At 71.0% G+C, this 86578-nt stretch carries 78 protein-coding genes (1 of these 78 only partly in view); 35 read left to right on the top strand and 43 right to left on the bottom strand.

Features of this window, described 5'->3' with window-relative positions; translation table 11 throughout:
• Window positions 1-328, top strand: the final stretch of a protein-coding gene (locus HS104_41600; GenBank protein ID MBE7486454.1) for a hypothetical protein. Its footprint begins 1373 nt before the window's first position; the window shows 328 of its 1701 coding nt (coding positions 1374-1701); its start codon lies off the left edge, out of view; the stop codon is at window positions 326-328.
• An 88-nt stretch (window positions 329-416) separates the two neighbouring features.
• Window positions 417-1181, top strand: a complete 765-nt coding sequence (locus tag HS104_41605; GenBank protein MBE7486455.1) for a methyltransferase domain-containing protein — start codon at window positions 417-419, stop codon at window positions 1179-1181.
• A 39-nt stretch (window positions 1182-1220) separates the two neighbouring features.
• On the opposite strand, the gene HS104_41610 is transcribed toward HS104_41605, so the two are convergent.
• The 3 genes from HS104_41610 to HS104_41620 are packed head-to-tail and all read right to left on the bottom strand — an operon-like array spanning window position 1221 to window position 4314.
• Window positions 1221-1937, bottom strand: a complete 717-nt coding sequence (locus HS104_41610) for an ABC transporter ATP-binding protein (protein MBE7486456.1) — start codon at window positions 1935-1937, stop codon at window positions 1221-1223.
• Window positions 1934-3145: an ABC transporter permease gene (locus HS104_41615; GenBank protein ID MBE7486457.1), complete on the bottom strand. Its 1212-nt coding sequence runs from the start codon at window positions 3143-3145 to the stop codon at window positions 1934-1936. The genes HS104_41610 and HS104_41615 overlap by 4 nt, the downstream gene beginning before the upstream one ends.
• Window positions 3142-4314 carry an efflux RND transporter periplasmic adaptor subunit gene (locus tag HS104_41620; protein MBE7486458.1) on the bottom strand — a complete coding sequence of 391 codons (1173 nt, stop codon included), beginning with the start codon at window positions 4312-4314 and terminating at the stop codon, window positions 3142-3144. Before HS104_41620 ends, HS104_41615 begins: the two co-directional genes overlap by 4 nt.
• Window positions 4315-4342: 28 nt before the next feature.
• Here HS104_41620 and HS104_41625 point away from each other — a divergent pair, with 28 nt between their 5' ends.
• Window positions 4343-4987, top strand: coding sequence for a TetR/AcrR family transcriptional regulator (locus HS104_41625; protein MBE7486459.1), 645 nt, complete (start codon window positions 4343-4345; stop codon window positions 4985-4987).
• 29 nt (window positions 4988-5016) lie between these two features.
• On the opposite strand, the gene HS104_41630 is transcribed toward HS104_41625, so the two are convergent.
• The 9 genes from HS104_41630 to HS104_41670 form a co-directional block, all read right to left on the bottom strand.
• Window positions 5017-6234, bottom strand: a complete 1218-nt coding sequence (locus HS104_41630) for an MFS transporter (protein MBE7486460.1) — start codon at window positions 6232-6234, stop codon at window positions 5017-5019.
• A gap of 37 nt (window positions 6235-6271) precedes the next feature.
• Window positions 6272-7813, bottom strand: coding sequence for an aldehyde dehydrogenase family protein (locus HS104_41635; GenBank protein ID MBE7486461.1), 1542 nt, complete (start codon window positions 7811-7813; stop codon window positions 6272-6274).
• Between the two features lie 150 nt (window positions 7814-7963).
• Window positions 7964-8851 (bottom strand): hypothetical protein, encoded by an 888-nt coding sequence (locus HS104_41640; GenBank protein ID MBE7486462.1) that lies wholly within the window; start codon window positions 8849-8851, stop codon window positions 7964-7966.
• Complete coding sequence (locus HS104_41645; protein ID MBE7486463.1) at window positions 8824-9627, bottom strand: DUF455 family protein; 804 nt, start codon at window positions 9625-9627, stop codon at window positions 8824-8826. Before HS104_41645 ends, HS104_41640 begins: the two co-directional genes overlap by 28 nt.
• Window positions 9624-11066 carry an aminotransferase class V-fold PLP-dependent enzyme gene (locus tag HS104_41650; protein ID MBE7486464.1) on the bottom strand — a complete coding sequence of 481 codons (1443 nt, stop codon included), beginning with the start codon at window positions 11064-11066 and terminating at the stop codon, window positions 9624-9626. Before HS104_41650 ends, HS104_41645 begins: the two co-directional genes overlap by 4 nt.
• A gap of 12 nt (window positions 11067-11078) precedes the next feature.
• Complete coding sequence (locus tag HS104_41655) at window positions 11079-11438, bottom strand: hypothetical protein (GenBank protein MBE7486465.1); 360 nt, start codon at window positions 11436-11438, stop codon at window positions 11079-11081.
• Between the two features lie 28 nt (window positions 11439-11466).
• The gene (locus tag HS104_41660; GenBank protein MBE7486466.1) at window positions 11467-13116 is read right to left on the bottom strand and encodes a serine/threonine protein phosphatase; all 1650 of its coding nucleotides are present in this window, start codon (window positions 13114-13116) and stop codon (window positions 11467-11469) included.
• A 201-nt stretch (window positions 13117-13317) separates the two neighbouring features.
• Entirely contained in the window at window positions 13318-14127 is an 810-nt protein-coding gene (locus HS104_41665; protein MBE7486467.1) for a hypothetical protein, read from the bottom strand.
• Window positions 14128-14222: 95 nt separating this feature from the next.
• A complete protein-coding gene (locus HS104_41670; protein ID MBE7486468.1) occupies window positions 14223-15659 on the bottom strand; it encodes an acyl-CoA/acyl-ACP dehydrogenase in 1437 nt (478 codons plus the stop codon).
• Window positions 15660-15758: 99 nt separating this feature from the next.
• Here HS104_41670 and HS104_41675 point away from each other — a divergent pair, with 99 nt between their 5' ends.
• From HS104_41675 to HS104_41685, 3 genes are all read left to right on the top strand, one after another.
• Window positions 15759-16481 (top strand): acetoacetate decarboxylase family protein, encoded by a 723-nt coding sequence (locus tag HS104_41675; GenBank protein ID MBE7486469.1) that lies wholly within the window; start codon window positions 15759-15761, stop codon window positions 16479-16481.
• Window positions 16482-16508: 27 nt separating this feature from the next.
• On the top strand, window positions 16509-16925 hold the full coding sequence (locus HS104_41680) for a hypothetical protein (GenBank protein ID MBE7486470.1): 417 nt from the start codon (window positions 16509-16511) through the stop codon (window positions 16923-16925).
• Between the two features lie 81 nt (window positions 16926-17006).
• Window positions 17007-17618: a rhodanese-like domain-containing protein gene (locus tag HS104_41685; GenBank protein ID MBE7486471.1), complete on the top strand. Its 612-nt coding sequence runs from the start codon at window positions 17007-17009 to the stop codon at window positions 17616-17618.
• Between the two features lie 3 nt (window positions 17619-17621).
• Here HS104_41685 and HS104_41690 read toward each other — a convergent pair whose 3' ends face one another.
• From HS104_41690 to HS104_41710, 5 genes are all read right to left on the bottom strand, one after another.
• Window positions 17622-18404 carry a hypothetical protein gene (locus HS104_41690; GenBank protein ID MBE7486472.1) on the bottom strand — a complete coding sequence of 261 codons (783 nt, stop codon included), beginning with the start codon at window positions 18402-18404 and terminating at the stop codon, window positions 17622-17624.
• A complete protein-coding gene (locus HS104_41695; protein ID MBE7486473.1) occupies window positions 18395-19762 on the bottom strand; it encodes a hypothetical protein in 1368 nt (455 codons plus the stop codon). Before HS104_41695 ends, HS104_41690 begins: the two co-directional genes overlap by 10 nt.
• Window positions 19763-19804: 42 nt before the next feature.
• Window positions 19805-20287: a hypothetical protein gene (locus HS104_41700; GenBank protein MBE7486474.1), complete on the bottom strand. Its 483-nt coding sequence runs from the start codon at window positions 20285-20287 to the stop codon at window positions 19805-19807.
• Entirely contained in the window at window positions 20284-20463 is a 180-nt protein-coding gene (locus HS104_41705; protein MBE7486475.1) for a hypothetical protein, read from the bottom strand. The genes HS104_41700 and HS104_41705 overlap by 4 nt, the downstream gene beginning before the upstream one ends.
• 78 nt (window positions 20464-20541) lie before the next feature.
• Complete coding sequence (locus HS104_41710) at window positions 20542-21276, bottom strand: hypothetical protein (protein ID MBE7486476.1); 735 nt, start codon at window positions 21274-21276, stop codon at window positions 20542-20544.
• Between the two features lie 301 nt (window positions 21277-21577).
• Between HS104_41710 and HS104_41715 the strand changes: the two genes are divergently transcribed.
• From HS104_41715 to HS104_41725, 3 genes are read left to right on the top strand one after another with little or no spacing between them, the layout of a single operon-like run.
• The gene (locus HS104_41715; protein MBE7486477.1) at window positions 21578-22315 is read left to right on the top strand and encodes a glycine cleavage system protein H; all 738 of its coding nucleotides are present in this window, start codon (window positions 21578-21580) and stop codon (window positions 22313-22315) included.
• A 17-nt stretch (window positions 22316-22332) separates the two neighbouring features.
• Complete coding sequence (locus HS104_41720; protein ID MBE7486478.1) at window positions 22333-24300, top strand: cytochrome c3 family protein; 1968 nt, start codon at window positions 22333-22335, stop codon at window positions 24298-24300.
• The gene (locus tag HS104_41725; protein ID MBE7486479.1) at window positions 24257-26200 is read left to right on the top strand and encodes a hypothetical protein; all 1944 of its coding nucleotides are present in this window, start codon (window positions 24257-24259) and stop codon (window positions 26198-26200) included. Before HS104_41720 ends, HS104_41725 begins: the two co-directional genes overlap by 44 nt.
• A gap of 1 nt (window position 26201) precedes the next feature.
• Here the strand turns inward: HS104_41725 and HS104_41730 are convergent, their stop codons facing one another.
• The 3 genes from HS104_41730 to HS104_41740 are packed head-to-tail and all read right to left on the bottom strand — an operon-like array spanning window position 26202 to window position 29750.
• Window positions 26202-26759, bottom strand: coding sequence for a peptidase M54 (locus HS104_41730; protein MBE7486480.1), 558 nt, complete (start codon window positions 26757-26759; stop codon window positions 26202-26204).
• A 14-nt stretch (window positions 26760-26773) separates the two neighbouring features.
• A complete protein-coding gene (locus tag HS104_41735) occupies window positions 26774-28123 on the bottom strand; it encodes a sigma-54-dependent Fis family transcriptional regulator (protein MBE7486481.1) in 1350 nt (449 codons plus the stop codon).
• Window positions 28113-29750, bottom strand: a complete 1638-nt coding sequence (locus HS104_41740; protein MBE7486482.1) for a HAMP domain-containing protein — start codon at window positions 29748-29750, stop codon at window positions 28113-28115. The genes HS104_41735 and HS104_41740 overlap by 11 nt, the downstream gene beginning before the upstream one ends.
• A 185-nt stretch (window positions 29751-29935) precedes the next feature.
• Between HS104_41740 and HS104_41745 the strand changes: the two genes are divergently transcribed.
• Complete coding sequence (locus HS104_41745; GenBank protein ID MBE7486483.1) at window positions 29936-30607, top strand: redoxin family protein; 672 nt, start codon at window positions 29936-29938, stop codon at window positions 30605-30607.
• A gap of 9 nt (window positions 30608-30616) precedes the next feature.
• Here HS104_41745 and HS104_41750 read toward each other — a convergent pair whose 3' ends face one another.
• Window positions 30617-31045, bottom strand: coding sequence for a hypothetical protein (locus tag HS104_41750; protein ID MBE7486484.1), 429 nt, complete (start codon window positions 31043-31045; stop codon window positions 30617-30619).
• A gap of 199 nt (window positions 31046-31244) precedes the next feature.
• Between HS104_41750 and HS104_41755 the strand changes: the two genes are divergently transcribed.
• Window positions 31245-31814: a hypothetical protein gene (locus tag HS104_41755; GenBank protein ID MBE7486485.1), complete on the top strand. Its 570-nt coding sequence runs from the start codon at window positions 31245-31247 to the stop codon at window positions 31812-31814.
• A 12-nt stretch (window positions 31815-31826) separates the two neighbouring features.
• On the opposite strand, the gene HS104_41760 is transcribed toward HS104_41755, so the two are convergent.
• On the bottom strand, window positions 31827-32501 hold the full coding sequence (locus HS104_41760; protein MBE7486486.1) for a hypothetical protein: 675 nt from the start codon (window positions 32499-32501) through the stop codon (window positions 31827-31829).
• A 102-nt stretch (window positions 32502-32603) separates the two neighbouring features.
• On the opposite strand from HS104_41760, the gene HS104_41765 reads away from it, so the two are divergent.
• From HS104_41765 to HS104_41780, 4 genes are read left to right on the top strand one after another with little or no spacing between them, the layout of a single operon-like run.
• Window positions 32604-33278 (top strand): hypothetical protein, encoded by a 675-nt coding sequence (locus HS104_41765; protein ID MBE7486487.1) that lies wholly within the window; start codon window positions 32604-32606, stop codon window positions 33276-33278.
• A complete protein-coding gene (locus tag HS104_41770; protein MBE7486488.1) occupies window positions 33278-33574 on the top strand; it encodes a GIY-YIG nuclease family protein in 297 nt (98 codons plus the stop codon). The genes HS104_41765 and HS104_41770 overlap by 1 nt, the downstream gene beginning before the upstream one ends.
• A 57-nt stretch (window positions 33575-33631) precedes the next feature.
• A complete protein-coding gene (locus HS104_41775) occupies window positions 33632-33982 on the top strand; it encodes a hypothetical protein (protein MBE7486489.1) in 351 nt (116 codons plus the stop codon).
• Window positions 33983-34018: 36 nt separating this feature from the next.
• Window positions 34019-34255: a hypothetical protein gene (locus tag HS104_41780; GenBank protein MBE7486490.1), complete on the top strand. Its 237-nt coding sequence runs from the start codon at window positions 34019-34021 to the stop codon at window positions 34253-34255.
• Window positions 34256-34280: 25 nt separating this feature from the next.
• On the opposite strand, the gene HS104_41785 is transcribed toward HS104_41780, so the two are convergent.
• Genes HS104_41785 through HS104_41795 form a run of 3 tightly spaced genes read right to left on the bottom strand, consistent with a single transcriptional unit; the run spans window position 34281 to window position 36992 of the window.
• Window positions 34281-34490 (bottom strand): hypothetical protein, encoded by a 210-nt coding sequence (locus tag HS104_41785; GenBank protein ID MBE7486491.1) that lies wholly within the window; start codon window positions 34488-34490, stop codon window positions 34281-34283.
• Between the two features lie 43 nt (window positions 34491-34533).
• Window positions 34534-36024, bottom strand: coding sequence for a hypothetical protein (locus HS104_41790; GenBank protein MBE7486492.1), 1491 nt, complete (start codon window positions 36022-36024; stop codon window positions 34534-34536).
• A gap of 14 nt (window positions 36025-36038) precedes the next feature.
• Window positions 36039-36992 carry a serine/threonine protein kinase gene (locus HS104_41795; GenBank protein ID MBE7486493.1) on the bottom strand — a complete coding sequence of 318 codons (954 nt, stop codon included), beginning with the start codon at window positions 36990-36992 and terminating at the stop codon, window positions 36039-36041.
• A gap of 60 nt (window positions 36993-37052) precedes the next feature.
• Between HS104_41795 and HS104_41800 the strand changes: the two genes are divergently transcribed.
• Window positions 37053-38027, top strand: a complete 975-nt coding sequence (locus HS104_41800; protein ID MBE7486494.1) for a hypothetical protein — start codon at window positions 37053-37055, stop codon at window positions 38025-38027.
• Between the two features lie 3 nt (window positions 38028-38030).
• Here the strand turns inward: HS104_41800 and HS104_41805 are convergent, their stop codons facing one another.
• Window positions 38031-38906: a hypothetical protein gene (locus HS104_41805; GenBank protein MBE7486495.1), complete on the bottom strand. Its 876-nt coding sequence runs from the start codon at window positions 38904-38906 to the stop codon at window positions 38031-38033.
• 77 nt (window positions 38907-38983) lie between these two features.
• On the opposite strand from HS104_41805, the gene HS104_41810 reads away from it, so the two are divergent.
• The 6 genes from HS104_41810 to HS104_41835 all read left to right on the top strand — a co-directional run bounded on the left by HS104_41810 (window position 38984) and on the right by HS104_41835 (window position 43515).
• Window positions 38984-39871 (top strand): ABC transporter permease subunit, encoded by an 888-nt coding sequence (locus tag HS104_41810; protein ID MBE7486496.1) that lies wholly within the window; start codon window positions 38984-38986, stop codon window positions 39869-39871.
• The gene (locus HS104_41815; protein ID MBE7486497.1) at window positions 39868-40800 is read left to right on the top strand and encodes an ABC transporter ATP-binding protein; all 933 of its coding nucleotides are present in this window, start codon (window positions 39868-39870) and stop codon (window positions 40798-40800) included. The genes HS104_41810 and HS104_41815 overlap by 4 nt, the downstream gene beginning before the upstream one ends.
• A gap of 172 nt (window positions 40801-40972) precedes the next feature.
• Entirely contained in the window at window positions 40973-41461 is a 489-nt protein-coding gene (locus tag HS104_41820) for a sigma-70 family RNA polymerase sigma factor (protein ID MBE7486498.1), read from the top strand.
• Window positions 41454-42095, top strand: a complete 642-nt coding sequence (locus HS104_41825; GenBank protein ID MBE7486499.1) for a hypothetical protein — start codon at window positions 41454-41456, stop codon at window positions 42093-42095. Before HS104_41820 ends, HS104_41825 begins: the two co-directional genes overlap by 8 nt.
• A gap of 34 nt (window positions 42096-42129) precedes the next feature.
• Window positions 42130-42429, top strand: a complete 300-nt coding sequence (locus HS104_41830; protein MBE7486500.1) for a hypothetical protein — start codon at window positions 42130-42132, stop codon at window positions 42427-42429.
• Between the two features lie 36 nt (window positions 42430-42465).
• Window positions 42466-43515, top strand: a complete 1050-nt coding sequence (locus HS104_41835) for a hypothetical protein (GenBank protein MBE7486501.1) — start codon at window positions 42466-42468, stop codon at window positions 43513-43515.
• Window positions 43516-43518: 3 nt separating this feature from the next.
• Here HS104_41835 and HS104_41840 read toward each other — a convergent pair whose 3' ends face one another.
• Window positions 43519-44577 carry a hypothetical protein gene (locus tag HS104_41840; GenBank protein ID MBE7486502.1) on the bottom strand — a complete coding sequence of 353 codons (1059 nt, stop codon included), beginning with the start codon at window positions 44575-44577 and terminating at the stop codon, window positions 43519-43521.
• Between the two features lie 147 nt (window positions 44578-44724).
• On the opposite strand from HS104_41840, the gene HS104_41845 reads away from it, so the two are divergent.
• Entirely contained in the window at window positions 44725-50064 is a 5340-nt protein-coding gene (locus HS104_41845) for a tetratricopeptide repeat protein (protein ID MBE7486503.1), read from the top strand.
• 74 nt (window positions 50065-50138) lie between these two features.
• Window positions 50139-51452 (top strand): hypothetical protein, encoded by a 1314-nt coding sequence (locus HS104_41850; protein MBE7486504.1) that lies wholly within the window; start codon window positions 50139-50141, stop codon window positions 51450-51452.
• Between the two features lie 9 nt (window positions 51453-51461).
• Here HS104_41850 and HS104_41855 read toward each other — a convergent pair whose 3' ends face one another.
• On the bottom strand, window positions 51462-51896 hold the full coding sequence (locus HS104_41855) for a MarR family transcriptional regulator (protein ID MBE7486505.1): 435 nt from the start codon (window positions 51894-51896) through the stop codon (window positions 51462-51464).
• Here HS104_41855 and HS104_41860 point away from each other — a divergent pair.
• Together HS104_41860 and HS104_41865 are read left to right on the top strand one after the other, a co-directional pair.
• Window positions 51870-53231: an acyl-CoA dehydrogenase family protein gene (locus HS104_41860; protein MBE7486506.1), complete on the top strand. Its 1362-nt coding sequence runs from the start codon at window positions 51870-51872 to the stop codon at window positions 53229-53231. The genes HS104_41855 and HS104_41860 overlap by 27 nt on opposite strands.
• 15 nt (window positions 53232-53246) lie before the next feature.
• Window positions 53247-54152 (top strand): hypothetical protein, encoded by a 906-nt coding sequence (locus HS104_41865; protein ID MBE7486507.1) that lies wholly within the window; start codon window positions 53247-53249, stop codon window positions 54150-54152.
• Window positions 54153-54223: 71 nt separating this feature from the next.
• Here HS104_41865 and HS104_41870 read toward each other — a convergent pair whose 3' ends face one another.
• Together HS104_41870 and HS104_41875 are read right to left on the bottom strand one after the other, a co-directional pair.
• Window positions 54224-55417 carry a hypothetical protein gene (locus tag HS104_41870; GenBank protein ID MBE7486508.1) on the bottom strand — a complete coding sequence of 398 codons (1194 nt, stop codon included), beginning with the start codon at window positions 55415-55417 and terminating at the stop codon, window positions 54224-54226.
• Between the two features lie 17 nt (window positions 55418-55434).
• Complete coding sequence (locus tag HS104_41875) at window positions 55435-55668, bottom strand: hypothetical protein (protein MBE7486509.1); 234 nt, start codon at window positions 55666-55668, stop codon at window positions 55435-55437.
• Between the two features lie 29 nt (window positions 55669-55697).
• Between HS104_41875 and HS104_41880 the strand changes: the two genes are divergently transcribed.
• Entirely contained in the window at window positions 55698-57077 is a 1380-nt protein-coding gene (locus HS104_41880; protein ID MBE7486510.1) for a hypothetical protein, read from the top strand.
• Here the strand turns inward: HS104_41880 and HS104_41885 are convergent, their stop codons facing one another.
• On the bottom strand, window positions 57078-57665 hold the full coding sequence (locus HS104_41885; protein ID MBE7486511.1) for a class I SAM-dependent methyltransferase: 588 nt from the start codon (window positions 57663-57665) through the stop codon (window positions 57078-57080).
• A gap of 47 nt (window positions 57666-57712) precedes the next feature.
• On the opposite strand from HS104_41885, the gene HS104_41890 reads away from it, so the two are divergent.
• Entirely contained in the window at window positions 57713-58441 is a 729-nt protein-coding gene (locus tag HS104_41890; protein MBE7486512.1) for a glutathione S-transferase family protein, read from the top strand.
• A 10-nt stretch (window positions 58442-58451) separates the two neighbouring features.
• On the opposite strand, the gene HS104_41895 is transcribed toward HS104_41890, so the two are convergent.
• From HS104_41895 to HS104_41915, 5 genes are all read right to left on the bottom strand, one after another.
• Window positions 58452-59660: a divalent metal cation transporter gene (locus HS104_41895; protein ID MBE7486513.1), complete on the bottom strand. Its 1209-nt coding sequence runs from the start codon at window positions 59658-59660 to the stop codon at window positions 58452-58454.
• Between the two features lie 124 nt (window positions 59661-59784).
• Window positions 59785-61548, bottom strand: a complete 1764-nt coding sequence (locus tag HS104_41900) for a hypothetical protein (GenBank protein MBE7486514.1) — start codon at window positions 61546-61548, stop codon at window positions 59785-59787.
• A complete protein-coding gene (gene ggt / locus HS104_41905) occupies window positions 61545-63347 on the bottom strand; it encodes a gamma-glutamyltransferase (protein MBE7486515.1) in 1803 nt (600 codons plus the stop codon). The genes HS104_41900 and ggt overlap by 4 nt, the downstream gene beginning before the upstream one ends.
• Window positions 63344-64186 carry a DUF4013 domain-containing protein gene (locus tag HS104_41910; protein MBE7486516.1) on the bottom strand — a complete coding sequence of 281 codons (843 nt, stop codon included), beginning with the start codon at window positions 64184-64186 and terminating at the stop codon, window positions 63344-63346. The genes ggt and HS104_41910 overlap by 4 nt, the downstream gene beginning before the upstream one ends.
• Window positions 64187-64209: 23 nt before the next feature.
• Window positions 64210-65076: a DUF4013 domain-containing protein gene (locus HS104_41915; protein ID MBE7486517.1), complete on the bottom strand. Its 867-nt coding sequence runs from the start codon at window positions 65074-65076 to the stop codon at window positions 64210-64212.
• On the opposite strand from HS104_41915, the gene moaB reads away from it, so the two are divergent.
• Window positions 65075-65602, top strand: coding sequence for a molybdenum cofactor biosynthesis protein B (moaB, locus tag HS104_41920; protein ID MBE7486518.1), 528 nt, complete (start codon window positions 65075-65077; stop codon window positions 65600-65602). The two genes, HS104_41915 and moaB, sit on opposite strands and share 2 nt — an antisense overlap.
• An 11-nt stretch (window positions 65603-65613) precedes the next feature.
• Here the strand turns inward: moaB and HS104_41925 are convergent, their stop codons facing one another.
• From HS104_41925 to HS104_41940, 4 genes are read right to left on the bottom strand one after another with little or no spacing between them, the layout of a single operon-like run.
• Complete coding sequence (locus HS104_41925) at window positions 65614-65799, bottom strand: hypothetical protein (protein MBE7486519.1); 186 nt, start codon at window positions 65797-65799, stop codon at window positions 65614-65616.
• Window positions 65796-66557, bottom strand: coding sequence for a hypothetical protein (locus tag HS104_41930; GenBank protein MBE7486520.1), 762 nt, complete (start codon window positions 66555-66557; stop codon window positions 65796-65798). The genes HS104_41925 and HS104_41930 overlap by 4 nt, the downstream gene beginning before the upstream one ends.
• Window positions 66554-67519 (bottom strand): glycosyltransferase family 4 protein, encoded by a 966-nt coding sequence (locus HS104_41935; GenBank protein MBE7486521.1) that lies wholly within the window; start codon window positions 67517-67519, stop codon window positions 66554-66556. The genes HS104_41930 and HS104_41935 overlap by 4 nt, the downstream gene beginning before the upstream one ends.
• Complete coding sequence (locus HS104_41940) at window positions 67516-67869, bottom strand: DUF971 domain-containing protein (protein ID MBE7486522.1); 354 nt, start codon at window positions 67867-67869, stop codon at window positions 67516-67518. The genes HS104_41935 and HS104_41940 overlap by 4 nt, the downstream gene beginning before the upstream one ends.
• Window positions 67870-67913: 44 nt before the next feature.
• Here HS104_41940 and rpsU point away from each other — a divergent pair, with 44 nt between their 5' ends.
• From rpsU to HS104_41955, 3 genes are read left to right on the top strand one after another with little or no spacing between them, the layout of a single operon-like run.
• A complete protein-coding gene (gene rpsU, locus HS104_41945; protein MBE7486523.1) occupies window positions 67914-68144 on the top strand; it encodes a 30S ribosomal protein S21 in 231 nt (76 codons plus the stop codon).
• A gap of 24 nt (window positions 68145-68168) precedes the next feature.
• The gene (locus HS104_41950; protein MBE7486524.1) at window positions 68169-69341 is read left to right on the top strand and encodes an aminotransferase class I/II-fold pyridoxal phosphate-dependent enzyme; all 1173 of its coding nucleotides are present in this window, start codon (window positions 68169-68171) and stop codon (window positions 69339-69341) included.
• 52 nt (window positions 69342-69393) lie between these two features.
• Window positions 69394-70851 carry a hypothetical protein gene (locus HS104_41955; GenBank protein MBE7486525.1) on the top strand — a complete coding sequence of 486 codons (1458 nt, stop codon included), beginning with the start codon at window positions 69394-69396 and terminating at the stop codon, window positions 70849-70851.
• A gap of 9 nt (window positions 70852-70860) precedes the next feature.
• On the opposite strand, the gene HS104_41960 is transcribed toward HS104_41955, so the two are convergent.
• Window positions 70861-72165 carry a VWA domain-containing protein gene (locus HS104_41960; protein MBE7486526.1) on the bottom strand — a complete coding sequence of 435 codons (1305 nt, stop codon included), beginning with the start codon at window positions 72163-72165 and terminating at the stop codon, window positions 70861-70863.
• Between the two features lie 94 nt (window positions 72166-72259).
• Here HS104_41960 and HS104_41965 point away from each other — a divergent pair, with 94 nt between their 5' ends.
• Window positions 72260-72670 (top strand): acyl-CoA thioesterase, encoded by a 411-nt coding sequence (locus HS104_41965; protein MBE7486527.1) that lies wholly within the window; start codon window positions 72260-72262, stop codon window positions 72668-72670.
• A 2-nt stretch (window positions 72671-72672) separates the two neighbouring features.
• Here HS104_41965 and HS104_41970 read toward each other — a convergent pair whose 3' ends face one another.
• Entirely contained in the window at window positions 72673-73380 is a 708-nt protein-coding gene (locus tag HS104_41970) for a hypothetical protein (GenBank protein ID MBE7486528.1), read from the bottom strand.
• Between the two features lie 155 nt (window positions 73381-73535).
• Between HS104_41970 and HS104_41975 the strand changes: the two genes are divergently transcribed.
• The gene (locus tag HS104_41975; protein MBE7486529.1) at window positions 73536-79259 is read left to right on the top strand and encodes an Ig-like domain-containing protein; all 5724 of its coding nucleotides are present in this window, start codon (window positions 73536-73538) and stop codon (window positions 79257-79259) included.
• Entirely contained in the window at window positions 79256-81655 is a 2400-nt protein-coding gene (pbpC, locus tag HS104_41980; GenBank protein ID MBE7486530.1) for a penicillin-binding protein 1C, read from the top strand. The genes HS104_41975 and pbpC overlap by 4 nt, the downstream gene beginning before the upstream one ends.
• A 21-nt stretch (window positions 81656-81676) precedes the next feature.
• Here pbpC and HS104_41985 read toward each other — a convergent pair.
• Window positions 81677-86578 (bottom strand): hypothetical protein (locus tag HS104_41985; protein ID MBE7486531.1); only part of this gene is annotated, 4902 nt, incomplete at its 5' end.

The following is an 86578-nucleotide window of genomic DNA, read 5'->3' on the forward strand; positions in this document are numbered from 1 at the left end:
CGTGGTCGCCGGGGCCGCGGGCGATCGCAGCGAGCACGACATCTCCGAGGTCACCCGTGAGATTCTGGCCGCCAAGCCCGATCGGGTGCTGCTCCGCGAGCTCGGCGGCTACACGAGAGGGCGTGAGCCGGGCGAGGTGCCCCGGATGTTCGCGCGGGAGCTCGCCACGCAGGGGTTCCCGCTCGAGGCGGTGGCGACGGTGGACTCGGAGGTGGAGGCCTTGCGCTCGGTCTTCGATGCCGCGCTCCCCGGCGACTTCGTCGTCGTGCTCGTGCACCTGGAACAGGCCGCGGTGCACGCCTTCCTCGACGCCGCGGGCGCGCATTGAGGCGTGCGCTCCGCGCCGAGCGCGAGCGGCTGGCCCGAGCACCGCGCTCGTGCGAAGCTGGGCGAGCTGGAGGGGTGAGGTCGGATTCATGTTCTCTCAGGCCGACGCCTACGAACGCTTCATGGGCCGATGGAGTCGCCTGCTCGCGCCCGCGCTGGTCGCGTTCGCCGAGGTGCGTGACGGTGACGCGGTGCTCGATGCCGGCTGCGGGACGGGCTCGCTCTCGTTCGCCGTGCGCGACGGAACCGGAGCAGCGCGTGTCAGCGCCGTCGACAGCTCGGCGGAGTACGTGGGTCACGCGAAGACGGCGAACCACGACCCGCGTGTGGAGTTTCGGGTCGAGGACGCCCAAGAGCTTCCATTTCCGGACGGGACGTTCGAAAAGACACTCTCGCTGCTGGTCTTGAACTTCATCCCAGACCCGGCGCGCGCCGTGAAGGAGTGGCTGCGGGTCACCAAAACCGGCGGCGTCGTGAGCGCCGCGGTCTGGGACTACGGCGAGGGCATGCAGATGCTCCGGGCGTTCTGGGACGAGGCCATCGCCTTCGACCCCGCGGCCAGGCCGCGCGACGAGGCGCACATGCCCTTGTGCCGGGGCGGCGAGCTGTCGGCGCTGTGGCGGCAGGTGGGACTTCAGCACGTCGAGGAGGTGGCACTCGGCGTGGCGCAGCGCTTCGAGTCCTTCGACGAGTACTGGGCTCCGTTCCTGCTCGGGCAGGGCCCGGCCGGGGCCTGGGTCGCCACGCTGGACGCGGCTCGGCGTATGGAGCTGGGCGAACGGCTCCGCCGACGCCTGCGTCCGCCGATCGAGCTCGAGGCTCGCGCCTGGGCCGTGAGAGGTAGGGTGCCCTAGAGGCGCGCGGGAAGATCGGGATTCTCGGAAGCGGGGCAATCAGCGGTGAGCGGGCACGGCGCCGTCGGCGGAGTAGCCCCGGCGAAGTCTGCCGTCTTCCATCTGATACAGCACGTCGAAGACGTCGAGCGCGCGGTGGTCGTGCGTGACTACCAGCACGGCAGCGCCGCGCTCGTGCGCCACCTTCTGGAACAGCTCCATGACCGCGCGGCTGCGCTTGCTGTCGAGCGCGGCCGTCGGCTCGTCGGCCAGGATCAGCGATGGCTCGTTGGCCAGGGCGCGGGCGATGGCCACCCGTTGCTGCTCGCCTCCGCTCAGAGTGTCCGGGTAGGCCGAGGCGCGGTTGCCGACCTCGAGGTAGTCGAGGAGCTCGAGGGCGCGCCGCCTTCCGTCCGCCTTGCCGCCGAACTCACACGCGACCTCGACGTTCTCTCGGGCGGTCAAGAAGGAGATGAGGTTCGCCTTCTGAAACACGAATCCCAGGTGCAAGCGGCGCAAGCGGGCGACGTCGGTGAGCGCCACGCCGTCCTTCACGACGCGCCGACCTTCGAAGATCACCTCCCCGGCCTCCGCGAGCGAGACCAATCCGAGTGCCTTGACCAACGTCGACTTGCCTGCGCCGCTCGGCCCGAGAAGCGCCGACACGGTCCCCGTGGCGAGCGCCAGATCCACGTCGTCGAGAGCGACGACCTCCGAAGAGCCCGCGCCGAAGGTCTTCCTGAGCCCGATGGCCTGCACTGCGTCCGCCAAGATCATCCCTCCAGTACACGCCCGGGATCGACGCGCATCACGTGAGCCAGACCGAGGATGCTGGCGAGAGTGACGACCACGAAGGTGACCGCCGGGGCAGCGTAGGCGAGGGTCTCCGTGATCAAGACGCGCCGCGGGAACATCGGAAATGCGAGCTCACCGAGGAAGAAGGCGAAGCCATAACCCAGCGCGCCGAGCAGCCAGGCTTGCTGCACCACCAGCCCCAGCAGCCGCGATCGGGGCGCCCCCATCAGCTTCAAGATCGCCAGGTCGTGGGTCTTCTCGAGGGTGATGTTGTACATGACCATCATGACGATCACGGTCGCGGTGAGCGTCAGAATCACGGTGAAGAGCCCGATCTGCATACGAGCGCGCTGGATGACTCCGCCAAGGAGCAGGTCCTCCTCCTCGGCCTGCGAGAACACCGTCACGTCACCCCAGCGGATCAGCGTGCTTCGAACCTCGCTCAGCCGATGCGGCGCGACGTCGACCAGGACTGCTGCGAGCGGCGGTGACGAGAGCGCCGGCGCGCGCCATGCTGGATCGAGGGCCAGATCCTCGAGCGCGGGCTGGCCGCGCCCGATGTCGGTACGGCGAATCCGCTCGGCGACTCGCTGGCGTTCGAGCTGAAGTGCCTCCGCCGGCTGCTCGAGTGCGATGAGCTGCGTGTCTGCGACGGTGAGGAACGCCACCGAGTCTCCGGCTGAAGTCAGCGCGTTCTTGGTCAGGCCGACGACCCGGTAGGTCTCGCGCGCCAGCACCAGAGTCTCGCCAATGTCGAACCCGAGGGACGCATCGACGATGACCTCGCCGTGCGGCTGCGCCAGCGGGCGACCCCGCACCAGCGTCAGTTGGGCACCGGAGTCATCGGGCCAGCCGAGCCCCACGAGCGCGATGCGCAGGACCTTGCCTCGATGCTCGCGCTGGATGAGCTGGTAGGTGTACGCGCGCGCGCTCAGTACGCCCGGAACGGCCGCGACGCGGGCTTCGACGCTCGGGTCGAGCCGCGACGCTTCTGCGAAGGGGCCGCGCGTGTCCCGCTGGACGACCCAGAGGTCGGCTCGCATGCTCCGGGTGAGCAGGATCGCTTCTTCGACCATGCCCGCGTAGATGCCCTGCATCGCGATGACGACGGTGAGCAGGAGCCCCACGCCGGCGGCCGTCCCGACGAACCGGCCGAGGTGTCTCCGCACGTCGCGCAGCGCGAGGTTCAACCGGCCCTCCAGCGGCGGCCCGGCTCGAGCGAAGCGCCCGGGGTCTTCGCGACGAGGACCACGTCGCCTTCGGACAGTCCCTCGAGCACCTCGACCTGGTCCCGACCGGTCAGCCCCAGCCGCGGCCGCGCCACCGCGATGCGCCCGCGACGGTCGACCAGCACGTAGGCGCCCTGCTCGTCGTGCTGGATCATCGCCATCGGCACCCGGAGAGCGCCATCCTTCTTCGCGAGCTCGACGCGCACGTCCGCGCGCTGACCGATGGCCACTCGGCGCTCCAGCTTGTCGGGGGTCAGCTCGGCGAAGATCTCGTGGGTCTGGCGGTCCGCCTCCCACGAGATGCGGGTGACCCTACCGCTGACGGGATCGGCGGCGCCCGGGAAGAAGAGTGCGCCCCGTTGGTCCTCCGACAGCGCGTGCAGGACGGTCTCGTCCATGGCAGCGCGCACGTACACCTGGGTCGGATCCACGATGCGGAGCACGGTCGAACCGATCGTCACCGTGTCACCGGGCTCGCGAAGTCTCCGGGTGATCAGCCCGTCGAAGGGAGCGAGCAGGGTCGCGCGGACGACCGCCACCTGCTTCTGCTTGGCGCCGCTGGCCGCGACGTCGATTCCGCGAGTCGCTTCGGCGCGCTGGGCCAGCACGCGATCTAGCTCCGCCCGCGCGACTCGCAGCTTGTCGGCCGTATCGTCCCGCTGCTGTGCGGCGATTACGCCGCTCGCGAACAGGGAGTCGTTGCGGCGGGCGTCCCGTTCTGCCGCCGAGACCAGCGCGCGCGCGCGCTTTTCGTCCGCCGCGAGCCGCTCGAGCGACGAGCGCGCGGCCGAGATTCCGGTCTTGGCCAGGCGCAGATCGGCTTCGGCTTGATTCGTCTCGAGGCGAGCGAGCTCTTGACCGAGCGTGACGCGCGCGCCCTCGTCGACGAGCACCTCACTCAACCTTCCGACCAGGTCGAAGCCCACCGCCGCCTCGCGCTGACTCTCGATGGTGCCTCGGCCGAACGCTTCCTGAACCACCGGGCCGCGGTCCACCCGAGCCACACGGACCGCGGCGGGGTTCCAGAAGCGGAGCCATGCGACGAGGGCGATGCCCCCGACGAGTAACGCTGGCCAGAGCAGCCCGCGCGCGACCCGGACGATGGTCTGGGACCGGGAGAGGCTTGACATGAAGTAAGTAAGCAGTTACTTGCTTGATATGTCAAGGGCTGCGCCTGCGAAAAGACAGCGCGAGAAGCGGCGTTCGACACAGGTCCGACAGGTCGAGCTAGCCGACGCCGCGCTCCAAATCATCGCCACCCGTGGCATCGCGGCGCTGACGACCCGCACGCTGGCAGCGCAGGTTGGGCTGACGGGGGGCGCCATCTTCCGGCACTTCCCTTCGCTGTCCGCGCTGCTCGACGCGGTCGTCGAGCGGGTCGAGGCGGTCCTCGACACGACCTACCCGCCCGCTGGCCTGCCCGCGCGAGAGCGGCTGGAGCGCTTCATCGAGGCCAGAAGCAGCGCGGTGGGGAACCAGCTGGGGATCCTGCGACTGGTATCCTCCGAGCAGTTTCAGCTCGCGCTGCCCAACGACGGCGCGGCACGACTTGGACGCTGTGCCGAACGGACGCGCGCCTTCTTGGTCGGTGCCATCCGCGAGGCGCAGGAGGAGGGCACGATTCGCGATGACGTGGAGCCCGCGGCGCTCTCGGTCGTCGTCATGGGCACCATGCGGATGCTGGCGTTGTCCACGGCCAAAGCGGGCCCGCACGGGCGCCCCGCCGAGACGAAGCTCGTGCGGCGAGCGCTCGCCACGTTGCTGGAGCCGCCCAAGCCGTCGAGGCGAAAGACTCCCCGCTGATCCGCACGAGAGTCCGGGCAAGCCCCAGCTCAGCTCAGTCCCTTCGGCAGCGCCGCGAGCTCCAGGTTCGCCCGCCGGAAGTGACGCACCGCGAGCACGAGGCCCAGGGCCTGGAGCAGCGCGCAGAAGTAGAACGGCGCGCCCATGCGCCAGTCTCCTCGCGGGTAGTGGGACACCAGGGCCATCATCGGTCCAGCCAGCGTCGGCGCGAGCACCGCCATCAAGCTGTTCAGGGAGCTCACCGCGCCCAGCGTCTGACCCTGATTCTGGGCGCTCGCCGCGCCCGAGATGATGCTCTGGATGTTGGCGGCAACGGTGGTCCCGAGCAGGTTGAGCGCGATCACCACGAACATCATCCAGCCCTGGGTGACCGCGCCGAACGCCGCGTACGCGACGGACGACGACGCCAGTCCGGCCACCGCGAGCTGGCGCGGGCTCCAGCGCCGGAGCAGGCGCCCGAGAAACAGGCCTTGCGCGACGCCGGAGGAGACGCCGAAGGCCGCCAGCGCCCAGCCGTTCTCCCGCGGACCCCAGCCGAACTTGAAGCTCGAGTAGAGCACCCAGGTCGTGTAGGTCGTGAACTGCGCGAGCCCGGTGCAGGCGATGACCGCGACCAGACCGCCCACGCCCCTGAGGCGTGCCAGCGAGCGCAGCGAGGCGAGCGGCGTGGCACGGCTCCACGAGAACGCGCGCCGCTCGCTCGGCGGCAGCGACTCCGGCACCACGAAGTAGCCGTAGACCAGGTTGGCGAGCGCGAGTGAGCCGGCCACGAAAAAGGGCAGGTCGAGGCGGAGCGCGCCCAGCAGCCCGCCGAGCACCGGCCCGAGGACGAAGCCGATGCCGAACATCGCCCCCAGCATGCCGAAGCGGCGCGCGCGCTCCTCCGCCGGGGTGATGTCGGCGACGTAGGCGTTCGCGACGGACACGTTGGCCTGCATCGCGCCGCCGACCAGCCGCGCCAAGATCAGCATCCAGAGCTCGGTCGCCAGGGCCGTGCCGAAGAACGTGAGCCCGAGCGCGAAGAAGCCCAGCAGCATGACCGGGCGGCGGCCGTAGCTGTCGGACAGCGCGCCGAGGACGGGCGACGCGAAGAAGTTCGCGATGCCGAACGCGAACGCGACGGCGCCGTACCAGAAGGACTGATCCGCCTTCGACTGCGTGAACTCGCCGACCAGGAGCGGGAGCACGGGCACGATCAGGCCGATCGACAGCATGTCGATCAGCACCGCGATCATGATGAACGGCATCGCGGCGGAGCGACGAGCGACGGGCAAGCGCGGCGTCTCAGGCGCTGAAGTCCACGCCCTGCGCCAGGTGGACCTCACCACCCCAATTGATGGTGTTGGTCTGGCGCCGCATGTACTGCTTCCAGGAATCCGAGCCCGACTCGCGGCCGCCGCCCGTCTCCTTCTCGCCGCCGAACGCGCCGCCGATCTCGGCGCCGGAGGTGCCCACGTTGACGTTGGCGATGCCGCAGTCGGAGCCCTTGAAGCTCAAGAAGCGCTCGGCCTCGGCCATGCTGTCGGTGAAGATGCCCGAGGACAGGCCCTGCGGTACGGCGTTCTGGAGCGTGATGGCCTGCTCGATGGTCTCGTACTTCATCACGTACAAGATGGGCGCGAAGGTCTCGGTCTGGACGATGGACGCGCCGTTGTCGATCTCCACGATGGTGGGCTTCACGAACGTGCGCCGGCCGAACGGCGGCTCGAGCACCTGGCCGCCGTAGACGACCTTGCCGCCCTGACTCTTCGCGGCCTCGAGCGCCTTCTCGTAGTCGCGCACGGCGGACTCGTCGATCAGCGGCCCCATCAGCGTCTTCGGATCGAGGGGGTCGCCGATGGCCACCTTCTGGTAGTTGGTCACGAGCTTGTCCAGGAAGGCCGCGTAGATGCTCTGGTGGATGATCAGCCGGCGCGTGGAGGTGCAGCGCTGGCCCGCCGTGCCCACGGCGCCGAAGAACGCGGACGCCAGCGCTCCGCGCAGGTCGGCCTTGTCGGAGATGATCAGCGCGTTGTTGCCGCCGAGCTCCAGGATGGTGCGGCCGAGCCGCTTGCCCACGACCTCGCCGATGTGGCGGCCGAGCTTGGTCGAGCCCGTCGCGCTGATCAGAGCGAGGCGCGGGTCCTCGACGATGCGCTCGCCGACGCCGGAGCCCCGCCCGATGATCACCGTCGAGACGGCGGCGGGCACTCCCGCGGCGCGGAGCACGTCCCGGGCGATGTTCTGGCAGGCGACGGCGCACAGCGGCGTCTTGCTCGAAGGCTTCCAGATGACCGGATCGCCGCACACGAACGCCAGCGCGCTGTTCCAAGCCCAGACGGCGACGGGGAAGTTGAATGCGGTGATGACGCCGATGGGACCGAGCGGGTGCCACTGCTCCATCATGCGGTGCATGGGGCGCTCGCTCTGGAGCGTGGGGCCCGAGAGCGTCCGCGACAGCCCGACGGCGTAGTCGCAGATGTCGATCATCTCCTGGACCTCACCCAGGCCCTCGGTGAGGATCTTGCCCATCTCGAGCGAGACCAACCGGCCCAGCATCTCCTTCTTCTCCCTGAGCGCGGCGCCGAGCAGCCGCACCACCTCGCCGCGCTTGGGGGTGGGCACGGCGCGCCATGTCTCGAAGGCTTTGGCGGCAGCCGACGCGACCTTCTCGTAGTCGCTCTCGCTCGCCTGCTCGATCTTCGCGAGCAGCTCCCCGGTGGTCGGGCTCTTCACCTCGATGAAGTCGCCGCTCGACGCGAACCACTCGTCGCCCGCGCTCGCGCCCTTCAGGCTCGCGCTCAAGCCGAGCGCCTCGAAGATCCCGTCCTTGTTCTGAGTTGCCATGCGATCCGTCCTCTCGGAGCCGCCCATCCAAGCGTCGGACCGGCCGGCGAGCAAGCTCGGCGCGTGAGTGGGCCGGATTCTGCTGGGATGGCGAGTCTGCTCGAGGGCGAGTTGTCGGGCAGGTGACAGCGCCCAAGTGCGGCTCGGTGCTCACGCGCCGCCGAAGCCGCACGCAAAGCCCATCGAGTAGCGCGCGTTGATCTCGCTCCGTGGGTTGAAGCCGAGCTCGCCCGTCCCCGAGCGATAGCTGTAGGCGTCGACGCCGAAGGGACCGAAGTAACCTTCGGCGTGCAGCGCGGCGGCGACGCGCTCGGCCTCGGCCTGAAGCTGGGCGGCGAACGGCAACGCGCGGAGCTCGGCGCCGGAGAGGCGCGCGGTCGAGAGCCAGGCGCCGTGCGCATCACAGCGTTGCACGACGATGGCGCCGAAGCGCGCGGCGCCGCTCGGGGCGATCTTGCCGTGTTGGGCGTACTCCGTGACGACGTCGGCGTGGGGCTCGATCACGACTCCGGCGCTCTTCAGGCTGGCCTGGACGAAGCGCCAGTCATGCGGCGAGAGCTCTGGGCTCGGATCGATCACCCGCTGACCCCGGCCGGCCATGCCGAAGGCGCGCTTCACGCGCCAGGCGCGGAAGCCCCTCGGAGGCCGACGGGTGAGGAGCGCGCGCGCCGCGGCCTCGTCACTGACGAAGGCGGCGCCGGGCAGCGTCTCGCCCAGGGATGCGCAGAACTCGCGTCCGTTCACCCGGGTCAGCACGGCGACGCCGGGGTGCGGCTCGACGACCGCGCCGGCGCGCTCGAGCATCGCCCGCGCGCGGGGCGTCATGCAGAACGCCCGGCCGGCGCGTCCGGCTGCGGACCCGGGTGGCGACGTCTCGTCCACCAAGACGTCTCCCGCGGCCAGGAGCCCCCTCGCGAGCTGGCCCCGCCACGCGAGCATCGCGGCGAGGACGCGCCGAGACGGCGCGTAGGGCGAGCCCCGCGCGCCGAGCTCCAGATCGGCGTCCAGGTTCAGGACCCAGGCGTGTCCGGCATCCATCTTTCGAGCTCGTCGAGGAAGTCTTCGGGCTGTCCCGCGCGCGCGCGGGCGTCGCGGCGCAAGGGGAGGCCGCGCATCAAGAGCGGGGAGAGCGGAGCCGGCAGGGCCCGGCGCCACGAGGCGAAGTCGAGCCCGCCCGTCAGGGTAGTGAACCAACGCACGCCGAAGCGCACGTGGGCGATCTCCTCGAGCCCCACGAGCTCCTGCACGCGCGCCGACTCCTCGTCGCCGGCCTCGCGGAACGCCGCGGCGAAGTGCGCGGAGTGGTCGAGGTTCGCGCTCTCCAGGCCCAGGCCCATGACCGCGACGAACGACGCGGCGTCGGGGCAGGAGGGCACGCGCTCCCAGAACCAGTCGCGCACCGCGAACTCGCCGATGCGATGCCCGAGCCGCTCGATGGCCCCGACGTACAGGCGCATGTGTCGCACCTCGTCGAGCGCGATGCGCAGGAGGCCTTCGCGGAACTCGCGCGGCGCGTCCGGAAACGCGAGCACTGCCCAGGCCATGAGCTCGGCCGCCTGCAGCTCGTGGTGGAAGAACGCGTGCAGCACCTGGGCGCGGCCCCGCGGCGTGCCGAGGCCGCGCTTCTTCTCGGCGCGCGCCACGACTCGGAGCTCGGCGGGGCGCCCGGGCGCGTCGATGCGGCGCGCGGGCGGCGCGGGCTCCCAAGTCTCCGGCGGCGTCGCGGGCGCGAGCTTCTCGTCCAGGGACGTCGAGAGCACGTAGTCCCAAGCCCAGCGCTCGACGCTGCCGGCGCGGGGGGGCTCGGCGCTCACGCTGCACCCGAGCGCGCGTCTGCGCGTGCAGCTTCCAGAGCGTCCACCAACCGATCGATGTCCAGCGCCTCGGTGCGGTGGTTGTTCACGCAGGCGCGGAGGGCGCGGGCGCCGTTCGCGAAGCGCGGTACCGAGAGCCAGCCCCCGGCGCTGGCGATCGTCGCGCGCGCGACAGCGTCCAGGAAGCGCCCGTCCGCGCGCTCTGCTCCGTCAGAGGCGTCCACGAAGCACACGATCGGCAGCGGGGTGTCGTTGACGAGTTGCCAGCCGCGTTCGCGGAGCCGCGCGCGGAGCCGCTCGGCGAGCGCGACCTGGCGGCGGAGCGACTCGGCGTAGCCGTCCCAGCCGATCGCGAGCAGCGGCAGGAGCACTCGGAGCCCGAGGAAGCGGCGCGACCACTGCATCGAGCGCGCGTAGGGGTCGCTGGCTCCGTCCCGCGGCATGTAGCCGGTTCGATCCGCGAACACGCGCTCGAGGACGCCGTCTCGCCGCGTGAGGAACGCGCCGGTGCCGATCGGCGCCGACAGGACCTTGTGCGCGTCGAAGGTGATCGAGTCGGCGCGTGCGATGCCTTCGAGTGCCCCGCGGAGCTCGGGGACCAGCGCCGCCAGTCCCCCCCAGGCCGCGTCCACGTGCAGCCAACAGCCCTCGCGCCCGGCGATCGCGGCGATCTCGCCGATCGGATCGATGGCGCCGGAGCCGGTCGTGCCCGCGGTCGCCACCACCAGGAACGGCAAGGCGCCGCGCGCGCGATCCTGGGCGATGGCCTCGCGCAGCGCGTCCGGTTTCATGCGCTGGCGTGCATCGGCGGGGATGGTCCTGACGGCCCGAGCGCCGAGCCCTGCCAGGCGCGCGGCCCGGGTGACGGTCGCGTGACCCTCGGCGGACACGTACAGACAGGGCTCGCCGGCGAGCGAGCGCGCGCCGCGCTCGCCGAAGTCCGGGAACGCTGCGTCCAGCGCGCAGGCGACGGCGGTCATGTTGGCCTCGCCCCCGCCGGAGGTGAATGCGCCTCGGGTCGAGCCCGCAGTCCAGCCGAAGCGCGCGCCGAAGGCTGCGATCAAGCAGTCCTCGACCGCGACGGGCCAGGGCGCGTGACCTCGCGTCGCGAGCTGAGGGTTGAACCCGGACACCAGCGCGTCCGCGACCACGGCGAGCGCGGCTGGCGCGGGGTTGAACAGCCCGAAGTAGCGCGGATGGTCCGGATGGACGATCCCGAGCTCCAGGGCCCCGGCGACCTCGGCGACCACGGCGTCCGGCTCGCGTGGCGTCCCGTCGAGGAGGCGCTCCAATGACATCGCCGCCGAGATCGGCACGATCGCAGCCCCGGCGTCCTCGCTCAGCCGAGTCTGGTGCGCCTCGAGCAGCTCGGCGACCTGGCGCCAGAGCGCCGCCCGCGTCTCGGGGTCGAGGTCCAGGAGCGAGCCCTGTCGAGGCATGCGGGCCCGAGCTTAGCGCGTGCTGCCCTCGGCGCGCTGCCTGGCCGCGCGCTCGGCGCGCCTGTTGGCCGCCCAGCGCTCCGGACCCTGGACGATGCACTCCAGGTAGCCCGCGGCGTCGAACGCCCGGGGCGAGTAGCGGCTGGCACTCTGATTGTTGTAGTTGAAGCAGACCCGGTGGTGAGCTTCCAGGCGCTCCTCGCAGACGTCCTCGGAGCCGAGCCGCTCCACGCAGCCGGGCAAGGCCCCGCGCCGCGCGTCGCGATCCTCCGAGCGCACGCGCCACCAGAGCAGCGTCATCACGGCCGCGAGCCCGAGCGCCGAGACGGTCAGCGCGCGTACCAGGAATCGAGGCTCGCTGAGCAGGCGCACTGAGCGGAGCCTAGCAGAGCCGCGTCCGTCAATCCGCCCGGTGCGCGATCTCGGGGGGCGCTTCGAAGAAGCGGTTCTTGCTCGGATCGTTGTAGCGCTCGTAGTCGATCTCGAGCGGGGTGATCTTGCTCTCGCCGTTCCTGAAGCGGATCAGCAGCGCCTTCGGGGTCACGCTGCGGTAGGTGCTGTCCTCCGGCAGGTCGTCGTTGGTGGCGCCGCCGGCGGAGAAGACGGTCATCAGGAGTTGGCTCTCGTCGTCGTAGACGCGCCGGAAACCCTCGTCGACCTTCTCGTGCCCGCGGACCAGCGTGTGAGCGCCGATGCGCTGCAGGAACGCCTGGCACTGGAGCCGTCCGAAGGGGAAGCGTGCCGACTGCTCCTGGAGCGAGGCGGGGATCACGTCGGCGCTCGAGGGGTCGCTCCACATCATCTGGAAGCGAATGTCCCAGTCGTTGAGGCTGGATAGATCCTTGTACTTCTGCTTCAGCGTGAGGTCCCGCGGCAGACCGCCGTGCACGAAGACGAAGCGCTCGAAGAGCAGCAGCGTCGGCATCGCGTCGAAGAGCTTCATGTAGTGGGCGAACACCTCCTGGGAAAGGTGGGGGCGGAGCGTATTCATCGCCTCGGAGGGCCGCACCGCGCCGTACACCTTGCCCTCGTGCTCCACGTAGTACTCGTGGTTGCCGCGCAGCACGTAGACGTGCTCCGGCGCGGTCACGAACATCTGCATCACCGAGCGCAGCACGCCCTGGTAGCTGAACATGCCCCGGTCGATGTAGTCCCCGAGCAGCACCAGCTTGGGGTTCGGGTGGTGCGCGGGATCCGCGCGATATTTGGCCACCTTGCCGAAGAAATCGCTCTGCATCAGCACGGCCTTCAGGCAGCTGTAGCAGCCGTGGAGATCTCCGATGACGATCAGCTCGTAGTCCTCGCCGGGCTTGGTGGGGCACACGTAGACGTGGCCGTCGAGGAAGGGGTCCTGCCCGGAAAGCTCGCTGAGCTTCTGCTTGCCGGCCAAGGAGCCCTTCGCGGCGGCGCGTTGCCGGTCCAGCGCGGCCATGAAGCTGTCCATGAGCTGCTCGTCGGCGCGCACCTGCTGCAAGAGCCGCTCCGGGTGCGCGACGTAGTTGTGCTCGAATTGGTCGAAGAACGGGTGGTTCTCCGTCAAGGGAGGCAGCGCCAGAACGTCGTGGATCGAGACCGGCGGCCTGTCGGCCCCGTCTTCGAGCAGCTCGACGCCCAGGTCCTCCTCGAGCAGAGCCAACAGCTCGCCGCGGAACTTCGCCTCGGCCGGGTGGACCTGGCCGTCGGCGTTGATCAAGAGGTCCACCACATCCATCAGCTGTTCTTGGCCACCTTTGTCGAAGCTCTTGAAGATCTCGAAGCAGCGCAGCTTGAGCTGGGCGTGGACGAATGCGTCCTGCTTCTCGCCAGCGGACACGGCTTCGTGGAAGAGCTCCTTCACCTGTCGGTCGATGCCCTCGAACACCTCGGTGAAGTGGCTGGTGAACTTGCGGGTGAGCTCTTCCCGTAGCTGCACGTCCTCGGCGGGTACCGCGCCCGCGACCCGATGCGCGACGAGCTTGCCGATGTAGCCCCGGACGAACGACTTCTCGGCGTCGTCGAAGTCGCCGTCGATGTAGCCGAAAGTCGTCAGGTAGAAGATGACCGCGCGCATCTGCTTGTCTGCGGTCGGCCCGTCCGCGCTGAAGGTGAGGAGTGTGTCCACGCCTCGACGCTAGCCTGCTGACCCCGAGATTGCGACGGGGAGCCCGGGGCCGCTCGGCTCAGCGCATTTCTGCTCTGCTCGGGAACCGGAAGCGGTGCGTGACGGGGACGGAGCCCAGGAGGTCCATCGGCCCCGTCTTGTAGCCGAAGGCTACTTGCCGCGCGCCGCCATGTGACAGGCGGAGCAGGTCTCCAGCAGCTCCGCGTAGAGCTTGGCGCGATCGCCGGCGCTCTTCTTCGCGGCTGCCGTCGGGACGAGCGCGCCGAAGCGCACCGCCGCGCTGCGGGCGTGCACGCCGCCTTTCGCCAGCACTTCCTTGGGAAATTCTTCTCCCACCAAGGCATCGGCGCCGGCCTTCCAGGCCGCGTCGGAGGGGACGTACAGCCCCTCCCACAAGCGCTCGGAGGCCCAGGCGTGTCGCTTCATGCGATCCTCGAGCGTCTTGCCGGCGACCGGTGGCGCCTCGACCTGAAGCTTCGGCCCACCCGCTGCCTTGTGGCAGCTGCCGCACGCGACGCCGATGTCTGCGATGGCGGCGGTGGCGCTCGGCAGATCCGGGCTCTGGCCGAAGCGCTTCGCGGCCTTGCCCAGCGCGTCGAGGGATGGCTTCCAGCTGCCTTGCACGGTGCCGAGCCCCTTCATGCTCTCGAGCGCCGCTGCCGGCTTGACCGTCGCGGCGAGCGCGCCGTCGATGACGGCCTTGCGGATCACGGCTGTCTCCTTGAAGTGCGCGCGCATCAGGCGCTCCCGGGGCGAGCCGGAGGTGTCCTCCTCCGGAGGCGGTGTCTCGGGCGTCGCCGCGGTGCTGCCGGCGTCTTCGACGGGCGCTGGCTCCGCGGTCGCGGTCGGCGCTGCCGGCGGTGGAGCGGCTGTCGCGGTGGGAGCGGTCGTCGCCGGCGGTGGGGGGCTGCCGCAGCTGACGAGACAGAACGCGGTGAGGGCAACGGCGCGGTGAAGCATGGTGCAGAGCGCATACCACGCGGCAGAGGAGCCCGACAAACGCCCGCGACCGCAATGCCTGCGCGCAGGACGGCGGCCATCCCCGCGGAGCCACGTCACGCAGATGCAGGGGTTGCGCGAGGCGTGGGGAGTCGGGTCCGCGCCACGATCTCCGCCAGGGTCAGCCGGTTGATCTGGTTCGTGCCCTCGTAGATCTGCGTGAGCTTCGCGTCGCGAAGCGCCTTGTCCACCAGGCGGCGTTCGGGCGCCTCGAGGGGGACCAGATCGCAGGCGCGGTCGCACACCCACACCGCCGCGTCGGAGCAGGCGACCTTCGCGCTCGACGCCCGCGCGAGCTGCGCGGCGAGCTTCCCCGAGCGGCCGAGCTTCGCCAGGAAGCGAGCGAAGCCGGCCTCGGTCAGGCGCTTCAAGCGACGCTCCGGCAGGGCGGCGTGGAGCCCCCTCGCGGCCGAACCGATGCCGGTCTCGAGCCAGCCTTGGGGCGCGATCTGCGCGTCGAACCCGAGCGCCGCATCCAGGTAGGTGAGGCGGCTCGAGTGAACGCGCGTGGTCATCTCGGCCACGACGTCCTTCACCCAACCTTGTCGCAGGGACGCAGGATGCGCGTCCGGCAACCTCGCGAGCGCGGCGAGTGTGGCCTCCAACGCTCCGCGCGCGATGCCCGTGGCGATGGCGCCGACGGGTGCGCGTGACGCCGCCAGGATCAGCTCGGTGAGCTCGAAGCCCGAGCCCTCTGGTCCGATGCGATCGAGCTCGGGCACGAACGCGCCGTCGAATTCGGTCTCGGTGGCCGGCGAGGCGCGCTGCCCCAGCTTGAGCTCGTCCCGTACGGCGCGAAACCCTGGGCGCTGCGTGTCCACCAGGAACGCCGTCCAGGACTCGCGGGGGCGCGCGCGGTCGAGCGCCGCGTGGACCACGATCCAGCGCGCGATCGACCCGTTGGACGTGAAGCTCTTGCGCCCGTGGAGCAGGTAGCCGCCGGTCACGCGCTCCGCCCAGGTCGGCGCCACGACGCGGCCGAGGCCCTCCGGGTGCTCGACGTCCGAGCCGCTCGAAGGCTCGGTGATGGCCCAGGCGAACAGGGTGGGGCGCTCCCGGGCTTCGAGCCGCTCCCGAGCTGCGGGGCGCACGACGCGCACCCAGAGCCCGACGTCCAGGCTGAAGAGCAGCGCGGACAGCCCCAGCGAGCTCACGCCGATCAAGAGCGCGAGCCCGCCGCAGGCCCGCGCCAGCTCCTCGGAGGCCGCGGCGACCTCCGCGGAGCGCGCGGCATCGCCGCCGAGCGCGCGGGGAGCCATGCAGGTCAGAAACCCTTCGCGCGCCGCAGCTCGCAGCACCTCCCAGTCGGCGCTCCCGATGGGGTGGGGCCGACCCGCTTGCTCGTCGATGGCGAGCGCCCGCGGCTCGAGCACGCGCGCGGCGAAATCCCGGGCACGCGCGCGCATGCGGGTGACGTGCGGCGGCTCGAGCCAGGGGCCGGCGTCGCGGATAAGGTCGGGCGCGCGGCGGTCTGGCCTGAAGGGGCGGTCCACTCGGCCGATGCTGCTATCCCTCGCGCCGGGCTGCAAATGACCGCGCACAGTTTGGCATCGATCATTGCCCCCCACGTCTCGGCCTCCCATGCTCCGGCCATGGCCACCCAGCTTCCCATCGTCTACCGCCGCGCGCGGGCCTGGGTCCTCGCCGTGTCTGCGCCGAGCCGCGAGCTTCGCGGGCTCTTGCCCGACCGCCGGCTCCGGCCCGTCGAGGTCCGGCCGGGGCGCGGCGTCTTGGCCGCAGCGCTCTTCGACTACCAGGACACGAGCATCGGCCCGTATCGAGAGGCCGCGCTCTCGGTCCCCTGTCGCTGGGAGCGCTCGACCCGTGTCCCGCTCTTGCCGCTCTTGGCGGAGCGGTACCTCGACGACGTCGGGCACTGGGTGGCGCTCTTGCCCGTCACGACGCAGGTGGCGGACGAGGCGGGTCGGACCATCTGGGGCTACCCGAAGTTCGTGGGCGAGATCGACATCGAGGAGCGCGGCGACCGCGTGCGCTGCAACGTCTCCGACGCCGGCGAGCGGGTCTTCGGCTTCGAGGTCGAGCGTCCCGGACCATCGCGTCCGATGCGCTTCCCGCTTCGCACCTACTCGCTGCTCGACGACGAGATCCACTTCACCGAGATCGACGTGGACGCCCTGGGCTCGCGACGCATGATCGGCGCGCGGGGTTCCCTCTCGCTGTCGACGCACCGACGCCTGGCCGGACTGCCGCCCGCCGAGCGGTTCGGGCGGCGACCGCTCGAGGCCCGCTGGTTCGACGAATATCGCTTGGAGCTCGACCGAGCGAGCACGCGCTACCGCCTGAAGCGCCATTGAAGAGGTCCGGCTGCTAAGCTCCGGCCCATGTTCGCGCGCGCTCTGTTCGGGTGTCTCTGCCTCGTCGTCCTGGTCGATTGCGAGCGCCCGGTGTACGTGAAGTACGTCCCGCTGGAGCGAAAGACCGAGCTCGACGACAAGACGCTCTTCGCCGCGACCGAGGGCGCGCTGCTCGATCGGGGCTACCTGTTCCAGCGCCGAGACGAGGCCGCCCACCAGCTCTTGACCAAGCCGCGCATCTTGACGGGGGGCGAGGGCGATCCCGAGTTCAAGTACGTGTGGCTCGCCGACACCGCCGGCGGAACGCTCAGGCTCAGGGTGATGTGTCAGGAGAACCGTCCCGAGGCCGAACCGGTGAGCTGCGGCGAGCAGACGCCGGAGAAGATCATGAAGGAGCAGCACGCCATCGCCGAGCAGGCGTTGAAGGAAGCACGCGGCGAGTGACCCGATCGGGGACGGTGCGCGCAAGTCGTGCGCGGTACCGGTCGCTCCCCGGGTGCTAGCCTCGGAGCGGGAGAGCCTCGCATGCTCCGCGCGTCGATCTGGGTGGTGCTGGCAGCGCTGGCGTCGTCCGCGCCGGGCTGCGGCGAGGACGAAGAGTCGGGGGGCGGTCGGTCGGACGCGGGCAGCGACGTGAGCGCGAGCGATGCTCCGGAAGACTCGCCGCTCGACACCGGCTCCGACGCGCCGCCCAGCGACGCCGGGGCCGACGGGTTCGACTCCGCCGACGCGGCGAGCGATGAGGCGGAAGCCTTCGACTCCGCGGAAGCGGCGACCGACGCTGGCAGCGACGCCGCGGAAGCGGAGGCCGGGAGCGGCCTCGGCGCCATGTCCGTCGCTGAGCTCGCGGCCGCCCTGCCGAGCAAGACCTTCATCATGCTCAACGTCCACGTGCCCTACGCCGGCGAGATCCCCGGCACCGACGCGAACCTCGACTACAAGGACGTTCCGAGCATCGAGGCGTACATCGGCACGAACAAGGGCGTGGACGTGGTGCTCTACTGCTACTCGAACTCGATGGCGCTCTCCGCCGCCAACGCGCTCCTGGCCGACGGCTACACGAAGGTGCGCTACGTGGACGGCGGGCTCGCCGCTTGGAAGAACGCCGGTCACCCGGTCGAGTTTCACGACAAGTGAGGCTCAGCTCCCCGGCATCGCGAAGCGCAGGAGCGGTGGTCCCGTCCTGAAGCCGGGTCCGCCACCGATGCTCTGCACCAGCGACGCGGCCACGATGAAGTCGCCGGAGAGATCGAGGACCAGCACCTTGGCGCAGGGGTCCGCGCGGCTCGCGCACTCGAGCGCGATCCAGCCCGGAACGCCCTCGAACCGGAGCTCGGGGGAGGCGGCTCTGACGACGCTGCCCTCGCGCAGCAGAGCCGAGTAGCCCCGCCCGGCGCGCTCGCTCACCCAGAGCTCGGTCGTGGGCTTGGCCTCCTCGTCGGGCGTCGGGGGCCCCGGCACCGCGTAGAGCATTTCGAAGCTGACGTTACCCGCGCGGACCGTCGCCTGGGGGTAGCCCGCGTAGGCGACCGTCATCAGCGCGCCGGCGCCCACGACGAACGCGCTCTGGCCGTCGAGGTGGACATTGGGATGGGCGTCGAAGGGTCGGCCGGGATTGACCTGCTTCCAGATCTCTCGGTTCGCCTTGAGCGCGCTGAACAACCCGTGGATGCGCTTCGGCGCCGGACCCGTAGGGAGCTCCGCCGCGGGCGCCACGGGCCTCCCGCTCAGGGTCACACCTTCCCGGGTCACCTCGATCGCCGGCTCGAGGTGCTCCTTGCAGGGGTACTTGCCGGTTTCGCTCAGCTCTTGCAGGCGCAGCAGGTCGTCGTGGTCGAGCTCGCCGTGACACTTCGGCTGGCCGCGGCAGCCCGCGGCGAGCGTGAGCGCGAGGGAGAGCCCCGCGACTCTACTCAAGCGCATCGGCCTCCCGGACGGGGCGCGGGACGCCGACGGGCTACCGCAGCGAAGACCAGCGCGAGCAGGGCGGCGAACGAGCCGCCGCGAGCCCCTACCGCGTGGCAGCCGCAGCCAGCGTCGTCGTCGTTCTGGCTCGTGCCGCTGCCGCCGGATGCGCCGCCGCTTCCGGCGCCGCCGCTCGACGCGCCGCCGGCGCCGCTGCCGCCGCTACCCGACGCTCCGGCGCTCGCGCAGAGAGAGCCGGGAGGCCAGACCAGCGGGCTCTTCGCGTAGGCAGCCAGGCGCGCCCGCATGTCGGCGGCGGTGCCACCGGCGGTGGAGGACGCAGGCGGCACCGTCGCGAGCTTCGCGCTCTCGTAGGCGCGGTATCCGTCGGGATCGCCGCTGCCGCGCAGGTCGAAGAGGACCGCGCCCAGCCCGGCCTTCGCGAAGCGCTCGAGCTCGCTCGGCTGAGTGTCGAAGAAGTGGAAGTCGGTCGTGCCGATCTGCGCCTGCCAGAGCACGATGGGCACGTTTGCCTCGGCGCTGACCGCGCTGAACCAGGCCACGTTGGTGTCGAGCAGCGTCGGGTCCCAGGGCTCCCACCACTTGGCCTCGTCAGCCTCCAGGTGCGGCTGTTCGGTGAAGATGACGTCCCACTCGCCCAGCGAGGAGTAGAAGCCCGTGACGACCTCCGGCTTCTGACCCACCCGGAAGTTCGAAGCGTGCCAGCCCAGACGCACCGCCGGCGCGTGCTGGTCGCGGAGGGCGAGCAGCGCGCGGCCGAAGCCGGACGCATCATCGGGAAACCCCGCGACGTCGGCGTGCCCGGAGCTCGCCACGGCGACCGGGATGCTCGTAGCGTCCGCGTTGCCCTCGACGCCCATCGCCCACATCATGAATCCCCACGAGTCCGGCTCGACGTGCAGAATGGTCGGCACGCCGGTCTTCGCGGCCGTCTGAAGCAGGAAGACGAAGCTGTCGAAGTAGCTCTTCATCAGCGCGGGATCGGCCAGCGCTGCTTTGACCACGTCCGCTTCGCTCCCGGACAGCTTCTGCTGGCCGAGCTGGAGCAGCTGGTAGAACGTGTAGACGGGCATCGCCCCGAGGCTCGTGGCGATCTTGGCCTTGTCGAGCAGCCAAGCCTCCACGTCCGGCTTGGGATCGCTCGTCGGCACGGCGTAGAGGTAGAGGAACTTCCAGTCGACGCCGTGCTGCTGCTCGGCGACGGCTGGCCAGTCGCCCGCGGCCGAGAAGCTCGACACTCCGACCCCGAGCGTCGGACCGAGGTCGGCGCACACGTCGTGCTTGGGCAGCGCGAGGCCGGTGCTCGTGGCGAGCAGGCTTGCCGAGAAGAGCAACGCTGCCGGGGCCCGGAGCATGCCCGAGCTTACCAGGCAGTAGGAGCCGCGGCGAGGGCGGGATCAGTCGCGCGCTTGGAGGTCGCGGATCTCCTCGAGCTCGGCGATGGCCTCGAGATCTTTGGCGCGACCGGCGGCGCGCTTCACCTCGATGAGCTTCGGAAGCCCGAGCACCAAGCACTCGACCCCGAAGAGCGCGAGGCGCTTCGTGTGGCTCTCCAGCGCCTGGTAAGTCCCGCCACCGGCTATCTCACCGAGGACGTCCAGGTCTCCGACGCTGGTGGTCAGCGTGAAGTTGAGGCCGTGTTTCACCGTCTCCTCGTCGAAACGGAACGGGAGGCCCGGCGGGGCTCCCCGCAGGTAGGGTGAGAAGGGTCCGAGCGCGTGCACCAGCCGGGCGATGTTCGTTTGCGAACGTTCGTACACGACGTCGAGATCTTGGGTCAATCGCGCGGAGCCGTGGGCCGTCGCGGCGGCGCCGCCCACCACGATGAACTGCACACCCTCGTTCGCGAGGGCGCGCAGAGCCGCCTCGAAGTCAATCACTTGCCATCCGCAGCGCGTCCGGCTCTGCGCAGTTCTCGCGCGAACTTCTGGAGCTCCATCAGCTGCCGGAAGCGTTCCTCCACGCTCAAGCGCAAGTTGCGCTGGAGGAGCGTGCGATCGATCCCCTTGCGGTACTCCCGCACCACCGCTTCCATGCTGTCCATCGGCGCGCTCAAGGCAGCGGGATGATAGCAGCGAGCTCGCGAGTGAGCCACGCGGGTCGTACGCGACCGAGCGCCGAGCCCGCGAAGCGCTCAAGACCCGCAGTCGCCCAAGCGCACCGTGCCCGTCCCGGCGTCCGCGTCGGCGGACAGCGCGAGCTTGCCCCGGGTCGTGGCGACCGTGCCCCCGAGCTCCAGCTTGTCGGGCCGTGCGCCGGTGGCGCGCGCCACGGCTTCTTGCCAGCTCTGCTCCGGGGGCGGCTGGATGCGCAGACAGCGGGCGGGACGCTCGTCCTTCGGGATCGCGTACTCGAAGAGCAGCCGCTCCGCCCCGTGCTCCGCCCTGAGCGCGGAGGGCTCCACGTCCGTGAGCTTGTAGCCGCGGCGCTCGAAGTAGCCGCGCGCAGCGGCGTAGCCGAGCTCGACCAGCTGCGGCCCGGTGCAGCGCACGTCCTTGCCGGAGCTCTTGTAGCCTTGCCCCTTCGGGCAGTTGGGGTCGCCCTTGGCCACCAGCTCGGCGAGCTCCGCCTCGCTGAGCGGGCGCCGCGCCGGGTCGGACGCCTTGCGCTCCAGCCGCTCGAGGTGTGCGCGGAGATCGTTCTCGCCCTTCTGGAGCTGGGCGACCTCGTCGTCGCGGCCGGCCTCCTGGCACGCGCGCCGCGCCGTCTCCACCGCGGTGAGGTTCCTCTGCACGCTCTCCTTGCTCTTCGGATCGACCTCGCGCGAAGCCTCCGAAGCGACGCCGACCAAGCGCATGCACTCCTTGCTCTTGGGTCCCACGCACGAAATGACCCCCAGAAGCGCTGCGAGCGAGACTCCGCGCACCATTTGCCGAGAGTCTAGCCGACGTCGCGTCCCGTCCGTCGAGCGCGCGGCGCCCGGCCGTTGAAAGACTCAACGCCGAACCCCTGCTGCGGCACCAGCAAGGGGTTTTCAGCAGCGATTTGCCGTTGAGCTTCTCAACGCCCGGGTGTGGAGATCCTCCGATCCGGGTCCGGTGGCGCGTGGGCGCGGGGCGGGATCCAGGGCGATTCGCGGGGATCCGCGGCGGCCAGTGGCTGGCACGTGGGGTGCAATGCGTCATCGGCAAACCCCTCGAAACGCACGGCCCCAAAGAAGGAGCGCCGTCATGGCCCACCGAGAAGAAAACCTGAACTTCAAAGACTACGTCATCATCGTCGCGCTGACGCTGGGCGCGCTCGGCCTGATCCCGCTCTTCGCGGTGTTCGGCTTCGCGCTGCAGTTCGCCTTCGTCCTGGTGATGCCCGCGCTCCTGATCGGGAGCGTCGTATACGCGCTGAGCACGACCGCGGAGGTCATCGTCTCACAGGTGCAGGGCGTGAACGTCCCGATGGACGTGCGCCTCCACCGTGGTCACGGCTGGGCGCGACGCGCGCCGGGCTGCGTGGTCGCTGGAGTGGACGACTTCGCCCAGCGGCTGATCGGACCGGTGGACTCGATCGAGACCGCGGCCATCGGCATGTCGGTGAAGGCCGGCGATGTGATGGCGGTGCTCCGCCACGGTGAGCGCGAGATCGCCATCCGCGCACCGATCAGCGGCAAGGTGACCGGCGTGAACCCGCTGCTCCGCGGCAATCCCTCGCTCGTCAACTCGTTCCCGTACGGCCGGGGCTGGCTGGTCGAGATCACCCCGGAGCCCTCCAGCCTGAAGCACGGCATGAAGGAGCTGTTCGCTCGCGGCCGGGCGACCCGCTGGATGCGCCGCGAGATCGACCGCCTGTTCGCCCTCACCGCTCCCGACCCCGAGATGCCCACTCTGGCCGACGGTGGTGAGCTCTCCGTCGACGCCTGCGCCCACCTCGACGATGCCGCCTGGAAGCGCGTCGTCAGCGAAATCTTCCCTTGAACCCAGGAAGGTGTGCCGTGAACGCCCCCCGCACTTTCGGTCTGTTGCTCCTGGTCGGAACCTGGACTGGCGCCGCGCTGGCGGCGCCTCCGCCTTCCATCCCGAACCAGGACTGTCTCGAGTGTCACCGCCAGCCCGGCACGGAGAAGGGGCCAAAGGGCAAGGACGGGCAGCCCATCGACATGAAGCGCTATGCGCTGTCGGCCCACGCCGACGTCGCCTGCGTGAAGTGCCACGCCGACGCCAAGGCCGACAGCCACGGCGCCGGGCTCGCGCCCGTCGCTTGCGGCAGCTGTCACGCCGAGGAGGCGAAGCGGTACCAGAAGGGGGCGCACGCCGAGAGCAAGAAGCCCGTCGCCTGCGCCGACTGCCACGGCACGCACGACACCCGCTCCGTCAAGGACCCCGAGAGCCAGGTCTCGCGCGCCAACCTGCCCGCCACCTGCGGCAACTGCCACGACGGCAAGGCGAAGGCCAAGGGCCAGCCGGCGTTCTCGCGCAAGGACTACGAGAGCAGCGTCCACTTCCGCGGCATGACCGACGACGGGCTGACCGTGTCGGCCACCTGCAACGATTGCCACGGCGGTCACGACATGGCCGCCGTGGCCAGCAAGAGCTCGCCCATCTTCCGCGACAACGTGCCCAAGACTTGCGGGCAGTGTCACGACGGCATGTTCGAGCAGTACATGGAGGGCGCGCACGGCGTGGCCCTCGCGAAGGGCAACAGCGACACGCCGGTCTGCACCGACTGCCACGGCGAGCACGGCATCCGCGATACTTCCGACCCGAAGTCCAGCGTGTTCGCCGCCGCCATCAGCAAGTCGACCTGCCCGCAGTGTCACAGCGCGGAGCACGTCAACCGACGCTACGGCTTGGCGACGACCCAGGTCGAAGGCTACCGCCAGTCGTTCCACGGGCTGGCCGACCAGTTCGGCGACACCACCGTCGCCAACTGCGCCAGCTGCCACGGCGGGCACCTGATCCTGAACTCTTCGAATCCGAAGTCGTCCGTCAACAAGGCCAACCTGGCGGCGACCTGCGGCACGTGCCACCCCGGCGCCAGCGACAACTTCGCGGCCGGCAGCGTCCACAACCCGGAGCAGGCCAGCGGCGGCGCCGTGATCGCGTTGGTGAAGAAGATCTACATCGCGCTGATCACCCTGACCATCGGCGGCATGCTGGCCTACAACGGGCTCGACTACCTCGCCACGCTGCGCGAGCGGCTGCGCCAGCTGAAGAAGACCCGCCGCGTGTCCCGCTTCACGCTGGGCGAGCGCGTGCAGCACCTGTGCCTGGTGGTGACCTTCTTCGTGCTGGTGATCAGCGGTTTCTCGCTGCGCTACCCGGACGCCTTCTGGGTCAAAGCGCTGTCGGACACCGGCCTGAGCTTCGCGGCGCGCGGTTACGCGCACCGAGTGGCCGCCGCCATCTTCGTGGTCGCGTCGCTCTACCACCTCTACTACCTGTTCGCGACGGCGCGCGGCCGGAGCCAGGGCAAGGCCATGCTGCCGAACCGGCAAGACCTCCGGGACCTCTGGCACCAGCTCCGCTACTACGTCGGCCTCGAGGCGAAGCCTGGTCACTTCGGCCGCTACTCCTACGTGGAGAAGGTCGAGTACCTGGCGCTGATCTGGGGCTCCATCGTGATGGTCGTCACGGGCTTCATCATGTGGTTCGAGGTCGGCGCGATGCGCTTCATCCCCATGTGGGGCTGGGACCTGGCCGCCCTGATCCACCTGTACGAGGCCTGGCTCGCCACGCTCTCGATCCTGGTGTGGCACCTCTACCACGTGGCCTTCAAGCCCTCTGGTCACGGTGTGAGCCTGGCCATGTACACGGGCGAGCTCAGCGAAGCGGAGATGAAGCACGAGCACCCGCAGGAGCTCGAGACCCTCGGTCAGACCGAGATCCTCCCGCCCGAACCCGACAAGGAGCCGTCCCATGACACGCCGACGCTGTCACGGCCGCTGCCAGCCCACCGCTAGCGCTCTCGTCGTCGCGCTCGGGCTCGCGTTCGCGCTCGGCTGCGCGGCGGAGACCCGGGCCCCGGCCCCCGCGAGCGAGCAGCGCTCGCTCTTGGTGGAGGTCAACTGGGAGCCGAACGTGGAGCTCGAGCCGCTGCGCGACTCCGTGCATGCGAAGCTCGACTGCCCCGACTGCCACGCCCGCATCGAAGAGCGGCGCCTGGACGCGAAGAAGCCGCTGGCCGAGAACCTGTGCCAAGGCTGCCACCAGAAGGCGGATGCTGCGTTCGCGCTCTCCGTGCACGGCGCGGCGGGCAGCGAGAAGGGCGCACGCTGCCAGGACTGTCACGGCGCTCACGACGTGCGGGCGGTCAAGGACCGGCAGAGCAGCGTGAACAAGAAGAACGTGGCCAAGACCTGCGCCAAGTGCCACGACAATCCGCTGTTTTCCGCCGAGCTCGACCCCGAGAACAAGCAGGTGGTGGGTCAGTACGCGGAGAGCATCCACGGCAAGAAGCTCCTGGACAAAGGCATGCTCAAGTCGCCGTCCTGCACGGACTGCCACGGCGGCGGTCACGACGTGCAGGAGGTCAAAGACGCCAAGAGCGCCGCGCAGAAGTCGGCGGTGATGGCGATGTGCGACAGCTGCCACAGCGGCATCACCAAGACGTTCAGCGCGAGCGCACACGGCAAGGCCCTGGCCAAGGGCGACGAGAACGCTCCGACCTGCGCCAGCTGTCACAGCGCCCACGCCGTCAGCGAGAAGGCGCTCGCGTTCCGCCTGGGCAGCGACCGCCAGTGTGGCAGCTGCCACGAAGAGCGCTTCGGCGCGCATCTCGAGACCTACCACGGTCGCGCCCACGCGCTGGGCGGCGCCAAGGTGGCGACCTGTTTCGACTGCCACGGCAGCCACGACGTCCTGCCGAGCAAGGACCCGGCGTCGCTGGTCTCCGCGGAGCGCAAGCTCGACACCTGCCGGTCCTGCCACGCGGACGCCCCCGCCAACCTCGCCGGCTACCTGCCGCACGGCGATCCGCAAGACCGAGCCGGCTTCCCGCTGCTCTACTGGGCCAACCAGTCGATGACCTGGCTGATCCGGGCCGCACTGGCCCTGCTCGTGCTGCACAGCTTGGGCTGGATGCTGCGCAACCTGCTCGACTTCGCGCGGGACCCCGACGAGTACCGCGAGGCGCGCTGGCGCCGGATGCGTGAAGCGCGACGCGACTACGCTCCGGCCTTCCGCGGCGTCGATCGCCTCTGCTACGCGCTCCTGCTCGTCTCCTTCGTGCTCTTGGTCGTGACGGGCTTGCCGCTCGGCTTCAACCAGACCGCCTGGGCGAAGGAGCTGTTCGGGCTCCTGGGCGGGGCCGACTCCGCGCGCAGCCTTCATCGCCTGGGTGCGGTCTCGACCGTGGCGTACGCCGCTCTCCACCTCGGCAGCCTGATCGCGCCGCTGTGGCAGCGTCGCGGCCAGTATCGCGACGAGGCGGGCCGCTTCCGGCTCGGCCGCTTCTTCGCGCTCGTGTTCGGCCCGGAGTCGCCGCTGCCCAACCCGCGCGATCTCAGGAGCTTCTGGGCGCACGCGAAGTGGCTCTTCGGGCGCGGGCCGGAGCCGAAGTTCGAGCGCTACCGCTACTGGGAGAAGCTCGACTACCTGGCGCTCTTCCTGGGCATCTCGGTCATCGCAGCCTCGGGGTTCGTGATGTGGGCCCCCGAGCTCGCGCTCTTGGTCCTGCCGGGCTCCTGGGTGAACCTGGCGCAGATCATCCACAACGAGCAGGCGCTCTTGGTGCTGGTGACGATCCTGAGCGCCCACGTCTGCCACCTGGTCCCGCGCGTCTTCGCGCCGCAGAGTCCGTCCGGGTCCCGAGCCCGTCGAGCCGTGTCACTGGCCCGTTCGGCCCTCGCCTCGGGGCGCTGAGCTAGGCGCGCCGCGCGGCCGGGGCGTGGGTTGCTCTTAGCGCGAGCAAGCAGCGATCGCAGAGCTCGTCCGACTTGAGATCGACGTCGTCCGCGGTCGAGGAGGCGTGCATCACGCAGCGAGGGTCCAGGCAGTGGAGGAGCCCCTGGCAGTGTCCGAGCTCGTGCACGGCTTCCTTCAGCAGACGCGCCCGGAGCACCTCCGGGCGAACCGACAGCCCATTCGGGCCCTCCGCCAAGCGGAAGGTGGACACGAGCGCGGCGCGCCCCCCCAGCTGGGCCTCACCGATCACGAAGGTGAAGATGGGGACGAACAAGTCCTGGCCGGTGACCCCCAACACCAGCCCCGAGTCCGAGAGCGCAGCAAGGGCGGAGAGTAGGCGTCGGGTGTCGTACTGGCTCCGCGCCTCGCTGTAGCTCTGGCCCATGTCCAGCTCGGTCTCGGCGGTTCGGCAGCTCGCGCGGAACACCCGTTCGAGACGCGGTCCCAGCCACGGCAAGAGCAACCCGGCCTCGGGCAAGCCCATCGGGACGAGCAGCAGGTCCGTCGGCGAAGGCATGAGCGCTCTCGAGATCAGTCGCGCAGCCGGTACTTCTTGATCTTGTTGTAGAGCGTGACTCGGTCGACCTCCAGCGCCCGCGCTGCCCGGGAGATGTTCCAGTCGTGACGGGCGAGCACCCGGGCGATGTGGAGCTTCTCCGCGTCCGCCAGCGTGGTGGGCTCGTCCGCCGCCGGGGCCGGGGCCGGGTCGCGGATGAGCACCAGGTCGCCGGCCTCCACTCGCGGTGGCTCCGCGACGACGGCCGCCCGCTCGATGGCGTTCTTGAGCTCGCGCACGTTCCCAGGCCAGGTGTGCCGCTCCAGGACGCTCTTGGCCTCCGGCGTGAAGTCTTGGAGGTCCTTGTCCAGCCGGGTGGCGAAATGCCGGAGGAAATGCCCGGCCAGGAGCGGGATGTCTCCGCTGCGCTCGCGCAGCGGGGGCAGGTCGATGCGGAACACGTTGACGCGGAAATAGAGGTCTTCGCGCATCTCCTTCTTGGCCAAGAGGGCCTCCAGGTCCTGGTTCGTCGCGCACACCACCCGGAAGTCCACTCGCACCGGGTGGGTGCCGCCGATGCGGGTGAACTCCTTCGTCTCGAGCACGCGGAGCAGCTCGACCTGCGTCTTCAGGCTGATGCTGCCGATCTCGTCCAGGAACAGCGTTCCGCCATCGGCTTGCTCCAGCTTGCCCCGCCGCCGGTGCTGCGCGCCCGTGAACGCGCCGCGCTCGTGGCCGAACAGCTCGGTCTCGAGCAGGCTCTCCGGAAGCGCGCCGCAGTTGACGGGGACCAAGGGAAAATACCGGCGTGCGCTCTTGGTGTGGATGGCGCGCGCGACCAGCTCCTTGCCCGTCCCGCTCTCGCCGCGGATCAGCACCGTCATGTCGGTGGCGGCCAGCGAGTCGATGGTGTCCAAGACGCGCTTCATCTCCGGGCTCTGACTGACGATCTCCTCGGCCTCCGAGAGGGACGCGATCTTGGAGCGCAGGCGCGAGTTCTCCTCGGTCAGGCGCCGGTGCTGCAGCGCCTTGGCGACCACGCGGCTCAAGTCGTCCGGATCGACGGGCTTGGTCAGGTAGTCGAAGGCCCCGCTCTTGACGGCCTCGATGGCCGTCTCGATGGTGCCGTGGGCCGTGATGAAGATCACGACGGCGTCCGGGGCGACCTCCCGCAGGCGGCGCTGGAGCTCGAGCCCGTCCATCCCGGGCATCTTGATGTCCAGGAGCACCACGTCCCAGGGTTCCTTCTGGAACTCCGAGAGCGCGGCGGTCGCGCTCTCCGCCTGCCCCACGCGAAAGCCGTCCTTCCGGAACCAGTGATAGAGCGAGTCCCGAACCGAGAACTCGTCGTCCACGACCAAGATCCCAAAGCGTTCATTTTCCACTGCTCACCACCTTGGTGTTCGACGGAGTCGGTGTGCTCGCGCTCGGCGGCGGCTTCGGGTGCCGCGGGAGCGTGATGCGGAAGGTCGTTCCGGCGCCGGGCTTGCTCGATACGTCGATGTCGGCCTCGTGGCGACGGATGATGCCGTATACCACGGCCAAGCCGAGGCCGACGCCCTTGTCACCCTTGGTGGAGACGAAGGGCTCGAAGATCTCCGGCAGCACCTCGGGCGGGATGCCGACGCCCGTGTCGGTGATGCTGATGGTCAGGTCGTCGGCGCTCGCCTCGGCTTCGACGCGCAGCTGCCCGCCGCTGGGCATGGCTTCGGCTGCGTTGACCAGGAGCGCGACCAAAGCCTGCTGGATCTCGTTGGCGTCGCAGGTCAAGCGGTCGTCTCCAGCCACGTGTTCCACGCTGTGCTCGATGCCGTTGCTCTTCAAGAGGTGCTGCACGGTCATGAGGCTGCGGTCGATGATCGGGTTCAGGTTGTGCTCGGCGAAGACGTTCTTCGACTGCCGGGCGAACGTCAGCAGGTTCTTCACGATGTCGCCGCAGCGTGCCGACTCCGAGCGGACGACCTCGACGTAACGCAGGATCTCTTCCTTGTCCTTCTCCGGCAGGTCGGCCTTGGGGAGCTCGCGCTGGATCAGCTTGGCGTAGACCAGAATGCCCCCCAGGGGATTGTTGAGCTCGTGGGCCACGGTCGCCGCCAGCTTACCCAGCGAGGCCATCTTCTCCATGTGGACGATGTGGCGCTGCGCGGCGCCGAGCTCCCGAGTCTTCCGGGCGATGGCGGCTGCCAGCTCCTCCTCCCACTGCTCGCTCCGCGCTCGGGCCGCGGCCAGCTCCGCGCTCATCTGGTTGAAGGACTCGGCCAGCACCTGAAGCTCTCGCCCCCGATCGACCTCGACTCGCACCCCGAGATCACCCGCGGCGACCTTGCGTGTGCCGTCGACCAGGCGCCGAACCGGCCGCTGCACGAAGCGCCAAATCGAGAGGTAGGTCGCGAGCCCACCCACCAGGGCCATCAGCCCGGCCGCGTAGAACGTGCCGCGCCTGGCGCTCTTCGTGCCCTGTTCGATCACCGCCATCGACATCTGGAAGTCCATGACGCCCAGGTACTCCCGCTGCTCCGGCGGAGCGTGGCAGTCCGCGCCGGCGCACTGACTCGAGTTCTTGATCATCCGAGCCTGGCCCATCACCAGCGCCCCGCTCGGGTCGCGCAACGTGCGCGTCTTGCTCTGCTCCTTCGCTCTGCCGAACGGGGTGTCGTGGCACAACACGCAGAGCTCGGCGCTCTGCTTGGTCTTGGTCTTCAGGTCGTGGGTGTCCGTCGAGAACTTGACCTCGCCGTACTTGTCGTAGATGCGAATGCTTCGAATGCCAGGCGCCGTCGAGACATCGCGTAGCGCGGCATGCACGGCCTCCTTCTTCTTCAGCAGCATGCCTTGCCGGAGCACGCGCTCGATGACCGCCGTGGTCTGGCCGGCGTGCTGCTCGAAGGAGCTCTCCCAGGCGTCTTCGGCGCGCCGCGAGCTCAAGAACGAGAACGCCAGAAACACCACCACCACGGAGCCGAAGATCCCGAAGAAGAGGTTCACGCCAATGGAGGTCCGCGAGCGCTTCATGCTGGCGTCCGGCAACGAAGCAGCGTGCCACAGTCGCGGGCCCGGGGTACGCGGAGCACGAGGAATGTCGCGAAAAGTTTGCTGAACCCGTCAGGACGGTCGGGTGCGGGAGTGTCTGCCGGCCCGCCGTGGGATCTCGCCTGGCCTCCTTGCGCTCGGTCATGCCCGTCGCTACGTGGCTTCCGATGACGCCTCGTCGAATCGCCATCTTGCTTGGTGCGGTCGCGCTCGCGGCCTGCAACTCGCCGAAGGCGAGCCCGCCCGCGTCCGAGCTCGGGCCGGCGGCGCCACCCGGGCGCGCAGCGGAGCGCGCGGCGCTCGGAGCGCCGGCTCCGGACTTCGAGCTCCGAGATCTCGACGGCAAGCCGGTGAAGCTGTCGGCTTTCGCTGGGAAGATTGTGGTGCTCGAGTGGTTCAACCCCGGATGCCCGTACGTGCAGAGGGCCCACGCCAAGGGCTCGCTCCAGGGCACTGGGAGCCGCTGGGACGCCGATCCCGACGTGGTCTGGTTGGCGATCAACTCCGGCGCGCCCGGCAAGCAAGGTCACGGGGTCGAGACGAACCGCGAAGCCGCCGAGCGCTTCGGCATCAAGCACCCCGTGCTCCTCGACGAGAGCGGCGTCGTCGGCCGCAAGTACGGCGCGACGAACACGCCGCACATGTTCGTGATCGATGCCAAGGGAGTGCTCGTCTACGCCGGAGCCATCGACAACTCTCCGGACGGGGAGGGCGAGTCGCCCAGCGACGGCAAGCTCGTGCGCTACGTCGAGCAGGCGCTAGACGCCGTCAAGGCGGGCCGCGCGGTGCCCGTGGCCAAGACCGAGGCCTACGGCTGCTCCGTCAAGTACGGTTCTTGACCGAAGCTGTCACGGCTGCTGGCGCTGGACGCGCAGTCGGACTTCCTGTCGCCAGCCGGCCGGATCGTAGTCGAGCTCGTAGCCCTGCCAGGACCGCTTCGGGTCGTCCGAGGTGAGCTCGACGGTCTCGTCTTTCCCGTCGGCCCTGAGCCGCAGCGTGGCGCGCATCATCCCCGAGCCGTCCAGCGTGCGCTTCTCGACCAGATCGACCACGTCGATGCGCAGTCCTCGAAACTGCCCGCTGCCCCGGTCGGCGGGCAGCACCAGGCTCGCGCCCGCGGGCTCTGCGGGCTCTGCGGGCGCGACGTCTGGCGGGCGCGCGTTGGGCGCCGCGGCTGCCGGTGCGGGCGGGGAAGCGGGTGGGCTCTGCGGGGCCTTGCCACAGGCGAGGAGGCAGGCGGTCAGCATCAGCCAGCGCACCGCTGCACCATCGCTCACGGCGTCGACCGGGGCAAGGGTCAGCCCCGCTCCGCCTGCCCCCGTAGAGGCTCGATGGCGCTTGCTCCCGTGCGGGTCACCACTTCCCTGCCGGTGGTGGCGACGCAGCTCGACTCGGGGAGAACCGATCGAGACCGGGGCAAGTGTCTCGCGCGTGGAAATCGCCCGCCGGTACGGCTAAGCTCGAAGCGAGCGGGGCATGGACGACGACGAAAAAGCCGAGCTCGCGCGACGAGGCATGCGGGCAGCGGAGCTGGTCGAGCCGGGCAAGATCGCGGAGAAGGTCCGGGGCTCCGTGAGAGAGGCCGCCGGGAACGCGGCGCTCGAGGGCCTCGCCGCGCTCGGACGGCTCGGCGGGAACGAACGCTCGCCGGCCCGCGCCCGGGCCGTGGCCGCTGTGGACTTCGAGCGCGCCTTCGCGGCCTTCGACGCCGACGACGCGGCGGCCTTCGAGGCGCGGGTTCGCAAGGCGGCGGCGCGCAGCGCAGCAGCGGACGAGCAGGCCCGCCAGATGGAGCTCGCCGAGCTCCGGCGCTCATTTCCAGAAGCGTCTCGGGAGCTGGCGCTCCTGGTGTTCAACTGCGTCGATCTGCTGGAGGATCTCTCGGAGGACGCCGAAGGGCGGCCGCCGCCTGCGGCAGAGCTGGAGCGCAAAGAGAGGCTGCTCCAGCGCATCGCGGAGCTGCTGGCGCCGCGAGCCGGCGAGGCGCTGGTCTCTTTCGTCGATCACGTCGTCGAGATCAGCCGGCGGCAACGCAGCGGCGGGTGACGCCCGGCGCGCTCACACGCGCGTGCGCCACGCGGCGAGCTTTTCCCGGGTGTTCGTCAGGCGGGCCTCGGCGCTGGCGAGCGCGTGCTCGGCGCGGTCGCGCTCGGCCCGAGCTTGCTCGAGCGCGATGTCCATTTGCGCCATCTCGAGCGCCGTGCGCGCGCCGCTCTTGCGCGCGTCGGCCTCCGCTCTGGCGACGCGCGCGCGGGCGGCTTCGCACTCGGCGCGCAGCGTGGAGGCGTCGGCCTCGTCGGCCTCCGCGCGCTTGGAGTACAGGCCGAGGGCGAGCGTGGCGTCGAACGACGACAGCGTCGAGACCTCCTCTCGGAGCTCCGCCACCTCGGCGAGCAGGCGCCGCCGTTCGGCCTCCTTCTCCGCGGCGAGCCGGTCGGCTTGCGCGCGCGCCGCCTCCGCGTCCACGGCAGCTCGTGCCACGGCGATGTCCTGGTGCGCGCGCGAGGAGTGGGTTGCCAGATCCAGCTCGGCAGCGTGCTGGGCGCGGAGCGTCTCGAGCTGCTTCTGGTGGTGGGTCTCGGTCTCCGCGATCGCCGACCGCGCGGCGGCGATCTCCGCCGCGATGTGATCCCAGGCCTCGCGATGCTGGCCGTCGGGATCCGTCGCCGCGCGCCAGTCGTCGAAGATCCGTTCCAGGGCTGCCAGGGGGTCGAAAGGATCGCGGTCGCTCACGGCTTTCGGGCGACTCTATACGCTCTCGCCCCCGCCGTCCGCTGGCGCGAGCGCAACCGAGGCTCGGCAATCTGCCCGGTGCGGGCTAGGCTAGCCCGCGAAGTGGCCTCGCGTTGCGCACGGCACGAGCTCGCCGCCGGGCCCGACGGCCTCTGCGCGTTGTGCCGCCGCGAGGCGGCGGCGCGAGCGCCGGGCGAACGGCGGCCCGCGGTCGCGTGGATCCCCTTGGTGGCGTTCACCCTGGTGGCTGGCGTCGGCTTCGCCGTCTGGCGAAGCGCCGAGCCGCAGGTGGCGGTGGCGCCCTCTGCGCCGGAGCCGTCGCTCGGGCGGGCGGAGGTCGAGCCCGCGCCGGTGGCGGAGCGGTCGCTGCCGCAGGTGGAGGAGCCGATCCGACCGGAGCCCGCCCGGCCAGCTGCGACTGCCGTGCCCGAGGAGGAGGTTCGCGCTCCGAGCCCCGCGAGCGCGAAGCCGCGCGCTCCGAACGCGGAGGAGCTTCAGGCCGCCCTCGGCGAAGTGCGCATCACCATCTACACCACCACCTGGTGTCCCCACTGCACCCGTGCCCGCGCCTGGCTCCGCGCCAACAACCTTCGCCACACCGAGTACGACGTGGAGGCGAGCGAGTCGGCACGCCGCGAGCGCGATCGCATCAGCCCGCGGCGCGGCGTGCCCACTGCCGACATCGACGGCGAAGTGCTCACCGGCTTCGGCGAACGGAGCTGGTCGGCCGCCATCGCCCGGGCGACCCAGCGCCGGCTGGAGCAGCGCCAGCGCTGATGGCGAGCAGCACTGACACCTGGTTCGTGTACCTGGCGCGCTGCGCCGACGGCAGCCTGTACACGGGTATCGCCAAGAACGTCGCCGAGCGCATCCGGGCCCACGACGCCGGCAAAGGCGCGCGCTACACCCGCGGGCGCGGCCCCCTCTCCGTGTGCGCGACGCGCCGCTGCCTGTCGAAGGGGGTGGCCCTCCGGCTCGAGCTCCAGGTGAAGCGGCTGAGCCGAAAGGAGAAGGAGGCGATCGCCGATCCGGTGCAGTTTCGTGCCTTCGCGCGGCGCTGCCTCCGAAGCTGAGTGGGTGTCACCTGCAAGGTCTGCGCGGGACCGTGTCGATCCAGAGGAGGAACCCCCATGGAGCGTCGCGTCAGTCCCCGCAGCAAGACCAGCACGCAGATGGCCGTCGGTCGGGGCAAGACCCGATTCCTGGCCCGCTGCGTCGAGCTCTCTCAGACCGGCATGCTGGCCATCGTGCCCAAGGCCGTCCGCGAGAGCAGCTTCGAATACCTGCCTGCTCGACTGATGCTGGAGACCGGCGTCGCGCACCTCTTGCTGCGCCGCGTCCGCTGCCAGAACGAGCTGGTGGCCTATCTCATCGTGGACCTCGACGATGCGTCCCAGGGACTGCTCACCGACTTCTTGTTCGACCAGCTCCACTCGGCGCTGCCGAAGCCCCCGAGGGGGCGTCCCCAGCGCGCGGCGTGACACGCGGGGGCTCCGGCGGCGATACTCGAGCTCAGCGTGGCTCGTCGCATCGCATTCGACCCCATGCTCGGATATCCAGCCGGTCCGCGCATCCGCTACGAGTGTGTTGCCTGCGGCTCGGCGGTCTGGTCGATGCCCCATCACGACGAGCCTTGGCGCTGCGCGTGCGGGAACCTGACGGTGGACGGTGACGCGGGCCGGGTGTCCGTGAAGGACCACGGCTTGCTCGAGATCGTCGAGGTCGACGAGCGACCCGCGCCTGGCGGCCCTTGAGCCGCCGGGTAGCGCGAAGCGCGAGTCAGCCGTTGGTGACCTCCAGGATCACCCGGTAGCGACCGCTGAGCCACCACGGCGCTGGTGCTCCTGGGTGAGCCCGGCGCCAGGCGCCCTCCTCCCCGCCGCCGTGCTCGAAGCCCAGCGTGGGGTAGGGCGCGAGCACGAGATAGCTCACGTGATCGCCCTCGACGTGGACCACGTCCAGCATGGACAGGAGCAGGACGAAGAGCACGACGTTCGGGAGAACGCCTGCGCCTCCGACGGCCTTCCGGGCCTCAGAGCGTGGTCGGCAGCTGCCAGCGCACGACCTCGGGCGTCGTGGGCCAGCCCACCGTCAGGTGGTAGAGGTAGCCGTCCGGCGCGATGGTGATGCGGCCGAGGGCAGGCGCGGTCTGGAACGTCTTCAAATCCTTGCCGTCCTCGGAGAACGACACGATCGACTTGTCGGAGAGCTCGGCGTAGACCCGCCCGCTCCAGGAGTCGCGCACCAGGCTGGTCATGTGCGCGGGCAGGGTGATCAGGGGCTTGGGCGTGCCGGTGCCTCCGAGCACGGGAGCGAGCTGGACTTCGCCGCCCTCCAGGCCCACCAGCATGCGCGCCTTGTCGAACGGCGCGCTCGCGAGCACGCGCTTGGCGAAGGTTCCGACCTGCTGCGAGGTCTGCGCCGTCAGATCCAGGGCGTGGTAGTCGCCGTTCGCCTGGACGTTGCCGACGTAGAGCACGCGGTCGAGGCCCCACGACAGCCCGTACGGGCCGGTGTCCACGGTCGGGATGCCGAAGGGCCCGGCGCCGCTCGAGAACTGGGTGGTGGGGATCTTCATCGGCAGGCTGCCGTTCTGCGGGTCGAGCGCCGCGACGCCCTGAGGGTTCCCGCCGGAGCCGGAGAGGATGCAGCCGCAGGTCGCGCAGCAGATGTAGGTCAGGGCCACGTCGGTGAGGCCACCGCCGAACACGCCGCTCTCGCCCTGGATCGCCGCGACCTCGCCCATGTTCAGGTTGGTGACCCCGGCGTACTCCGTGACCTTGCCCGCGGCGTCGATGTGCCGCAGGTAGTCCGTGCCGGAGATCATCGTCACGCCCCAGGCGCCGCACTTCTGGTCGAAGTCGAGGTCGAAGATGCCGCCATCGCAGCTCGACAGCGTTCCGCACTTGATGAATTTCGGGTCGTTCAGCGTGCCCGCGTCGCCCAGCTTGCCGAGCGGTGCCGGAGCGCAGGCCGGCGCGGGCCGCGTGCAGGAGCAGTCCGTGCCCCAACAGCTGCCGTCCTTGCACGAGACGCTCTTGCACGGCAGCGCGGCGTAGCACCCGCCGTCGCCATCGCAGCGCGTGCCGGGCCCGCAGGTCACGCTGCCGCCGTCGCCCTTCGGGCAGGCTTCCGGCAGCGAGGTCACCACGCAGCCGGAGCCCGGCGTGACGCACTGCCCGGGGTGCTCGCTGCCGACGTCGCAGACGTCGCCCGCCGCGCAGGGCACGGCGCCCGGGAGGCGGCAGTCGCTGAGGCACGCTCCGGATACGCACAGGGTTCCGGGCGCGGTGCAGGGCGTCGGGCAAGCGCCGTCGCCGCCCGCGTCCTCCGGTACCCCTCCGCTGCCGCCGAGGTTGCCGCCGGAGCCGCCGCCCGAGCCGGCGCTGCCGCCGCTGCCGCCGGTCGGGGCCCCACCGCCGCCGCTCGAGCCGCCGCCTTCGTCACTCGACCCGCAGGCCAGAGGCAGGAGCGCGAGCGCTAGACCCGAGACGCCGAGCGCGGCGAGGTGGCTTGGCTTCATGGTGCGATCCTAGCTCAGCTCTCCGCGGCGCGTGAGATGCGTTCGGTCAGGTCTTCGAGCGAGGGGTAGCGTCGGGAAGCTGACGGGAGGAGAGCACGCCGGAGCACGCGCTCCACCTCCGCGGGAACGTCGCTGTCGGTGGCGCCCGCGGGCTGGTGCCCTTTCTTCGAGAAGTAGAGCTGCGCAGGCGTCTCGCCCCGAAACGGTAGCGCGCGGTACAGCACCTCCCAGCACGACACCGCGAAGGAGTACTGATCGCTGCGGGTGTCCGCGGCCCCGCCTTCGAACAGCTCCGGCGCCATGTAGCGCGGTGTCCCGACCACCGCGCCCGGGTCGCGGATCTGCGCCACCTGGTCTTCGGGTGCGCAGGATGCGCAGGCCCCGATCCGTGGCGCATCTTCCACGTCCGCCGAGCTGCGCGCCAAGCCGAAGTCCATGACCTTCACCGCGCCGTCCCGGGTGACCATCACGTTGTCGGGTTTGAAATCCCGGTGGATTACCCCGGCGGAGTGCGCAGCGGAGAGGCCCCGCGCCGCATCGAGCAGCGCGTCCAGACACGCTCTCCAAGAACGCCGGGCGGACCAGCGGCTGAGAGTCGTCCCATCGACGTACTCCATTGCCACGTAGACGCAACGTTCGTGCTCGCCGACGGAAAACACGGAAACCAAGCTCGGATGAGAGAGCTTCGCCAGCGTCTGCGCCTCACGCACCAGAAGCGAGCAGAGCACGCCGCAGCGACCCGCACCCCCGCCCGCGGCGCTCACGACCTTGATCGCCACGTCACGCGAGAGCAGGCGGTCGCGAGCCCGATACACCTCCCCCATGCCGCCGCCGCCGCAGTACTCCTCGATGACGTACCCGCCAACCGCGGTCCCTGCCGGGAGGCGTGAGCGCACCCCCGCAGGCGCGTCCGGTGTCGCGCCCGCGAACGCGGTCTCGGCCGTCTCGATGTCCTCGATGTCCCCCATCGTCGCCTGATGATAGCGCAGAATGGGCTGGTGCTATCCTGTCCCCAGGGAGCGATGAAAATGAGCATCAGCGTTGCCGTCGCGCTGCTCTCGATGGGTTGCGCAGAAGACGCAGCGACGACCAGCAGCGTGACGACCGGCGGGCAGAGTAGCGGCGGCAGCGGCAGCGGCGGCAGCGGCGGCGGCGGCGGCAGCGGCGGCAGCGGGGCGACGGGGGGCGCCGGCGCGCCCGAGTGGATTTGGGGGGTGACGATCGACGCCACGGAGCCACTTCCGGACATCACCGCCGCGCTCGGCAAACACGCAAAGAAGCCGACGACCCGCATCGTGTTCGACGAGCTCGTGCCCGCGAGCGACTATCAAGCTTCCGCCACGGCGATCCACGGCGTGAGCTTCGTGATGGGCGAGCTCCTCGATTCGTTCTACGTGAGCCAGTACGCGCCGGCAGACTACGTGAAGCGCGCCGAGGAGTACGTGTCGCTGCTCGGGCCGGTCGTCGACATCTGGGAGATTGGCAACGAGATCAACGGTGAGTGGCTGTGCGGCCAACAGGCGTCGAGCTGCTCCCCTGCCCAGACGGCGGAGGTCGTCGCGAAGATCGAAGGCGCGTTCGACGTCGTGCAGAAGGCCGGCGGCAAGACCGCGCTCACGCTCTACCTGAACCAGGACTGCTGGTCGTCGCCGGACAACGAGATGTTCACCTGGGCTTCGAAGAACGTGCCGAACCAGCTCCGGCAAGAGCTCGACTACGTCTTCGTCAGCTACTACGAGGACGACTGCAACGATCTTCAGCCGGACTGGCCGGCCGTGTTCGCGCAGCTCGCGGCGCTGTTCCCAAATTCCAAGCTGGGCATCGGCGAGTGCGGAACGGCGCAGGTCGCCAAGAAGGCCGAGTGGGTCGAGCGCTACTACACGCTGAAGCTGCCCGAGCCGCGCTTCGTGGGTGGTAGCTTCTGGTGGTACTACCGCCAGGACATGGTGCCGCATAGCGAGCCGCTCTGGGGCGTGCTCGACGGCATCATGGCTGCTCCCTAGGGCTCAGCGCTCCTCGGGCGCGATTTCCTCACCGAACAGCACCTTGCGCGGTCCGTCCACGATCAGATCCGCGAGCAGCTCGCGTTGCTCGGGCGTGAAGATCGTCAGCACGGAGTCGGTGCGCTCGCCTGCGCGGGCGACGCGCTCGCGGAGCACCTTGCTCTTCTTCTGGCGGAAGGCGAGCAGGGCCGCGGGGAAGTCTTCGCCTTCGAATGCCTCCACCAGTTCGAGCAGCTCCTCGCGGCTGGGGCGCAGCTTCTCGCGCTCCCCGAACAGCTCCTGCTTCGCCGCCTCGAGCTTGTCTATTTGCAGGCTGGAGAGCATCAGGTGAGAGGCGAAGCGCCGGAAGCCTTCGCGCTGGCGCTTCTCGTCGCGGGGGCCGCGGCCGAACTTGTCGGCGATGCGCGCTCTGAGCGCGACCGCCACCGCCTTGCGCTGATCGACGTCCAGGATCGCGTGGATCTCCTCGAGCGCGTCCGTGCTCCGCTGCACTCGCGCCTCGATGGCGCCGACGGCCTCGTCCACCGACCGATCGAACTCCGCCGAGCGGGCGCTGCCGGAGCGCACCACCGCGACCGCGGAGCTCTTCAGCCGGTCGTGCAGGGCGCGATGGGAGCCGCAGTCGTCCGCGAGCTCGCTCGAGATGGCGTCCAGCGTCGCGGCCTGGTCCGCCTTCAGGTTGCCGTGAGTCCTGGCCGCATCGATCACCACTGCCACCGGGCCGCGGAAGTGACGGTCGTGCTTCTGGCGGAGCTCTTGCGCCTTGGGCTCGCTCTCGCGGGGGCTCTCGTCCACCTTGGCGGCGCAGGCGACGGCCCCCATCAGGGCGACCGATCCCACCAAAAGCATGAGCGGGGCGCGGCGTACTTGGCTCTTCATGCCGTTTAGCTTAAACCGCCACGGTCTCGGTGCACGGAATGAATGGGCCCCGCCACACTTCTTCACAATCCAGCCCGGTGGCCCGCGCGCAGAGCATCCGCCTGGTGGCCGGTTTCGACCTGCTCGAGTCGCTGCGCTCGCGCAAGGCGCTGGTCCTGATCTCGCTCTACGCAATGGGAGCCTTCGGAGGCTCCGCCATCTTCATCCGCGTGCTGATCGCCATCCAGGAGCGCCTGGAGGAGCAGCTCCGCCAGCCCGTCGGCATGAAGGAGCTGATGGAGAGCCCCGGCATGGAGCGAGTGGCCGGGGCGCTGACGGGCGACCCCGACGTGGCCAGCGCCATCGTCTCCATCCCGCCCATGGCGCTGTTCTACGGCTGGCTCGCCATGAACTTCGTGCCGCTCCTGGTGCTCTTCACCTCCGCCGACGCCGTCGCCGGCGATCTCTCCAGCGGCGCGGTCCGCTTCTCGCTGTTCCGGACCGACCGGCTGAGCTGGGCCGTGGGCAAGCTGCTCGGGCAAACCTGCCTGATGGCGGTGGGCGTGGTGGTGGGAGCGGCGGCGTGCTGGGCGACGGGCCTGCTCTGGCTCGAAGGCATGCCCCTCGGCAACACCGCGTATTGGCTGTTGCGCATCTCCGGGCGAACCATCGTTTACAGCTTCGCCTACCTCGGCATGGTGATGTGCGCGTCGCAGCTCGCCAAGACGACGGTACGGGCAGGTGGCCTGGCGCTCTTGATCATGTTCGCGTGCTCGCTCGGCGGCAGCTTGGTGCAGGCCCGCCCCATCGAGGAGCAGGCGCCGGAGCTGTTCCGCGCGCTCTCCAAGCTCTTCCCCAACGGTCACCACCTGGCGCTCTGGCACCCGGGCGCGGTGGAGAGCGGCACCGCCATGGTGTCGCTGGTCGCCATCGGTCTTTGCTTCTTCGCGCTGGGGCACTGGCGCTTCGCGAGGAGGGACGCATGACCGCCGCGCTCGCCATCCGCGGCCTGCGCAAGAGCTACGGTCGCACCGTCGCCCTCGATGGGCTCGACCTGAAGATCCCCAAAGGTGTCATCTCGGGGTTCATCGGCCCGAACGGTGCCGGCAAGACCACCACGTTCGGCATCGTCGGCGGCATGATCCGCCCCGACGCGGGCGAGGTGGACATCCTGGGGCGCGGGCCCCTCGACCCCCGCTTGCACGCCGGCTCGCTCACGCTCTTGCCGCAGGACTGCGAGCTCAGCCCGCACGTCACGCTGCGCCAGCTCCTGACGCACTACGCGCGGCTCCAAGGCATGACTGCGGCCGAGGCCGCGCGCGACGTGGACGCTCGGCTCGAGGAGGTGGCGCTGGTGGACCGAGCCGGGGCTCGCATCAAGACGCTCTCCCATGGCATGCGGCGGCGGGTGAGCATCGCGCAGGCGCTGCTCGGCAAACCGGATCTGGTTTTGCTCGACGAGCCGACCAGCGGTCTCGACCCCGAGCTGGTGGTGCGGATGCGCGACGTCTTCGCCTCGCACCGCAAGAAGCGCACGCTCGTGGTCAGCTCGCACAACCTGCTGGAGCTGGAGGCGCTGTGCGATCACGTGGTGTTCATCGAGCGCGGGCGCTGCACCAAGAGCGGCTCGATGGCCGAGGTCACCGAGCAGGGCTTGGTGATGCGCTATGGCGTCGAGGCCAGCGTGAGCCTCGGCGCGCTCGAGCAGGCGCACCCCGAGCTGGAGATGACCTGGGAGGGGCAGAGCCTGATCGTGCGCGGCTCGGGCGGCTGGACGCCGGCGAACCTCAACGCCACCGTGGTGCCCTTCCTGCTCCACGCCGGCGCGGGCCTCCTGGAGATCCGCCGCGGCAAGTCCCTGGAAGACGCCTACCTCGCCGGCAAGGCCGAGGCCGAGGCAGAGGCCGACGACTGAGGCGGATTTCGCGATCCGAACCCGAGGCCCCGGACATCAAACCTCGGTGACCCCAGCGCCCCACGACCCGCCGCCCGCCCCGAACGCGAGTATTTCGGGCACGCTGCCGATCGAGGCGCCGCTGTCCCGAGACGAATCTGCTCCCGCCGGGCCGCACGAGCGGCTGAGGCGCATGATGCGCGAGGGGTTCGACGCGATCTGGCGACTGCTGCGGCGCCTGGGGGTGCCGGCGAGCGCGGCGGACGACGCGGCGCAGGAGGTGTTCCTGGTCGCGGCGCTGCGCATCGAGCAGATCGCCGTGGGCTCCGAGCAGAGCTACCTCTACGGCACGGCGCTGCGCGTCGCCCAGAGCTACCGGCGCCGCGACGCGCGCGCGGCGCTGCGCCAGACGCCCTTCGACGATGAGCGCTCGTCCGGAGGCAGGACCCCGGAGGAGCTCCTCAGCACGCGGCAGCGGCTCGAGGTGCTCGACCAGGCGCTCGGCTCCCTCGACGACGACGAGCGCAGCGTGTTCGTGCTGTTCGAGCTCGAGGGGCTCACGCTCAGCGAGATTGCCCAGCTCCTGGCCATCCCTCGCGGCACGGCTGCTTCTCGGCTGCGCCGCGCGCGGAGTCGGTTCGTGCGCGCGCTCGCGGCGCGCAAGCGAGGTCACCATGGCTGATCCGAAACGACTCGTCGAGTGCTTGGGCCCCGGCTTCGAGCGGGAGCTCCTGGCGCTCGGCGCGCGCGAGGCGCCGGAAGCGGGTGCGCGCGAGCGCGTCGAGAGCCGCGTGCTCGAGGTCGCCGCCTTGGCTTCGGCAGGCACGCTCGGCGCCTCGGCAGCAGGTGCGGGCGGTGCGAGCGGAAAGCTCTCGTCCGGGCTCGGGCTGCTCTTGGCCAAGTGGCTTGGCGCAGGCGTGATCCTCGGCACGGCGTCGGCGTACGTGGGCTCCGAGTTGATCGCCCCGGAGCGCACCGCGGCGCCGGCCCCCAGCATCAGCGCGCGGGCGCCGCTCGCGCCCGCCTCGCTGCCGGCGCAGTCTGGCGGGGCGCCCGCTCCGGTGCGCGCGCCGGAGATCACCGTCGAGGGGCGCGTGCCGCCGCCCGCAGCGAGCCCGACACAGGGGGACGTGCGGATCGGCTCTCCGGCCACGCTGCTGGAGGCCGAGTCGATGCGGCGAATTCGTGCCGAGGCGCGAAACGATCGCGCGCGCGCGCTGCGCCTGCTCGACGAGCACCTGATGCGCTTCCCGAACGGGGAGAGCGCCGCCGAAGCCCGTCGCCTGCGCGCCGAGCTCGGCGACCGCACTCGGTGAGATCCGAACTGCGCGCCCCGTGCATCATCACCGCATGACACACACGCTTCGCATCGCCTGTTTCGCGCTGACCTTGCTCACCGCCACGGCCGCTCTCGCCGAATCGCCCAAGGCGCCTCGCCGGCGCGCCGCCAAACACGACCAGGCTCGCTCGGCGGAGGTGCGCCGAGGACGAGTTCAGGTGATCGACGACGTGATCATCGTCGGCAGGCCGCAGCGGCCGCTCTCGGTGCTCGAGACTTCCGCGGAGCGCTTCCGCTTCCCGGTCGGGACCGCGCGCTACTCACCCGCGGATCGCCGCTGGTTGCCGGCGGATGCTCGCGAGAACTGGTGAAGAGTGGCATGCTGCCGGGCCTGTCGTTCGGGTCCGATGTCTCGCCTCGCTCTGGTCGTGCTGCTCAGCGCCCTCCTGGCGTGCAAAGGGGCGAAGGAGCGGGAGACCACGCCCGAGCCGGCGCCGTCCGCCGAGCCCGCGCCGCTGCCCGAGGCCGCGCCGCCGCCGGCGGAGTCGCGCCTGACCATCCCAGCGCTGACCGCCGAGCAGCGCGTCAAGGGCTTCGACGAGTGCAACCCGTTCGATCCGCTCGGCCTCGGACCGTACGCACCCTTCGTGCCGGTCTCCCTCGGCAAGATGATGATCCCCCAGCGCGGCGGGCACACGCCCGACATGGGCTACGACGTGATCGTGCATTTCAACGGCGGCGACGCCGCGAGAAAGGTGCTCACACAGGTCGCCAAGGGAGTCGCGCTCGTGACCGTGGATCGGGCGAACGGCGGAGCCTATACGAACGCAGTCGCGACGAAGGAGGCGCTGCCGGCGCTCAGGCGGTCCATCGAGAGCGCGCTCCGCCGTCACAGTGGGAGCGAGCAGGCGCACGTTCGTCACCTCGGCATCTCCGCCTGGAGCGCCGGCACGCAGGCGGTGGCGAAGCAGCTCTCACACGGGGTGGATGGGCTCGACGCCGTCGTCATCCTGGACGGCCTCCACGGCGCCTGGAAGCTCGGGGCACCGCGGGAGCAGAAGAGCTCGTCCCTGGACGCGCGCTTCGTCAAACACGAGATCGAAGCGATGCGCCGCGCCCAGAAGGGTGAGCTCATCTTCGTGCTCACCCACAGCCGGGTCAATCCGGGCGTGTTCCCCTCGACCTTCGCCACGGCGGCCAACATGCTCGAGGAGCTCGGCCTGCGGCCGACGGTGCAAGAGCCCGGCGCGGACCCGTATGGCAAGACCTCGGCGCTGGACGACCACGGCCTGCACGTCTGGGCCTTCGCGGGCAACGACGTGAAGGCCCACTGCAACCAGCTGATGCAGCTCGGCAGCATCGTGAGCGAGTTGATCGAGCCGGCCTGGGGGACCCCGGCCATGGACCGCAGCGGCCCGCCCACGCCGCTCCCGGGCGCCGCGCCAGCCAAGCGCTGAGGGTCACTTGACTGGTGGCACGTACTGGTCGCAGCTGTCGTCGATGATCTTGACCGCCTGCGCGAAGGTCGTGGCGTAGTCGCCGGCGCAGACCGAGGCGTGGAGGTTGAAGGGGAACTTGGCGACGAACTCCGCCCAGTGCGCACCCTTCGGGTTGCCGTTGCCCGGGCAGTCGGCGAACGCCGGGGTGAAGCCGACCACGACCGCCGCCTTCGGATCGCCCTTCTTGGCGGCCACGACCGCGTCGTACCAGCTCTGCGGCGTGCCCTTGTCCTCGAAGTTCGGGTCGTCGCTGATGAAGGTGATCACCAGCACCGCGTCGTCGCGCAAGAAGCCTTCGTTGCAGCCGCCAGCCGCGTTGATCTGTGGCGTGAGCGCTGCCAAGAGCGAGTCCATCGGCCGTTCGGAGGAGTGCCCCGCCACGCCGACCTTGGCCGCGCAGGCGAACGCGCCCGGGATGTCCGTATCGCCCTGCTGCAGGTAGCGCCGGCCGGCCGGGAACCCGCACTTCTGGTTGCTGGCGTGTTGGCCCGCCGGGTGGATGACGCCGGCGCCCATCGTGCGGTCGCACTCTTCGAACTTGGTGTTCTTGATGTACGAGTTGCAGGTGGTGCTGCTCGGGTCGATCCCCGTCCACGGGTTGGCGGTGTTGCAGCGACCCCACTCGTCGGTGTCCGTGACCATCACGTGGATGTTGCTGCCCGCCTGCACCGTGCTCTGGATGGCGGTCATGAAGCCCGGGAACGCGGCGACCAGCTGCGCTTGCTGATCCTGCATCGACACGGAGTTGTCGACGATGAACAAGAAGTCGAGCTTGTCGCAGCCCGCCCCCGCCGTGCCACCGCCGCCGCCGGCGCCGCCGCCGCCCACGTTGATGCCGCCGCCGCTGCCGCTGCTCGCGGCGCTGCCGCCGCCGGCGCCGGTGGAGCCAGTGCCCACGATGCCGCCGCCGCCGCCCAGGTTCGGTCCAGCGGTCTTCTCCCCGCCATCGTCGGCGGAGCAACTCGCGAGCCCAAGGGCCCACAGACTCAGAACGATTGCCGAGGAACGAACCCGAGACATGGCTGCCTCCCGCCGCGCGGCATCAGTCTATCAGAGGAGGCGGAAGCAGGCACCTGCACGGGTCGATGACGCTGGTTTCGGGCTCGGTAGGCGCTCAGCGCGCCAACCGTCGTCGCGGCCGGAGGCCCGTGGTAGTCCGCGCCCGTCATGTTGGACGTATTGCGTGGGGAGCTCGAGCGCGAGTTCGACGTCGAGGGGATTCGCCGCTTGGCGACGCGGTATCTGGCGCTCGATCCGGACGGTCTTCGAGCGACGACCGCGGCGGAGCTGGCGGCCTCCGTCGTGGAGCAGTGTCACCTTCTGGACTCGCTGGACGCCCTCGCCGACGTGATGGCCGCGGAGCGCCCGGCGCTCGCACGACGACTGAGCGAGTCGTCGCGGCGCACGCGTCCGCCGGGCGAAGCGCTCGCGCCCGGCACCACGCTCGGGCCCTACACGATCGAGGCGGCGCTCGGAGCGGGCCCTTGGGCCAGCGTCTACCGCGCCCGGAACGGGAGCCGCATGGTGCGGTTGCGCTTGATCCGGGAAGGCGCTGGCTCGTCGCGGGTCGCCTTGAATCGCTATCTGGCCCATACGCGCCTGGCGGGGGACGTCTCGGACCGCTGGCTGCCCGCCGACGTTCAGGTGGAGCTCATCGGAGACCGGCGGGTGGTGACCCACGATGCCTTCGAGGGGGAGCTGCTCTCGGAGCGCGACCTCGAGCCGCTCTCGCTGCGCCGCGCATGGCCGATCTTGCGACGCGTCCTGCAAGGGCTCGCGGCGCTGCACTCCCGGGGGCTCGCCCACGGCGCGCTCCACGCCCGCAACATCGCCGTGGGTGCGGACGAAGACACCCCTCCGGTGCGCCTGCTCGACCCCGGCGCGTACTACCTGCGCTCGGCCACCTCGCCGCTCCTCCTGCGCCACGCGGCAGGCGGCGCCCACCTGGCGGCCTGGGCCGCACCGGAGCAGCTGTTCGGCGAGGCCACGACCCCGAGGAGCGACGTCTACTCGTTCGGGCTCTTGTGCCACTACCTGCTCACCGGCCGACTGCCGCTGAGCCCCGACGCGCCCGACTTCGCCAAGAAGAAGGTCGTGTCCGAGCCCGACCCGCTCGGCTTCTACGCGCCGCACGCGCACATCCCCGACGAGCTCGAGGAGATGGTGCTGCGCCTCGTGGACTCGAGCCCGCTCGGCCGCCCCGCCGATGCCGGGGAGGTGCTGGAGCTGATGACGGCGGTGATCAGCTCCTCGCCCATGACACCGAGCACGGTGCCGGATCTCGACATCGACAGCGAGCTCGAGCGGCTCTTGAGCGAGCCGGAGAACGAGGGTCTGGCCGGGGTGCTGGAGGCTTCCATCGAGCGCGGCGCCAACCCCCACCGCATCGCCGATGCCTTCGTGCTGGCAGCCGAGAACGCGACCGACGGAGACGCCGGCAAGAGCGCGAGGCGCCGCCTGTTCATCCGAGCCGGTGCCATCTACGAGAACCTCGGCGCCGACCCGCGCGCCGCTGCGCGCGCCTACCGCCGGGTCGTGGCCGACGACCCGAAGGCCGACGGCGCGTGGACCGCCCTCGAGCGCGTGACCAAGCGCATCGGTGACCACGAGAAGCTCGTCGAGCTCTTGGTCGAGCGCCGCGAGGTGCTGAGCGATCGTGCCGAGCGCGCACGCGTGCTCGCGCGCCTGGCGCGCGTACTCTCCCACGACATCGAAGACGACGCGGAGGCGTTGGTCGCGCTGACCGAGGCGGTGGCCGAGGACCCGTTCAACGACGAGCACGCGAGCTACTTGGAGCAGCTCGCCGCCAGCGAGCGCTCCGCGTGGCGCGCCGTCCTCGAGCGCCTGAGCGAGAGCGCGAATCACGAGAGCGAGCCTGCGCGAAAGGTCGCGCTCTCGTTCCGCCTGGGGCGTTGGTACGAGGGCGGCATGGGGCGGGCCGACCTCGCCCTCGAGTGTTACCGAGCCGTGATCGCGCTGGAGCCGACCCACGAGCGCGCCTTGAGCCGCATCGCGGACATCTACCGGCGGGCGCAGCAATGGGCGGAGCTCGGCCAGGCCCTGCTCGACCGGGCTCGCATCACGCTCGCCCCGGCGGAGGCCCGGGATCTGTCGACCGAAGCCGCCAAGGTCTTGCTGGAGCACGGCAAGAACGAGAGCGCCGCGCGGGAGCTCCTCGAGCAAGTGCTGACCGAAGATCCGAGTCACGCCGAGGCGGGGCGTCTGCTCGCGCGCCTGCACCTGGGTGCCGGTCGCATGGCGGACTGGGCGCGGGTGATGGAGCAACGAGCCGAGGGAGCCCACGGCGACGAACGCCGGCGCATCTTGGCCGAGCTGGCCCACGGGCTCTCCGATCGCATGGCGGACGCTTCCGCTGCCATTGCGGCCTGGGAGCACTTGCTCGCGGAGAACCCCGCCGACATCGAGGCGCTTCGCGCCTTGACCGATCTGTACCGGGCGGCAGGTAAGCCCGCGAAGGCCGTCGAGGCGCTGGAAGCGGAGCTCCAGATCGCGCTCACGCCCCGCCAGCGCATCGCGCTCTTGGTCGAGATCGCCAAGATCGAGGAGACCGAGCTGCTCGACGAGCCGCGGGCCGCCGACGCCTGGGAGCGCGTGCTCGACGTGGACGCCGATGACGCGACCGCGCTCGCAGCGCTGGCGAGGCTCTACAAGAAGCTCAGGCGCTGGAGCGACCTGGCGTTCACGCTGGAACGCCAGAGCGAACGCCTGGACGATCAAGCGTCGCGCTTCGCGGCGCTCGCGGCGCTGGGGCACGTGGCCTGGACCGAGCTCGACGATCCGGCGCGGGCGCTCGCTGCGTTCGAGTCGGCGCTGGCTCTCGACCCCACGAACCGCGAGGTGCTGGACGCCCGGGCCCGGCTGAGCGCTCTGCGCGGGGACGCGGAGAGCGCCGCGCTCACGCTCGACGCCCTGGCCGAGGCGGACACGGAGCGCGAGCGGCGGGCAGAGCACTGGCTCGAAGCCGCCGAGCTCTGGCTGCGCCAGGGCGACTCCGCGGCGGCGGTCGAGCGCTGCCGGCGTGCGCTGGAGGACCGGCCCGGATACCCCGCCGCGGCGCTCTGCATGGCGAACGTGCTGATCGCCGACGCCGAGGTGAACGCCGCCGTGACGGCACTCGAGCATGCGCTGGGCGCTGCGGCTCCAGGCCGCGACAAGGCGGAGCTCAGCGCGGCGCTCGCTCGCGTGCTGTTCGACGTGCAGAAGGACCCGGGCCGCGCCCGCGCCGCCGTCACAGTCGCGTTGAACCAGGACGCGCAGAACGCCCTGGCTCACCTCGTCGCCGGCGAGCTCGACCGAGAGCACGCGCGCCCGGCCGAGGCGGCGCAGCACTACGAGGCGGCGAGCCTGCACCTGGAGCGCTTCGCCGAGGCGGAGCAGGTTCGCCTGCTCTCGGCCCACGCTTTGGTGCTCTCCGAGCTGGGGCGCCCAGCGGACGCGCGGCGGCGTCTGGAGCAGCTCTCGGAGAAATACGGGGACCGGCGCGACGCGCTCGAGGCCGCCGTCCGCGTCGCGCTGGCGGTCGAGCCAGCCGAGCGGGCGCTCGCCGCCGTCGAGCGGCTGCTCGAGGTCCACGAGTCGCACCTCACCTTGAGCGAGCTCGCCCTCGTCCTGACTCAGAAGGGCGAGCTCTGCCGGCGTCTCTCGCGCTGGGACGCCGGGCGCGAAGCGCTCGAGCGCGCGGCGACCTCGGACCGTGAAGCGGTCGCACCGCTCGCTGCGCTGGCCCGGTTGGAGCGCGACGCCGGACACGGGGAGACGTTGCCGAGCACCCTGGAGCGACTGCTGACCCGCGCCGTCGCGGCCAAAGACGCCGACGCCTGCGCCGAAGCGGGCGAGATCGCGGATGCGGTGCTCGCGCGCAAGGATCTGGCCGCGCGGGCCTACCTCGGCGCGGTCGGCATCCGGGCGGACGACCGCAAGATCCTGCTCAAGCTCGTGCGGCTGTACAGCGACGAGCACGACTGGCGACCGTTGATTCAGGTCTTGATGAAGCTGGCCGGGCTCACCCCCGACCGCAGAGAACGTGCGCGCTACGTCCAGATGGCGGCGCTCTTCACCGAGACCGAGCTCGGCGACAAGTCCGAGGCAGCGGAGCTGTATGCCGTGGCCGCGAAGCTCGACCCCAGCGACGAGAACGTCGTCTCGCGGTTGATCGCCCTGCGCGGCGCGCTGGGCGACACGGCCTCCCTGCGCCAGATCCTGGAGCAGCAGATCGCCCGCGCCTCCGCCAGTCAGGATCGCGATCGCGCGTACCGGTTGGCCACGGCGCTGGCCGATCTCGATCTGTCGAATCTCCAGGTCGACGACGCGATCGCGGTGAACGAAGCCGCGCTCAGGCTCGTCGCGGGCGACCCGGAGCGCGAGGCCGTGCTCGCCGACTTGTACCTGACCGACGCCAAGCGCTACCTGCACAGCGCGGCGGCGCTGCATCGCGCGGCGGTGGCCCGAGACCCCGAGCGGCCGGACGCCTATCGCCGCCTGCACCAGCTGGGGCTGGCGGCGGAGCGCCGGGACACGGCCTTCTGCGCCGCGCAGGCCCTGGTGGCCCTCGGCGGCGCGAGCCGCGACGAGGAGGCGTTCTTCCGGGCGAGCCGCGGCAAGTCGCTGATCGGGACCAACCTGCGCATCAGCGATCGCGACTGGGCAGACCACCTCGTACACGGCGACGCGACCCCGAGCTTGAGCAGCCTGCTCTTGCAGATCCAGCCCGTGGTCACCAAGACCTCCAAGGGAGTGTCGCTCGCCGAGTTGGGGCTCGACGAAGCGGACGCCCTGGATCCGGCAGCCGCGGAAGGGACGCTGGTTCGCGCCTTCGTGGCCGCGGCGGACGTGCTGCGCCTGCCGCTGCCGCTGCTCTTCGAGCGGACGGACTCGAAGCTCGCGGTCAGGTTGGGGCGCGGCTCGCGCGCCCACGTCGTCTTGTCCAGCGCCGCCGTGCACAAGGCCATGCCGGAGCGCAAGGCGGCCTTCCTGGCGGCGTCGAGCCTGGTGCTGCTCAGGCCGGGCTACCTCTTACGGGTGCTGCTCGCTCCGCTGGAGCTCAAGGCCTGGACGCTGGGCGCGCTGGTCCTGGCGGCGCCGAAGCTGGCGGTCTCCAAGGAGCTCGAGGTCGCCGTGAGGGCCACCCGCGAGCACCTGCGGCGGCACCTGCCGGAGGAGCTGCAGCGACGCCTGCACGGGATCCTGGAGCAGCTGCTCGACGCGGGGGGCCAGGCGGATCTGAGTCGCTGGGTCGCGGGGGTCGATCGGACCGCCGATCGGGCGGGTCTCCTGTTCTCGAACGACCTGGAGACCGCCCTCGGCGTGATCCGGGCCTCCGGCGACTCGGCCCTCAGCCTCACTGCCACCGCGCGGGCGCATTCCTTGCTCGAATACGCGGTCAGTGGCGAGTACCTGAGGCTCCGCAATCGGCTCCACCTCAGCATCGACCGGCTCGATCTCACCGAGCTCGAGGCCGACGAGCTGGTCCCCGCCAGCCGGGCGTGAGGCGCAGAATCTGCGCAGAATCCAGGGCGTGCTATCCTGGCCGGGCCCGGCGGCGTCCGGCGCCCGGAGGACCCATGCGACCGAGCTTCACTCACCTGGGACTGGTACTCGTCGGAGCGGCGTTCGGAGCCTCGCTGGCCGGTGGCTGCGGTGGCACCGACGGGAGCGGAACGGAGTCGAACTTCGGGGGCGGCGGCGGCGTGGCCGCGAACGGCGGCGGCGGCAGCGGCAACGGCGGCGGCTCGGCGGCCGCCGGAGGCGGCATCGTCTTCGACGGCGGGTTCGACGACAGCGCGATCAACCCCGACGCAGCCTGCGATCTCCAGAAGTACGAGGCCACACTGGTCAAGAAGCCCGTCGACATCATCTTCATCGTCGACAACTCGTGCAGCATGACCAACGAGGTCGCCGCCATCGAGCAGAACATCAGCACGAACTTCTCCAGCATCATCGGCGCGAGCGGCATCGACTACCGCGTGATCATGATCGCGGAGCAGGGGCCCAACGGCGACGAATCCCTGTGCATCGGTCCGCCGCTGGGCGCGCAGACCTGTCCCATCGCCGCCAATCAGCCCACGGTGCAGAACCCGCCGCTCTTCTTCCACTACGACAACAACGACGTAGAGAGCCACGACTCGTGGTGCAAGATGATCAACTGGTACGACAAGCCCGACCGCTACGCGCAGGCGCCCGGTGGTTGGCGCATCTGGCTCCGGCCCGAGGCATTCAAGACCTTCGTCGAGATCACCGACGACGGCGTGTCGTGCACTGCGGGTACCTGGAGCTACAACGACGCCGACAGCGACGCGGCCGGCCTGACGGCGGCCCAGAAGTTCGACGCCGACCTCATGGCGCGCGATCCGGCACAGTTCGGCTCGGCAGCGGACCGCAACTACGTCTGGCACAGCATCATCGGCGTCACGGCCAACACCGCCGACCCGACCAAGGCCTATCACCCGGCGGATCCGATCCAGCTCTCGCTGTGCACGACGGCGGTGGATCCCGGCACGGGCTACCAGCACCTGAGCAAGATGACCGGTGGCCTGCGCTTCCCCGTCTGCGAAGGGCTGGGCTACGACGTGGTGTTCAAGAAGATCGCCGAGGGTGTGATCAAGGGAGCGCAGGTGGCCTGCGACTTCCCGATGCCGCAGCCGCCGGCGGGCAAAGAGCTGGATCCGAGCACCATCAAGATCTCCTACACGCCGGGCGGCGGAGGTTCCCCCGCCGAGTTCTCGCAGGTGGCGAACGCCGCGGCGTGCACGCCCAACGCCTTCTACATCGAGGGCAACCAGCTGAAGCTCTGCCCTGGCCCCTGCGCCACGGTGAAGGCCGACTCGACCGCCAAGATCGAGATCCTCGCGCTCTGCAAGGGCTCCGGACCGAACTGAGCGCCGCGCTCAGCCCCGCTCCAGCGCCGGGCGCCAGCGCGGGCTGGCCTCGAAGCGCTCGCGAATCACCCGCAGCGTGCGCGCCGTCACGGCCAGATCGGCGCGGGAGAGCCCCGGCTCGATGGTGCGGAGCACGCGCTCGTCGATGCGGTCCATGCGCTCCACCATCTGGCTTCCGCGGGCAGTGATCGCGACGCGCCTCGAGCGGGCGTGCTCGGGGTTGTCCACCAGGCGCACCAGCCCGTCCGCCCTGAGGGAGTCGACCACCTCCTGCACGCTCTGCCGGCGGATGTTCCGCGTACGCGCCAGCTCCGGCACGGTCTGAGCTCCGTAACGCAGGAGCCCGCGCAGGATGCCGCGGCGTGCGGTGGAGCGGCCGCCCTCTCCGTAGATCTGCTCCGCAACCCAGCGCAAGCGATGGAACAGGCCGATGCTCTCGTCCACGATGGCGCGCAGCTCGCCTTTGTCGTGGCGCTTCTTCAGTCGGCGGGGGGCGCGGGGCTTCATCCCGGGATCCTGTCATTTGACAGGCTACCTGTCGAATGGCGGGGGTCTGCCTCTGGCGCCTGCCCGGGCGTCGTGACAAGGGAGGGACGGCAAGGGAGGTTTCGAGTGGCAGACACCATCAGGGGTCTCGAGCGCTTGGCGTTCGAGCTGACCGAAGAGCAGAAGCTGGCCGCGGCGATGGCCAGGGACTTCGCCGAGCGAAGGCTCCTGCCAGGGGCGGCCGAGCGCGATCGCACCGGCGCGTTCCCCTCCGACGAGCTCCGGGAGCTCGCCGGGCTCGGCCTGTTGGCGATGCGCGTCCCGGTGGACGACGGCGGGGCCGGGCTGGACACGGTGGGCTATGCGCTATGCATGGAGGCCATCGCCGAGGCCTGCTCCTCCGTCGCGGTGGTGCTCGCCTCGAGCAACCTCTCCGCCAAGATCCTCAGCGACTACGGCACTCCGGCGCAGAAGGCCGAGTGGCTCGCGCCCTACGTGCGCGGCCAGAGCGGTCCGCTGAGCTTCGCGCTGAGCGAGCCGGGCTGCGGCTCCGACGCATCGGCCCTCGCCACCACGGCGCGCCTGGAGGGCGAGACCTGGCTGCTCGACGGCGGGAAGATGTGGACCACCGGGGCCTCCCACGCGGGCCTGCACCTGGTGTTCGCGCGCAGCGACGGCGCGGGCAAGGCCGGGATCAGCTGCTTCGCCGTGCCGCACGACACGCCGGGTCTGTCAGTTGGCAAGGACGAGGACAAGATGGGGCAGCGCGCCTCGGGCACGGCACCGCTCACGCTGGAGGCGTGCCGCATCCCGGCTCGGAACCTGATCGGACAGCGGGGCCAGGGCTACTCCGTGGCGCTGTCGGCGCTGGCGCCGGGCCGCGCCGGCATCGCCGCGCTGTCCATCGGCCTGGCGGAGGCAGCGCTGGCTGCCGGGCGCGCCTACGCCGAGGAGCGGCGCGCCTTCGGCAAGCGATTGACCGAGTTCCAGAACACCCAGTTCGTCTTGGCGGACTCTCGCACGGAGCTGGACGCGGCGTGGCTCCTGACGCTCCGGGCCGCGAAGCTCATCGACCTGGGCGATCGCGCCGTGGCCGAGAGCAGCATGGCCAAGCTGTTCGCCTCGGAGGCCGCGGGCCGCATCATCGACCGCATGGTGCAGGTGCACGGGGGCTACGGCTACTCGCGCGAGTTCCTGGTCGAGCGCCTGTACCGCGACATCCGCGTGACCCGCATCTACGAGGGCACGAGCGAGGTGCAGCGGCTGGTCGTCGCCCGAGAGCTCGCCTCCTGAGGTAAGCTCCTCGGCATGGCCAGGCTCGCGGGCATCGCGCTCTGTCTCTTCACGCTCTTGCTCGCCGGGTGCGACGACCCGGAGCGCTGCAAGACCACGCCGGAGTGTATGAAGCAGGGCAAGTGCAGCGTGAGCGAGCGGGGCGCCTGCGTGGTGGCCTCGAACGAGGACTGCAAGGGGAGCGAGGCCTGCAAGCTCCACGGCGCGTGCAGCGCGAAGGACGCCGCCTGCGCGGTCGCCGGCGACTCCGACTGCCAGGCGAGCGAAGACTGCAAGAGCCGTGGCATGTGCAGCGCCCACCAGGGCAGCTGCGTGAACATCGCGAGCTCCATCCACCCCGAGTGCGCCAAGAGCTGCGGCAGCGAAGGACTGTGCGTGTCGCAGGGCGGGCGCTGCGTCGCCTTGTCTCGCTTCCACTGCGCGGGCACCAGCGGGGACAAGCCGGAAAAGGAGAGCCCCTGCGCGATGCGCGGGGAGTGTGCGGGGAAGGACGGGCGCTGCAGCGCGGACTCGGACAAGAGCTGCGCGGACTCGGCGGCCTGCAAGAAGGACGGGCAGTGTACTGCCAAAAACGGGCGCTGCGTGGCGACGGCCGAGTCCTGCAAAGCTCAGAACGCCTGCGCGCGGGACGGAAAGTGCGGGGAGAAGGCCGGCGCCTGCGTGGCGACCTCCAGCGCGGACTGCAAGGCGAGCGCGCGCTGCAAGCTCGAGGGGACGTGCTCGATGAAAGACGGCGCGTGCGTGGCGGCCTCGGCCGCGGATTGCCAGCGCTCGAGCGTGTGCGCCCAGGCCAAGCGCTGCGCGTTCAAGGACGGCGCCTGTGTCTCCGCCGGCGGAGGCAAAGGCGGCGCCGTGGACGACGGTCCGCCGGACAAGACCCGAAAGACGACCATCGACGGGGTGTTCGGTCTCGGGGGCTGAGGGCGATCAGCGGCCCTTGCGCTCGTATTTGCAGGCGCCGCTCCGGTAGGCGCGGACCTTTCGACAGTCCTTCACTCGCGCCGGGTCAGGTAGAAGAAGTCGCGCGGTGAGGCTCGCTCGGCGTAGTCGTCCTTCTCGAAGACGAAGCCCTTGAAGAGCGTCTCGGCCTCGAGCTTGCCGGGCGTGGGCTCGCTGAACAGCACGAGCTTGGGGAACGAGTAGTTCACGTCGAGCTGGGCGACCGCGTCCGCGCCGGCGTGGCTCATGCCGTCGGCCAGCGCTCGGGCCGTGGTGTGGTCCCCGAGGCCCACGTAGAGCACGTCGCCGCTCGCTGACAGGCCGAGGGCCGAGCGCCGGATCACCGTCTCGCCCTCCAGCGCAGCGCCCCAGCCGCGGGTCTCCTCGTCCCAGAGCGAGGCGTGACGCTTTCCGGACTCGAACAGGCAGGGCGGAGTGCCCCGCCAGAAGCGCATTCGCGCCTCGCCGTCGGCCAGCGCCTTCCAGGTTCCGACGCGCAGCGTGCCGTCGTCGTAGGCGGCGATGGTGCAGGAGATGGCGCGTGCCGGCACGAAGGTCACGCCCGCGGTGCGCAGCCCGTAGTTGCCGTGCTCGGTCTTGAAACCGCCGTTGAACGCGGCGAGCAAGCGCCCGCGATGCGCGGGGTCGATCCGGCCCGGGCGCTTGGCTTCGCGCCCGGCGCTGGTGGTGGGTTTCGGATCGACGATCCCGGTGACCAGGTGGAGCTCCACCTTCGCGACCTCCAGCGCCACGACGAACAGCGCCGCCCAGGGTCGCGTCTTGTCGGGGTGGAGCTGGGTCTTCCAGAGCAGCGGCGGTGCCTCCGGGTGGCGCGGATCGACGACAGGCACCCAGACTCCGTCCACCGGCGTGGCGACCTTCGGGTGCAACGCGCCGACGTCTTTGGGGCGCCAGAACGGCGGGGGTGGCGGTGCGTCACTCCCGCCGTCGCCGGGCGGCGGGGCGGCCGAAGCCCGAGGCGCCGGCAGCTCCCACGCCGCCTCCGGAGCCGTGCCGCTCCGCGCGAGGCGGCGCAGGCGATCCTCGACGCCGTAGGCGAAGGCCTCGATGCGGGCCACCGCGTTCACCCCCAGCACGCTGCGGCCTCGGTCCGCGAGCCAGGGTCCGAAGCCGGGCACGCGATGGATGGCCACCCAGAGCGCGATCACGCTCGCCAGGGAGGCCCCGAGCGCGATCGACAGGCGTCGCAGCCAGCGTGCGCGACGCGTCTTCACCCCGGCAGCCATGCTTCGAGGCTACCCGATCAGCTCGCCGTCGGATCGACCACCCTGCCCACGAAGAGCGCCGCGCCGGTGCCGAGGTCGCGGATCACGAACAGGAACGGACGCGTGGCGTCGAAGCTCTTGGGCTCCGGTGCGCTGGTGATGCCCGTGCTGACCGCAGTGGCCGCGGCGGCCTCGGTACCGGCCTCGTTCACCTTGACCAGCGCGAGCGCCCAAATCCTGAGTCGAAGGGACATGGGGGCGGAGGACTGCATTCGACGTGCCACCGGCGTATCCTGGAGCGATGCCTCGGTGGATTGGCGGCGTCGCTCTGGCGCTGGTGACGTTGGCAACGAGCTCGGTGAGCGGAGCTCCGCCGGTCGTCCACGACTTCGGCGAGCCCGGCAAGCTCCCGCGCCTGTACCGCGCGCCGGACCAGAGGCTGCACTTGATGTACGTGACCCAGAAGGGATTCCGTTGGCACGTCTGGGAGTCGGGGAGCTGGACCGATCGCGGGCTGGTTCCGGACACGCAGAGTCAGGGCGGCTCGAAGTTCAACAACCCAGTCATCCTCGCCCTCGCGGACGGCAGCTTCCACGTCGCCTGGGGACCCCCGTCGAGCTGGGGAGTGACGCACGACGTCTGGCTCCAGAGCCACGACGGCACGAGCTGGGGCGCGAAGCAGACCATCCGACCCGACTACACCGAGTACCTGGCGCTGGCGCCGCTACCCGGGAACCAGATCATGCTGATCGCCGGCATCGTGTGCCCGACCGCTTGCACGCAAGCGTTTCCCCTCGCGTACAGCACCGGCAAGGCGGGTCAGAGCTTCGGGGCTTTCGTGGACCTGCCCATCAAGGCGCCGGAGGCCAAGACTCCCTTCGTCTTCGTGCAGCCGGGCAGCGACGTCTTTCACCTGGTGAACCGCTGGTCCAAGCTCAGCTACCGGCGCTGGGACGGTAGCTCGTTCGGTCCAGAGACGCAGCTCCTCGCGGGCAGTGGCTACTCCGTGGGGTCGCCGGTGGTGTCGGCGACGCCGGACGGCTCGCCCGTCGCGGCGGGGGTCGAGTGGAAGGGCAGCGGCACCAACTGGGCCATCGACCACGTGCGGATGGTGCAGAGCGCGGGCACAGGCTGGCTACCGGGCGAAGAGGGCGAGAACGTGTCGGTGGTCAGCTCGGAGAAGACCGCCGTGAGCGCCGACGCCAATGGCGGCGTACACCTGTTCTACTTCGTGAAGGCGGGCGAGCTGAGCCACCGCTTCTCGAAGGCCGGTCAGTCATCGCCTGCAGAGATCCTGGCCACCGGCGTCACCTTCACCGGGCCGGAGACCGACAACTTGGCGGCGCAGTACACCGAACACCACGTGCACCTGATCGCGCCCGTCGACGGCGCGCTGCGGCACCTGGCCATCGACACCGACGCGAAGCCCGTCTCCGACGCGGGGGCCGACTCGGGCAGTGACGCGGGGAGCGGCGGCAGCGGCGGTCAGACCGGGCTCGACGCCGGCGGCTCGACGACTCCCGCGGACGAGGCGGCCTGCTCGTGTCGCGTCGGGGGGAGCAGCGAGCGTCTGCCGTGGTCGGTCCCGCTCTTGGCGATCGCCAGCGTGCTTCGCCGGATTCGCCAACGACGCGCGCGACTCGCCGAGCTCGAGCGTCGCGTGCGCGAGCTCCACGGCTGATCAGGGTTTTCTCGCGACGAGCTGCACCACGGCGCTCCGGCCGGAGTGGTACTTGCCCTCGTGGACCTCGCGCTCGGTCTCCAGCGCCACGAGCCACTCGAGCTCCCCGAAGTCGCGCTTCGCCAGCTCGAGCGAGTAGAGCATCTCCGGCAGCTTGGGGCCTCCGGTGCCGAGCTCGAGCTGCGCCGGCGTGTAGGCTTCCAGGATCAGCACGCCGCCCGGGCGCAGGCCAGACACGATCCCACGGTGCACCCTCTCGCGCAGCGCCGCGGGCAGGTGGCACCAGATGCTGACGATGCCAGCCCAGACCGAGGGCTCGATGGCGAAGTGCGCGAGGTCGCTCACCCGCGTGGTGAGCGACACGCCGCGCTCGGCGGCCAACGCCGCGGCCTTTCGAAGCCCGACGTCGGAGGCGTCCACGGCCGTGACGGCGTGACCGCGCCCTGCCAGGAAGACGGCGTTCCTGCCCTCGCCCTCGGCCAGACACAGGACCGGCCCGGCGGGGATGCGCTCGGCGACGCTGACCAAGAAATCGTTGGGCTCGGTGCCGTAGGCGTAGCCCGGCTCGGCGTAGCGCTGGTCCCACATGCGAGGGTGAGTCTACACCGGCGCGGCCGTGCTACGAAGGGCGCGCCATGACGATCGTGCTCCACCGCTTTCCGCTGAGCCACTACTCCGAGAAGGGGCGGGCGCTGCTCGACTTCAAGAAGCTGCCGTTCCGCATCGAAGAGCACCAGCTCGGGCTACCTCAGCTCGGCATCTACCGTCTGAGCGGTCAGCGCAAGGTGCCCGTCATCGACGACGCCGGGCGCATCGTCGCCGACTCGACGGAGATCGCGCTGTACCTGGAGGAGCGCTACCCCGAGCCGCACCTCCTGCCGGCGGACGCAGCCGCGCGCCGAGAGGTGCTGGAGCTCGAGGCGCGGCTCGATCGCTGGATGGGGAGCTACGCGCCGGTGGTCTGGTTCGACTGGTTCGTGCGAGAGCAGCCCGAGGAGGTGTCACGCCTGCTCCAGGTGGAGGTCTGGGGCGCGGGCCAGGGGCGCCTCGCCGCGGCGGCCATCCGCCCGTTGATGCGACTGTCCAAGGCCAGGAGCATCGTGAAGAAGTCGAGCGAGCGCACGCACACCTTGCTCAAGGAACTGTGCGAGCGGCTGGAGAAGTCCCCGTACCTGTGTGGGCAGAGCCCGAGCCTGGCGGACGTCGCGGCGGCGGGCCTGGCGTTCCACCTGGAGTTCCCCAAGACGCGTCACCTGGCCATCCCCGACTGGGAAGGCGTGGGCGTGCCCGGCTACGCCGACGCGCCCGAGTACGCGCGCTTCTTCGATTGGCGGCGGCGCTTCTACGCCGAGCAGCTGAGCTGAGGTCTCCTCCCTACGCTGAAAAGTACCGGAACCAGAGGTAGGCGGCCGCGAACAGGCCCTGGCACACGATGCCCCCGAGGCTCGCCCACACGAGCCACGGGCGCGGGCGGAGTTGGGGTTCGACCTCGGGGGCCAGCACCGCGCGATGGTTCAGCACGCTGAGCACGGGCGCCGTCAGGAACGACAGCGTCGTGGCGACGTCCACCAGCGTCGTGAGCGACTTCATCATCATCGCGATCACGAGCAGGGCGCCGGTCGAGAGCACGGCGATCGAGATCCAGTAGCTGCGCTTCTGCGCCGGCTCGTCGATCTCGGAGCGGTGCTTGGGTTCTGGCCCCCGAAGACGCGCGATCAGGACGGCGATGGAGCGCGGGAAGCCGTCCACGACGGTGAGCACCGTGGAGAACATCACCGCGAACGCGGCCGTCCCGATGATGGGGCGGCTCCAGTCGCCGAGCGTGGTGGCGTAGAGAGTGATCACCTGCCCGGCGAACGCGCCCGCCGAGTCCGGGAAGCGCTGGCCGCTGCCGTGCATCACGCCGGCGCCCATCAAGAGGAAGCAGAGCGCCAAGAACGCCGTGCCCAGATAGCCCACGTGGAAGTCGAACGACGACTCGCTGAGCGTGGGCTCGTGCTTCGTGTCGGCTTGGCGGGCCAGGGTCCAGAGCGACTGCCAGACCGCCACGTCGATGGCGGACGGCATCCAACCGACCAGCGCCGCGACGAAGAAGATGGTGGCGCGGTCCATCTGCCCTGGGCTCAGCCAGAAGCTCGACCCGGCGAGGTCGAGCCGAGGCAGCGCCAGGGCCGTGGCCGCGAGCGTGGACAGCGTGAGCACCGCCACCAGCACCTTGTTGACGCGATCGAGCCAGTGGTAGCGACCCACCGCCAAGAGCGCCGCGCAGATGCCGATCAGCGCGCCGCTCACGACCACCGGGCTGGCCCGGAGGCCCAGGACCGCGATCGCGAGGCCGGCGGTGACGAAGGTCACCGCGGCGAGCACCGTGAACATCGTGCCGATGGTCAAGAGCGCGTAGACCACGAGCGCCCAGCGGCCTTGGCGCCGGTAGCCTTCCAAGAGAGACGTGCGGGTGGCGACCGCGTAGTGCGGGCCGAAGCGGAACGCGGGGTACTTGATGGCGTTGGCGACCAGCACCAGGCCGATCAGCGACAGGCCGTAGACGGCGCCGGCGCGCGTGGACTGCACCAGATGCGACACGCCGACGGCCGCGGCAGCGAACAGGAGGCCTGGACCCAGTGCTTGTAGTCTTCCCCGTCCGGTCGTGCCCATCGCCCGGGGGGCAGCTTAGCGCGGGCCAGGGCCGCTGCGCAGCGGAAGCGAGTCAAGGAAAGCCCAGCGGCAGCGGCGCCTCTTTGCCCAGCGCCGGCAGCGGGAAGCGCACCAGGCGCCCGTGCTCGAAGCGCAGGAACACGCGCGACGGGTCGTCCAGGCTGCCGGAGAAGCGGTAGCGGATCCGGGACGGTGCCCAGCCGCGCACCTCGACGATCTCGACGTCGAGGCCGGGCACGCTGAATCGCTGCCCGACCCGGAACGGCTCGTCGGGGTTCTCCTGGCGCCGCTCGTCGTAGTTGAAGAAGGCGGTGCTCGGGTCCGAGGAGCGGAGCTCCAGCGCGTCGTCGGCGACGCGCGCGACGGTCAAGGGCGTGAGGGCGCTCGCCAACGTACGCCAGCTCTTGGGCAGCGGGCTGCCGTGCTCGTGGCGCACGCGCACCGTGTAGTTCACGGCCACCAGATCCGCCGGCTGGTTCAGCAGCACCAGCTCTTCTCGGGCGACCTTGGAGTCGTCGATCTCCGAGTCGAGGGCGGCTCGGATGAGGCGGGCCGTGTCGTCGCGGTGAGCCTTCGACTGCGCGCGGGCAGCCAGCGGCGAGAGGGCGAGGTGCAGGAGCGCGAGCGGTAGACACAGGAGCGCGAGCAACCACGCGGCCACCCTGCGGCGCCCGCCGGCGTCGCCGAGCGGCCGGAGCGCGCCCCAGAACGCCGCGGCGAGGACCAGGCTCCCGCCCATGCTGGGGACCAAGAGCAGACGCACTCCCGGTACCGTGCCCGAGAGCGGCAGCAGTGCCAGCACCACGCCGAGCGCGTAGCCCGCGAAGCGTCGCGGCAGCGGCGCAGGCAGGTTGCCGAGCGCCCGAGCGACCAGGAGCGCCACCACCGCGAGGGGAACGACCGCCCAGAAGAGGAGCGGCGAGCGCTCGACCAGCGCGACGTAGACGGCCTCGCCGGGCAACAGCAGGAGCTCGGTCGACAACATCGACGGCACACGGACCAAGGCGCCCCGCAGAAATCCGAGCGGGGATTCGAGGGGGCTCACGTAAACCGAGCCGCCGCTGGCGCCGTAGCCGCCGAGCACGTGGACTGCCGCGTAGAGCGCCGCTGGGACGGCGGCGAAGCTCGCGGCGCGCAGGCGGGCCGGGAGCGGACCCTGCATCGCCACCAGCTCGTGGGTCAGCACGAAGGCGAGCGCGCAGATGGCGTATTCGCCACCCAGGAAGGACAGCGCGAAGCCGGCGCTGCACAGCCAGCCGGCACGCTGCGAGCCGGTGTCCCGGTGCACGTGGTAGCCCCAGAGGCCCAGCGCGGCGAAGGTGGCAGAGATCAGCGTCGCGCGGTTACAGAGCCAAGCCACAGGCGAGACGAGCGCGACGTCGAAGCCCACCAGCGCCGTCGCCAAGAGCGCCACGGGCGTCGGGAGCAAGCGCCGCGCCAGCGCGTGGAAGCTGGCGAGGAACGCCAGGAGCCAAGCCACCGAGTGCAGGTGCATGGAGAAGAGCGAGAGCCCGAGCACCCGATGCTCGAGCCAGAGGAGCAGGCTGGGCAAGGGGCGGAGCAGGCTCAGCCGGAGCTCCGGCGGGATCCACCAGGGCAGCGTGCCGCTCGCCGTCAGCGCTCCGAGCTCGTGGGCTCCGCCGTAGAAGGCGTACAGGTTCCAGGGCGCGCGAGCGATGGGATAGGTCCCGTCCAGCATCGCGCGCTGCAGGTAGTCGTCCGCGAACAGGGGCGTGCCGAGGCCAGGCGCGTGCAGCCAGACGACGACTGCGGCGATCGCGCCAAGCCCCGCGCAGGCCCACGCGCGGGGGGTCATGGGGTCTTGGCCCGGGCCGCCACGGCTTGCCCGCCCTCGCGCGGATCGGCGAACCCGTACGCGACTCCGTCTGCCAGCAAGATGTTGTTGGCGTCCCCCATCGGGATGGTCTTCTTGCTCAGCGCGTGACCGAGCTTCCGGAGGCCCTCCAGGGTCGCCTTGGGCGGCGGGCGCGCGCGCTCGTAGCGCACCTCGTCGGGGACGAAGCTGTGGTGCAAGCGCCCGCTCTCGACGGCGCGGTCGAGGGTCATGCCGTGATCGACCAGGTTTCGGAAGACCTGGGCGACGGTGCTCGGGATGGTGTCGCCGCCGGGGGAGCCGAGCACGAGCAGGAGCTCGCCGTCGCGGGTGACCAGCGTCGGAGCCATGCTGCTGATGGTGCGGCGCCCGCCCTCGGGCTGGTTCTCGCCCACGCTGGCGAAGGAGGCGACGGCATTATTGAGCACGATGCCGGTGCCGGGGACCACGATCTTCGCGCCGAAACCCGCGGAGAGGGTCGTGGTGCAGCTGACCGCCAAACCGTCGGCGTCCACCACCGAGAAGTGCGTGGTGTGCTCCAGCTCGCGCATCGCCGCGCCGTAGAGCGGATGGACCTCGTCCGAAGGCGTGGGCCGGTTCGCGTCGATGGGCAGGCGCGCGAGCAGCGCGGGGATGTCGCGGAAGCGCGCGAGCTTGCGCGCCAGCTCCCCCGGCGCGATCGAGTCCGGATCGACGACGCCGAAGCGCTTGTCCGCCTGCGCGCGGCGCGAAGCCTCCAGAAACAGGTGCGCGTCGTCGATCGAGCCCGCGCCGAGCTTGTAGGCCGAGTGCCGCTCCAGGATGCCGAGGATCTCGAGCAGCGCCACGCCGCCGGCGGACGGCGGCGGCATGGTCTCCAGCGTGAGCCCGCGGTAGCCGAGCTCGAGCGGGCTGCGGAGCTTCGCCGCGTAGCCCGCCAGATCCTCGGCGCTGAGCGTCCCGCCCAGCTTGCCGAGGGTGGCGACGATGGCCGCGGCCGTCTCGCCTTCGTAGAAGCCGGCTGCGCCCTTCTCCGCGATGCGCCCCAGGGTCTTGGCCAGATCTCTGCGGACCAGGAGATCCTTCTCCCTGCGCGGCTTGCCGGCGTCGCCGAACTCCGCGCGCGCGCCCGGATCCTTCTTCAGCTGCGCCCAGCTCCAGCCGATGGTCTGAGCCTCTCGGGGGCGGACGCGGTGACCGCGCTCGGCCAAGAGCTTGGCGGGCTCCACGAGCTTCGGCCACGCGAGCTTGCCGTACTTCTGGTGCGCGAGGGAGAGGCCCCTCACCGTGCCGGGCACGCCGACCGACATCGGCCCGATACCGTCCTGGGCGATCATCGTGTCGAACGCCTCGCGCGGCAGGCTCCCCGGCGCCGTCTCTCGATAGTCGATGGCGCGGGTCGGGCCGCCCTTGGGGCGCACCAGCATGAAGCCACCGCCGCCGATGTTGCCGGCGCTCGGGTGGGTGACCGCCAGCACGAACGCGACGGCGATGGCCGCGTCCACGGCGTTGCCGCCGGCTTCGAGGATGCGCGCGCCGGCGCGAGACGCTTCGACGTCCACGCTGACGACCAGGCCGCTCGAGCTCTTCACGCTCTTCGCTCCCCCGCCCGCGAGCACCGGCGGCGGTCCCAGATCCAACGGGGCGGGGGGAGGCGCCGCGTCGGCGGAGGCGACCGGCGTGGCGCTCGGTGGCGGCGGCGGGGCGGCGCGGGGTGACGCCTCCGCGGGCTCGCTCGGCGCGACGGAGGGAGCCGGAGCGCAGCTCGAGAGCAGCGCCAGCCAGAGGACCAAGCGCCTCATCGCTTCACCTCTCCGCTGCCCACGGACAGCACCCGCACCAGGTGCGCCTCCGAGGGCAGCACGGCCGGCGCGCGCGCGGGCAGGGCCTTGCCCCCCCGCGCCAGACGCTCCTCGTACAGCTGATAGCGCAAGTGCGCGCCCGTCAGCTTGATGGCGACGAGCGCAGGCAAGACGCCCACGCCGCAGAGCAGGCTGCCGAGGATCACCAGCGCCAGCGTGACCGGCACGAACAACAAATAGGTGGCGAAGGTCTTCCTGCGCATCGGGCGCGCTTCGCGCCAGGCCTCGCCGAGGGCCACGGCCTCCCCCAGGCGCCCGGTGAGCTCGGCGCGGGTGAGCATCGAGTTGAACACGACGGTGACCATGCCCAGAACGGCGACGGCGAGGAGCAGGCTGCCGCACACCACCGCCAGGGGAACGAGCAACGACCCCGCCACCAGTCCCGCGGCGAGGAAGCTCGCGTTCAAGAGCCCGAACAGGAGCAGGCCAACGGCCCAGAACACCCCGACGCCGACGAGCTCGATGAACGCCGCCGCGCCGCCGCGCCGTGCGTAGTGCAGGAAATCGCGGAGTCGGAGCGTCGGCACGGGATCGGGGTGGTTCTGCAGCAGGCGGTGCTGCGCCTCCGACGCCCAACCCTGGACCGCGAGCCAGCCGGCGACGGGGCAGAGCAGCCAGAGACCGCCGACCAACAGGCTCCGCTTGTCGTCGAAGGCGAAGCTCAGGGCCTCGCTCACGCGTGCCGGGCGCGTCTCGGCAGGGCCCGGCGCGAGCTTGTCGGGGGCGCCGAGCGGCGCCGGCTGCGACAGCTCCTCGTCGGGCGGGATCGAGTCGGGCAAGGTCGGCCTCGAGCTCTGCGCCGCTAGTACGCCGGCGCGCGCGCCTCCGAAGGCAGCGCTTGGGGCGGCTTGAGCGGGATCGGCTCGCCGCCCTTGGCCAGGTAGTCCGTGTAGATCTGATAGCGCAGGTGCATCGAGGCGAGCTGCACCACGACGATGGCGGGGTAGAGCCCCAGGTAGCAGAGCAGGATGCCGACCAGCACCATGCCGAAGGCGACGAAGCTGAAGGCGATGTTCTTGACCAGCACCGTGCCGAAGGTCGCGCGGGCGTAGGCCATGATCTTGCCGAACTTGAGCGCCTCGCCGACCTCTTCGGTGAGCTCGGCGCGGGTGTGCACCGAGTTGACCACCACGCTCAGGGCCAAGAGCAGGACGAAGCCGAAGAGCCCGACGACCACGCCGACCGCGACGCCGATCAGCGGCTCGTTGGTGCCCGCGATGGCCGCGAAGGTGGCGAAGCCGGCGGCGCCCATCACCGCGTAGGCGATGAAGAGCACCGGCAGCGTGATGATCAGCGACGACAGGAACACCGCCAACCCGCGCTTGATGTACTCGCCGAAGTCGTTGAAGTCGATCTTCGGCATCGGGTTCGGGTGGCGGCGCAGGAGGCGTTGGTGTGCCTCGCACATCCAGCCGGACAGCGCGATGGGCCCCACGATGGGGATGAGCATGAAGACGATGCCGAGCAGCACGTTGGTCTTCGCGTTCTGGTCGGCGAGCACGGCTTTGACCGCCCCGATCACGCTCACCCCTTGGCCGTCGCCGGCGCCGGGGGAGAGGTACTCGGCCGGAGCAGGGTTCGGCAGCTGAGGTTGCCAGGGGGGCTGCATCGGGGCGGGAGGGTAGCGCGCTTTGGTCGCGCTCGGGTAGTGCGCTACGGTCTCGGCCATGTCGGAACGCGCCTTCCTTCCCTTGGGGATCGCCGTGCTCACGGTCAGCGACACGCGGACGCTGGAGACGGACACGAGCGGCGGCCTGCTCGCCGGCGAGCTCGGGAAGGCCGGTCACCGGATTGCCGCGCGCCGCATCGTCACCGACGACGTCGGCGCGATCCGCACCGAGCTCGAGGGCTTCATCCGCGCCGCGGACGTGGACGTGGTGGTCGCGACCGGCGGCACGGGCATCACCGCTCGAGACGTGACGCCGGACGCGCTCGCCCCGCTCGTGACCAAGCCCATCCCCGGCTTCGGCGAGCTGTTCCGCTGGCTGAGCTACTCGGACATCGGCGCAGCGACGATCCAGTCGCGCGCGGAGGCGGCGCTGTGTCAGACCACGCTCGTGTTCACGCTGCCCGGATCGACGGGCGCGTGCCGCCTGGCGCTGGAGAAGATCCTCCTGCCACAGCTCGACGCGCGCACGCGGCCCTGCAACTTCGCCGAGCTGCTCCCGCGGGTGAAGGGCACGGCGCGGGGCTGACCGACCGGCTCCTAGAGGCAGAGCGTCGCCAGAAAGCCCAGTGCCGCCAGCGCGAGCAACGTGATCGCCCCGCCCGAAGCCAGCGGCAGGGCGAGGCGCGCGCGCAGCCCCTGGCGCACCAGAAAGAGCCCCAAGCCGAGCGAGACGACGGCGACCACGCCCAGGACGACCACGTAGGAGGTCAAAGGCAGGCTCATGGCGCCGGCCTCCGGAGCGACCACAGGCCCGCGCCGAAGAGCGCGCTCACGGCGACCACCAGCGCCAGCGTCACGTTGAGCAGGACCGCGTCGCGCATGTTGAGCAGCAAGGCGGCTGCCCCGCGCTCGGCCACGAAGCTCTGACCACCCGGGCACGGCCCGAGCCTGTCGCCGTCGTGGCAGGCGCCGACCACCACTCGGGCTCCGTCCTGGAGCCGCGCCTCCCGATAGGTCAGCGTCCACTCCGAGAGCTCGGCGAGGTTCGGACACCGCGCGGCCATGGCGCTCGGCACCTGGCCCTCGTTGCGCGGAACCTCGACGTCGACGGCGATGCTGTCGGGCTGGTAGCTCGGGCTCACGTAGGTCGCCCAGACGCGTTCGGGGGGCAGCGAGAAGGGAACGCGCTCTGCACCGACCTCGAGCGAGAGCCCATCCGCTTCGGCCTTTCGACACACCTCCCGCTCCATGTGCTTGCGCTTCTCGGCCGTGACCCACGCGAGCCAGAACGTGGCGGGTGCGCCGCTCGGCGCCGTTCGCGCGGGCCCGCGCAGCACACCCTCGTAGCGACGCGGCTCCCGCGAGGGCTCCGCCAAGGTCCCCGGTGAGAGGCCTGAAGCGGCCTCGAACCTGCGGGCTCCATCCAGCTCATCGATGAGGCTGCACGCGCCGAGCAAGGCGCCGCAGAGCGCGGCGACGACGCTGATGATCCGCCCCGGCAGGTGGGGGTTACCGCTGAGCCGCCAGCGGCCTTCGTTCATGTCACCGTCCACACGTCCCGATCCTGCTCCGCCCAGCGCGCGAGGTCACCTGCCACGGCGCTGACGACCGGGACGCCGAGCGAGCGGGCCTCGCGCAGGACCGTCGGTGCGCCTTCGGTGCGCGACGCCGACAGCACCAGATCCGCCGCTGCGATCCAAGCGAGGGCTCGGTCCCGCGGCAAGAGCCCCAGGAACCGCGCGGATGGAAACAGCTCGCGCAAGCGGCTGTGTTCGGGCCCGTCGCCGAGCACGACCACTCGGGCCTCGGGGATCAACTCCGCCGCAGCGAGCGCCACGTCGAGGCGCTTCTCGCGGACGAGGCGCCCGGCGATGACCAGCAGGCGCTCGTCCTCGGCGACTCCCAAGAGAGCTCGGGCCGCCGCGCGCGACGGCGCTCCCTCGGTGTCCAGGGGTGCGGGCTCGACGGTCACGCGCTCCGCGATGCGCGGGTCGAGGGCAGCGAGCTCTCCGGCCAGCTGCTGCGACACGCAGCGGATGCGTGCTCCGCGCTCGCGCAGCTCCGCGACGATGCGCTGCCGCAAGCGGCGCGGCAAGCGCGCGAGCACGCGCACGTCGCTGCCGTGAGCGACCACCTCGAGGGGAGCGGAGCTGGCGCTGGCGATGGGCCAGGCCCCGGGCAGGAGCCAGTGCGCGATCAGCCGATCGTGAGCGTGCTCGCGGAGCGCGCGCCGCGCCCGATGCGTGAACGCGAGCGCGCCCAGCGCTCGTGTGGGTCGCTCGCGAAGCCGGGCCAGGGCGCCGGGCCAGCCGAACGCTCCGCCGTCGGGCAGGCCGACGACCGGCACGCCTTCGATGACGCGGTCCTCTCCGGGCGCGATGACGGTGACGCAGTGGCCGGCCCGGACGAGGGCTGCCGCCTCCGTGGCGACGAAGTGCCCGGCGGGATCCCCCGCCACCCGCGGGAACGAGGTCGAGACGACCAGGATGCGCTCGGCGCTCACGCTCGCGGCAGCTCCCCCAAGGCCTCGAGGGCCTCCGCTCCTTGGGCGTCCAAGAGCTCGCCCAGCCGGCGCAGGAACTGGAAGGAGTAGATGCCGCCGTCGTGGCCGTCGCCCCAGCGCAGGGCCAGCGCGTAGTTGCCCACCTGGCCGACGTCCCGGAGCTCCAGGTTTCCGGGCTCCACGAACTTGATCGAGCCGGAGTGGCCCTGACAGCCAGCGCACGGGCAGAAACCTCTAAGGATTCTGTGCGGATAACTGTGCTTTTTGCCGTCCGCCCAGCTCAGCTCGAGCTGGCTCGCGCCGTGCGGGGCGCGGACGCCGGTCGGGGAGATCTTGGGGTCAATGGGCATCGCGCTTGAAAATCCTTCCTTCGTCTGCCATATCCCGCGCTCCCGTGACTACTCCCAGCGAAGCCGTTCAGTGCAAACCCCTCGAGGTCGTGGTTGGTGACAAGGGCATCGAGCGCGCCATCAAGCATCTCAAGCGCAAGATGGCCGCGGAGGGCATCCTTCGGGAGCTCAAGCGCCGTCGCCACTACATGAAGCCGTCGGTGAAGCGACGCAAGAAGATGAGCGAGGCGGCGCGCCGTCGTCGCAAGCGCCTGCGCACGGACGACCGGATTTAGGCCGCGCGCGCGGGGGCTAGCGTCTTGGCCGAGCCCGCTCGCGGTCCGTCCACTCGAAGCGTCCACGCGGGGCAGCGCCGCGATCGGAGCCAAGCGCTCGAGGCCCCCTTGGTGCTCTCGAGCGCGTTCGCTTTCGAGAGCGCGGACGAAGCAGCTGCGGCTTTTCGCGGCGAGAGCGACGCCTACATCTACGGGCGCTGGGGTAATCCGAGCGTCGAGGAGCTCGAGGCGAAGGTCGCCGCGCTCGAGGGTGGGGAAGACGCCGTGGCGACGGCGAGCGGTATGGCCGCGGTGACCGGAGCGCTGCTCGGGACGCTCGCGGCAGGCGATCACGTGGTCGCGCCGCTGGCCTTCTACGGCGAGAGCGCGCGCCTGTTGCGCGAACGCCTGCCCGCCTTCGGCATTCAGACGAGCTTCGTCGAGGCGAGCTCCGTCGAGGCGTACCTCGCCGCGGTGCGCCCCACGACGCGGGTCTTCTACGCGGAGAGCCCGGCCAATCCGACCCTCGGCATCACCGATCTCGAAGCCCTCGGGCGCGCTGCCCACGAGCGCGGCATCACGTTGATCGCCGACAACACCTTCGCCACGCCGTACTGTCAGAACCCGCTCGCCCTCGGTGCGGATCTGGTCGTGCACAGCCTGACCAAGGCGCTCGGCGGGCACGGGGACGCCATCGGCGGAGTGGTCGTGGGCGCCCGCAGCCGGACGGAGCCGGTGCGCGACCTGATCGTGAAGGGCCTGGGCGGCGTGCTGGCTCCGTTCAACGCCTTCTTGATCGCGCGAGGCATTCGAACCCTGGCCATCAGGCAGGAGCGGGCCTGCGCCTCGGCCAAGACCTTGGCGGAGCGCCTGGCCGGCCACCCCGCCGCGGCGCGCGTGTATTACCCGGGTTTGCAGGGCCATCCGGGGCACGAGGTCGCGCAGCGCCAGATGCGCGCGTTCGGCGCGCTCCTGTCCTTCGAGCTCGCGGGCGGGCTGCCGGCGGGCAAGCACCTGCTCGGCGCGGTTCGCGTCATCACCCACGCGGTCAGCCTCGGTGACGTACGCTCGCTGATCACCCACCCCGCCTCGACGACGGCGTCCACGATGCCGCCCGAATTGCGCGCCCGCGCCGGGATCGGCGACGGCCTGGTGCGGCTCAGCGTGGGCATCGAAGACGTCGAGGATCTCTGGGCGGATTTGTCCGCCGGGATTTAGCCTCGAAATCTGGGCCACTTGGCCCCGCGTGCCGTAGGTTCCAGCCCGCAAGATGCCGGTCCCCGCCCCGCGCTCCAATGTCCGCGTCGCGCCGGGGAACGCGCCGTGGGCTCGCCGCGAGCCGCCGAGCTCGCCGTTCGCCAGCCCGCCGCCCAAGTCGCTGCCTCGCAACGTGATGGTGGTGAAGGGCGCTGCCGCGCCGACGCCCGACACGCCGACCGAGAAGCCGACGCTGGATCCGAGCGGCCCGTTCATCCGATTGCGCACGCTGCTCGTGCTCGGCCTGATCGCGGGCGCTGCCTGGCTGCTCCAGCCGCGGGCGAAGGCGGCCTGGCAGCTCCACTCCACCGCGACCAACTTGGCGAACTACGCGCTCTGCATGGTCGGGCCGACGGGGCCGGCGCTCTTGCGCGACAACTCGCCGGAGTTCGCCGCGCTGGTACGGCGCCGGCTGATCAGCGCCGAGGCCAGCGACCGGCCGTTCCAGGACTGTGCGAAGCTCGCGGTGGAGCTCACCGGAAGAGCCGCAGCTGAGCGCGCCCACCGCGCCCCGGCCTGGTCGTTCGTCGAGTACGGTGGGACCGGTCCGAGCGACGTCTCCCTCGCCGAGCTCGGTGTCGAGGGCCATCACCTGGCCGAGCTCGCCCGCAGCGCCTGGCCCTTCGTGCGCGGCGGCTACGTGAAGCTGGTCAAGCCCAGCATCGCCGCGCGAGAGGCGGTCCACCCCATCGACACGCCGAAGCCGGGCGCCGGTCGGGGCCTGCCGGCGTGGCGCGCCGGTTATCGGGCCGTCGGCGAGGTGGACGGCGTCCTGACCGCCGCCTTCGGCAAGACAGCGAGCCTGAGCGTCTACCAGAGCACCGACGGCGGCCTGAGCTGGCGTCCCGCGCCGGCCCGGGGCACCGAGGCATTCGCCGAGCGCTGTCCCGCGGGGCCGCGCTCGTTCACGTTCTCGTTGAGCACGGACGCCGCGAAGCTCCTGGTTTCCTCCCAGGGACCGGACGCACCCCCGCAAGCAACCGAGCTCGGTCCCGCGGACGTCGAGCTCGTCTCCGCGAGCTGCGATCAGAAGGCGCTGGTGGTGGCCTTCGTGGGCGACGCCGACAAGCAGGTTCACCTGGCGGCGTGCGCCTTCCGTGGACGCTGCACACCCATGCCGCTGCCGCGCTTCGCGGGCGTCGGAGTCGCGCCGGGGCCGGCGCTGGACCTGGCTCGGGTGGATGGCACCACCATCGTCTCGGTGCCGATGGCCGGGATCGTGCGGGTGGCCTCGAGCCGCGACGACGGTGTGACCTGGACTCCCTTCACCGTGGCTTACGACGACCGCGCCCACGCAGAGCCGCGGGTGGACGTGCGAGTGCCGTCCCGCCTCCTGGCCGTGGGCAAGCGCGTCTTCCTCTTCGGTGCGGCTCCCAAGCCCGGGCAGAGCTACTCGGTGATCGTCTCCGACGACTTCGGCGCGAGCTGGCGTAGCCCGGACGCGAACCCGACGCCCGTCGCCGTCAAGTGAGCGCTGGCCTCAGGAGCCCAGGCAGCCCAGCGAGATGTCGATCTTGGCCTTGGTGTCCAGCTGCACGATGGTGCAGCTCGACGGGCAGAGCAGGATCGACTTCGGGTTGGCGTTGTTGTCGAAGTACCAGCCGCCGCCTGAACAAGCCGCGGCGTTGGTCACCTTCGGCAGCTTCTGCGCCGGCGGGTTACCGGCGGGGAAGTACTGAACCTCGACCTTGCTGGGATCGACGATGCCGCCGTCCGTAGTCGGCATGCTGAATTGACAGGCCACGGCGCTCTTCTGGATGGCCGCGAGCACGGCGGTGAAGGCCGCGGGGTTGCCGTTGTCCACGTCGTACGAGTAGCAGGGGCTCGAGCCGCCGCAGTACTGCGTGTGCGGGGAGGCTCCGCCGGGCGCCGCGATGGTGTCGAGGGTGCCGAAGTCGGCGCCATCCATGCCGATCACGAAGGTCTTGATCTTGTCGTTGGTCAGGTGGCTCTGCACGATGCCCGCCAGGGTGTTGGCGTTCGTAGTGCAGCCCTCGGGCACGCCGTCGGTGACGAAGATGCCGATCATCACGCGACCCGGCTGCTGATTCTGCGTCGTGTACTTCGCCAGACCGTGGAGCGCGGCCTCCATCGGCGTCCCGCCGAGCGGAGCGTTGGTGTTCAGCGACGACTGCAGCGGCGCCAAATTTCCGGGGAGCTGACCCAGCGGGACCTCGGCGACCGCGCAACTCGCGCCGGTGGTGCACTCGGCGGTGCTCTTCCAGCACTTGGGGAAATACTGCAGGGCCACGCCGGTGCCGGCGGGCGCGCTCTGGAAGAACTGCGAGAGCGCGTTGATGGAGTAACACCACTTCGAGACGGTGCTCTGCCCGATGTTGCAGTCGGAGCCCATGCTGCCGGAGTTGTCGAGCATGATGAACATGTCGAGCGGTGCGGGCTCTGCCTTCACCGTGGTCGCCGCGCAGGCGTCGCCGATGCTCCCGTCGTCCTCGACGGGTCCGTCGTAGCTGAAGGTGACGTCGGGAATTCCGGCGTCGGCCGGCGCGCCGCCGCCCCCGGCGGCTCCGCCCGCCGAGCTGCCGCCGCCGCTCGGTGCGCCACCGCTCGGTGCGCCACCGCTCGGTGCACCGCCGCTGCCCGCTCCTCCTCCCCCGCTCGTCGTCCCGCCGCCCGAGGCGCCGCCGGTCCCGCTCCCCGCGCTGCCTCCGATCGCGCCCCCGCCGCCGCCGCTCCCTGCAGCGCCGCCTTCGCCGTTCGTGCTGCAGGCCGCGAAATAGCCGCCGCACACCAGACACACCAGGGACGCCCAAGCTCGGGACCGCATGGCTGAGAAGTCTCCGGTAAAACCCCGCATGCGGCAAGCGGGGGAGGCTTGCCTACACTTCCTCACGCGCGTCGCCGCCGTGTACCCTCCGGCCGTGTTCCCCTACGAGCGCGTGGTCAGGTTTCACGAGGTCGATCCCGCGGGGCTGCTCTTCTTCCCGCACTTTCTGACCTATGCCCACGAGGCCATGGAGCGTCTGTTCGACCCCCTCGAGGGCGGGTACTCCCGGCTGGTGACCGAGCGCCGCATCGGGCTGCCGGCGGTGGCCGTCCACTCGGACTTCCGGGCTCCCTTGCGCTACGGCGACACTGCCGTGGTGGAGACCAGCGTCGCTCGGCTCGGCAACCGCAGCATGACGCTGCGCTACCAGTTCGTGCGCGCGAGCGATCGGGTGCTCACCGCCGAGGTGCGCCACACCGTGGTCACCACCGATCTGGCCTTGCTCCAGAGCTGCCCCATGCCCGACGACGTACGGCTCGTCGCCCAGGCGCACCTGGAGACGTGAGCTCAGCGCGGAGCTCTGGCCATCTGAGCCAGCGACCGTCGGACCCAGCCGCCGTGATGGCCAGCACCCGCGACGACGGGGTCCGCGTCCGCCGCGAGCAACACCAGCGCTCGAACGCGGAGGCGAGCGTGCTCGCGCGCCGCACCAGGTTCTCCGTCCAGCAACGCGAGCACCCGGCGCCAGGCCACCAGCGCAGCGGGCCAAGCGCGGCGGGCGACGTACCACTCGGCGAGCAGCTCCAGGCGCTCGCGTGAGGGCTCGATCTCCACCGAGGCTTCGAGATCACGAAATGCGTCGCGGTCATGGCCCAGGCTCTTGGCCACGCGCGCGCGACCGTACAGCGCCTCGGCGCGCACGCTCGGCAGGCGCGAAGCGGCGTCGTAGACGCGCGCGGCCTCCGCCAGATCACCGGTTTGCTCCCGCAGCTTGCCCAGCGCCAGGTACGCCTCACCGAAGCTCGGGTCGAAGCGCGTCGCCTCGTAGAGGTCCGCCAGGGCCTGGGCGGTGTCTCCGCGCCCGCCGTGCTCGAGCGCCCGGCGCAGGCGCTCCCTGGCGGCGCTCCTGCCCCAGGGCTCGCGGGCGGGAGGCTTCGCCTTCTCGACCGCGGCCGGCCTGGGCTCGGGCGCAACCGTTTCCGGGAAGCGCGCAGTGGGCGCGGCCAATGCCGGCCCGGTGACGAGCAGCAGGGCCGACAGAACCGGGGCGCGCACGCCGCAGAAGATAGCATCCCGGGCTGTGGGTCCACCGCCGCAGGGTGGGTCCCGGGGCCCACGCTGGATCGCGGCTCCCGACCGCCTGCCGAGGGAAAGCCGGGTTATAGCCCGGGCACGCCTGTTGCTGACAGGCGACCGGAGGAAGGTTTCGGATGCGAACTGCTCGTTCCAAGCGGCGGCTGCGCCCGCTGTTCGTCGCGCTCTTGCTGGTGGCGGTCGCGTGCGTCCCCGGCGGGGCCACGATGCCCGTCGTCTCCCCCTCGCGCACGCTGTCGCTCGGCGCCGGCGAGGGCGGGCGCGCCGAAGATGGTCCGTTCCGGGTCGTGTTCTCCGGGCCCGAAGGCGAAGCCACCATCGGGGCGGAGCTCAGCGTGGTCTTCAGCCGACCGCTCCGGGCCCTCGACCTGGCGGGCAACGAGGCGCCGCCGCCCATTCAGCTCACGCCGAAGATCGACGGACGCTGGCAGTGGGTCGGCACCCGCGCGCTGGTGTTCGTGCCTGCCTCCGGGCGCTTGCCCGGCGCCACGCGGATCCGCGTGGAGGTCCCCGCGAGCACGCGCTCCGTGGACGGGCAGAGCTTGGGGCAAGCGCATCGCTTCGCGCTCACGACCCCTCCGCCGCGACTGGTGCGTTCGACGCCGTCGAGCGGCGCCCGCGGGATGGAGCCCAAGACGACGCTCGAGCTGCGCTTCAACCAGCCCATCGACCCCGACGTGCTCGGGCGGGTCAGCACGCTCACCGCGACCAGCGGCGGCAAGTCCCGCACGCTGCCCTTCAGTGTCAAGCGCCCGGACCCGCAGCAGCCCAAGCGCCTGCTGGTGACGCCCGGGAGCCCGCTGCCGATCCACTCGCAGCTCGCGTTCAGCATCGGCGAGAACCTGGTCGGAGAAGAAGGGCCGCTGCCCGCCGGGAGCTCCGAGACCGTCAGCTTCGAGACCTATGGGCCGCTGGCGGTGGAGCGCGTGACCTGCAACCGCGACACGCCGAACGCACACTGCATGGCCGGCTCGGGCCTGAGCCTGGAGCTGACGAACGCCGTGAAGGTCAAGGATCTGAAGCGCGCCGTGAGCTTGACCCCCGCGGCGGGGGTCGAATGGGAGACCTGGCGCGACGACGACTCCGAGACCACCTACTCGAGCCTCTCCGCCAAGCTGCGCCCCGGCGCGACCTACACGCTGCGCGTGAGCGGCGATCTGACCGATCGGTACGGCCAGCGCATGGGCAAGGCCTACGTCGAGAAGATCGTCGTCGACGACCTGTGGCCCACCGTCGAGATCGGCGTCTCCGGTGACGTGGTCGAGCCCAAGCTCCTCCGGCCCCTGAGCGTGGGCTCGGTGAACGTGAAGCAATACGAGCTGGTGACCGCCGCGCTCGCGCCTCCTGATCTCCTGGCGCTGGCGGACGTCGAGCGCCTCGACCAGCGTTTCGCCGCGGTCGGCAAGATCGGCGGCGCGAAGCAGCGCACGGTGCGGCCGAACACGCCGGTGAACGTGCTCGCCAAGGAGCTGGTGGATCCGGCCGCCGTGCTGCCGGGCGCGCACCGCGGGCCGATGGCCGTAGGCACCCGCTGGGTGGAGCGCGAGGCGAAGAAGGGCACGCGGCCCGAGCACGAGCGCATCGGCAGCGACGTGCGCCTGCTCCAGGTCAGCGATCTCGCCATCAGCGCCAAGCTCTCGCGGCACGGCTCGCTGGTCTGGGTGACGCGGCTCTCCGACGGCGCGCCGGTGGCCGGCGCCAAGGTGGAGCTCCACCGCCGCGGCAGCCCTGCGAAGACCTACGACGCCGACGCCCGCGGCATCGCGCTGATCCCCGCCGCCGACTACCAGCCGAACTTCTACAAGGACGAGCCGGCCTCGCGCGCCGTGATCGTGGCCAGGAGCGCGGACGACTGGGCGTTTCGTTACGCCTCGGACCAGCTGGATGCGTGGCGCTTCGGTGTGGCCACGGATCTGTCCGGCGAGCAGAAGAGCTACGGCATGCTGTTCACCGAGCGAGGGATCTATCGACCTGGCGACGGAGTCCACGTCAAGGGCATCGTGCGCACGGAGGTCCCGACTGGAAACACCATCCCGAAGAGCCTGCCGCTCGAGCTCTCACTGCGCTCTCCGGACGGCGAAGAGGTGTCGCGGCAGAAGGTCGGCGCGACCCGGTTCGGCACGTTCCACGCCAGCGTGAAGGTGCCGCGCACCGGCGCGCTCGGCAGCTGGCAGCTTCGCGTCGAAGGCTTGGGCGAGGACCGGGGCATCAGCGAGTACTTCGAGGTCGCGGAGTACCGGCCGGCGGAGTTCAAGGTCGGCGCGGAGAGCGACCGACCGGCCTACGTGCGTGGCGACCGCGCGCGCTGGGTCGCCCGCGGCGATTACCTGTTCGGGGCCCCGATGGGCAGCGCCGGCGTGCGCTACACCATCAGCCGCAGCCGCACGTGGTTCGCCCCGCCGGGCAGCGAGGGCTTCGTCACCGACGGCGCCGAGTACTTCGCCGACGCCGAGGACGCCGACCGCGGGGCCTCCCAGCTCGCGGACAAGACCGGCAAGCTCGACCCGCAAGGGAAGATCGGCACCGAGGTCGAGCTGAAGATGCCCGGTCAACGCGGGCCGGAGCTGGTCACGCTGGACGCCGAGGTCACCGACGTCTCGCGCCAGTCGCTCGGCGGCAGCACCAGCGCGGTGGTGCACCCGGGCACGTTCTACGTCGGCCTGCGCCAACTGGACGATTACTTCGTGAACGCGCCTGGCCAGGTCAGCGCCGGAGTGGTCGCCTTCTCGGAGAAGGGCGACAAGCTCCCGGGCAAGAAGGTCACGGTCGAGCTCGTGCGCCGCAAGTGGACGCTGGCGCGTCAGGACGTCGGGGGCGGTCGCTATCACTCCGAGTCGAAGCCCGTCGACAGCGTCGCGGGCAGCTGCTCGGTGCTGACGGCCGCGGCGCCAGTGAGCTGCTCCCTGGAGGTGAAGGAAGGGGGCTATTACCTCCTGCGCGCCCGCGCCACGGACGAGCGCAAGAACCCGGTCGAAGCGGCCCAGGGCTTCTTCGGCATCGGCGCCGGTGGCGCGACCTGGAGGGACAGCGACCGCATGAACGTCGAGCTGTCGCTGAACAAGAAGGCCTACAAGGTCGGTGACACTGCGCGCGTGCTGGTCAAGTCGCCCTTCCCCGAGGCCGAGGCGCTGGTCACCGTGGAACGGGCCGGCGTCTACAAGTCGGAGCGCAAGAAGCTGGTCGGTCCCACGCCCACGGTGGAGGTGCCGATCAGCGACGACCTCCGGCCCAACGCCTTCGTGAGCGTGCACCTGATCCGCGGCCGCAAGAAGGCGCCGCCCGCCGATCGCGGCAAGCCCGACGTGGGCGCGCCGGTGTACCGAGCCGGCTACGCCGAGCTGGTCATCGACCCGGAGGCGCGTCGCCTGAAGGTCGAGGTGCGTCCCCGCGAAAAGGAGCTCAAACCCGGCGCCAAGGCCGAGGTCGAGGTGTTCGTGCGCGACGCCGCCGGCAAGCCCAAGAGCGCCGAGGTGACCCTGTACGCCGTGGACGAGGGTGTGCTCAGCCTGATCGGCTACAAGACTCCGGATCCGCTGCCGGTGTTCACTGCGTCGCGCCCGCTGCAGGTCGCCACGGTCGAGTCCCGCGACTCGCTGGCCAAGCTCGGCCTGGATCTCGGCGCCGTGCTCGGGCTGGAGAAGGGCCAGGAGGGCGGCGACGGCGGCGGCGGACGCACGGCGCGCCGTGACTTCCGCCAGAGCGCCTACTTCAACCCGACCCTGACCACCGACGACAAGGGCTTCGCCAAGGTCGCCTTCCAGATCCCGGAGAGCCTGACCACCTACCGGCTGATGGCGGTGGCGACGAGCCTCGACGATCGCTACGGCTACGGCGAGTCGCGGGTGGTGACCAGCCGCCGCTTGATGGCGCGTCCGGCGCTGCCGCGCTTCGTGCGCGCCGGCGATCAGCTCGAGGCCGGCGTCGTGGTCAGCTCGAAGGGCTTCGGCCCCGCGAACGTGACGGTGAGCGCTCGGGTCGACGGGCTCGAGCTCGGCGGCGAGTCGCAGCGCATCGTGAAGCTCGAGCGCGATCAGTCGGTGGAGGTCCGCTTCCCGATGCTGGCGAAGCAGGCCGGTCGCGCGAAGCTCCGCTTCGACGCCAAGGCCGAGGGCGAGCACGACGCCGTCGAGGTCGAACGCGAGGTGCAGGTGCCGACGGTGATGGAGGCCGTGGCGCTGTACGGCGAGACGGACAAGGCCAGCGGTGAGCAGCTCGGCGATCTGACGGCGATCCGGCGCGACGTCGGCGCGTTGGACCTCTCGGTTTCGAGCAGCGCGCTGGTCGGTCTCGACGCCGGCGTGGAGCAGCTGATCGAGTACCCCTACGGCTGCACCGAGCAGCTGACCAGCCGGCTCTTGCCGCTGCTCCCGCTCAGGGAGCTGGCGAAGGACTACAACTTCCCGCTGCCCAAGAACGTCGGCGCGGTCGTCGAGAAGACCGTGGCCGACATCCTGGGGCGCCAGCGGGGCGACGGCGGCTTCGGCATGTGGCCCGACTCGCCGGAGAGCTCGCCTTGGGTAAGCACCTACGCGCTCTGGGTGCTCCACCAGGCCAAGGCCCGCGGCGCCGCCGTTCCGCCCCGGGCCCTCGAGCAGGCGCGGGGCTACGTCCGCCGCTACCTGGAGCAAGCGCGCGAGGACGAGCTCTGGCTGGCCAGCGCTGCCTTCGTCGTGGACGTTCTGGCGGAGGTCGGCGCGCCGGACACCGGCTACATGAGCCGGCTGTACGAGAGCCGCAAGAAGATGCCGCTGTTCGGTCAGGCGCTCTTGCTCCACGCGCTCGCCGTGTCGAAGCAGAAGCGCGAGATGGTCGACAAGCTGACGAACGAGATCGAAGGTCAGCTGCGCATCGACGCCAACATGGCGTTCGCGAACGAGAATCTGGGCGACGACTACGCCGTGATCATGGATTCGACGGCGCGCACCAGCGCGTTGGTGCTGCGCGCGCTGGTCTCCGTGAAGTCCGGACACCCGCTGGCGAGCAAGCTCGCCCGGGGTCTGGTCGCCGTGCGCAAGGGCGGAGCGTGGCGCAGCACGCAGGAAGCGGCGTTCGCGCTCCTGGCCCTGGACCAGTACCGCCGCTCCGAAGAGAAGGTGGTGCCGGACTACGTCGCCAAGATTTGGCTCAGCGGAAACGAGCTCGCGCGAACCCAGATGCGCGGGCGCTCTCTGGCGGTCGCCGACCACCGCATCCCGACCGGTAAGCTCGGCGCAGGCGGTACGCTGGTGTTCGAGAAGCAAGGCGCCGGCACGCTGTTCTACGAAGCACGGCTGAAATACGCACGTCGCACCTTGCCGTCGGCGCCCCTCGATCGCGGGTTCTTCGTTCAGAAGACGCTGCGCAAGGTCACGCCAGACACGCTGGCGGACGCGATGCGGAGCGTGCCCGACGCGAGCCTGGGCAAGCTCGGCGGCGGAGATCTGGTGATGGCGGACGTGGTGATCGTGACGCCCAGCCCACGGCAGTTCGTCGTGATCGACGACCCGCTGCCGGCAGGGCTCGAGGCAGTGGACGCCAACCTGGCCAACACCGCGGCCTGGCTCAGGGTTCCGCACTCCGGCGAGGAAGAGGGCTCGGCCGATTGCCACGACTGCGACGACGAGTACGCCGACCGCGTGGCCCACGGCAGCGCCTTCCTGGACAGCTGGTACCGGCGCGAGCTGCGCGACGATCGAGTGCTGTTCTTCGTCGATCACATGGCGGCGGGTATGTACCACTACCGCTACCTGGCTCGCGCCACGACGCTGGGGAAATTCGTGGTGCCGCCCACCAAGGCGGAGGAGATGTACACGCCGGAGACCTTCGGGCGCACGGCCGCGTCGCTCCTGGAGGTCAGGTGAAGCGCCTCTGGCGCTCGCCGTGGTTCAGGGCGCTCTCGGGCGTCGCGCTGGCGCCCGTCTGCACCCTCTTGGTCGCGGCCTTCCTCGCGCCGCTACCGGCGGGGCTCGGTGAGGGAGCGAGCGCCGCGCCGAACAGCGTGCGATTCCACGACGCCCACGGGCGCCTCCTCGGCGAGGTGCGCGCCGACGGGGGAGGCCTGTCCGCTCCGGTTACGCTCGACGCGCTGCCGCCGCAGGTGCCCCTGGCGCTCTTGGCGGCCGAGGACGCGCGCTTCTACCGGCATCCGGGCATCGATCCGATCGCGATGGCGCGGGCTCTGGGCCAGGCGCTCTGGCACCGGCGCATCGTGTCCGGCGCGAGCACCATCACGCAGCAGCTGGTCAAGAACGTGACCGGGCGACCGCGCACGCTGGGCGGGAAGCTCACCGAGATGGCTGTCGCGCTCAAGGTCGAGGCGAAGCTCGACAAGCAGCGCATCCTCCAAGAGTACCTCTCCAGGGTCGAGTTCGGCCCCAACGTGCGCGGCATCGAGGCGGCGAGCCGACTCTACTTCGACAAGCCGGCGCACAAGCTCAGCCTCGCCGAGGCGGCCGCCCTGGCTGCGCTGCCGCGTGGTCCGAGCCTGTACGACCCGCGACGCGGTAGCGAGCGCCTCGAGCGCCGCCGCAACCGCGTGCTCGAGCGCATGCTCGACAGCGGCTTCGCGTCGGCGGACGCGGTCGAGCGCGCGCGCGCCGAGCCCATCGTGCTGCACCGGGGCGCGGCCGAGGGCGGGGCCCCGCACTTCGTGCGGGCGCTGCTCTCGGGGGCGCTCGTGCCGGAGCTGTCGGGGCAGGAGCTCTCCGAGATCGCGACGACGCTCGACCTCGCCCTGCAACGCGAGGTCGTCGTGCTCACGCGCCAGACCCGCGAGCGTCTCGCGGCCGTCGACGCCTCAGCCGCGTCGGTGCTGGTCGTCGACAACTCGAGCGGCGACATCTTGGCCTACGTGGGCTCCCCGGACTTCGCCGACAGCCGGGCCCTGGGGCAGAACGACGGCGTGCGCGCGCGGCGCCAGCCGGGCTCGACGCTGAAGCCGTTCGTCTACGCCGCGGGCATGGACCGACTGGGCCTCGGCGTCGCGAGCCTTCTGCCCGACGTGGAGCTGCACCTGGCCACGCCGGAAGGCGACTACTCGCCCAGGAACTACGACGGCCGCTACCACGGACCGGTGCGCTTGCGCGAAGCCCTGGGCAACTCGTACAACGTGCCCGCGGTCTGGGTCGCCCAGGAGGCGGGGCCGGCCCGGGTCCTCGACCTGCTCCGGCGCGTCGGCTTCTCCTCCCTCGATCGCTCGCCAGAGCACTACGGCGCCGCCATCGCGCTCGGCGACGGCGAGGTCAGCCTGGCGGAGCTGGTGAACGCCTACGCGGCGCTCTCGCGCGGCGGGCTGGTCCGTCCGCTCAGAGCGGTGAAGCGAGCGCGACTGGCCAGCGGCGCCGAGATCGCGCTGCCGCCGCTCCCGGAGCGACGCGCGCTGCCCGCCGAGAGCGCGGCGCTGCTCGGGGACGTGCTCTCGGATCCGAACGCCCGAGCAGCGGCGTTCGGGCGAGGAAGCGCGCTCGAGCTCCCGTTCCCCGTGGCCGTGAAGACCGGGACCTCCAAGGGCTATCGTGACAACTGGGCGGTCGGCTACACCCGCGCGGTGACGGTGGGCGTCTGGGTAGGGAACTTCGACGGGCGGCCGATGACCGGGTCGAGCGGCGTCACCGGCGCGGCGCCGCTGTTCCGGGACGTGATGCTGGCGGCCATGCGCGAGCGTCAGCCCGAGCCGCTGATCGACTCGAGCGGGCTCCGCCAGCTGGAGGTGTGCGCGCTCTCCGGCGACCTGCCCGGCGCGGATTGCCCGCACCGAGTGCGCGAGCGGTTCGCTCCGGGGCGCGAGCCACGGGAGAGCTGCGCGATGCACGTCTCCGTCCCCATCGACCCAGCCACGGGGTTGCGCGCCGGGCCCGGCTGCAGCGGCTCGAAGCTCGAGCTCTTCGAGAGCTACCCCGACACCTACCTCGGCTGGGCGAGGGGAGCGGGACGACCGCTCGGGCCGGAGGGCTGGTCACCTCGCTGCCCAGGCGCGCCGGACTCGGGCGAGACCCGCCCGCCCAGCATCGCCTACCCGTTCGAGGGCGCGCGCTTCGTGCACGACCCCGGGGTCTCGCCTGCTGCACAAGGCATCCTGCTTCGAGCTCGCGTCCCCGGTGGCGCTGCGCGCGTGCGCTTCGTGGTGGACGGCAAGCCGGTGGGCTCGAGCGCCGCGCCCCACTCGATCTTCTGGCCGCTCCACCTGGGCGAGCACCGCGTGACGGTCGAGACGCCGGACGGGCGGATGAGCAAGCCCGTGCGGTTCGTGGTGGAGTGACCAAGACTGCCGAAGTCGAGGCTACCCGCCCAGGCCGAGGCGGCGCCGCGCTTCGGCGTACTGCTCGCTCACGCTGAACACGGCGATGTCGCGCGCCTCCGGGTTGCGGACGATCCACTTGAGCCGCTCCCCGGCGTCCTCCGGCGGGCCCTCGGGATGTCCGCTACCCACCGCGATCCCGCGCAACGCGGCGGACGGCGAGCCCATGGCCAGAAGCGCGGCGCGGTTGCCCCACTGGTTCACGGCGGTTCCGAGCTGCGAGGCGCGGTTGCCGATGGAGCCGATGACTTCCATCGCCAAGACCGGCACGTCGTCGTCGAGCTGCCGGACCAAGGCAGCCTTCAGGCGCTGCTGGTGCTCCGCCACCTTCTTCGCGTCGATGCCCGGCGGCTGCCAGCTCGGCGAGAAGGCGCTGAGCATGCCCGCCACCATGGGCCAGAGGTCGATCGGTGCGGTGCGCGAGAGCGAAGACGCCCGCGCCTGGAGCAGCTTCAGGCTGCGGACGACAAGGAAGGTGCGGGCGACGTCGTCCGCGCTCTTGTCGAGCAGCGCGGATCCGAAGACCAGGCGCGGCGGGGCCGAGCTCGCCGGAACGCAGGTCGGGCCGAGCGCCGCCGAGACGTAGACCTCCACGTTGTGGATGCCGAACGCCGTCGCCATCTGCTGGATCTGCTGAGCGACGCCCATGTGCTCCGCCGGAAGCGGCGAGGCGCGGATGGAGCGCAGGTCCATCGGATAGGCGCCGTCCAGCGCGTCGCCTACCTTCTTGAGCAGTGCCCTGAGCGGCAGCGTCAGCAGCTCCGGCGCGAGCAGATCGTCGAGACGCGCGTCGCCCGCCGCCAGACCCGCGCCGTCGAGCGCGGGCTCCTTTCCGGTCAGCGCTCCGAGCGTGGCGTTCGCCACCCGCGCGGCGTCCGTCCCACCCCGCAGCTCCGCCACGGTTGCGAGGGACTCGAACAGCGAGGCGTCGAAGCGCCCCGTGCCGAGCGCGCGGCGCGCGTCGTTGGCGGCGCGATCGAGCAACACGTTGAGAGCAGTCGCCTCGCCCCCACGCCGGTAGAACTCGGCGAGCCCTCGCAGCACGGCGCCGTCCTGCGGCCAGGTCTTGCGCGCCTTGTCCAGCGTCGCCTCGGCCTTCCGCCGGTCCTTCAGGATCTCTTCCTGCACGCGAGCCAGCTCGATGGTGCGATCGCGCTTCTCCTCGGGCGTGCCTGCGCGGTTGAGCAGGTCGGTCTGGAGCTCCAGGGCCTTCTGCGTGTCGCCGAGGCGACCGTAGACCTGCACCAGCTTCTCCATCGCGCCGACGTCGTTCGGCAAGCGCTTGAGCACCTCGCGATACGACAGCTCTGCTCGCTGAGCGTTGGGCATCTGGTCGTCGTAGAGCGCGCCGAGCTTGCGGTAGATTTCGGCCTGCCGCTCGGGCTCCGTAGAGTGGCGCGCCAACCGAATCCAAGCTTGCTCGGCGCCCTCCCAGTCGCCCTCGTGGACGGACAGCTCGGCGAACGCGTCGAGCGCGTCGGCGTGGTCCGGGTTGGCGTCGAGCGCCGCCGCCAGGGCCTCCTTGGCTGCGCTCTTGTCGCCGATGTCCGCCAGCGCCTTCCCGCGGGTGACCTCGAGCGACACGCGTTCCTCGGGATCGTCGGTCAGCGCGATGCGTCGCTCGAGCAGCTCGGCCAGCTTGTCGCGCACTTCGTGCTTGACGTAGAGGTCGCGCAGTCGTGCGAACGTGTCGCCGTAGGTGAGCTCGAGGTCGGCCACGACTTCGAGCGCCGCCCGCCCACGTTCGTCGTCCCCCACCTTGTCGAGCCACAGGCTCGCCGCGTGGTGCCAGGCCTCCGCCTGGTGCGCTTCCACCTTGCTGGCGGCGGCCAGCGCCTCCAGAGCCTCCGCCGCGCCCCGGGCGTCGCCCAGGGCCTCGAGCGTCTCGGCTTGACGGGCCAGGGCCACCGGGTGGTCGGGCACCAGCTCGACGGTGCGATCGAGCAGCGCCTTCGCCTCTTCGAGCTTGCCCAGGCGCATGGCCGCCTCAGCGGCCCGGAGCGCGAGGGTCGCTGCGTCGATGGCCCGCGCCACCCGCTCGGAGAGCTCCTTCTCGGCGCGCAGGTCGAGCGCGTCGTCATGGGTCTCCCGCGCCGCGACACTCAAGCAGCGGAGCGCCCAGAGCGAAGCCGGCTCGTGGGATGCCGACAGCTCCGCCAGCTCGCGCACGCCGGCACGGTTGCCGGCTGCGACGCGCAAGCGCGCGGCGAGGATGGCGTGAGCCGTGGCCTCGTTGCGATCGAGCAGCCCGGCCAGGGCCGCCGCGATGGGCTCGAGCTCTTCGGTGCGCCCGCTCCCCAAGTAGGCGTGCTCGAGCGCGCGGAGCGCGCGGAGCGCCTTCGGGTCGTCCTCCAGGATCGCGTTCTGCCAGAGCAGCGTGCTCGAGGTGTCTCCGCGCGCGCGGTCGAGCTCGCTCAGTCGCTCGTAGAGCTCGCGCTTGACGGCGGGCTCGGTGGCCGTCTTTGCCTCGGCGAGCAGGCGTTCGGCCAGGGCCGCCCCGTTCGGCCCGTATGCCGCCAGGCGCTCCGCGGTCACCCGGGCAAGCTCACTGTCGCCCGCGTCGGCGGCGGCTTGCGCGGCCCGCGCCGCGTCCGAGAGGTCGTCGGCGCGCTCGTATTCCAGCGCGGCATCGAGCAAGAGGCGGACTTTCGCCGCGCCTTCCTGCGACGCTGCCACGGCTTCGCGCCAGCTTCCGCGGGAGTCGCTGGCGACCGGGGACAGCCGCTCGTGGAGCTCGCGCAGCGCCACGTCCTCCGGGCGCGCCGCGCTGGCGGCAGCGAGCAGTCGAGCCGCGCCCTCGCTGTCGGAGTCCGCGACCAAGAGCGCCTCGCGGACGGCGTCGAGCGCCTGCTCGACGGGGTCTTCGGCGCGGGCCCGGCGGCGCCGCAACCACGCGAGCAGCGCTTCACCGTCGCCGCGGCTGCGCGCGTGCTGCTTGCCCAGGCGGTAGGCGAAGGGCAGGGCCGGCGCGAGCTCCGCGGCCCTGTCGAGGAGCGAGGGGAGCTCGTCGGCCTCGAAGCCCAGGCGCAGCGCGGTCTCGGTGAGGAGCAAGGCCTTCTGCACGTCGTCGCCGACGGCTTCGGCCAGGCCCACCAGGAGATCGGCAGAGCTCGCTGGCGAGGTGCCGCCGAGCAGCGCGCGCACCGCAGCCTCCGCCGCCGGGTCCTCCCGCAGCGCCGCCGCGTACTCGCGCGTGGCGGAGTCCGGGTCTCGACCGATCTCGTGCAACAGACCGGCTCCGAGATGGCGGTCCCGCGCACCAGCCGGGTCGTCTGCGGCGATCGTGTTGGAGACCACCTGTGCCACGCGGAACGCCGCGCCAGCGGAGAGCGCCAGCTCCGCTTCCAGCGCGTTGACCAGTGGATCGCCTTCGTGCGCGACCGAGTAGGCTTCGAGCGCCACGCGCATGAGGCCCGGCTCGGCGCCCTCGGCGTGTGCGGCTACGAAGGCCCGTCCCAACGTGATCGAGGTGCGGCTGGCCTCGTCGCCGCACACCAGCTCCGCCGGCGCGTCCGGCGGCCGAGTGGTGGACGCCGCGGCGGAGGCGAAGGGAGCCAGGCGCGGATCGTCACCGAGGACTCCGAGCCAGCGTTGCACCAGCGCGCGCCCACCGCCGGTGAGCGCGGCCAGCGCGACGCGGTCCGCCACGGACAGCTCGGCGTCCTCCGAATCGCCGGCCTCGAGCAGCGCGGAGAGCGCCGAAGGATCGCCTTGCTCGAGCGCGCGTGCGGCCAGCGCTCGTCGCGCCGCGGGAGAGCGAGTCTGCTCGGCGATGCGTCGCAGGTGTTCGATGGCCTGCGGGCGCGTGGAGCCGCTCTGCGCGAGCACCGAAGCCGCGAGCCACAAGGCGCCGAGCTCGAAGCCGGGGAGCACGGCGAGCGCGGCGAGCGCGGCGCCGGCAACCGCCCGGTCGCCCCGAGCGAGGGCGCGCCGGGCGCGCTCGAAGTGTACCGCCGCGAGCGTCGTGTCGGTGGCTGGCTCCGTGTCGGCGCGCAAGCTCGACAGATCGGCCACGGCGCGTCCGAGCACCGCGAGCTCGCCGTCGAGGCCGGGCAGCGCCGTCGGCGCCTTGGAGCTCGCACCGAGCTCGCGGGCGAGCTTCATGACCGGCTGCCTCACGTCCTTCGGATCGACCTTGTGGAGCACTTCCAGGCGGCGGTCGGCTTGGTTCGCGTCCTTCGTGATCAGTCGCGCGACGGCGGCGCCCATGTAGACCGCGTGCGCGCGTAGGCTCGGGTTGGCGCTGCTCTTCGCCTCGGTATCGAGCGCCGCGGCGAGGGTCTTGAAGTCACGTTCTTGCGCCGCCAAGAGCCGGGCCTGGCGCTGTACCAGCGGCGCCGTCGGTGCGAGCGCCAGGGCCTGGTTGGCCAGGCTTCGGGCGTGGGTCGAGTCACCTGCCATCGCGTAGAGCTCGCTCGCGACCAGCAGCGTTCGCGCTTTCGCCCCCGCGTCCTCGGTGCCCTCGGCCTCCGCCACGAACCAGGCTGCACGAGCGAGCCAGGTGTCGAGCCCGTCTTGCTCCGCCAGGTGGACCGCAGCGGGCCGGTCCTCTTCCCAGTTGGCGGGGGTCCACAGCGGCTCCGGACCGAGCTGCCCTGCGTCGATGGTCTCGTCGGCGTCGGCGGGCGTACTTGTGTCCGGCTCCGCGGGCTCCGACTCCACGGGCGCGTGCTCGGGCGCCTCCGGCTCGAGCCCGCCGACCAGCGCGTCGATTTCGGCGTCAGCGTCGCTGGTCGCCGGGGGCAGCTCCGAGAACTCGTCGAGGCCCAGATCGGCGAACGCTTCCGGCTCCGGTGGGGGCGCGGGCGGCGGGAGCTCCGGCTTGGGGGGCTCCGGCTTGCGGGGCTCCGGCTCGGGCGCTGCCACGGCCGCCGGGCGTGGGGG

It is taken from the genome of Polyangiaceae bacterium (assembly GCA_015075635.1).
In the GTDB taxonomy this organism is placed as follows: domain Bacteria; phylum Myxococcota_A; class Polyangia; order Polyangiales; family Polyangiaceae; genus JADJKB01.

What these genes read in the sequence shown, in the direction of transcription:
- HS104_41605 (MBE7486455.1), top strand. Translation starts at nt 417, where the DNA reads ATGTTCTCTCAGGCCGACGCCTACGAACGCTTCATGGGCCGATGGAGT.
- HS104_41610 (MBE7486456.1), bottom strand. Translation starts at nt 1,937, where the DNA reads ATGATCTTGGCGGACGCAGTGCAGGCCATCGGGCTCAGGAAGACCTTC.
- HS104_41620 (MBE7486458.1), bottom strand. Translation starts at nt 4,314, where the DNA reads ATGTCAAGCCTCTCCCGGTCCCAGACCATCGTCCGGGTCGCGCGCGGG.
- HS104_41625 (MBE7486459.1), top strand. Translation starts at nt 4,343, where the DNA reads ATGTCAAGGGCTGCGCCTGCGAAAAGACAGCGCGAGAAGCGGCGTTCG.
- HS104_41630 (MBE7486460.1), bottom strand. Translation starts at nt 6,234, where the DNA reads ATGCCGTTCATCATGATCGCGGTGCTGATCGACATGCTGTCGATCGGC.
- HS104_41635 (MBE7486461.1), bottom strand. Translation starts at nt 7,813, where the DNA reads ATGGCAACTCAGAACAAGGACGGGATCTTCGAGGCGCTCGGCTTGAGC.
- HS104_41640 (MBE7486462.1), bottom strand. Translation starts at nt 8,851, where the DNA reads ATGGATGCCGGACACGCCTGGGTCCTGAACCTGGACGCCGATCTGGAG.
- HS104_41650 (MBE7486464.1), bottom strand. Translation starts at nt 11,066, where the DNA reads ATGCCTCGACAGGGCTCGCTCCTGGACCTCGACCCCGAGACGCGGGCG.
- HS104_41660 (MBE7486466.1), bottom strand. Translation starts at nt 13,116, where the DNA reads ATGCGCGCGGTCATCTTCTACCTGACGACTTTCGGCTACATCGACGGC.
- HS104_41665 (MBE7486467.1), bottom strand. Translation starts at nt 14,127, where the DNA reads ATGCTTCACCGCGCCGTTGCCCTCACCGCGTTCTGTCTCGTCAGCTGC.
- HS104_41675 (MBE7486469.1), top strand. Translation starts at nt 15,759, where the DNA reads ATGGCCACCCAGCTTCCCATCGTCTACCGCCGCGCGCGGGCCTGGGTC.
- HS104_41680 (MBE7486470.1), top strand. Translation starts at nt 16,509, where the DNA reads ATGTTCGCGCGCGCTCTGTTCGGGTGTCTCTGCCTCGTCGTCCTGGTC.
- HS104_41685 (MBE7486471.1), top strand. Translation starts at nt 17,007, where the DNA reads ATGCTCCGCGCGTCGATCTGGGTGGTGCTGGCAGCGCTGGCGTCGTCC.
- HS104_41690 (MBE7486472.1), bottom strand. Translation starts at nt 18,404, where the DNA reads ATGCGCTTGAGTAGAGTCGCGGGGCTCTCCCTCGCGCTCACGCTCGCC.
- HS104_41695 (MBE7486473.1), bottom strand. Translation starts at nt 19,762, where the DNA reads ATGCTCCGGGCCCCGGCAGCGTTGCTCTTCTCGGCAAGCCTGCTCGCC.
- HS104_41710 (MBE7486476.1), bottom strand. Translation starts at nt 21,276, where the DNA reads ATGGTGCGCGGAGTCTCGCTCGCAGCGCTTCTGGGGGTCATTTCGTGC.
- HS104_41715 (MBE7486477.1), top strand. Translation starts at nt 21,578, where the DNA reads ATGGCCCACCGAGAAGAAAACCTGAACTTCAAAGACTACGTCATCATC.
- HS104_41725 (MBE7486479.1), top strand. Translation starts at nt 24,257, where the DNA reads ATGACACGCCGACGCTGTCACGGCCGCTGCCAGCCCACCGCTAGCGCT.
- HS104_41730 (MBE7486480.1), bottom strand. Translation starts at nt 26,759, where the DNA reads ATGCCTTCGCCGACGGACCTGCTGCTCGTCCCGATGGGCTTGCCCGAG.
- HS104_41740 (MBE7486482.1), bottom strand. Translation starts at nt 29,750, where the DNA reads ATGAAGCGCTCGCGGACCTCCATTGGCGTGAACCTCTTCTTCGGGATC.
- HS104_41745 (MBE7486483.1), top strand. Translation starts at nt 29,936, where the DNA reads ATGACGCCTCGTCGAATCGCCATCTTGCTTGGTGCGGTCGCGCTCGCG.
- HS104_41755 (MBE7486485.1), top strand. Translation starts at nt 31,245, where the DNA reads ATGGACGACGACGAAAAAGCCGAGCTCGCGCGACGAGGCATGCGGGCA.
- HS104_41770 (MBE7486488.1), top strand. Translation starts at nt 33,278, where the DNA reads ATGGCGAGCAGCACTGACACCTGGTTCGTGTACCTGGCGCGCTGCGCC.
- HS104_41775 (MBE7486489.1), top strand. Translation starts at nt 33,632, where the DNA reads ATGGAGCGTCGCGTCAGTCCCCGCAGCAAGACCAGCACGCAGATGGCC.
- HS104_41790 (MBE7486492.1), bottom strand. Translation starts at nt 36,024, where the DNA reads ATGAAGCCAAGCCACCTCGCCGCGCTCGGCGTCTCGGGTCTAGCGCTC.
- HS104_41795 (MBE7486493.1), bottom strand. Translation starts at nt 36,992, where the DNA reads ATGGGGGACATCGAGGACATCGAGACGGCCGAGACCGCGTTCGCGGGC.
- HS104_41800 (MBE7486494.1), top strand. Translation starts at nt 37,053, where the DNA reads ATGAGCATCAGCGTTGCCGTCGCGCTGCTCTCGATGGGTTGCGCAGAA.
- HS104_41805 (MBE7486495.1), bottom strand. Translation starts at nt 38,906, where the DNA reads ATGAAGAGCCAAGTACGCCGCGCCCCGCTCATGCTTTTGGTGGGATCG.
- HS104_41815 (MBE7486497.1), top strand. Translation starts at nt 39,868, where the DNA reads ATGACCGCCGCGCTCGCCATCCGCGGCCTGCGCAAGAGCTACGGTCGC.
- HS104_41820 (MBE7486498.1), top strand. Translation starts at nt 40,973, where the DNA reads ATGATGCGCGAGGGGTTCGACGCGATCTGGCGACTGCTGCGGCGCCTG.
- HS104_41825 (MBE7486499.1), top strand. Translation starts at nt 41,454, where the DNA reads ATGGCTGATCCGAAACGACTCGTCGAGTGCTTGGGCCCCGGCTTCGAG.
- HS104_41830 (MBE7486500.1), top strand. Translation starts at nt 42,130, where the DNA reads ATGACACACACGCTTCGCATCGCCTGTTTCGCGCTGACCTTGCTCACC.
- HS104_41835 (MBE7486501.1), top strand. Translation starts at nt 42,466, where the DNA reads ATGTCTCGCCTCGCTCTGGTCGTGCTGCTCAGCGCCCTCCTGGCGTGC.
- HS104_41840 (MBE7486502.1), bottom strand. Translation starts at nt 44,577, where the DNA reads ATGTCTCGGGTTCGTTCCTCGGCAATCGTTCTGAGTCTGTGGGCCCTT.
- HS104_41845 (MBE7486503.1), top strand. Translation starts at nt 44,725, where the DNA reads ATGTTGGACGTATTGCGTGGGGAGCTCGAGCGCGAGTTCGACGTCGAG.
- HS104_41850 (MBE7486504.1), top strand. Translation starts at nt 50,139, where the DNA reads ATGCGACCGAGCTTCACTCACCTGGGACTGGTACTCGTCGGAGCGGCG.
- HS104_41860 (MBE7486506.1), top strand. Translation starts at nt 51,870, where the DNA reads ATGGAACAGGCCGATGCTCTCGTCCACGATGGCGCGCAGCTCGCCTTT.
- HS104_41865 (MBE7486507.1), top strand. Translation starts at nt 53,247, where the DNA reads ATGGCCAGGCTCGCGGGCATCGCGCTCTGTCTCTTCACGCTCTTGCTC.
- HS104_41870 (MBE7486508.1), bottom strand. Translation starts at nt 55,417, where the DNA reads ATGGCTGCCGGGGTGAAGACGCGTCGCGCACGCTGGCTGCGACGCCTG.
- HS104_41875 (MBE7486509.1), bottom strand. Translation starts at nt 55,668, where the DNA reads ATGCAGTCCTCCGCCCCCATGTCCCTTCGACTCAGGATTTGGGCGCTC.
- HS104_41880 (MBE7486510.1), top strand. Translation starts at nt 55,698, where the DNA reads ATGCCTCGGTGGATTGGCGGCGTCGCTCTGGCGCTGGTGACGTTGGCA.
- HS104_41885 (MBE7486511.1), bottom strand. Translation starts at nt 57,665, where the DNA reads ATGTGGGACCAGCGCTACGCCGAGCCGGGCTACGCCTACGGCACCGAG.
- HS104_41890 (MBE7486512.1), top strand. Translation starts at nt 57,713, where the DNA reads ATGACGATCGTGCTCCACCGCTTTCCGCTGAGCCACTACTCCGAGAAG.
- HS104_41900 (MBE7486514.1), bottom strand. Translation starts at nt 61,548, where the DNA reads ATGACCCCCCGCGCGTGGGCCTGCGCGGGGCTTGGCGCGATCGCCGCA.
- ggt (MBE7486515.1), bottom strand. Translation starts at nt 63,347, where the DNA reads ATGAGGCGCTTGGTCCTCTGGCTGGCGCTGCTCTCGAGCTGCGCTCCG.
- moaB (MBE7486518.1), top strand. Translation starts at nt 65,075, where the DNA reads ATGTCGGAACGCGCCTTCCTTCCCTTGGGGATCGCCGTGCTCACGGTC.
- HS104_41915 (MBE7486517.1), bottom strand. Translation starts at nt 65,076, where the DNA reads ATGGCCGAGACCGTAGCGCACTACCCGAGCGCGACCAAAGCGCGCTAC.
- HS104_41925 (MBE7486519.1), bottom strand. Translation starts at nt 65,799, where the DNA reads ATGAGCCTGCCTTTGACCTCCTACGTGGTCGTCCTGGGCGTGGTCGCC.
- HS104_41930 (MBE7486520.1), bottom strand. Translation starts at nt 66,557, where the DNA reads ATGAACGAAGGCCGCTGGCGGCTCAGCGGTAACCCCCACCTGCCGGGG.
- HS104_41940 (MBE7486522.1), bottom strand. Translation starts at nt 67,869, where the DNA reads ATGCCCATTGACCCCAAGATCTCCCCGACCGGCGTCCGCGCCCCGCAC.
- HS104_41955 (MBE7486525.1), top strand. Translation starts at nt 69,394, where the DNA reads ATGCCGGTCCCCGCCCCGCGCTCCAATGTCCGCGTCGCGCCGGGGAAC.
- HS104_41960 (MBE7486526.1), bottom strand. Translation starts at nt 72,165, where the DNA reads ATGCGGTCCCGAGCTTGGGCGTCCCTGGTGTGTCTGGTGTGCGGCGGC.
- HS104_41975 (MBE7486529.1), top strand. Translation starts at nt 73,536, where the DNA reads ATGCGAACTGCTCGTTCCAAGCGGCGGCTGCGCCCGCTGTTCGTCGCG.